At 38.0% G+C, this 87,790-nt stretch carries 63 protein-coding genes and 1 riboswitch (1 of these 64 cut by a window edge); of the genes, 38 read left to right on the top strand and 25 right to left on the bottom strand.

Features of this window, described 5'->3' with window-relative positions; translation table 11 throughout:
• Nucleotides 1–1,782: 1,782 nt before the first annotated feature.
• The 8 genes from ABN099_RS08050 to ABN099_RS08015 all read right to left on the bottom strand — a co-directional run bounded on the left by ABN099_RS08050 (nt 1,783) and on the right by ABN099_RS08015 (nt 15,541).
• Nucleotides 1,783–4,824, bottom strand: a complete 3,042-nt coding sequence (locus ABN099_RS08050) for a chondroitinase family polysaccharide lyase (protein WP_349463119.1) — start codon at nt 4,822–4,824, stop codon at nt 1,783–1,785.
• Nucleotides 4,825–4,881: 57 nt separating this feature from the next.
• Entirely contained in the window at nt 4,882–7,950 is a 3,069-nt protein-coding gene (locus ABN099_RS08045) for a chondroitinase family polysaccharide lyase (protein WP_349463118.1), read from the bottom strand.
• Nucleotides 7,951–7,962: 12 nt separating this feature from the next.
• Nucleotides 7,963–10,128 carry an autotransporter outer membrane beta-barrel domain-containing protein gene (locus tag ABN099_RS08040; protein ID WP_349463117.1) on the bottom strand — a complete coding sequence of 722 codons (2,166 nt, stop codon included), beginning with the start codon at nt 10,126–10,128 and terminating at the stop codon, nt 7,963–7,965.
• A 36-nt stretch (nt 10,129–10,164) separates the two neighbouring features.
• Complete coding sequence (locus tag ABN099_RS08035) at nt 10,165–11,049, bottom strand: OmpG porin family protein (RefSeq protein WP_349463116.1); 885 nt, start codon at nt 11,047–11,049, stop codon at nt 10,165–10,167.
• Between the two features lie 142 nt (nt 11,050–11,191).
• Complete coding sequence (locus ABN099_RS08030; protein WP_349463115.1) at nt 11,192–12,751, bottom strand: sulfatase-like hydrolase/transferase; 1,560 nt, start codon at nt 12,749–12,751, stop codon at nt 11,192–11,194.
• Between the two features lie 325 nt (nt 12,752–13,076).
• A complete protein-coding gene (locus ABN099_RS08025; RefSeq protein ID WP_349463114.1) occupies nt 13,077–13,568 on the bottom strand; it encodes an N-acetyltransferase in 492 nt (163 codons plus the stop codon).
• A gap of 164 nt (nt 13,569–13,732) precedes the next feature.
• Nucleotides 13,733–14,458: a YadA-like family protein gene (locus ABN099_RS08020; RefSeq protein ID WP_349463113.1), complete on the bottom strand. Its 726-nt coding sequence runs from the start codon at nt 14,456–14,458 to the stop codon at nt 13,733–13,735.
• Nucleotides 14,459–14,713: 255 nt separating this feature from the next.
• A complete protein-coding gene (locus ABN099_RS08015) occupies nt 14,714–15,541 on the bottom strand; it encodes a MurR/RpiR family transcriptional regulator (protein WP_349463112.1) in 828 nt (275 codons plus the stop codon).
• 492 nt (nt 15,542–16,033) lie between these two features.
• Between ABN099_RS08015 and ABN099_RS08010 the strand changes: the two genes are divergently transcribed.
• The 6 genes from ABN099_RS08010 to tehB all read left to right on the top strand — a co-directional run bounded on the left by ABN099_RS08010 (nt 16,034) and on the right by tehB (nt 21,295).
• A complete protein-coding gene (locus ABN099_RS08010; protein ID WP_349463111.1) occupies nt 16,034–16,228 on the top strand; it encodes a hypothetical protein in 195 nt (64 codons plus the stop codon).
• 444 nt (nt 16,229–16,672) lie between these two features.
• Nucleotides 16,673–17,227, top strand: coding sequence for a cytochrome b (locus ABN099_RS08005; RefSeq protein WP_349463110.1), 555 nt, complete (start codon nt 16,673–16,675; stop codon nt 17,225–17,227).
• A 34-nt stretch (nt 17,228–17,261) separates the two neighbouring features.
• Complete coding sequence (locus tag ABN099_RS08000; RefSeq protein ID WP_349463109.1) at nt 17,262–17,840, top strand: YceI family protein; 579 nt, start codon at nt 17,262–17,264, stop codon at nt 17,838–17,840.
• 240 nt (nt 17,841–18,080) lie between these two features.
• Entirely contained in the window at nt 18,081–19,166 is a 1,086-nt protein-coding gene (locus ABN099_RS07995; protein WP_349463108.1) for a linear amide C-N hydrolase, read from the top strand.
• A gap of 23 nt (nt 19,167–19,189) precedes the next feature.
• Nucleotides 19,190–20,362, top strand: a complete 1,173-nt coding sequence (locus tag ABN099_RS07990; RefSeq protein WP_349463107.1) for an NAD-binding protein — start codon at nt 19,190–19,192, stop codon at nt 20,360–20,362.
• 78 nt (nt 20,363–20,440) lie between these two features.
• Nucleotides 20,441–21,295, top strand: a complete 855-nt coding sequence (gene tehB / locus ABN099_RS07985) for an SAM-dependent methyltransferase TehB (RefSeq protein WP_349463106.1) — start codon at nt 20,441–20,443, stop codon at nt 21,293–21,295.
• A gap of 114 nt (nt 21,296–21,409) precedes the next feature.
• Here the strand turns inward: tehB and clcA are convergent, their stop codons facing one another.
• A complete protein-coding gene (gene clcA / locus ABN099_RS07980; RefSeq protein WP_349463105.1) occupies nt 21,410–22,840 on the bottom strand; it encodes a H(+)/Cl(-) exchange transporter ClcA in 1,431 nt (476 codons plus the stop codon).
• A gap of 193 nt (nt 22,841–23,033) precedes the next feature.
• On the opposite strand from clcA, the gene ABN099_RS07975 reads away from it, so the two are divergent.
• Nucleotides 23,034–24,434: an alanine/glycine:cation symporter family protein gene (locus ABN099_RS07975; RefSeq protein WP_349463104.1), complete on the top strand. Its 1,401-nt coding sequence runs from the start codon at nt 23,034–23,036 to the stop codon at nt 24,432–24,434.
• Between the two features lie 287 nt (nt 24,435–24,721).
• On the opposite strand, the gene ABN099_RS07970 is transcribed toward ABN099_RS07975, so the two are convergent.
• The gene (locus ABN099_RS07970; RefSeq protein WP_349463103.1) at nt 24,722–26,203 is read right to left on the bottom strand and encodes an aldehyde dehydrogenase family protein; all 1,482 of its coding nucleotides are present in this window, start codon (nt 26,201–26,203) and stop codon (nt 24,722–24,724) included.
• 495 nt (nt 26,204–26,698) lie between these two features.
• Between ABN099_RS07970 and hcp the strand changes: the two genes are divergently transcribed.
• The 4 genes from hcp to mgtE all read left to right on the top strand — a co-directional run bounded on the left by hcp (nt 26,699) and on the right by mgtE (nt 31,548).
• Entirely contained in the window at nt 26,699–28,351 is a 1,653-nt protein-coding gene (gene hcp / locus ABN099_RS07965; RefSeq protein WP_349463102.1) for a hydroxylamine reductase, read from the top strand.
• A gap of 57 nt (nt 28,352–28,408) precedes the next feature.
• Nucleotides 28,409–29,413, top strand: coding sequence for an NADH oxidoreductase (gene hcr, locus ABN099_RS07960; protein ID WP_349463101.1), 1,005 nt, complete (start codon nt 28,409–28,411; stop codon nt 29,411–29,413).
• A gap of 274 nt (nt 29,414–29,687) precedes the next feature.
• Entirely contained in the window at nt 29,688–30,020 is a 333-nt protein-coding gene (locus tag ABN099_RS07955; RefSeq protein ID WP_349463100.1) for a DUF6694 family lipoprotein, read from the top strand.
• A 206-nt stretch (nt 30,021–30,226) separates the two neighbouring features.
• Nucleotides 30,227–30,398: riboswitch (M-box (ykoK) riboswitch) on the top strand.
• 76 nt (nt 30,399–30,474) lie between these two features.
• Complete coding sequence (gene mgtE / locus ABN099_RS07950) at nt 30,475–31,548, top strand: magnesium transporter (protein ID WP_349463099.1); 1,074 nt, start codon at nt 30,475–30,477, stop codon at nt 31,546–31,548.
• Nucleotides 31,549–31,640: 92 nt separating this feature from the next.
• Here the strand turns inward: mgtE and ABN099_RS07945 are convergent, their stop codons facing one another.
• A complete protein-coding gene (locus ABN099_RS07945) occupies nt 31,641–32,147 on the bottom strand; it encodes a SprT family zinc-dependent metalloprotease (RefSeq protein WP_349463098.1) in 507 nt (168 codons plus the stop codon).
• 105 nt (nt 32,148–32,252) lie between these two features.
• On the opposite strand from ABN099_RS07945, the gene ABN099_RS07940 reads away from it, so the two are divergent.
• Genes ABN099_RS07940 through ABN099_RS07930 form a run of 3 tightly spaced genes read left to right on the top strand, consistent with a single transcriptional unit; the run spans nt 32,253 to nt 33,432 of the window.
• Nucleotides 32,253–32,576: a metalloregulator ArsR/SmtB family transcription factor gene (locus ABN099_RS07940; RefSeq protein ID WP_349463097.1), complete on the top strand. Its 324-nt coding sequence runs from the start codon at nt 32,253–32,255 to the stop codon at nt 32,574–32,576.
• 3 nt (nt 32,577–32,579) lie between these two features.
• A complete protein-coding gene (locus tag ABN099_RS07935; protein ID WP_349463096.1) occupies nt 32,580–33,014 on the top strand; it encodes a YeeE/YedE family protein in 435 nt (144 codons plus the stop codon).
• Between the two features lie 4 nt (nt 33,015–33,018).
• Entirely contained in the window at nt 33,019–33,432 is a 414-nt protein-coding gene (locus ABN099_RS07930) for a DUF6691 family protein (protein ID WP_349463095.1), read from the top strand.
• 61 nt (nt 33,433–33,493) lie between these two features.
• Here the strand turns inward: ABN099_RS07930 and bcsC are convergent, their stop codons facing one another.
• Genes bcsC through bcsR form a run of 5 tightly spaced genes read right to left on the bottom strand, consistent with a single transcriptional unit; the run spans nt 33,494 to nt 42,677 of the window.
• Nucleotides 33,494–36,802 carry a cellulose synthase complex outer membrane protein BcsC gene (gene bcsC, locus ABN099_RS07925; RefSeq protein ID WP_349463094.1) on the bottom strand — a complete coding sequence of 1,103 codons (3,309 nt, stop codon included), beginning with the start codon at nt 36,800–36,802 and terminating at the stop codon, nt 33,494–33,496.
• Nucleotides 36,803–36,805: 3 nt separating this feature from the next.
• Nucleotides 36,806–39,091: a cellulose biosynthesis cyclic di-GMP-binding regulatory protein BcsB gene (gene bcsB, locus ABN099_RS07920; RefSeq protein ID WP_349463093.1), complete on the bottom strand. Its 2,286-nt coding sequence runs from the start codon at nt 39,089–39,091 to the stop codon at nt 36,806–36,808.
• A 58-nt stretch (nt 39,092–39,149) separates the two neighbouring features.
• On the bottom strand, nt 39,150–41,735 hold the full coding sequence (bcsA, locus tag ABN099_RS07915) for a UDP-forming cellulose synthase catalytic subunit (RefSeq protein WP_349463092.1): 2,586 nt from the start codon (nt 41,733–41,735) through the stop codon (nt 39,150–39,152).
• The gene (locus ABN099_RS07910; RefSeq protein ID WP_349463091.1) at nt 41,735–42,478 is read right to left on the bottom strand and encodes a cellulose synthase operon protein YhjQ/BcsQ; all 744 of its coding nucleotides are present in this window, start codon (nt 42,476–42,478) and stop codon (nt 41,735–41,737) included. Before ABN099_RS07910 ends, bcsA begins: the two co-directional genes overlap by 1 nt.
• 1 nt (nt 42,479) lies before the next feature.
• A complete protein-coding gene (gene bcsR / locus ABN099_RS07905; RefSeq protein WP_349463090.1) occupies nt 42,480–42,677 on the bottom strand; it encodes a BcsR/BcsP family cellulose biosynthesis protein in 198 nt (65 codons plus the stop codon).
• 829 nt (nt 42,678–43,506) lie between these two features.
• On the opposite strand from bcsR, the gene bcsG reads away from it, so the two are divergent.
• Complete coding sequence (bcsG, locus tag ABN099_RS07900; RefSeq protein ID WP_349463089.1) at nt 43,507–45,255, top strand: cellulose biosynthesis protein BcsG; 1,749 nt, start codon at nt 43,507–43,509, stop codon at nt 45,253–45,255.
• A gap of 188 nt (nt 45,256–45,443) precedes the next feature.
• On the opposite strand, the gene metK is transcribed toward bcsG, so the two are convergent.
• On the bottom strand, nt 45,444–46,598 hold the full coding sequence (gene metK, locus ABN099_RS07895) for a methionine adenosyltransferase (RefSeq protein ID WP_349463088.1): 1,155 nt from the start codon (nt 46,596–46,598) through the stop codon (nt 45,444–45,446).
• 699 nt (nt 46,599–47,297) lie between these two features.
• Here metK and speA point away from each other — a divergent pair.
• Together speA and speB are read left to right on the top strand one after the other, a co-directional pair.
• Entirely contained in the window at nt 47,298–49,205 is a 1,908-nt protein-coding gene (gene speA / locus ABN099_RS07890) for a biosynthetic arginine decarboxylase (RefSeq protein WP_349463087.1), read from the top strand.
• 103 nt (nt 49,206–49,308) lie between these two features.
• Complete coding sequence (speB, locus tag ABN099_RS07885) at nt 49,309–50,229, top strand: agmatinase (protein WP_349463086.1); 921 nt, start codon at nt 49,309–49,311, stop codon at nt 50,227–50,229.
• A gap of 102 nt (nt 50,230–50,331) precedes the next feature.
• Here the strand turns inward: speB and mutH are convergent, their stop codons facing one another.
• From mutH to leuA, 6 genes are all read right to left on the bottom strand, one after another.
• Nucleotides 50,332–51,009, bottom strand: a complete 678-nt coding sequence (gene mutH / locus ABN099_RS07880; RefSeq protein ID WP_349463085.1) for a DNA mismatch repair endonuclease MutH — start codon at nt 51,007–51,009, stop codon at nt 50,332–50,334.
• A gap of 627 nt (nt 51,010–51,636) precedes the next feature.
• A complete protein-coding gene (gene sgrR, locus ABN099_RS07875) occupies nt 51,637–53,316 on the bottom strand; it encodes an HTH-type transcriptional regulator SgrR (RefSeq protein WP_349463084.1) in 1,680 nt (559 codons plus the stop codon).
• Nucleotides 53,317–53,625: 309 nt separating this feature from the next.
• Complete coding sequence (leuD, locus tag ABN099_RS07870) at nt 53,626–54,228, bottom strand: 3-isopropylmalate dehydratase small subunit (protein WP_349463083.1); 603 nt, start codon at nt 54,226–54,228, stop codon at nt 53,626–53,628.
• Nucleotides 54,229–54,239: 11 nt separating this feature from the next.
• Entirely contained in the window at nt 54,240–55,652 is a 1,413-nt protein-coding gene (gene leuC / locus ABN099_RS07865; protein WP_349463082.1) for a 3-isopropylmalate dehydratase large subunit, read from the bottom strand.
• A 1-nt stretch (nt 55,653) separates the two neighbouring features.
• Nucleotides 55,654–56,745, bottom strand: coding sequence for a 3-isopropylmalate dehydrogenase (leuB, locus tag ABN099_RS07860; protein ID WP_349463081.1), 1,092 nt, complete (start codon nt 56,743–56,745; stop codon nt 55,654–55,656).
• Nucleotides 56,746–56,747: 2 nt separating this feature from the next.
• The gene (gene leuA, locus ABN099_RS07855) at nt 56,748–58,310 is read right to left on the bottom strand and encodes a 2-isopropylmalate synthase (RefSeq protein WP_349463080.1); all 1,563 of its coding nucleotides are present in this window, start codon (nt 58,308–58,310) and stop codon (nt 56,748–56,750) included.
• A gap of 880 nt (nt 58,311–59,190) precedes the next feature.
• On the opposite strand from leuA, the gene leuO reads away from it, so the two are divergent.
• The 19 genes from leuO to lpxC all read left to right on the top strand — a co-directional run bounded on the left by leuO (nt 59,191) and on the right by lpxC (nt 81,664).
• Entirely contained in the window at nt 59,191–60,135 is a 945-nt protein-coding gene (gene leuO / locus ABN099_RS07850) for a transcriptional regulator LeuO (RefSeq protein WP_349463079.1), read from the top strand.
• A gap of 533 nt (nt 60,136–60,668) precedes the next feature.
• Entirely contained in the window at nt 60,669–62,471 is a 1,803-nt protein-coding gene (locus tag ABN099_RS07845) for an AMP-dependent synthetase/ligase (RefSeq protein WP_349463078.1), read from the top strand.
• A gap of 226 nt (nt 62,472–62,697) precedes the next feature.
• Entirely contained in the window at nt 62,698–63,705 is a 1,008-nt protein-coding gene (gene cra, locus ABN099_RS07840; RefSeq protein ID WP_349463077.1) for a catabolite repressor/activator, read from the top strand.
• Nucleotides 63,706–64,396: 691 nt separating this feature from the next.
• On the top strand, nt 64,397–64,855 hold the full coding sequence (gene mraZ / locus ABN099_RS07835) for a division/cell wall cluster transcriptional repressor MraZ (protein ID WP_349463132.1): 459 nt from the start codon (nt 64,397–64,399) through the stop codon (nt 64,853–64,855).
• A gap of 3 nt (nt 64,856–64,858) precedes the next feature.
• On the top strand, nt 64,859–65,806 hold the full coding sequence (rsmH, locus tag ABN099_RS07830; protein ID WP_349463076.1) for a 16S rRNA (cytosine(1402)-N(4))-methyltransferase RsmH: 948 nt from the start codon (nt 64,859–64,861) through the stop codon (nt 65,804–65,806).
• Nucleotides 65,807–66,124, top strand: coding sequence for a cell division protein FtsL (gene ftsL, locus ABN099_RS07825; protein ID WP_349463075.1), 318 nt, complete (start codon nt 65,807–65,809; stop codon nt 66,122–66,124).
• 11 nt (nt 66,125–66,135) lie between these two features.
• Nucleotides 66,136–67,908, top strand: coding sequence for a peptidoglycan glycosyltransferase FtsI (gene ftsI, locus ABN099_RS07820; RefSeq protein WP_349463074.1), 1,773 nt, complete (start codon nt 66,136–66,138; stop codon nt 67,906–67,908).
• Between the two features lie 17 nt (nt 67,909–67,925).
• Nucleotides 67,926–69,413, top strand: a complete 1,488-nt coding sequence (gene murE, locus ABN099_RS07815) for a UDP-N-acetylmuramoyl-L-alanyl-D-glutamate--2,6-diaminopimelate ligase (protein WP_349463073.1) — start codon at nt 67,926–67,928, stop codon at nt 69,411–69,413.
• Nucleotides 69,410–70,792 (top strand): UDP-N-acetylmuramoyl-tripeptide--D-alanyl-D-alanine ligase, encoded by a 1,383-nt coding sequence (gene murF, locus ABN099_RS07810; RefSeq protein ID WP_349463072.1) that lies wholly within the window; start codon nt 69,410–69,412, stop codon nt 70,790–70,792. Before murE ends, murF begins: the two co-directional genes overlap by 4 nt.
• Nucleotides 70,786–71,868, top strand: coding sequence for a phospho-N-acetylmuramoyl-pentapeptide-transferase (mraY, locus tag ABN099_RS07805; RefSeq protein ID WP_349463071.1), 1,083 nt, complete (start codon nt 70,786–70,788; stop codon nt 71,866–71,868). The genes murF and mraY overlap by 7 nt, the downstream gene beginning before the upstream one ends.
• A 1-nt stretch (nt 71,869) precedes the next feature.
• Entirely contained in the window at nt 71,870–73,180 is a 1,311-nt protein-coding gene (murD, locus tag ABN099_RS07800; RefSeq protein ID WP_349463070.1) for a UDP-N-acetylmuramoyl-L-alanine--D-glutamate ligase, read from the top strand.
• Entirely contained in the window at nt 73,180–74,373 is a 1,194-nt protein-coding gene (gene ftsW, locus ABN099_RS07795) for a cell division protein FtsW (protein WP_349463069.1), read from the top strand. The genes murD and ftsW overlap by 1 nt, the downstream gene beginning before the upstream one ends.
• Nucleotides 74,370–75,452, top strand: coding sequence for an undecaprenyldiphospho-muramoylpentapeptide beta-N-acetylglucosaminyltransferase (murG, locus tag ABN099_RS07790; protein ID WP_349463068.1), 1,083 nt, complete (start codon nt 74,370–74,372; stop codon nt 75,450–75,452). Before ftsW ends, murG begins: the two co-directional genes overlap by 4 nt.
• Before the next feature lie 41 nt (nt 75,453–75,493).
• Nucleotides 75,494–76,957: a UDP-N-acetylmuramate--L-alanine ligase gene (murC, locus tag ABN099_RS07785; RefSeq protein WP_349463067.1), complete on the top strand. Its 1,464-nt coding sequence runs from the start codon at nt 75,494–75,496 to the stop codon at nt 76,955–76,957.
• 5 nt (nt 76,958–76,962) lie between these two features.
• Nucleotides 76,963–77,319, top strand: coding sequence for a hypothetical protein (locus ABN099_RS07780; RefSeq protein WP_349463066.1), 357 nt, complete (start codon nt 76,963–76,965; stop codon nt 77,317–77,319).
• Nucleotide 77,320: 1 nt separating this feature from the next.
• Nucleotides 77,321–78,106, top strand: a complete 786-nt coding sequence (ftsQ, locus tag ABN099_RS07775; protein ID WP_349463065.1) for a cell division protein FtsQ — start codon at nt 77,321–77,323, stop codon at nt 78,104–78,106.
• A 45-nt stretch (nt 78,107–78,151) separates the two neighbouring features.
• Nucleotides 78,152–79,408: a cell division protein FtsA gene (ftsA, locus tag ABN099_RS07770; RefSeq protein ID WP_064720737.1), complete on the top strand. Its 1,257-nt coding sequence runs from the start codon at nt 78,152–78,154 to the stop codon at nt 79,406–79,408.
• A gap of 70 nt (nt 79,409–79,478) precedes the next feature.
• A complete protein-coding gene (ftsZ, locus tag ABN099_RS07765) occupies nt 79,479–80,648 on the top strand; it encodes a cell division protein FtsZ (protein ID WP_349463064.1) in 1,170 nt (389 codons plus the stop codon).
• Nucleotides 80,649–80,746: 98 nt separating this feature from the next.
• On the top strand, nt 80,747–81,664 hold the full coding sequence (lpxC, locus tag ABN099_RS07760; protein ID WP_349463131.1) for a UDP-3-O-acyl-N-acetylglucosamine deacetylase: 918 nt from the start codon (nt 80,747–80,749) through the stop codon (nt 81,662–81,664).
• Between the two features lie 29 nt (nt 81,665–81,693).
• Here lpxC and ABN099_RS07755 read toward each other — a convergent pair whose 3' ends face one another.
• Nucleotides 81,694–82,212 carry a DUF721 domain-containing protein gene (locus ABN099_RS07755; protein ID WP_349463063.1) on the bottom strand — a complete coding sequence of 173 codons (519 nt, stop codon included), beginning with the start codon at nt 82,210–82,212 and terminating at the stop codon, nt 81,694–81,696.
• Between the two features lie 54 nt (nt 82,213–82,266).
• Here ABN099_RS07755 and secM point away from each other — a divergent pair, with 54 nt between their 5' ends.
• Together secM and secA are read left to right on the top strand one after the other, a co-directional pair.
• Nucleotides 82,267–82,794 carry a secA translation cis-regulator SecM gene (gene secM, locus ABN099_RS07750; protein WP_349463062.1) on the top strand — a complete coding sequence of 176 codons (528 nt, stop codon included), beginning with the start codon at nt 82,267–82,269 and terminating at the stop codon, nt 82,792–82,794.
• Nucleotides 82,795–82,878: 84 nt separating this feature from the next.
• Nucleotides 82,879–85,587, top strand: a complete 2,709-nt coding sequence (secA, locus tag ABN099_RS07745; RefSeq protein WP_349463061.1) for a preprotein translocase subunit SecA — start codon at nt 82,879–82,881, stop codon at nt 85,585–85,587.
• A gap of 202 nt (nt 85,588–85,789) precedes the next feature.
• Here the strand turns inward: secA and hpmA are convergent, their stop codons facing one another.
• On the bottom strand, nt 85,790–87,790 hold the 3' portion of the coding sequence (gene hpmA, locus ABN099_RS07740) for a calcium-independent hemolysin HpmA (protein ID WP_349463060.1). 2,733 nt of this gene lie beyond the right edge of the window; only the last 2,001 of its 4,734 coding nucleotides appear in the window; its start codon lies beyond the right edge, outside the window; the stop codon is at nt 85,790–85,792.

The following is an 87,790-nucleotide window of genomic DNA, read 5'->3' as shown; positions in this document are numbered from 1 at the left end:
AGACAACACATTTATTATTAATAATAAATAAAGCTATTACTCTCTATTATTTGAATAAAATAATTGATTTGTTAAGTGGAGTATTGAATAAAATAAGAGGTAACATGAATCCGTTACCTCTTATTATAGGTTAGGGTGCTTAGATACAAACACCGCAATTAAATAAGGAAGTTGTGGGGGATCACTCCCCCACAAGATTAATACGTTTTTACTTCGTATTAACCTGAACGATTAAATACTCATTATTAGGGAGAAATAAACGACAGGTTTATTATCTAATAATAGGTTACTGGGTATTATCATAGTAACGATCATTAGCCCGATTAAAGAATATTTTTTCATTTCCTATTGCACTCCGATTAAAATGGAGGCAAAATCAAATTGTTAGGTTGGAAATTGCCTCGGTTAATGTTTAATGACATAATCGGGGCTTTTCTCTTTCTGGCGCTTGCGAAATGCTTGAACCAGATTGATCCAAGCACCCGCGCAGAGAATAACAAAATAAGATATTGAGGCAACACATTTATTATCAATAATAAATAAAGCTATTACTCTCTATTATTTCAATAAAATAATCGATTTGTTAAGTGGCGTGTTGAATAAAATAAGAGGTAACATGAATCCGTTACCTCTTATTATAAAATTGGGTGCTTAGATTAAAACGTAATAACTTGATTAGAAAATTGCGGGGGATAACTCCCCCACAAGGTTAGTTTCTATTATTGATAAACTTAACCTGAACATTTATATATTCACTATTAATAGTGAAGTTCTCAATTGGATTATTATAGAATAAAGTAATCAGTAATATGGTGATGTTTATACTAATAATAATCACACTAGTCAGAGAATATTTGTTCATTTTCTTGACAGTTCCTCTATAAGGAGGCAGAATCAAGTTCTCAGGTTTGAAGCTGCCTCGGTTAATATGAATATATTTTCCGGGGCTTTTCTCTTTCTGGTACTTGCGAAATGCTTGAACCAGATTGATCCAAGCACCCGCGCAGAGAATAACAAAATAAGATATTGAGGCAACACATTTATTATTAATAATAAATAAAGCTATTACTCTCTATTATTTGAATAAAATAATTGATTTGTTAAGTGGTGTGTTGAATAAAATAAGAGGTAACATGAATCCGTTACCTCTTATTATAGGTTAGGGTGCTTAGATACAAACACCGCAATTAAATAAGGAAATTGTGGGGGATCACTCCCCCACAAGATTAATACGTTTTTACTTCGTACTAACCTGAACGATTAAATACTCATTATTAGGGAGAAATAAACGATAGGTTTATTATCTAATAATAGGTTACTGGGTATTATCATAGTAACGATCATTAGCCCGATTAAAGAATATTTTTTCATTTCCTATTGCACTCCGATTAAAATGGAGGCAGAATCAAATTGTTTGGTTTTGAGGCTGCCTCGGTTAATATTAAATATATTTTCCGGGGCTTTTCTCTTTCTGGCGTTTGCGAAATGCTTGAACCAGATTGATCCAAGCACCCGCGCAGAGAATAACAAAATAAGATATTGAGGCAACGCATTTATTATCAATAATGAATATGTTTATTAGTATTTATTATTTTAAATGTGTAATTGATTTAGTGTTTTTAAAATAAATTATATGGTGATTTAAGCTTATTTTTATTTGGTGATGGAAAGTTATCTTTGCTTCTCTTTGTTATTTTCATTATTAAGTAAGTTACGTAATAATAAAATCCTTGGCATTTTTTAACACCAAGGATTTTTACTTTTATTTTTACTTAATTAAAACTATTTAATTAGATGAATAACTACGGGTGTTGCTTGTGTTGTAGTGGTGGTAATAAGAGTATTGTTATTCTGATGTTTTATAATAATACCTGATTGAGGCGTCGATAATTTCCATAAATTTTTTACGATAATCGTACTACTTATTGGTTGAGAATCGGCAGTAAGCCATTTGCGAGAATAAACACTTACCTCAATTTGATTACCATTATTATCAACTTGGTCATCTTCAACGCCTTGGTAGAAATTTAAATCAGGATTAACTACACTTAGTGTTAATTTACTTTTTTCTACTTTAGCCATTACCATAGTAGGAGAATCACTAGATAATAACGTCGCTTGAGGTGAATCTATATGTGATGCTTCAAAAAAAGCATAGCCTTCTTCTTGGGTTAATTTATCTTTTACCGCATGAAGTTGATTACTATGTTGTAATATGGTGTATTCGGGAGCTTTATTATCTTGTGTTTCAATGGCTATCGCATATTCATAACTTGCATTGGTGGGCGCTTTACCGTGAGAAATAACAGCTGTCGCAAATAATTGCTCTGTTGGTTTGGCGTTTCTATCATCAACAGATTGTTGTTTTTGATAACTAAACTCTACTCTTTGATCTTTGGCTACTTTATATAAATTGCCCGCAGGATCAATTAAGGTATCTGCTTTGTTTAAGGTAAGTTGGGTATCTAATTGATTAATTGCTTTACCATTAATAATGACTGACTGTAACTTAGGAACGGCAAATTGGAATAGTGTCGTTTCAGTGTCATGTTGTTTGTCATCATTTTCAATGCCAGATCCTAAAGCAATAACTCTATTATCAAATAAAAAATATGATTTATTGGCTCTTAAACTTTGTTGCTGATATTTACTATGACCATGTAATTTCATGGCAAACATACTGTTATTATTTAAGCTATTAGCGCCAGAATAACGTTCTGTAGAGATCAACATCTCTTCAATACCTGCACTTGGTAATTGATTTAATTTTGCTTCAAGTTTCTCATAAGGAAGATGAATAGTTGTTGTTCCTGGGTAGCGATTCCAATCCCATCCGGCGTGACTAAATCCTGATTGATTTAAATCCGCGGGTATAAGTTCAAGTTGACCATATTGCAAATAGCGACCATAACGATTGTTATTTTCATAACTTTCATTGCCGACAAGGTAACGGCTAAAACCACGAGCAACAGCAAGCCAGCTCTGTTGTGGTGATTTAACCGAAGCTCGGCGCTGAATGACCATTGAGGCATAATTCATTGCCCACGCACCAATAGGCTCATTTTCAGCTTTAATACCTTCAAAACTCTCTTTGTTATCCAGTTTTGCATACGCCGCAGCAAGGGTTATATCTAATTTTTGTTTACCATCAGGTGTACCTGCTAAAGCCATCCATTTAAAAGGGGAAATGCTTATTTTATGTAATCCTGTAGGATGGCGACCACTTAATACCACCGGAATTTGAGTCTCTTTAGTGTAGATACGCATTTTTAAGAGTACATCTTTCAAGCGTTCATGAGCAAAAGTAGAAAGACGAAAAGGGGAATCACTAAGGGCGTAAATACTAGGTGCTAAGCCGCCAAACGCATCTTTTGCATAGGCGGGATAATGCTGCGAGTGATGAAAAATAGAGCCATCAGATTTAAAACCACCGGCAACACCTTTTGAGCTAAGAATGGTTTTGTTTAGCCAACTTTGTAGTTGTGCTAAGGCTTGTTGGCGTTGTTGATAATCAGGTAGCATCAATAAACTCTTGATCATCCATTGTAATTGAGTATTGAGAATATCAACGTTAGCATCAACAATTTGATGATCTTTTTCAAATATTCGTCCCGTTGCGTTGTACCACATCATTGCCTGTTGTGTTGGTGCTAATAGCTTATTTTCAGCCAAAATATGGCGACCAATAAACCAAGCATCAAAAAGTTCTCTTGTTTGATAACCGACATGGGTAATGATTTGATAGCCGCTTCCTCGTGTAAATCCTTGTTCTAGTACATAGCGAGTACCTAATAAATAGAGGGCATTAAGTTTTTCTCTGTCTGGTATTGATAAAGAATCACTGCGTAAATAAATGGCGGTTTGAAGGAGTGTTTTACCGACGTCTCTTAACATATTAGTATCAAGTAACGCTTTTTTAGTCTCTTCGCTAAAAACGCCATCGACCTTCATAAAATTTTGTCGATTAGGGTGATCAAGCGCTTTCCCTGTAACTGTGCCATCAGCGTGTCGGGTTAATCCCAAGTTTTCCCATAGCGCTAGGTTTTTATTGATCATTTCAGCTGTGATTTTTTTATCGCGGCTCACACCTTGATAATATTCAAATCGCTGATAAATAGAGGCTATTTCTGCTTGATCATCTCGAAACTCAGTATCAAAATTCAACGTAGGATAATGGGCTTTAAACATTTGATCGTACATCAATAACGCGCTCCAATTTTTACTCACCATGGAATTTACAGCGTTATTAACATAGGGGATGTTGTAATCCGGAATTGGCCAACGATTATCTAATGGCACACTAAGAATTATTTGATCAAAAAACAGCGTTCCAGATTGATTAGGTGCCATGATGACTAATTGATCAAAAGTCCCTACTGCACTGCCTTTCATATCACGAAAAGGAACCGCAATACCTCGCCATCCCGTAAAATTCAATTGAGAATCAAAGCTAAGCGCTGTGGTATTCCCCTGTTTAAATTGAAACGTTAACGCGGATGATTGTGGCGTTTCATTATAAATCCACATCATAAAAGTAAGTGGTGTCGCCGTGTTTTCCTTATCTTGATAATTCACAACATTATTAAGAGTTAGTGCTGTATTTGGTTGATATTGCCATTTTAATGATTGAATACCATCTTTCGCATGTTGCGTACTTAGTGATAGTTGATTGTTTGGTGAGGTTGTTATGGTATTTGGCATCTCATCTTCAAAAAGATAAACATCACCAAAGGTTTCATGTGATAGAGACGGTAATGCGAAAGCAGGTAAAGATAAGCAGAGGCTAACTGTAATAGCGCTCGCTAATGTATTTTTTATTAGCATAATAAGATGTCCTGCAATAAATAAAAAAGGAACGCCGTTGCGTTCCTTTGCATTTAATTAAGGAAGAGGTGAAAGATTAATTTCCTGTGGAATACCGAAATAGCTAGTAAAAGTTAGCTCAGTGTTATCACCTGAAACTTTACTTGTTACTTCACTGTTTTTATCAATAGATTGCCACTTTCCGTTAATTGTCACATTGATAGCTACAGGTGTTGCTGCTTTTTGACGCGTCATATTTAAATCTGGTGTAACTGCGCTGATTACCAAGATATTATCTTTTTGGTGCGCCATAATAATTGAAGGTTGATTGGTTTTTTTAACCCATTTATCTTCAATTGTTGTCGGCTGATAAAATGCATAGCCTGTGATATTGCTAAGTTTATCGTAAATAATATGGACATCTTTATCTTTACGAAGCACTTGATATAACTCATTTCCATTATGGAATCTTTGAGCAAATTCAGCCATTTTTTCTGGTGTTGCATCTAAAAAGACCATGTATTCATAGCTAGCGTTCTTTGGTTGAGTGCTGTTATCAATCCACGCTGAACTGAAATTCCCCTGTGTTGGTTGACGACTTTTATTTTCAGCCGAAGTCTGGTGTTGGCGGCTTACATTTACTTTTTCCGCTTGGGTAATTAAGTAGCCATTTCCATTGCTATCAATTAACCAATCGCCTTGTTTTAGCGTAGTTTGATAGGGGAAACTCTCTACTTTTTGCCCATTAACCCAAATGGTATTGAGCCTTGGTGTTATGGCGTGTTGAAAAAGCGTAGTTTCTACATTTTTATTATTATCACCACTATTAATATTACTGCCGATAAAAATAAGGTGATTATCAGCAGCAAGCACGGTTTTTTTAGCCGTGAAATAGGGATCAAAACGCTCAAGATTAGCCGGATAGAGTAAATCAAACGCCATCATGCCATATCTGTTTTCAAGAGCTGAAGTACCACTAAACCCACGTTCTCCTCGCTGCATTAGTGTGTGAGGTTTTGGGCTATCTAGCTCTTTTAGCGAAAGATGAATTGTGGTTGCACCTGGTATTCTATTCCAGTTCCAACCCTCTTGTTGAAAGCCTTGTTCGCCTTGATCTCCCCGATTTACTATTTGAGCCACACCATGACTTTGATAACGACCATAACGGTTGTCTTTATTGTAAATTTCAGATGACCAAACATTGGTGTTATAGGCTTTTAATGTCACCATTTTATCTTGCCAGCGATGAATACCAAAAGCACCGCCATTAAAGGCATAAAAGCCTTGTGGTAATGGCGCCGGTGTAATAGTTTCACCAAAAATAGCGTTAGATTCACCCACTGTTTTATCTGTGATAGCAAGATAAATAGAAGCAAGCGTTTTATCAGGTGATGAAGGTGCTGACATAGCAAGCCAATAATAACCTTGAGCAATCGATTTTAATGATGGCGAATTAAAAGGATGCCTCCCTGCTAGCGGTAATCCCACTTCCGGGTTGCTATAAATCCAAGCTGAAACCATCGCTTTTTTCAAATTATCCCAGCCACTTTGTCCAACAGAAAAAGGCGTTGCGCGTAATAAATAGATAAGTTGAGAGGCATTTTTAAAAGCAGGAAAGGAGTAACCTGGATAGTTACCTTCGTGTCGCCAAGCCGTGCCATCAGGGCGTAAACCATCTTTACCGCCCGGAGGGGTTTGTGTTAATGCACCAGTGATGTAGTGGCTAAATGTATTAACTAGGTTGATGCGTTTTTGATCATCTGGCTCTAATAATAGCAATGCAAGATGTTGGCGTGATAGTGTATTAAAGTAATCTAAGTCAGAGCTATCTGCGCCAACTTTCATATCAAAACTACTTTTAAACTCCCGTGAATACCAAAGTAATGAATCATAGACTTGAGTCTGTAAGTTGGCTTCTTTTAATGCATCAGACATTAATAATGTCGAGATATACCACCAACGTGAGCTATATCCCCAATGGTGAGTCGTCACCAAAGCACTACCATCAACAAAACCTTGATCAAGTAAATGCTCAGTCATTAGCAAATACATCTGTTTTAGTTGTGCTTTCTGTGCCGGATTTTTTTCAAGCACATAAGCACGACTAATATTAAACATTAAGGTCGTGTAATTACCTAAAATAACGTAGTTATCAAAGAGTTGTTTATCTTGGGTATTTAGATGTTCTGGTTGATAAATAATGGTCTGCTTATCGGTAATTAAATGGCGACCTTGTAATGTTCCATCAGCAAGACGATGGATCTTAAGTGCATCAAAGTCACTTTTTAATTTAGCGGTGTTCTCTTCTAATGCCAGATTTGTCTCTTTTTCGCCACCTACAAATTCATTGATTAACCGTTGGCGAATAAGGTCTACTGCGGCTAAGTTTTCAGGCGTTACTGCTAATTGGGGTTGTATGGTATGAAACTGGATTTCTGGCTCAGATAGACGGGTTTTAATTTGATTATCAGACCATTGATAACGAGCGTCATCTACAGAAAACATAATGCGGTCGATATAAAATTCGCCTTGGCTAATATTGGATGGTGCTTTAAAACGAATACTATCCACATTTGCCCCTAAAGAGCGACCAATGGAATCTTGACCGCTGTCTGCTGAGGTATGTATTGCATTCAGCGACATCTCTCGATTTTCCAGATCGTTGTTTAGTGATACACCTATTGCGCGCCAACCAGTAAAATCGAGTTTTACTTTAAAACCGCCTTGAGCATCATTAATTGCATTTAGTTTTTCACCTAAATCAATAGTGAGATAGCCTTTTACGGGTTTTTCATTGTAAATCCAAAATGAAAGTACGGGTGTAGAAGCTCGCCCCCACGCCTTTGAAGCTTCTTTATCTGTTGGAACAAGCATTTTTTTATGCAAAATAAAACTACTGCCACCTTGCCATTTCCACAGTAATGACTTATCTCCCATAATGCTTCGTTTATCTGATAATAAAAGCTCAGAGCCTTTTTCAGCAGTAAAATCAGCTAAAGGATTATTTTGTGCAAAGTGATAAATTTCAGATTGCATCAGATTATCTGGATTAAATGCAGGGCTATTAGTTGCTGCAATAGCACTATGATAAGGGGCTGATAAAAGCCCCAGTGTGATTGCTAATGCAGTAAAGCGAAATATTGGCATTATTTTCTCTCCTTAGAAACGCTGGCTAACAGTAAAGCCAATACGTCCTTCATTGAATTTGTCATAACGCTGATATCCCATTGTTGTGCCCAAATTTAATGAGTTTGTAATATCAATATTTGCGCCTAATTCAGCATTAATAACATCACCACCTACGCTATTACCGATAATGTCAAAAGTGCTTCCAGCAGTATTAAAATAGGTCAAACTATGGCGCTGATTAATATTGTTTTTGCCACCTAATGCTTTGTAATAGGCAATATTTAATGTGGGTGTTAATTTTCCATAACTAGTTTTATAACTATTCCAAAAAGAGACAGAGCTACCTAATTGATTAACGGCATAGCGCTGACCATAAGTTCTCATTGATAATGCAGAGCCTGTCTCTTCCCATGAGTCAATATTTAACCATTGATATTGATAGGTAAGCATTGGCTTAATATGAATAAATTCGAAATCAAGATAAGTACCAGCGTTAATTTGATAACCTAACTGAACACCAGAGTAACTTCCCTTAGCTTTTGTATTTCCTTGCCAGCCAGTATTTGCACCAATATCACGTTCACTATCAACGGTGTAATAGCCAATATTTAAATTACCATTTAAGAATAATGTATCACTATACCAACCGGTATAAGGCATAAATTCAAAGTGACTAATTTCTTTACTTGCACTGCGCTGTTTAGCATCCGCTTTGGCATAGTTATAAGCTAAAGAGACGCCAATCAGTGCGCTTTGATCAATTTCATAATCTGCACCAATTTGAATACCAGTACGGTAGGTGTTATAGCCATTTATTTCACCTTGCTGGCTTTGTGTGCCATAACCATATAAAAGATTAGCCCAGCTATTCCAACCTGCTTCACGTTCTTCTATTGGCAATTGATTATCATAGCGTAAATAACGATGGTTAATATTATTACGCATATCTTCAACCATTATTAAGCCAGATTGAATATCACTACCATCAGCAATAGGTGTTATATCATTAGATAAAGCTGCAATATTATTATCATCATTACCAGCAGCCACTAATAAACTTAATGCTTCATCAGAGACTTGGCTACGTGTATTATTAAACTCATTAAGTACGGTAGGAATAATAAAGTTTGTTGCTGCCAATGCATTTTCACCTGCGCCACCACGTTCTGCGGCACTAATAAATTTATCGCCACCTTCGTAACTTATACCGTAACGAGCAACCAATTGATTACCACTTACACCACCGCTAATATTTGGTGGTGTTGTTTCTAACCATGAGTCTGTTTTTTCTAATAAAGGTGAAACATCAGGGGCAACTGCATTAGCGTCAGTAACGGTAATACCAGCTTCATCTTTAATAGCTGAGTTTGAGGAAATTAAAACAATATCTTTATTTATAATATTTTCAACGCTACTACCTTTAAAATCAAGTTTAGCTTGGCTTCCTTTTTTAAAAGTAACATCACCGTCTACGTGAAGAATAGCGTCATCAGTATTGGTATTATCATCAAGGCGAAAAATAAGCTGACTATTTTCCTTATTCATGAAATTACCTTCCCAATGAATCGTTTTATCTTTACCTTGAATAGTTAAATTACCGTGGTTTTCAATTAATGGAACACCTGTAATTTGGTAGCCATCAAATAAAGCACTTTGACCACCACCTTGGTAAGCAAAGTTAATTTTAGTATCTACATGATTATTACCTAATATATCTCCGTAGATTTCACCATTAACGTCACTACGAAAACCTGTTTTCAATGTTCTAAAATCAATAGCGGCTGTTTTACCACGAATAATGGCGCCATCTCGAATATAAATACCTGTACCTCGTTTTGGGAAATTACCTTCAACAAGAATAGCGGTGCCATTTTCACTGGTAACGTTTGAACCATTTAAGTTAATATTACTACTAAAGGATGCACCTTGATTAATTTTAATTGCATTGGCACCATCACCAGTAACGGTAATATTTTTAGTCATTGCCTGAGCTTTATACTCTGTCGGGGATGCATTAAATACAACACCATCGCCTTGAGAAACAGTAACATCTTTATTTATTTGTGCATTGCTTCCATCATTAATATTAACAGTTTCACAAAAGTTTAAAGTAGGATCACAATCAGCTGCCCATGCGGATCCATAAATAGCTGAAAGAATAGCAGCGCTCAGCAATAACAATTTTTTATTTTTCACAATATAACTCCATGAATAATTTTATGATTTCAATTATTAGAACGTCGCTCGGAATGAAATTTTGTAATAATTCTGAGTCGATTTACTGCCATTATTTTGATTTTCAACTCGTTCATTATAATATTCAGTCATCAGTCGCCATTGAGGGCTAATTTGATAAGCCATTTGTAATGTATAACGAGTCATATCTTTATCGAGATATTCACCTTTACTGGTTCTATCTTCTATTTTTCCAAAAATAGATTTACGCATTGAAGGCGAAACAATTAGCCCTATTGGCGTTGTCCAGTTAACATACATACGCAGTTGTTGGTTATGATTTGTTTCTTTAGTGTCATATTCATCATGTCGTATTGCTTGCTTTCCACCATCAAAATAAGCAACGGTAGTATTAATGTTCGGTGTAATAAAATAACGAATGCCAGGTTCAATTTCCCAGCCTAAATAATCGGTATTGGTGACGCCATTACTGCGTTTATCTTCTTTCTTTTGTAAGCCAAATAAAACACTACCCGTTAAAACCCAGTCTTTATTAATAGGAAATTGATAGTTTGTTTTTGATTCATAAAAATCCATCGTTAAACGGCTACCATTATCGTAATTGGTAATGTCTTGACGAACTTTTAAACCTGGTTGGATCCAACCATTATTAAGTTTAAAACGATAGCTACCTTGTAAGTCATAACGTTGATAGCGGTTTTTATTATCATGCTCACGTTGACGAAAGCCAACATCAAAATACCAGTTAGATTTATCTGGATTAATATTAAAATCTACACGGTAACCGGCATAGTTATTTGGTGTATCGTAATCGGCAGATTCCCAAGAAAACATTGCATTAACATTTGCTGCATAAGAATGAAAAGAAGTTAAACCTAAGCCAAGAAGAGGTAAGAAAAGAGCAATACGAAGTTTGTTCATGGTGTATATCCAATTCTTTATTCGCTGTATTGTCGAATTTTAGTTATAAGACATTTATCTCCTTTTATAATAAAAAGGAGTGTTTATATAAGCGAATCGGGTTTATATATAGCGCCATAAAACTATGGCGCAGATATTTTTATTATTTTTCTTCACATGTTGATATTGTTTTATTTAATTTATTCGTTGTCGCTGTAATAAATTCAGATGGACGCCAAGAGTCTCCTGTTTTTTCTAGCCAAGGGATTAATTCTTCTTTAATAAGTTTCTCAATAAGAGGCTTATTATTATCAGCAACGTTTTTCATTTGATAAGGATCGTTAACGTTGTCATACAGAGTATATTTCAGTGATTGTCCATCTTGTCGATCAATAACTAAAGTGTGAGTTTTTGTTCTTACGCCTCTTTTACCAAAAGAAGGTTCACCATAAGGAATAAATAGATAAAGTTGAGAATTTGCTGTGTCGCCTTTACCTGTAATAACTCTATCTGCTAAGTTGCTGCCTTCTACTGAATCAGGGATCCATGGCGATAAACCTAATAAACCAAGAATAGTTGGATAAATATCAGGTGCTGACATTAGTGCATCATCAGTGCCAGGTTTAATTTTACTAGGTAAACGAAACATCATCGGTACACGCATCGACTCTTCATAAGGATTATTTTTTGTTGCTTGCCCATTAGCGCCTAAGCAACTGCCATGATCAGAGAAGAAAACAACCAGTGTATTATCAGCCAACCCTTGTTGTTCAAGTTCATTTACGATACGACCAAATTGCGCATCAACCCCATTAACCATCGCCATATACTCTTTAAAGTACTGAGGACCATAGCCTTCTTGGTATTCAGTATCCCACTTCACATTAGGTCGAGTATTGAGCTCTTTTGAAGTTTTTCCTTGATAAGCTTCAAGATATTTTTTAGGAACTTGGTCATAAGGGGAGTGAGGTGGATTCATTGAAACCACTAATGCAAATGGTTTTGAATCATCACGAAACTGTCCATTTTCATTTTTGAGGAATTTAACCGCCATATCGGCTTCATGTTCTGGTCCCCATTGATCAATATATATCGGCTTATCACGAGGTGTATCGTTTGCCCAATACATCGGCTTCATATGTAAGTCATAAGTGCCATAGGAGTACCAAAAATCAAAACCATGACGACGATCTGGTGCTGCCCATTCATTCCAATAACGACCTTCCATTGGATTGTTGTAGCTCTGAATAAATGGCTCGTAAGGTGCATCAAGATGCCATTTACCGATATAACCAGTACTGTAATCTAATGATTTTAAAACATCAGACCAGCATTTAGCGTAAGGTGATAAATCAATTCCTACCTTTCCACCATAATCATGTGCATTACCTGTAATTCCATTACGAACAGGATATTGCCCTGTCATAAACATGCCTCTAAACGGCGAGCATAATGGGTAGTTAGAGGCCATTTGAGTCATTACTTTGGCCTGTTTCGCAAATTTGTTAAGATTAGGTGTGATTGATGGGTCTTCTCCCATAAACTGCAGGGCGTGTGCACGCATTTCATCTGGAAAGATAATTAATAAGTTCGGTGCATCTGCTGGTCGTGAATTTGCTTTAGCCGCAATATCCCCTGAATTAGCAAGAACAGGTGTAGAAACTGACATTGCTGCACCGCTAGCTGCGAGTCCTTTGATAAAAGTTCTGCGGGAAACAGTCATTGCTTCCTCCTATTTTACGTTTACTTTCGATTTGGTGTCTTTTATCTTATTTATACTTTTGTATAAGATCAAAAAGTAAGTTAACGAAAGATCAAGAATTGAAAGGGAGATCACAGAATGGTGTCGTTTTGTAGGTAATTAGACAGAAAAAATAAGATTAAAATTATCTTAAGAATAGATAAAATTTTTGTTAAATTTCATATACTATTGATTTTATTGGAAAATAATAAAAGTGTGATGTAGTGGGCAAAAATAGAGTTTGTTGAGATCTATTCTTATTTGGATACATTGGTATAAAACGGAAAGGTTTTTCTTTCGTTTGCTTTCACTGTCCTACCATTATCCACCATGATTTATTTTCAAATTCAAACTGTGCTGCTTGATGCATACCTATTTTTTTATGGGCTGCTAATGAACGAATATTGCCTTCATTGATAAATGCAATAGGGTGACCACCATGTAAAGCGCAGATAAACTGGTAAAGATCGTGCAGTAATGTTTTTCCTCTGTGAGCTTTTTCTATGCAGACAGGACCATAAAACCAATTATTTTGTGTAATAGCAGGAAAACGGCGGTGAATTTCTTGTGCGATAGGAGGAAGTGAAAACGAGGTAACAGGAAAGCTAAAAACAACAGCAACAATATGTTGCTTAAATAGTGCGACAACTGTGTTTGTACTGCTTTGATACATTGCTTCGACTTTATTTAACGGGTATTCCCCATACAAACCACCTTGCTGAGATTCTGCGTTGGCTTGCAATAACTGTGTAACAGCATAAAGATCGTCATATGTCATTTTTCTAAAGATATAACCCATTTTACACCTTGCTATAATTTATATCTGTTAATGTATATTATATAGCTGTTGGTGGTTTAAACTAGTTCTCTTTTTTATTTATGATTTTTATTTTTAGTCGATCTATGTTTGGCAGCAATAATTAATTACTACTGCCTTATTGTTTTTATATAATTGTTAATGTATTACCAACCTAAAGCAATACCACCACCGATAGTTATCTCTTTTTCGCTATTGAGTGACGAGTTTAATCTAAATGCAATATTATCATTTGGTATATATTGAATGCCACCCGCAACAGCGGCACCAGTACGGTAATTACTAATACCAATACCACTACTAAATTGTTGATGAGAAATATAAGGAATACTCGACATTGCAACAGAAGAGGCTATTGCAGCAAGTACTTTTTTTTCTAAATCAATGAATTTTTTATCTAGCGTTGCAATTGAGTTTGAAAGTATATCTTGACGTTTTTTAACGTAATCATTTAAATCGGCAATATTTGCGTTCTTTAATTCATGAGCAAAATCTCTTTTTAACTGACTAATACTGTGATCTGTTATTCTTTTATTTTTATCTATCCATGCTTTGGTTTGAGCGAAGTTCACGGCATCTGTGTTTGCTTTACCTTCGCTAACATTAACTAATCGCGATGTTTTTTTTTCTTCTTTATTACCAAATGAAACCGTGTTTTCTTCAGTTGCTAATGCATTGTAGCCTATCGCAACAGAACGATTATTCTGAGCTTTGCTGTTTGGACCTATCGCGATAGATTGATTGCCGGATGCTTGGCTATTATTGCCTAAATTAACCCCTTCTATTAATGGTGTATTTTCTATTGGAGTAGTATTTGAATAAGCGATGGATGAAAATAAGAGTGGTAATAAAACTAACTTTTTAAATATCATTTAATTTAATCCTGTAAATAATAAAGGAAAGGTCGGTTAATATTAAATGATTCTTTTTTTATCACAAATAAAACCAATCAAAAATAGTCTTAAAAATAGTTATCAATAAAACCATTTGCAATTTAATTTATATTTAAAGTGTTTTTGTCTTTTTTAATGTTATGTTTTAATTGTAATGGTAATGTTGAAATTAAAATAGAAAGTGAAGTTATAAATGCTGCATCTTTAAAAGACGCAGCGTTATATTGAGAAAGGTTAATATTTTTTTCTAAATGCAAAAGCAACAGAAATAGCTTGTAATAAACACATTGTAGACGTTTGTGAGCGAAAGGTTTTTATTTGAGCCTCTTTTACCGTTAAGCAGACATCACTTAAGCTGGCTAATGGGCTTATTGGACTATCAGTAATAATAATTTGTTTCGCTTCTTTGTATGCTGCAATTTCACACATTTTCTGCATTTCATCTGAGTAAGGATGAAAGTGAATACCAAAAAGTACATCTCGGTGAGTAATATTTCTGATTTGCTCTCGATACATTCCACCAAGGCTGTTAACGAAAACAGTCTCGCAAGGGATGTGGGAAAGTGCATGAAAGAAATAGCTAGCCGCACTAAATGAGTGGTGAAAACCACAAATATAGATAGTCTCTGCGTATTCAAGTAGTTGTAATGTTTTACTCAGCATTTCCCTATTGGTCTGATTTGCCAATTGTTGCAATGAGTGGCTATTTGCTTGTGCAAACTCTTGCAAAATAGATGCAGGCTCATTCAGGTTAGGTGGATCCTCTTTATATTGGTGTTTATAAGTTAAATTTTCATTTTCGTTAACCATTTCATTCATCAAGTGATGTTGAAATAATTGTTTCATTTCATTGAATCCATTGAAATGAAATGCGTTAGCAAAACGAATTAATGTCGATGGAGGAACATTTGCTTTATCTGCAAGCGTTGCAATTGTATCAAATGCCACACTGTTTTTATTATCAAGTAGATAATGTGCAACCTGCTGTAGCCTTTTACTTAATCCATTATAGCGGGAGCGAACTTGTTCCTGTAGTTCATTCAGATTTGTTGCAGTAGACATAGTGCCCTCAATAAAAATACTACTCTAATTGTAATGTTTTTTTAAGGTGAGTTGAATGTTTTTAGCTAATAGTAATTAAAATGAAATAAATGGTTGAATTTAAATAAATGGATATACTAAAGGTAATTATTTGATGTTTAAAACTCTATTTTATTTTTTTATTTATGAAATTATTATCACTTAGTGAAATTATTTTTTCTATTTTAATTTAAATGAAATTATTATTTCATATTTTTGGTTTTAACTTAATTATTTTATTTCTATTACTCCTCATTTTTCGTATTTTATCTAAAGCGATAATATTTGTTTAAAATTTAACTTAGGGTTTTATTTTTCATTAACAATGAAATGATTAGTTTAATTATAAGGGATTTTACCATCTTTGTGCGCAATGGCTAATATTTGTGATATGGCGCTTGCCTTATTATCTAATAATAGTAATTTATCACTATCTTAATTTAAATTTAATATTATTGGGTTAATACACAGAGTATGTATAACGACGAATCATGGATTGGTTTTTTAATGCACTATTTTCATGATCACTACTCAGAAGTGATCCCGATTATTTTTATTGTTTGTTGTATAGGTATTATTTTTGGTGTTGTTCGTGAGATGCGTTGGTTATCAGTGTTTTTTACTTTTCCTTTGTTGATATTTATATTTTGCTTAATTGCCTCTATTTAGGTTAGGGGTAGCAAAATTCACTATTTGTATAATAAATTAGAGGGTGAATATTTTTCTTTAAGATATTTTTAATTATTTCTCATTTCTCATTTCTCATTTCTCATTTCTCATTTCTCATTTCTCATTTCTTATTTCTTATTTCTTATTTCTTATTTTTTATTTCCCCCAATTTTATTTGAAGAAAAAACAGTTGATTAAATTAGTAATAACAAAATTATGACAGTTGAATTAATAAAATGAGTTAAAAATTTTATTTTTTGTTATACCTTATAATCAAAAGCGATATTGAATAATAAACATGGTGACTAATAAGATGTGGTTACTTATTGATTATTATTGATAAAGATATACAAATAATTTGTTGAAAAATAGACTAACATTTTATGTTTAATCGACTAATATAGATAACATATTGTTAATGAATAAATTAAATTGGAAATTATTATGCAATGGCGAAATACGACTAATCGCTATGGGCACTTGTCGCTTCTTTTACACTGGGGCACAGCGCTAACGGTCTATAGCATGTTTGCTCTAGGTTTATGGATGGTGACACTGGGTTATTACGATAGTTGGTATCATTCAGCACCGGAAATACATAAAAGTATTGGTATCATTTTATTTATTATCCTAATTATCCGAGCGGTATGGCGTTGGGTTTCTCCACCGCCTAAAGCGTTGTCTAGTTATAGCAAATTGACACGGATAAGTGCGCATATTGCTCATATGCTTCTATATTTAATTTTATTTTCAATTGTTATAAGCGGTTATTTAATCTCAACCGCTGATGGTCAAGCTATATCAGTATTTGACTGGTTTTCTATTCCTGCCATTTTTACTGGTCAAGCAGAACAAGCTGATTTAGCGGGGGATGTTCATCTTTATTTAGCATGGGCGGTTGTTTTGTTATCGCTATTACATGCCGCTGGTGCATTGAAACATCATTTTGTAGATAAAGATGTGACATTAAAACGTATGTTAGGAATACGAAATAGATAATTAAATTTATAACGATATAATTATGGAGAGAACAATGTTTAAGAAAGCACTATTAAGTTTAACTGCGGGTGCACTGTTATTTAATGCAAGTTCAGCATTAGCCGCAGATTATGAAATTGATAAACAAGGTCAGCATGCTTTTGTTCAGTTTCGTATTCAGCATTTAGGTTATAGTTGGCTATATGGCACATTTAAAGATTTTAGCGGTACATTTAGCTATGACAAAGAGGATCCGTCTAAAGACAAAGTTGATGTTGTTATTAAAACAGGCAGCTTAGACACCAATCATGCAGAGCGTGATAAACATTTACGCAGCGCAGATTTCTTTAATGCTAGTAAATATCCTGAAGCAAAATTCGTTTCAACAAATGTCGCTCGTAATGGTGAGAATTATGTTGTCACTGGGGATTTAACCTTAAATGGTGTGACTAAACCGATTTCATTAGATGCAAAATTAATCGGTGAAGGAACGGATCCTTGGAAAGGTTATCGCGCGGGTTTCGAAGCAACGGGTAAAGTAAATCTGAAAGAGTTTAATTTTAAATCAGATTTAGGACCTAAATCTCAAGAAGCAGAATTAATTATTTCTGTTGAAGGCGTGAAAAAAGGCTAATTAGTTTTTTATCGATATAAAGATTTTCTATATGATTTATAAACCGATGCAGATTAGCGTCGGTTTTTTTATGCGCAAAATAGACTAATTGTCTTATACTTAGGTAATATTTCTTCTCTAGTGAGAATAGAAAAATATGTCTTTATTAGTATTTTCATCTTTTTTAAGTTGAGCTAGAAGGGATAAAAAAGAAGAGAATAGGCAACAATTCAATCCATTTATTTAATGAAGAAAGAGTCCATGATGAAAAAATTACGACATGCTTTTTTAAGTACGCTGCTTATCTCTAGCTTTTTTCTTGGTGGTACAACAAAGGCAGATGCCTGTACTCGATTAGTTTATCTTGGTGATGATAATCAAATTATCACCGCTCGCTCAATGGATTGGAAATATGATATTGGCACTAATTTATGGATATTTCCGCAAGGAATGGCTCGCTCAGGTGAAGCTGGTGATAATTCAGTTAAGTGGATATCTAAATACGGAAGTGTAATTGCATCGGGTTATGATATTTCAACCACCGATGGTTTAAATGAAAAAGGATTAGTTGCCAATTTATTGTGGCTAGCGGAATCTGATTACCCAGTGTATACCAAAGAAAAACCAGCTATGTCTATTTCTGCTTGGGCGCAATATGTATTAGATAATTTTGCAACGGTTGAAGAAGCCGTTAATGCGTTAAAAGATGAGCCATTTATTGTATTAACAGATAAAGTACCAGGGCAAGATAGAATGGCAACATTGCATTTATCACTTTCAGATTCGACAGGTGATAGTGCAATTATTGAATATATTGAGGGCAAGCAAGTTATTCATCATAGCAGAGAGTATCAAGTGATGACTAATTCCCCTATTTTCTCAGAGCAGTTGGCGTTAAATAGTTACTGGAAACAAATTGGTGGTACAGTGATGTTACCAGGAACGAATCGTGCCTCAGATCGTTTTGCTAGAGCATCATTTTATGTTAATGCAATTCCTAAAGCACAATCGAGTAAAAAATCGCTTGCCAGTGTTTTTGGCGTAATAAGAAATGTTTCCGTTCCTTATGGGTTAAGTACGGTAGAATCACCTGAAATATCATCAACCCGTTGGCGAACAGTTGCTGATCATAAAAATCAACTTTATTTTTTTGAATCTGCATTATCGCCAAATACTTTTTGGGTGGATTTAAAGAAAATTGATTTTTCAAAACAGAGTGGGAAAGTCATGATGTTATCACTGGGCGAAGAACAATCAGTGATTTACTCTGCCGATGCTACGAGCAAATTCCAGCCAGCAGAACCCTTCAAATTTCAAGGTTTAGATAATATTCCGTTAAATAATTAATGAATCATAACGATAGCTAAAATATGAAATTATCTGAGATATTAAATTTTATAGAGACATCAAAATTAACCCGAAAAGTGATGTCTCTATTACTTATTTTTAATGGCATATTTATTATCTACTCCATATTGTTAGCGCGGGGTATTTATCTCGATTGGGAATTACATGGTTTTTCTCAATGGTTAAAATCTTTAGGGGTATTGAAGTTACTCGATATCCCTAAAGTAATGCTTGCTTGTGCTTTGATATTACTTTCAATATTTATGTATCTTGGTGCAAGAATAGCGTGGTGTGTTTCTCTTATTTTGTTAATTACCATTATATTCTTAGATATTGCGGTTTATCAGCAAATTGATTTACAGGTCTATTTTTCTTTAGCATTGGCGATAGGGTTGCTAATTAGCTGGCGAGCATTTCCTCACCATAGTTTAACGAGCGCAGGATTTGTTGCATTTATTTGTATTATTTCTTTACTGTTATTCTCAATGCTAGGTAGCCTTTATATTGGTGATGAATTTAGACCCCATATCACAACATTGATGGATGCATTTTATTTTTCTGTTGTTTGTATGACAACGCTAGGATTTGGCGATATTGTTCCACTTAGCACTAATGCAAGAGTATTTACACTCACCGTTGTTATTTTAGGAATTACGGTTTTTACTACTTCTATAGTCTATGTAATGGGATTTCTTGCTCGTGGAACGCGCGATATAGTTAAGAAAAGGATCGCAAAGATGCACAATCATTTTATTATTATTGGCTCATCAGTATTAGCTTCACAATTGGAAAAAGGATTAAGAGAGCAGGGCAAAGCAGTCATTGCTATTTGTTGTGATAAAGATTCATCCTCTTATGATGAGCATGCCAGTGTTATTGAAGGTGATCCTACAAATACCAAAACGTTGCTTGCTGCCAATATCGCTAAAGCGAGTTGGGTTGCTACATTATCAGAAAGCGATGCAGAAAATACATTTATATTATTAACGATCCAAGAGTGCCCTAATGTTCAAGCAAAACTAATAACAATAATTAATCAGGATGAAAATAGAGAGAAAATCAGTCGGTTACGACCTGATATGCTATTTTCTTTGGCGTCATTAGGAAAAGAAATTATGATGAAAGTCTTATGTGGTGAAACAATATCATCTACAGATGTGACGGAATTATTACTAAATAAATATTTAAAATCGTAATTTTAATCAAACCGTCTTTACGAAAGATAATGATTATCATAAGATGCATGTAAAATACATCTTAAGTGAGGTTGGATCATGGAACTTGTTAGTTATAAAGCGATGCCTGAGTGGAGTCGTACATCAATACCTTTAATGTTGTTAGAGCGCCATAATACTAAGGAAGGTACTTATGCCCAAATGAAGGTATTACAAGGCAGCATGACATTTGTCGTGTTTAATGATGATGGTTCACAAGTATCGGTTGACTGTGATAGCGAACATCAACCTCCTTTAATTCAACCTCAACAGTGGCATAAAATTGATAAGGCAAGTGATGATGTACGTTGCCAGCTCTCTTTTTTATGTGCACCAGAAGATAAACTTTTTAAAGAAAATGACCTTTCATTGCCTCATTCTGAGGTGCGTTATATGTCAACCTTTACGCAACCTTGTAAGGTATTAGATTTAGGGGCTGGTCGTGGTCGTAATAGCTTCTATTTAGCTTCTCAAGGGTATGATGTAACCGCATTAGATATTAATGCTTCTCATATTGATGCGATTGAAGCGGTTAAAGCTAAAACGGGGTTGGCAGTAAAAAGTGGTTTATATGATATTAATGAAGCGTCATTAACAGAAAAATATGACATTATTTTATCTACGGTTGTATTGATGTTTTGCCAACGTGAGCGTATTGAAGCTATTATCAAAAATATGCAAAATTGTACAAACGTTAATGGTATTAACGTTATTGTTTGCCCTGTTGAAACGCAAGGGTGTGATCCTGCTGAAATTCCATTTAAAACCTTTTTACATCAAGGTGAGTTGGCGGATTGTTATAAGGATTGGGAGATTATTAAATATAATGAAAATCCTGGTCATCTTCATAAAACAGATGCTAATGGCAATCGAATCGAACTTAATTTTGCGACGTTAATTGCACGCAAAAAGTAATAGCGTTATTAAGTTATTACGCCATTACTTTAATGTTATGTTTATAAAATTAATGCACCCAATAATAGACATTGGGTGCATTTTTATTGAGTGGCATAAATGGTTTAGAACAGCTTAATTTTGTGTCGGTGTTGGCTTTATTTCATTAGTCTCATCGCCTTGAGTTGTTGTTGTGTTTTGTTCTTTATTTTTTTGTAATATTTTTTCTAACAACACCGTATAAATAGGGCGACCACCTAATAATTGAGCCAACATAGTTGCACCTAGGCAGGTAATAATCATCGGTAATATAAGTTGATAATTATCTGTCATCTCTAGCACTAGCACGATACCGGTTAATGGTGCTCGTACTGTTGCAGCAAATAAAGCCCCCATACCTGCAATTGCAAATGTACCAATTTCTATTTGATAATCAGGAAAGAGTAATGTTGCAGTTAATCCGAATGCGCTGCCAAAGAGTGTTCCTAATGCTAATGTGGGAGCAAAAATCCCCCCAGGTGCTCCTGAAGCAAAGCTAATAATGGATGTGATAGTACGTAATATAAAGAAAATTAATAATGCGAGAAGAGAATATTGCCCAGTGCTTAGTGCAGGAATAAGACTAAAACCGCCCCCTGTTATCTCTGGAATAACAAGTGTTAATACGCCACAAAGTCCCCCAATTATCCCTCCTGTTAATACAAATCGTGATGTTTTATCTTGGTAAAAACGTTGAAATTGGGCTTGAGCATAAAATAGTAATCGGCTGAAAATAACACCAATAAAACCAAATAACATGCCTAATACAAGATAAAGCCACAGGGTATTTAAAGGAGCGGAGGAAAATTGTCCTATATGTATTACACCGCCTTCACCATTGAAAAGACGAAAAACAATACAAGACATAATAACACCAATAAATACCGCTTTGATTGAAATAAGACTGTATTTAAATTGAGGACGCATCTCTTCAATAATAAATAAGATACCTGCAAGAGGGGCATTAAATGCTGCTGTTAACCCAGCAGCAGCTCCTGTTGCCAGTAATGTATGGCGAGATTCTGTATCTTTTATTCGTGATATATCGTTAATTAATTGACCAATATTTGCCCCTAATTGCACAGTAGGACCCTCTCGCCCTAATACCATGCCAGAGCCTAGTGTACCGATACTCGCAAAAAATTTTACAGGTAATACCCGCCACCAACGAACAGGGCGTACATCTATCATTGCACCCTCAATTTCAGGAATTCCAGAGCCTCCTGATTCCGGTGAGAATTTCTTTACTAAATAGTAACCGAGCATTGCTAATGCTGTGGAAAACAGCAAAGTAACTATTCCTAATAAATAAGGATTAGTTAGCGCTGTTTTTAATTCTTCTTGTCTTAAATGAATAATCCAATTCACACTTTTTTCAAATAACACACCCACTAAACCAGCAAGAGAGCCAACTATTGCCGAAAGAATAAGTACTTTAACGGGTGCAAGGTTAGTTTCTTTGGCTTTTTTAAACACATTAAAGCGCTGAACATTTATAGATTGTTTTAAAAAATTTCGCTTATACATAATTTAATTTTATGGGGTTGATGATGAATGTAATGATAGCGCAATTTAATAATGAAGTGATATTACTCACATAACGTAATCATTCTTAGATTAAGTCGGCATTTTTTCTAGCGTATTTACCTTTTTTAATCTTTAGTTTAAATGATAACAAAAAATACATATTTTTATAACATTTGGACTGAAAGGGTAAATTATGGATTTTATCACTAATATGTTAAGCACTATTAATGGTGTGGTGTGGGGAGTACCAATGCTAGTTGGTATTCTTGGTATCGGTCTTTTTATGCAGATTAGGCTCTCTTTTTTACCCATTAGAAAGTTAGGAACAGGGTTTAAGCTGCTATTTGAAAAGAATGACCAAAGAGGTGAAGGGCAAATATCGCCATTTAATGCCTTAATGACCGCGCTTTCTGCCACAATAGGAACAGGTAATATTGCAGGGGTAGCAACGGCGGTGGTTCTTGGTGGACCAGGTGCGCTGTTTTGGATGTGGATGACTGCTTTAGTGGGAATGGCAACAAAATATTCAGAGGCCGTATTAGCTGTGCGTTTTCGTGAAGTAGATAAAAACGGCAACTATGTTGGTGGTCCCATGTATTACATCAAAAATGGCTTAGGTAAAAATTGGGTATGGTTAGGAACACTATTTGCCGTATTTGGTAGCTTTGCAGGGTTTGGTATTGGTAATACAGTACAAGCAAACTCGGTTGCTGATGTACTAGAAAGTAATTTTGGTATTTCTACGACAATTACAGCGGCGATATTAGTTGTTTTAGTTGGTGCGGTATTAATTGGTGGTATTAAACGTATTGCTGATGTAGCAGGTAAATTAGTGCCTTTTATGACTGTGGGCTATTTTGGTGCTGGAATTGTGGTATTAGCCATGAATGCAACTGCAATTCCTGATGCATTTATTCTTATTGTTAAATCGGCATTTACCCCGGTTGCTGCACAAGGTGGCTTTGCTGGTGCTGCGGTTTGGGCAGCAATTCGCTTTGGTGTCGCTAGAGGTGTGTTCTCTAATGAAGCGGGTTTAGGAAGTGCGCCTATTGCTCATGCTACCGCTAAAACACAAAATCCAATTCGCCAAGGCTTGATTGCGATGTTGGGAACTTTTATTGATACTATTATTGTTTGTTCGGTCACAGGATTAACGATTGTTATTACAGGACAGTGGCTAACCGGGCAAAGTGGAGCAACACTAACCGCCGCTTCTTTTTCAGTCGCCATTCCGGGTGGTAATTATATTGTTGCTGTCGCCTTGGCAATTTTTGCATTTACTACCATTTTAGGTTGGAGTTTTTACGGTGAAAAATGTGTGCAATACCTATTTGGACCTAAAGCGATTATGCCATTTCGTATTGCGTGGTTAATTGCGTTACCTATTGGTGCCACTCAGTCATTAGAGTTTGTTTGGTTATTAGCGGATACATTAAATGCAATGATGGCTATCCCTAACTTAATTGCATTGGCATTATTAAGCCCTGTTGTTTATCGTCTAACAAAAGAGTATATAAAAGACGTTAACGCTAATGATATCGAAATAAATAAAGAGACAAATTCAAAACTAAAAAATGAGGCTGAATCTGAGTAAGTCGTTCTTACTTATCAGCTAACGCAAAAACACAACGAAAAAACCGTATGCATCATAGACATTGGGTATACGGTTTTTTTATGCCGGTATCACTAACCGATATACTCTAAATATTTCGAGGTGTAGTTAGATAACAAGTCAATGAGTTACTAGACGCATGTGAATAAATGTAGTCAACAACGCTGCGACTGAAGCATAACGAGTATAAATAAAAAAGCCTTCTGGGGAGAAGGCGAAAGAGATGAGTATAGATATTATATTTATTAGAATTTTAAAATAGAGATAGATTATTCTTTCATGCTGATAAAAATGTTCTTCACTTGGCTATAAGCATCTAGCATCATTTTATGGGTTTCACGACCTAAGCCCGATTTTTTATAACCCCCAAATGGTGCATGAGCAGGTAGTTCATGATAAGTGTTAACCCACATACGACCTGTTCTTACCGCTTTTGCAACACGTAATGCGCGATTGATATCTTGAGTCCAAACTCCACCACCTAACCCATATTCAGAGTCATTAGCCATATCAATAACTTCATTTTCGTTATCAAATGGAATAACGCATAAAACAGGTCCGAAGATCTCTTCTCTTGCAACACGCATTTGGTTAGTGGCATTAATAATGATAGTTGGACGAACAAAGAAACCATCGTCATAACCTTCACCAGTAATACGTTCACCGCCCGTTAAAACAGTTGCCCCCTCTTTTTTAGCCAATTCAACATAACCTAAAATGGTATCCATTTGGTCTTGGCTAACTTGAGTACCCATTTGTGTATTTGGATCAAGGGGATCACCGACACGAATACTCTCAAATTCAGCTTTTAATGCTTTCAAAAATTCATCATGTATATCTTTATGTAAGAATAGACGAGAACCTGATTCACAGGCTTGTCCTTGGTTCATTAATATTGCTAGCGCAGAATATTTAACTGCTTTTTTCATATTGGCATCAGGGAAGACAATATTGGCTGATTTACCACCAAGTTCAAGCGTTGCAGGAACCATTTTTTTAGCTGCCGCCGCTGCAACGGTATAGCCCACATTGGTTGAGCCTGTAAATGCTAGTTTATCAATATCTTGATGTTCTAAAATAGCTTGTCCTACAACAGATCCGCGACCCGTAACAATATTTATAACTCCCGCTGGTAATATTTCATTTAAAATACGACCTAGCTCTAATAATGAAAGCGATGTCAATGTTGCTGGATTAATCACAACGGTATCACCTGCTGCTATTGCTGGTGCCAATTTCCATGCTGCCATCAGTAATGGGAAGTTCCATGGAATGATTTGTCCGACAATACCAATAGGTTCACGAATAACAAGGCTAATGGTATTTTCGTCTAGGACGGCACTTTCATCGGTATGAGAGCGTATCACGCCTGCAAAATATCGAAAATGGTCAATAGAGGCAGGTAAATCTATGTTTTTCGACTCATTGAGAGGTTTACCATTATCAAGGGACTCAATCCAAGCGAAACGCTCTTGTTCTTGCTCTAATCTATCGGCAATTTTTAATAGCAGGGCTTGGCGCTCAGCAGGAGAACTTTTGCTCCATGATTTAAAGGCTTTTCGTGCAGCACTGACTGCACGTTCGACATCTTCAGCGCTACCTGATGGATATTCACTAATAAGTTCGCCAGTTGCGGGGCTATAGGTTTTTGTTGTTTTTTGCGATGTACTGGATACCCATTCTCCTCCAATTAACATTTTGTAGCTTTCTAGAGGGCGAAATTGTGATGGAACATTATTTAATTTAATCATTTTTAATCTCCAGTGTAGGGGGTGAGCATCATCAGTTTTATTTAATACATCTTGTTATGCTCATGCTAATAAAATATATCAATTGAAGTAATTTGATTAGCTATTAATGCAATAGGTGATATTAACTATAAAAAACAATAATGAAAGTTACACTTATAATAAAAAGTGATATAGCGTGAGTAACGTTTTTACTCCTTACCTCTAATCCAATAGCGCCCCTTCCTGTTTCAAACGCTTTAATTTTCCTTTTCTATTTATCTTCTCGTGCGTTAATGGAAATCACTTCTTGGTTTTATAAATTTGATTGAATTAAGCGAAATCAAGGGATGTAAAAAAGTGATATTAAGCAATAGATAGAAAATTGCTTTAGATCAAACAACATTCAGATTGTTTAATTTTGCACTTTTTCTCTTATCAAAATGGCGTATTCTTATGTTGTATATAAAATGCAACTTATAAAAAAAAGCGTTATCTCTTATTTAGAAGGAATACGATATGTATTGTGTGCAATGTGAACAAACAATGAAAACCCCTGTAGGCAATGGCTGTGCCTACGCGCAAGGTATGTGTGGTAAAACAGCGGAAACATCTGACTTACAAGATTTACTAGTTGCAGTATTAGAAGGACTTTCTGCATGGGCAATTGCTGCTCGTAGCGTGGATATTATTGACCATGACGTAGATAGCTTTGCGCCTCTCGCCTTTTTCTCTACATTAACTAACGTAAACTTCGATTCTGATCGTATTGTTGGTTACGCCAAAGAAGCTATCTATTTTCGTGAGAGCTTAAAAGCGCGCACATTAGCTAAAAATGCCGCCATTCAGGTGACTCATCCAAGAGCTGAAATTCAGTTAGAAGGTACCGATCTTGCTAGCTTGCAAAAACAAGCACAGCGTTTTGCGCTAAATAGCGATAAAGCGCAAATTGGTGAAGATCTTCATGGTTTACGTATGCTTTGCCTTTATGGTTTAAAAGGTGCTGCGGCTTATATGGAGCACGCACATGTTTTAGGTCAATACGATAATGAAATTTATGCAGAGTACCACCGCTATATGGCGTGGTTAGGTACTGATCCCGCTGACATGAATGAATTATTAGAAAACGCAATGGGTATTGGTCAAATGAACTTCCGTATTATGGCAATACTGGATAAAGGCGAAACAGATGCTTATGGCAACCCGGTGCCTGTTAGCGTAAATGTGCGTCCTGTTGCGGGTAAAGCGATTTTGATTTCGGGTCATGACCTTAAAGATTTACAGATGTTACTTGAGCAAACGGAAGGCAAGGGTATCAATATCTATACTCACGGTGAAATGCTGCCAGCTCATGGTTATCCTGAACTGAAAAAATATAAACACTTAGTGGGTAACTACGGTAGTGGTTGGCAAAATCAGCAAGTAGAATTCGCTAAATTCCCAGGTCCTGTTTTAATGACCTCAAACTGCATTATCGATCCTAATGTGGGTAATTATGGCGACCGTATTTGGACCCGTAGTATTGTTGGTTGGCCGGGTGTAAAACACATTACTGGCGATGATTTCTCAGCAATGATTGAACAAGCTCAATCATTAGACGGTTTTCCTTATGATGAGATTGAACACTTAATTACGGTGGGCTTTGGTCGTCAAACGCTATTAAATGCTGCTGATACGGTTATTGATTTAGTCTCGCAGAAAAAACTGCGCCACGTATTTTTAGTCGGTGGTTGTGATGGTAGTCGTGATGAACGCAGTTACTACACTGATTTAGCAAGAGAAATTCCACAAGATTGCTTAATTATGACATTGGCTTGTGGTAAGTATCGTTTCAATAAATTAGATTTTGGTACCTTGGAAGGCTTACCACGCTTACTTGATGTGGGTCAGTGTAATGATGCTTACTCTGCGATTATGCTAGCGGTTCACTTAGCTGAAAAATTGGGTTGTGGTGTGAATGATCTACCACTATCTCTGATTTTGTCGTGGTTTGAACAAAAAGCGATAGTTATTTTGTTAACTCTGCTTTCACTGGGCGTTAAAAATATTTATACCGGTCCAACAGCACCTGCATTTTTAACAGATAATCTGTTAGCGGTATTGAATGAAAAATTTGGTATGCGCTCTATTACTACGCCAGAACAAGATCTTAAAGATATTCTTTCTGCTTAATGTTTTAATTCATCATCATTGCCGAAGCCTGCGGGCTTCGGTGAGGAATCAATATCCATGACGATGCCTACTTCTCTTTGCCCTAATCGTATGCAAGTTCACTCTATTAATCAGGAAACGCCTGAAGTGTGGACACTAAATTTAATTAATCATGACTTTTATTCTTATCAGCCAGGACAATTTGCTTTGGTGAGTATCAATAATAGTGATGAAACAATGCGAGCTTATACCATTTCATCTTCACCGGGATTAAGCCCTTTTATTACCTTAACTGTTCGCCGTATAGAAAATGGTGTTGGTTCTGGCTGGTTAACCTCAAAGGTAAAAGTAGGTGATTATCTTTGGTTATCTGATGCACAAGGTGAGTTTACTTGTGCAGGTAAAGAGGGTGCTCGTTATTTAATGTTAGCCGCTGGGTGTGGTGTAACCCCAGTGATGTCAATGACTCGTTGGTTGCTAAATAATCAGCCAAAAGCAGATATTACGGTTATTTTTAATATTCGTGAACAAAGTCAGTTTATTTTTGAGAAAGAGTGGACTGAATTAGCCAATGCTTATCCTTACAATCTTAATTTTATCATGATGTCTAAATTACCTGATAATAAAGGGTTATTTAGTGGTCGTATTTCTCAAGAAAAATTAGCCGCATTAGTGCCAGATATAGCGAGCCGTACCGTTATGTGTTGTGGTCCAAATAGCTATATGGAAGACACGGGACGTTTTGCCAGAAATCTTGGCGTAAGTGCTGAAAATATCTTTATGGAACGTTTTGGTGATGAGCCAGTTTGCGTTGATGATAATGAACAACTCACAATGACTATTCGTCATCCTTTATCGCAAATTAAAGTCCCTGTCGGTGTATCGTTATTATCTGCAATGGAAGATAACAGCGTTCCTGTCTTTGCTGCTTGTCGTGCTGGTGTATGTGGTAGCTGTAAAACACGTATTGTTAGTGGTGATTATGATGTCACTAGTACCAGTACATTAACAGCACAAGAGATAGCTCAAGGTTATGTTTTAGCATGTAGCTGTCGCTTAAAAGGGGATGTTGAGCTCGCTTAATATTCTACTATTCCCCCTCCTTCTTTCTTTTTTGTTCTCTTTTCTACCCTGTTAATTTATTAGCAGGGTTTTTTGTGTCTACATCTTCAATTAAATGTTGATATCATCAGGACAATACCAAAGTAGGTTTATATTAAAAGCCCGATGTTTATTTATTCAATATAATAGAAGTATGAAATCAACATTCAATATAAAAATATATTTTAGGTTATAGGCAGTTTCCTTATAGACATTCTGCTATGATTTAATTCATCGATAGAGTAAGGGGGGATATATGAAAAAAATGTTATTTATTTGTTTATTTAGTGTCATGCTTTCCGGCTGTGAAAAATCTCCAACCCTTGATGGCTCTAACGTTGAGACACTACGAATATCGATTGTTGAAATGCGCAACTCGCTACCTTTAGATGAACAAGAACGCTTCGATGAAGCAATAGAGCTTGCGATACTAAATGATATTAACTTTAATGATCTTGTTATTGCTGGTCGTAATAAAAATGCAGACCTTATTACACAAAAAATGTGTCAATCATTAGATGGTAAAACAGTAAAAGAGATATTTTCACAAGCGGAACAAATCAAAGTGCAAAAATTAGCATTCAAATAATCAATTAATAAACCGATTATTTATTGAGACACGATATTAATCTTCGTGGTACTTCTTTATTTCATTTTTGAATGGCGTTTGGTTATTTAATTTCCAAGTGAATACTTTGGTCATGTATTTCATCAATAGAACTTAAACAGAATCGTTATGGTGCTTTTCATTATGTTGTGGCTGGTTATAATGCGCGCCGCATTCGCAAGAAAAGTGCAGTATCTCGTTAGGCGAGGCTCCTATACAAACATAGGTTACTGATCTGACGACGTCGAGAGACGCCCAAGATTAGGACAGGATATATCGACCGAAGGTATATCCCCATGTAACTTCCTGTATTCATTGGATACGTTGTATAGTGCTAAAACCGAGACGTGTAGATAGCTTTTGCATTCTCGCTTCTGGTTTCGCCCCTATGGAGAACTGATTTGCTAAACACAAACAGTAATAGGGAACCACAACAATGAAATTCACAACTCAAAATAAAATGGATGCTGTATTAGTCGCAGATTCATCCTTAAACACACCTCAAAATAATTCAGCACAAGATCAATACAGTCGTTTAAAAGACGATGCCACAGTAAGCGCTTATATGAGCCAGTCTTATATTGCCGTTTCTGTTGCAGATTCTGTTGAAAATGTGAAAGCACAGCTTGTTAATGATTTAAAAGATGAATTAATCCCAACTTATCTTTATGTGGTTGATAAAGATAATTATTTAAATGGGGTTTTACCAGTTAAATCACTACTAACGGCAGAGAATGACTTATTTGTATCAGACATTATGCGTCAAACTTTTTTCTCAGTATCTCCTGAGCAAGATAGACATGATGTTTATCAACTAATAAGCCATAGCGGATTAGACAGCGTGCCAGTGATGCATTTTGGTAAATTAGTCGGTGTATTACGTCCTCAAGATATTGCGGAACTGATTGAAGATGAAAATACACTTGATGCACAGATGCAAGGTGCGACATCGCCATTAGAGCAGCCTTATTTAGAAACCAGCCCAGTGACGTTATGGCGTAAGCGTGTTGTTTGGTTATTGATGTTATTTGTTGCTGAAGCTTATACCAGCACGGTATTACATGCTTTTGAAGATAGACTTGAAGCTGCTATTTCTTTAGCCTTTTTTATTCCATTGCTGATTGGTACGGGCGGAAACAGTGGTACGCAAATTACGTCAACATTAGTACGAGCAATGGCGCTTGGAGAGGTGAGCTTACGCAATGTTTGGTCAGTATTAAGAAAAGAGATAACCACATCAATTATGGTTGCACTGACTATGGGGATCGCTGGTTTTGTACGTGCGTGGTTCTTAGGTGTAGGCATGGAAGTGATGATTGTTGTTGGTTTAACACTGGTATCAATCACCGTTTGGAGTGCGGTCGTTTCTTCTGTTATTCCAATGGTATTAAAGCGTGTGGGTGTTGATCCTGCTGTTGTATCAGCTCCTTTTATTGCCACCTTAATTGATGGAACCGGTCTTATTATTTATTTTGAAATCGCATCGCATGTGATGAGCGAGTTTGCTTAAAGCAGCAACAAATCGAATACCCCAATAGGATCGGCGATATTTAACTTTATCGCCGATTTTGTTTTTAAGGCGGCAATTTTTAGCTGATAACATCAAGTTGTGGTAAATATTAAAATCTCTTGGCAGCGGCGGCAGCGATACTGTGTTTCACCACGTTGTACTTTATTATGACGACGAAGTGTTAAGCGGTGAGGTTCTTCGCATTGACAAGCATAAGTAAACGTTTTGGTTTTTACACTACTGACATCAAAGTGGTGTGTTCGCTTTGCTGAAACCTGTAATACCGTCTCCATCATCCATTTCCATTCCTTTCCGTGAGGGGCAACGCGCCCAAAGTGACGATTCACTAATAAGTGTGCCAATTCATGGGGAATAACTTCTTCAATAAAATTCTGTTTATTTTCAATCAATAATGTAGGATTAAGACGGATTTCCCAATTTGCATAATAGGCACTGCCTGCAATAGTTCCTCTCTGATTATAATGTAGAGTGGGTTCTGGGTAATTTGTATTAAGATACTGATTGGCCTGCTGCAACTTTTCACGCAATGTTCGCATAACATTTTGCACTAAGGCGATAGGGACTCTGACGGTTTTCATGTTAGAGAGCATATAGCGCCTTATAAAAACACGCAATAAAAAGAAAACTTGCACAATATATAAATTAACATATTATTAAAAAGTATATTGATTATGGAGTTTACCATGACACAACGAGTTCAACCTGATTTATTGGATGCAATGAAGTTAGCGGCTAATGAAGCCTCTACCATGCTTAAAACGCTGGGAAATGGCGACCGTTTACTACTATTGTGTCAATTGAGTCAGGGAGAGAAAAGTGTAAGTGAATTGGAAGAGAGCTTAGGCATTCGTCAGCCAACACTTTCTCAACAACTTACCGTTTTACGTAATGAAGGACTTGTAGAGACTCGTCGTGATGGAAAACGTATCTTTTATTCTATTGCTGATGAAAAAGTGTTGGTATTGCTCAATACGCTTTATCAGCTTTATTGTCCTATAGCAGGTTAATTTATGAATATTGACTGGGTTCACTTTACGCCACTCAGTGCGGCGATAGGTGGGCTTATGATAGGTCTAGCTGCGGCAATTTTATTACTCTTTAATGGTCGTATTGCTGGAATAAGCGGTATTTTAGGTGGCGTATTATCAACAAAGCAACAAGGAAATGGTTGGCGTTGGGCATTTCTCTTCGGCATGTTGATTGCACCTACCCTGTTCTATTTATGGGATAAACCGCTAACACCTATTATTGAAACATCACCTAGGATGTTAATTGTTGCCGGATTGCTGGTGGGTGTAGGTACTCGCTTGGCAAATGGTTGTACTAGTGGTCATGGTATTTGCGGCTTAGCGCGATTATCGCGTCGCTCTATTGTTGCTGTTATGGTTTTTATGATCACGGCATTCATTACCGTCTATATACAACGTCATGTAATAGGAGGCTAATGAAATGACTAAATTCGTTGCCTTTCTAAGTGGTCTACTATTCAGTGCTGGGTTAATTGTGGGTGGCATGAGTAATCCACAAAAAATTATCGCCTTTCTTGATATTACAGGTAATTGGGATCCCTCTTTATTAATTATTATGGGAGCCGGTCTTTGTGTCAGTATCATTAGTTATCAATTAGCCCGTCGTCGTCAAAAAAGCTTATTAGCGTGTTCTATGGCAATTCCCACTAATTCAGTGATAGATAAACCGCTGGTTATCGGCAGTGTGTTATTTGGAATTGGTTGGGGATTAGCGGGTATTTGCCCTGGACCTGGTTTGGTATTAGCAGGTGCTGGGCTTTACCAAGGTGGCTTATTTGTCTTGGCTATGATCGCAGGTTGGTTACTGGTCGGATTATTTCGTAAGAACGTATAAGTACGTACAAAAGTCAGCGCGAATAGTAGAATAAATAATGGGAGGCAATGCCTCCCATTTGCTATTTAAAATCTGCATAAGGAATTAGCGGATTAGGGGGTAAATCTAAATCGCCATTCCAGCCATCAAATGAGTAACGTAAATACATTAACGCATGGCTTGGTGTGTAGTTTTTGGCTTGTTGAATATCAACGGCGGCACCTATAAACCAATGGGGTGTAATTCGGTGTTCAATTAAGGCTCTTGCGGTATAACCAAAACCGTTACTGGCATCGCCTTTATCTACCGCATCACGCTCTTGATAATAGCGCTTCATCATCTCTTCTCGATCTTCAGGGCTAAGTCCATTCATATAACGATTGAATTTATCAATAGAAACCAAATTTTTTAACGGGTAGCGTTTTTGATCGTCTGTTTGTGAGTAAGACCATGAAACCGAGCCCGATAATTCCCAAGACCAATTTTCAGTACGTTGACGATAATTAATGGGCAATCCTATAGAGAGATATTTTTGAGGGCTATAATATCCACCTTGCCCTAAAGTGTAACCACTGAGATCTTTGTCATAATGCCAAAGCATAGTGTTTAGACCGATAGAAACACGACGGTTATTTTCATTAATTAGCTTGTAATAATAGCCTCCCATTCCTCGTATACTGCTATTATCTTCAACGTTTTTTCCAGTTAATTTATCAATGGATAGTTCACCCCAATAACCCTCTTTTCCACCTTGATCATAGCTTCCACTTAAACGAACGCCAGTGCGAGTGACATTTCCCCAAGTTTGATTGGTTAAAGGATCTCGTTGACCAGCAAAAGCAAGTTGAGAGCTATTAACCGGGCGACGATGAAGATCAAATGTCCACCCAACATTGTAAAAATCGTAGTTATAAGCCACTTTACCAACCCAATCGGTGACTTCAAACCCTAATGGTGCTGTACCAATATCCCATTGCCAACGCTCATTTTCCCAACCTATTGCAGGGCTAACACCAAAGGCTTTCTGTTCTAGCGCAAAACAACCCGTTCTATAGCAAGTGCCAAATTTTGAGTCATAAGGTGATGTGCCTAATGTGCCACTGGTTAGATTAACTAAATCAGCACGCCAGAAAAATCGCCCATCATAAATAGGATGATCAAGCTGCAACATTGTAGTGTGAGCGCGTAATTTCGAGTAACCCGCACTGCCACTTGAGCCCCAGTAATCGTGTTCAAGGGTAAATCGCCACTCTTGTTGACGATAAAGGGAGTGTGCATCTGAACGTAAACTCCGAGTTAACCAATTATCTTGTTGGTTATTACGCATCAATTTGGTGTATTGATTGTTCTCTTTGGGGGGTACTTCTGTGATCCCATCTTTCACCATTGCTTGTTGATAATAGTGTTGTGCCAGCTGAGGATGTTGGGTATCACGTTGAAAACGTGCCATATCGCGTAGTATTAATCCATCAGCATTTTCGGGTTCTAATTCAATTTGGCGCGCTAAATAGACAAAATAGTGTTGAGCCTTTTCACTATTTCCAACTTCTTTTTCTGCATTCGCTAAACGTCGAAGTGAATTTGCATTAAATTGTGTTGGCGCGAGTGTTTCTATTTGAGCAAGATAATATTTTGCCTGTCCTTTTTGGTTCTGTTCTAGCAAGGCTTCCGTTGCACCTAATAGTGCGGTTTCATTATTCGGCTCTAAGTTTAATGCAGTATTGTAATAATTCACTACCTGAGCGGGATTATTTCGCTCTTGTGCCCATTGCGCTAATAATAAATAAGTCTGTATTTTTTGTTCTGGTGGAATATGTGTAAAAAGATAATCCACTGCCTGTTGTTCATCGCCTTTAGCCCGTAGAGATCCAGCATGGTCAACTGTTTGACCAAAGCGTAAGCGTGTCTCTAGCGCTTTCATACTTTCAGAACGTTGTGCCAGTGGAATTAAATTTAACGTATTGAGCGCTTGTGTTTCACGACCCGTTTTATTGAGATAGAGCGCATAAGCATAGAGACGAGAAGGATCGTTAGGTAATCGGTTATTAAGTTGATTAAAATACATATCAGCCTGTTGAGGTTGATTTGTAATCAGTAAATCATCGGCAAGTCGGTAGATATTCCAAACATCATTAGGATATTCTTTAGTAATATCTATACGTATTTCTATTGCTGTTAAATAATCTTCTTTTTGTTCAGCATCTGCGGCTAAATCTTGTCTTATAGCTGAAATAATATAGCCATAATCTTCAGACAGTTTTCGATATTGTGTTGGCGTTAATGCGGCAAGATATTGAGTCGCTTTTTCATAAGATTGCTGTCGATAAAGCTTGGCTAAGCTATGTAATGTTGCAGCGTTATTAGGTTGATACTTAAGTGCCTGTAAATAGTAACTTTCAGCTTTATCGCTCTCTTGCTGTGCAAGTGCAATATCACCTAATCCAATATACGGTTCACTTTCATAAGGGGCTATTTTATTCACCTGAGTGAAATATTTTTCTGCTAAATCATAATTTTGCTTTAATAACGCATCATCAGCTTTTGAAAGTAAATACCAATATTGATTAGAGTGTAACAGCGTGCGCCACTGATGGTTATTGTCATGTTCTGGTGCTAATTTTATTGCTTGAGAAAGATAGTAAATAGCCGCACTACGCTGATTAGCGCGAGAATATTTTACACCTAATGCACCCACAATTTCGGCATTACTAGGTTGCTGACGTAACTGTTGTTTCAAGGTTGCAATGGGCAGTGATGTTATCTCTTTCTGCTGCGGTATGCTGTTGGTAGTCACTGCTATTTTTTGCTGTTGCTGTTGTTGGTAAAGCGCTGCTATCTGTGCATTTCTAGGGTAAATACGGTAAATAGCATTAATACGCGGGGTTTTTTCCTCATATGACGATTGCATTAGCACCTGAAGATACTCTAGCGCGGATATTTCATCAGGTGGCATACCTTGATAAATCTTATCATATAAGGCTAAAGCCTCATCATAACGACCTGCTGTACGATATAAATGCGCTTGTTGCAGCTTTTGGCGTCCTTGCTCTGTGATTAATGATAACAGCTTCATTGCCCGTTGATATTGCTCAGATTGAGGATGTTGCAACGCCAATTGATCTGATAACTGCTGTGCTTTTGCACTGTTTTGCTGTTTTACAGCAAACTGAATTTGCATTAAAAGCACATCAGGATCGTTGGGTTTGATTAACGATAAACGGTGTAATGACTGGGCAACTAAAGTGTCGTTGCCCGATGATTCGCCAAGCCTAACCTGTTGTTGTAAAAAGTGTTCACTGGTTTCATTTATGGCTTGTGCGACAGGCGAGTAGCCTGTCAGTAGCAGTAGTGTAATTATGGTGTGGTGATAGCGATAACGAAATTGCCGCATAGCTTAGTCCTTAGCCGACAATCGACGTTGGCTTCTGATTTTCATTGCGCGCCAAATCAGCAGGGAAACTAAGGCGATACCAATAATGGCAGCCAGACCAAGCCAAACGGGATGTGAAGCAAAGAGATACCAAACCTCTTCCCACCAAGGTAGATAACCCACGTAATAAGTATCCCCAACTCGTAAGCTATTAACACCAGACTCTCTGATTAGCACCACAGAACCGTACATTGCATCGCGTTTACCGCTATCACTGATGGCTTCGTTTAATAAGCGATAGCCTTGATTACTATCAGCTAGTAGTGCAATAACACTACGTTGAGAATGAATGGGTGATTGAAATGCAATAATGGCACCCAGTGATCCTTTTGCTGTTAAAGAGGTTCGGCTATCTGCTTTTCTGTCGGATGGTTGATAATTTGAATGGCTAAAGACACTAATTTCACGAGAAGGCAGTGTGATTTCACTGCGTGCTTTATCAATTAACAGATTCATTTGCTTATCGTTATTGAGTGCTGGTGGAATAGTACCAATAAGCAGTAAATCAGCATCTTTTTGTTGAGCTTGTTCTAACGAGCTGGTTAATGAAACATTTAATGCCGGATAACCTGTTTGTGCACCAATATTACCCGTAGAGATTAATAGGGTTGATAGTTGTTCTGGTGAAGGTTGTTGATTAACAAAAATCAGGGTTTCAGAGAGATCGGCATAGCGGCTAAATGGAAATCCAGCATGGCTATAAACGCGTAAATCCGGCAGTGCAATATAGTGTCGATAGCTCCCTGTAAAATTAAAGCTTGAGAGTTCATCTATTGCCACTGCGTTAGGAACGGGATGATAAGTTATACACTGCTCGACTGAGCCCGCAGGAATAGGGTTGGTGTAATCAAAAGTGAAGCTGATTTTATTACGTTCGCCCAGTTTTACCGCTGGAATATTCAGCAGGTTTTTATGCTCAATCCAACCTTGAATTAATGGTAAATAAGCGATAACGAGATTATCTTTTTTATCTTTTTCAAGTGGATACGCTTTAATAAAGTGATCATTTACCGAAATAGACATACGAGAGTCATCTTTAAATGCAGGTGCGGTATATCGATAACGCAATTGCATTTGTAGCCCCGTATTATTAAACATAAATAAATCAGGAGGTAAGGTCATATTTAAGTTAATAGGTGCAGGTTCTAATCCGCGAGATTGCAACTGACCTTGGTAACTTTGTAAGCTATTAAAGTAGATCGGTTTATTGAGCTGTACCCATTTAGGTGCATCGTAAGGTTCGCGAGGTGCCAACAGATCGACCTGATTAATTGTAACGGCATTACCTCTAAAAATAGCTTGTCCACGAACAATACCATTTACTGCGGTAAGCAAGTCATTATCATCACGTCCCATAATCAATAGTAACTTCACATAGGGATTATTAGGGTGGGTCAGCATTTCAATAGTAGGGGCGGTTACAGCAGGATGGTTGGTTAAAAAAGCGGGACGCTGCTGATTTGTCGCAAATACAATGCTGTGTTTATTGGGCAATGTATTGTAATAAACCGGGTAATTTTGTTTACGCCAATCGACTTGACTACCAAACCATGAGCTGAGTACTGCGGCTGCTTTTTGTTGTTCAAGATTTGGTGATTGGCTAAAGACCATCGGTAACGTTAACGCACCAAAGTCGCGACTATCAAAGAATGGCTCAGGAAAATTGGCTAATTCATTACTTAAGCGTAATGACTGATAGGTAAGGTTTAGCTGACTATTTTGACTGATATCGAGCCAAATTGTGGTATTCGCTTGGTTTTCACAAATTTCACGATAATGCCCAATAAAGGAGAACTTTATATGATTGAAGTCTTGGATAAAACGAGGATCTATTGGCACGGTGACTTGGTTTTTATGACCTAAATCCTCCTTTTTTAAGGTAATAACACCCATCATTTCATCATTTAAATAGACATTTAGATGAGACTCGACAGGCAACAAAGAAGGCGATGGCGTAAATTCCAGATCTAACGAGGCATTTGAAACATACTCATCACTGCGTACACCAAATTCTAAATAACCATCAGGGCTAACGCCTCGTAAATGCAATGCACCATAACTTGGCGCCGTATGTGAAAACTTTAGTGTTTCTTGGCGTGATGCCGATGTGGCTGACATTGATGGCAATGGTGTGATTTCAGACGTTGTCGCCGCTTGCTCTGGCGTATTGTTTTGTACTTCTTGAAGTTCATCACCATAAGATAAGGAAGTCAGCATAAATAAGGTGAATATTAAAAAGCGTTTTTTCATTATTGTTACCCATCAATCTTATTGTTTATTAATAAACGTCTAAAAAAGCGGTTTATTTTCAATGTTGTTGAAAAATCTGTGAAATATTGACGCGCTGAGGAAGTAATGATGAAAACCACAGCAGCAATAGACCGAGTAAGCGAAAGGTCGCAAAAAATGGATAAGGTGCTTGTTTAAGCAGCGTGCCATAACCTTGCATGCTGATATAAATGATATTTTTTAAACTATTTAGGGGTTTATCTTCAGGAAGTGCTTGTTGCCAATTTGCCCATGTATCTGCTCTTTCAAAGGTACAAGCTGTAAAATCAATGGATTTTTGTGTATCCATTTCAATTAATTGCATGCCAATTACTTTGCCATCGATGTGTGAAATAGCGGCTTTAAATGGATACTCGTGATTATTCTGATTTAATAGCAGCGTTAAATCGTCACCTTGCCTCAGTGAGAGTGTTAGGTTGTCAGGTAATAAAATGGCACAACCGTTATCAGAAAAATCATAAAGATGGCAGGGATATAACGCACCATCGTTTAATAGCAACATCGCAGGCACTTTTACTCGAACGCGCGGAAAGTGGCGCTGTTGTTTGGTTTCAACAGAAACCGCGATAGCAACACCCAATAAAATCAAGTTATAGCAAACCCATAATAGGCACATAACAACCGCCCAAATTTCATCTGCATCACCCGTAACAATGCGCCAAAAAGCAAAGATAACGCCGAGTAGATTAAGGTTAAGGAAAATCAGATAAGGGCGATTTATTTGCCAATCAACAAAATCCTCTTTCATTATTCCCCCCTTTTCAGTGACATTAAATTTGCCTTTATGAGGAGAGAAAAGCGTGCTGAGAACAGGGCGAGTGGTATACCACGCTAATATAGTTTCATAAATCTCCCCCCAAAAAGAGTGTCGATAAGGACCTTGTAACTTGGCGCTCGCTAGCCAAATATGAATTAAATAGGGAACTACATATAAGGCTATCGCCACTGCTGGGGCATAAATGATATAGGCATGAAAAATAAGAAATGTGAGTGGTGCTAGTAAGAAAATCATCCGAGGAATGCCTGATAAAAAATGCAACATGGCATTTAAATAGCAGAGGCGTTGTGGCAAAGAGAGCCCTTTACCAAGTAGCGGATTATCAAGACGGAATATTTGGATCATTCCTCTAGCCCAACGTATACGTTGACCAATATGTGCAGAGAGTGATTCTGTTGCCAAGCCAGCAGCCTGTGGAATACGAATATACGCTGAAGTCCATCCATGACGATGTAAGCGTAATGATGTGTGAGCATCTTCGGTGACGGTTTCAACCGCAATGCCACCAATCTCATCTAAAGCGGTGCGCCGTAAAACGGCACAAGATCCACAGAAAAATGCCGCATTCCACGTATCATTGCCATCTTGCACCAAACCATAAAATAGGGTGCCTTCGTTAGGCGTTTCACGAAAGTTACCTAAATTACGCTCAAAAGGATCAGGCGAGAAAAAATGGTGTGGGGTTTGAACTAGCGCTATTTTTTCCTCTTTTAAAAACCAACCCATTGTGAACTGTAAAAATGAGCGTGTAGGAATATGGTCGCAATCAAAAATAGCCACAAATTCGCCTGTTGCTTGTGTTAATGCATGATTAATATTTCCCGCTTTTGCAAAATCATGTTTTTCACGAGCGATATAACGAATACCCACTTCTTGTGCAAACGCTTTAAATTCAGGTCGTGAACCATCATCCAGTAAATAAATAGTTAACTTATCTTTTGGCCAATCAATATTCATACTGGCATAAATGGTCGGTTTTACTACTTGTAGTGCTTCGTTATAGGTTGGAATAAAAATATCGACGGTTGGCCACTGGGTTATATCATCAGGCATTGATACGGGCTTACGATGAAGCGGCCAAATACATTGCATAAAGCTAAGAAACAGCACACTCCAGGCGTAAGTTTCAGCGAGCAATAATAACAATCCACAAATAAGGCTAACGTTATCTACCCAATAGAGCGTAGCGTTATATCGCCACCAAATATAACGACAGGCAATAGTGAGCGCTAATATCACCATGGTAATTGCGGCAAATCTCCCTGGAATATCTCGAATAGCCAATGCTGCTAACCAAATAACGACGACAAAAATAAACTGAAAAGTGAGGTCAAAAGGTTGAGTAATACAAAGCAAAATCGTAAAAGTGGCTAAAATTCCAATAAAAATAAAGAGAAAACGTTGCCAAAATGAGGTGCGTTGTTTTTTATGATGAATAATTTCAACGGCAACGGGTGATACATGTGCAAAAAGCCGCTGATATAATTGTCTTAAGTAGGTGATTATCTGTGTTGGTTTTTTTACTAAGAATAGCGCAATGTAATGAGTAATAAGCCAGATACTTTGTAATAAATAACGCAACGGATCAAAAACTTTAGGGCAGCGAGGATCTATGTGCGGAAATAAAGCACGTTGTTTGCGCGCTATTTTTCGCCAAAAGGGTGACTCCATACGCAGAATAAGCCACATCAAACCCAAAAATAATTCACTGATAATGGCACCACTACGAGAAGCACCGTTGCGACGATAAAATTTATAGTAGCGAATAAGAATATGAGGCGGAGCCTCTTTCTCAGTCTTATAAGTTGAATTGTAAGATGATGGCATTATGGTTGTCCTTCTTCTCTTACAAATAAGGATGAACACCAATCAGTGAGTTGCGCTATCTCTTGTGCAAGCATGCAGTTAGCTCGATAATCTTGTAGAGGTAAACGTGAAGCACTTGCTTCAAGTGCGGCTTCATCCTGATGTAGTTTTATTGGGCATAATGGAAAATGGGTTGTTTGCCAAAACTGGTAAAAGTCTTGATGAATTTGACTGGTAGACCTAAATTGGTTGATTAAGACGTATTCGTTGTCAGCAAAGATATGTTGGCTTAATCGAATATGGCAATTACTTTCAGCCATTGCCGTCGTTAAACAAATATTTGCTTTTTCTACCCAAGGAGAGAAAAGCGTATCGGGTCTATTTTGTAAGTCCATTAAAATAACGGCTTGTGGGTGTATTTTAGAAAATGCCGTTATAAAATTTTTAAACTGATTTTTGGCTGAAAATGAGAGTTGTAAGAGCAAATCATCTTTTGTATTTGCTAAACCAAAAGGTAATAGGTGATAACCCGATTGATACTGATATACCGCCTCCGTAATTGGTGTTCTAGCCAATAATGCTTGATGAAGAGTGATTTTTTGCTGCTGCTTTATTGAGGGAAAATAAAAATTTAATAGGTTATCGATGCAATTATCTACGATAAGCACTTCTTTATGCTGTTGATGAAATTGGCGAGCAAGTGCAATTGTCGTTGATGTTGTTCCGACACCGCCTCTGATCCCTTTTAATACAATAAGCGGCATATTAACCTCGCTTAGTATTGTAATTAAAAGCGCGGAGTAATCGCCAACGATAAATAATCTCTAAATTTTTTTTATCATTAATAATATCCTTATAGTGATAGTTGTTTAATGAAAATAAATTTTTTAGCTGGTTTATATCTTGGTTTGGATTGTTTTTTTCTATTTTTATCTTGTGACTGATAAATATTTTATTTTCCATTTTATATCCTTAAATAAAAAACGAAATAAATGTGTCGTGTTCTGTTTTTTGGATTGAGATAATAATAAGGGTTTTATCGCTATTTACATTTTAGGATAGGCGGTAAATTTATTAATTACAATTACGTAAAGATACATAATTTAATTTATCAAAATCTAAATTCATTATTTATTTTTGTTTTTATTCTTTGGTTTAATTGTTTTTAAATAATGATTGATATTTTATTTAATATAAAAAGAGAAAAATAAACTCATATTTCTTGCTTAAGTAAAAATAAATGCAATTTATGAATCTATAACAATTTTTTAAATTATTCATATTCGATAGTCATTATTGTAACTTGATTGTCATCATTTATAGTCTAAAAAAGATCTTCACTTGCTCTTTTTATGAATTATTATGCTGTTTTTTATGGTTAAATGTATTGATATTGTTGTTTTGTTTTAATTAATGGTGATGGTTGTTAATTATTATAAATATATCCGTTTCTATTTTGATGTGTGCAGATAAGATAACTCTGTGTTTTATTATTTCATGTAAATAAAAAACCGATTTTAAAAATAGTAGCTATGATATAAAAACAAACCTTATGATTTTATATTTTCATTTAGTTATTAATTAATTTCTCTAGATGGCTTTATTTTTAATTTTTCATTTGTTTTTTTGTTTGTATTTTAAATTAGGTATTTTTACTTGAATGTTTAATTAATATTCTATAGAGAGAGGTTCTCTATGGTTTCTAATTATTATTAACTAATAAAAAGACAGGTGTGATTAATTATTGAACTGTCGAGTGTGATTTATTTATACTGATAAGTAGGAAATTAAAATGAACAAGTCAAAAACAACCCAATTTGATTTTTTACATTACTGGCATGGGTTGGGTGCATGGAATTTCTATTTTTTATTAAAGTTTGTATTGCTTTGGTATGGTTATTTAAACTTTGATGCTTTTAATAATTTACTTTTTCTGGCTTTTTTGTTGTTTCCATTACCAAAGAAGTTTTGGCATAAGTTGCGCAATTGGATTGCTATCCCTATCGGAATAGTTTTATTTTATCATGATACTTGGTTACCAAGTATTTCTACGGTATTAACTCAAGGTAGTCAGCTTAAGCAGTTTTCTTTTGATTATCTTATTGAATTAACAGTAAATTTTATTAATTTAAAAATGGTTGGTGTGGCATTTATTCTATTGGTTGGTTACCTTTTTATTGAGCAATGGATGAGAGTCTCTATTTTTATTATTGCGGGTGTTTTGTGGCTTAATTTGGGGGGATTTACACATTTCTCTCAATCAATGGTACCCGTTGTATCTGCTAATACGATAGATGTAAATGCTAAAGAGAATAGCATGGCAAGTCGCACAGAGGCGGCTAAAGAACCACAGATGCCACCTCAACCCCAAGAACAACGTCATGTTGCTATTGCACCAGAAAATGAAGTTGTTGAACAAAATAGAATAAATGCGCCTTATCCTCTTCAAAAACTGAATGCAAATAATAAAGTATTAAACGATTGGTTAGCTCAGTTTTATAGTTACGAGAGAAAACGGGTAACATCATTTCCTAAAAGCTTATCTTCTGATGCTCAACCTTTTGATATTTTAATTATTAATATTTGCTCATTATCAACAGATGATGCAGAAGTGGTGGGGTTACAACAACATCCTCTCTGGGGCAATTTTGACGTGCTCTTTAGCCACTTTAATACCGTTGCTTCATATAGTGGTCCCTCCTCTTTGCGCTTATTGCGTTCAAGTTGTGGACAACCTCATCACTCTGATTTGTATGATCCCGCTGATGCTCAGTGTTTGTTAATGGATAACTTAGCCACTTTAGGATTTGATAAACAGCTAGTACTGGATCATAACGGTCAATTTGGTAACTATTTAAAAGAGATCCAACAGTTAGGCAATCTTAATGTTTCACTGCAAGAGCAAGAGGGGTTATCAAATCAAATAACAGCGTTTGATGGCACCAAAATCTATAACGATAAAGAGACGCTAGATCGTTGGCTAGAAAAGCATGAAAAAGCTGGCGACAAACGTGCTGTTACCTTTGTTAATATCGTTTCATTACACGATGGTAACCGTTTTGTCGGTGAAAATACCACAGCTGATTATGGCAAAAGAGCCACTTCGTTACTGGATAATCTAGATAAATTTATAGATGACCTTGATGAAAAAGGCAAAAGAGTGATGGTGATAGTAGTACCTGAACATGGTGCCGCTTTACAAGGCGATAAAACACAGATGTCAGGGTTGCGTGATATTCCCAGCCAAAGCATTACGACAGTGCCTGTGGGGATCCGATTTACAGGAATAAAAGATAGAGCTCAGTTTCATCCGCCTGTGATTGTAAAAGAACCAAGTAGCTATTTGGCACTCTCTGAGTTGATTGCACGTAATGTGAATGGTGAAATTTTTAACCAAACATCAGTTGATTGGAATGCACTCGCAACGGATTTACCTCAAACCGCTAAAGTGTCAGAAAACCAAGCCACTATCGTTATTGATTATCAAGGTCAATCTTATATAAAGTTAAATGGAGGGGAGTGGATTAATTATCCTAACTGATATTTTATTTAGCTTTTTATCGTACTTACTTTTTATTTATACCTCGATTCTCGCTTCCTCACTTGAGGCCCCCGTATTGATTGCGGGGTTTTTTATATCAAAAAATTCGAGGTGAAAAGAGTATAAAAAAACTGCATCAGTAAAGATGCAGTTTATTAAGAGATTGCATTGTTAAAACAGCTTAATGGTTATTTTAAACCCGCTGCTTCACGTAAGATTTCTGCTTTATCTGTTGCTTCCCAAGGGAATTCTGGGCGACCAAAGTGACCATAAGCAGCGGTTTTTTGGTAGATAGGATGCAGTAAATCTAACATTTGAATTAAGCCATAAGGGCGTAAATCAAAGAACTCACGCACGAGCAGGATCAGTTGCGCGGTTGGAATTTTTTCAGTGCCGAAAGTTTCTATCATAATAGATGTTGGCTCAGCAACACCGATAGCGTAAGACACCTGAATTTCACAACGATCAGCTAAACCAGCAGCAACGATATTTTTAGCAACATAACGAGCAGCATAAGCAGCAGAACGGTCTACTTTAGACGGATCTTTGCCTGAGAATGCGCCACCACCGTGACGAGCCATACCGCCGTAAGTATCAACGATAATTTTACGACCCGTCAAACCACAGTCACCCATTGGTCCACCAATAACAAAACGACCCGTTGGGTTGATAAAGTATTTGGTTTGCTCATTTAACCATTCTACAGGTAAAACGGGTTTAATGATCTCTTCCATAACGGCTTCATGCAGTGCTTTCTGAGTGATATCTTCAGAGTGCTGAGTTGATAAAACAACTGCATCAATACCCACAATTTTGTTGTTGTCGTATTGGAAAGTAATTTGGCTTTTTGCATCAGGACGTAACCAAGGCAATGTACCTGCTTTACGTACTTGTGCTTGGCGTTGAACTAAACGGTGAGCATAAGTAATAGGTGCAGGCATTAGAACATCAGTTTCGTTAGTTGCGTAACCAAACATTAAGCCTTGGTCACCAGCACCTTGCTCTAATGGATCAGCGCGGTCAACACCTTGGTTGATATCTGGTGATTGTTTACCAATGGCGCTGATAACTGCGCAGGAATTAGCATCAAAGCCCATATCTGAGCTGGTGTAGCCGATTTCACGAACCGTGTTGCGTGTGATCTCTTCGATATCGACCCAAGCTTTGGTGGTAATTTCTCCGCCAACCATTACCATACCTGTTTTAACATAGGTTTCGCAGGCAACGCGCGCTTTTGGATCTTGTTCTAAAATAGCATCCAAAACAGCATCAGAAATCTGGTCTGCAATTTTATCTGGATGACCTTCTGATACTGATTCAGAAGTAAAAAGATGTGTAGTCATTATATTTCGTTACCTTAATACGATACGAATGATTTAAGGATGGATGTTTTAACATCTAGACGTCTATTTTATGACTGTTTTCTCTTTAGTTCCAGTTCTTTTTAATCAATTATAGGGATGAAGCATAATCAAACAGTTAATCTTATTTTTTGTTACACACTATTTTCTGCTTGAGATGAAATAAAAAGAAGAAAAAAATCACTTTCGTGCATTTTGCTTTTGCATTTTGGACTAACTACAGGTATAAACTCGCGGTTACTGTGAAATCTGAACACAGTGTAAACCGCAGGATTATCTAAGATCCTGTTTCTCTGTTAGGGAAATGGCTTATAGCCTTAAGCCATGTGTGGAGTGAATGGGTAATGATCCATTGTCTACAGGTTAGTTTATTCAAAAACCAAAACAGTACTCGCCAATACTATGCCCGTAGTATGTTTAGAGTAATTTCCTCTTTGAACTCTTTTTCTTTAGAGCGAAGTTGTCTATTACTTGCCAATAGGTGATTGTGTTAACTTCTTATAGGTTAACTTAAGCGCTTTCTATTATTATATCCTGCATGAAGCTGGATAATCATATAAAAAATATATAGTGAGTCATTACTTCCAACTGTTATTTATCAGTCGTTTCAGCTATCTGCGAAATTATTGACTACTATAGTGACAGGCAAGGTATAAACTCATACTCCCTAAGGAGAATACCATGAATGATAACATCGCTCGTAAGATGCAGCAGACCTATAACATCACATATTGGGGTGGTGGGTACTATTTAGCGAATAATCGGGGAAATATTAGTGTTTGCCCTAATCCTGATGTTCCTGAGTCAACGTTGGACTTAACCGAATTAGTGAAGCAAGTACAAGAAGAGTATTCAAATTTACGCCTTCCTGCGATTTTTTGTTTTCCTCAAATTTTACAGCATCGCTTACGTTCTATTAATGCCGCGTTTCATCGAGCGCGTGAAGCTTATGGTTATAAAGGCGATTACTTTTTAGTTTATCCTATTAAAGTAAATCAACAACGCCGTGTGATTGAATCGTTGATCAATGCAGGTGAACCTTTAGGCTTAGAAGCGGGTTCTAAAGCAGAGCTTATGGCTGTACTTGCTCATGCAAATATGACAAGTTCAGTGATTGTTTGTAATGGCTATAAAGACCGTGAATATATACGTTTAGCGCTTACTGGTGAAAAACTTGGACATAAAGTTTTCTTAGTTATTGAGAAAATGTCTGAGATAAAAATGGTATTAGAAGAAGCTGAACGCTTAGAAGTTATTCCACGCTTAGGTGTGCGTGCTCGCCTTGCATCTCAAGGTTCGGGTAAATGGCAAGCAAGTGGTGGTGAAAAGTCAAAATTTGGTTTGGCTGCGACTCAAGTATTACAATTAATTGATACTTTACGCCAAGCTGGTCGCATTGATAGCTTACAGTTATTGCATTTCCATCTGGGGTCACAGATGGCAAATATTCGCGATATCGCAACGGGTGTACGTGAATCAGCTCGTTTTTATGTAGAACTGCACAAATTAGGCGTTAATATTCAATATTTTGATGTTGGCGGTGGTTTAGGTGTGGACTATGAAGGGACACGTTCACAATCTGATTGCTCTGTAAACTATGGTCTTAATGAATATGCTAATAATGTCATTTGGGCTATTGGTGATGCGTGTGATGAAAATGAATTGCCACATCCAACCGTTATTACTGAATCAGGACGTGCATTAACCGCTCACCATACGGTGTTAATTTCTAATGTTATTGGTGTTGAGCGTAATGAATTTACGGCAATTACCCCTCCTGAAGAAGATGCCTCAAGACCTATTGCGAGCCTTTGGGAAACATGGGAAGAGATGCAAACCAAAGGACATAGCCGTTCATTACGTGAATGGTTGCACGATAGTCAATTAGACCTTCATGATGTGCATACACAATATGTGCACGGTATGTTAAGCCTGACTGAGCGTGCATGGGCAGAAGAGCTCTATTTGAATATTTGTCGTCATATTCAATATGATTTAGACCCAAGTAATCGTGCTCATCGTCCTATTATTGATGAGTTACAAGAACGTATGTCAGATAAGTTCTATGTGAACTTTTCACTGTTCCAATCTTTACCTGATGCATGGGGTATTGATCAGCTATTCCCTGTCTTACCAATAGAAGGTTTAGATAAGCCATTAGATCGCCGTGCAGTATTATTAGATATAACTTGTGACTCTGATGGAATTATCGATCACTATGTTGATGGTGATGGCGTAGAAACCACCATGCCAATGCCCGCTTATGATCCTGAATATCCACCAATGATTGGCTTCTTTATGGTAGGGGCTTATCAGGAAATTTTGGGTAATATGCATAACTTATTTGGTGATACAGCAGCCGTTGACGTTTATCTTGATGAGAAAGGAAATCTAACTTATCAGTTAAGTGAAGAAGGCGATACAGTGGCTGATATGCTTCAGTATGTGAAACTTAACCCAGCAGTATTATTAGAACGTTTCCGTATTCAAGTAAAAAATGCACAGTTAGATGAAGCGTTGCAAGAGCAATTTTTGACCGAATTTGAAAGTGGCTTATACGGTTACACATATCTGGAAGAAGAAGAGTAAGCGCTTAACTTCCCAATGCAAAAGTGGTGCTTTAGGGCATCACTCTCTATCTATCATATTGATTTATTGTTGCTTATTTTGAATAAGTAACAGAGGTAAAAGCATGAAAAATAGTACGTTAGGTAATGAGACTGATAATTCATTGATCTCTAATGCATTTGGTTTTTTACGTTTTCCACTCAATTTTCAGCCTTATAGCAGTGATGCTGATTGGGTTATCACGGGTGTTCCTTTTGATATGGCAACATCAGGTCGTGCTGGAACACGTCATGGACCAGGCGCTATTCGCCAAATTTCAACCAATTTAGCGTGGGAAGGTAATCGCTGGCCATGGGATTTTGACATGCGTGAGCGCTTAAGCGTTGTTGACTGTGGTGACTTAGTGTTTAACTTCGGTGATGCACAAGATATGAGTGATAAATTACAAGCTCATACAGAAAAACTCTTAGCCGCAGGTAAAAAATGTTTAACGTTTGGTGGTGACCACTTTGTTACACTGCCATTGTTACGTGCTCATGCAAAACATTTTGGCAAAATGGCATTAGTGCATTTTGATGCCCATACCGATACTTATGGTAATGGCAGTAAATTCGACCACGGAACCATGTTCTTCCACGCACCAAATGAAGGGCTTATTGATCCTAACCATTCGGTTCAAATCGGTATTCGTACTGATCATGATAGTGATAACGGATTTACCGTGTTAGATGCCGCACAAGTTAATGATCGTGGCGTTGATGATCTAGTTAATCAGATCAAAGGTATTGTTGGCTCACTTCCTGTTTATCTGACTTTCGATATCGATTGTCTTGATCCTGCTTTTGCACCAGGAACGGGTACACCTGTTGTCGGTGGATTAACGACAGATAAAGCACTGAAAATACTTCGTGCGTTACAACCACTTAATATAGTGGGTATGGATTTAGTTGAAGTATCTCCTGCTTATGACCAATCAGATATCACCGCATTAGCGGGGGCGACTATTGCGTTAGATATGCTCTATCTGCAAGCAGCAAAAAAATAATTTTTGTTAATCCCAAAAAGAAAGACAAAGCGATATCTGTTAGGTATCGCTTTTTTTTGTATTCTATCTATGTATAAATTAACTATTTTTGAGCGTTAAAAATTAAAGCTGAAAATAGCGAGCAATAAGAGGTGCGGTGAAATTTTTCTTTAAATAAAAGCCTCTAGGTAATGTCATGATACGTTGACCATCTTCACCAATTGCTTCAGTTAGCGCTTTGCTATTTGCTGCTTTAGGGCGGATTTGTAGTACTTGTCCGTGACGAGCGGTAATGCTTTCTACTTTACCCAGCACTATCATATCCATGAGTTCTTCCCAATCATGACGTAGTAACTCTTCTTCAGCGCTATTTGGGCTCCAGAGTAGCGGTGAGGCAACTCTACGCTGTGCCAAAGGGATTTCCCTTTCTCCTTCAACGGGGACCCATAACACTCTTGATAGCTTATGTCTTACATGGCTGTTTTCCCATGTTATCCCGCTATTTCCTGTTAAGGCGGCAACACAAACGAACGTGGTTTCTAGTGGCATACCAAATCTATCAATAGGGATTGTTTTTAATTCAATACCAATATCACTGAAATCTTGTTCTGGCTTACTGCCAGCATTGGCACCTAAATAATACTCTAACAGCATGCCTACCCAGCCTTTATCTCGTTTTAAATCGGCAGGAATGGGAAGTTGAGCATGAGCGGCAAGTTCACCAAATGTATAACCCGCAAGGGCTTGCGCTCTTTCAAATAAAACGTGTTCATTTTTAGGTGGTAGAGGTGATGTAAACATGGTGTTTATCTTCTTGTATAAAAAACAAACAGAAAAAAAGCGCCTGTTGATAATGTCTGTTAGGGTAATTTATTTAAATCATAATAGCATGATATATCATCATTTTTTAGGCTTAATCGCGTCATTAATCTTTAAGCCAAAAAGGTTGTTCACTGTTATCCCGAATTCATAAACAGGCTTGTGCACTAGGTTATCCACAGCTTTATTGGATAACTCTGCTAAAGTGAGATCACTGTTCTGATTTACAGCCTTGACTTTTGCATATTTTCCTCGAAATTATCCTATTTCGGCTAACTTACCAGCATAACCTGTGGATAAAACAGCCTGTGGTCGTTTTTTATACGATTTGAGGTCTGCTCTTTTTTTATTGGTTTATCCAATCGCTGAAATAGGCACAATTAAAGGTCTACTAATTTGAATTATAAGTGATATTTTTATTTTTGTTTCAAAGGTTTTTTTAATGGTGATAAAACTATACCCTGATTATCTCACTCTTTTTCACATAGATATCCACAGAAAAAGTGAATAAATCCCCCGACCATTTGTGTTGGTGTTTATAACTTTGATGTTTTCTGTGAATTAACATCAATAAGCGAATACTTAATCACCAATTTAAAGTTAACTATCTTATTTCGATAAGTTTGTCTCGATATCGGGTGTAAACCATGCTGATTTAAAATCAAACCAACCAAAAGTATTCATTTTGACGCCACGAATAGTTCTCTGCCCTTGTAATTCAAGTAAGTGATGGAATAAAGGATATAACCAAATCTCTTGTGTTAGTTGCCGGCACCACTCTTCAAGAGGTAACGTTTTTTGGTGCCATTGTTCTAGCTCTTGTGTAAAGGAAGAGCCTAAACATTGATGAAATAAAGGAAGCTCATAAAGTGCTGCAAAAATAGAGAATTCGAGCGGTTTGTAGAAGTTTACGGTTGCTAGCCAAATATCACTTTTGGCATTGCCATAATACCATTGTTCGTAATCGAGAAATTGGATCTCTAATTCAATATCATATTCCAATAAGATGCTTTTAATAAAGTCCGCTATCGTACTGTATTCGTGGTGTTCTCTATAAAGCGTGAGTGTTAGCTTGGTTAATGAGGCTGGTTTTGGATGTTGTCGAATAAGTTTGCTGTGGTGCCAATGAAGCAATAAACCATAGGCAGGTGACCAATGACGTTGATAAAAGGGATCACAATGGCTTAGCATGTTTACTGGCGTTAATACGCTGCTAAGCCACTCTCTAATCTCTGTTTGCTGACACAACTCAGAACGACTGTCATAGAGTAGGAAATAACAGCCTTCTTCTTTTCGGCTCTCTAATGAGTCTTTGTTGGTATCGTCATCCGTTAAATGGATCGTTGAGCAGACCATTTTATTATTTAGCTCAGGTACAACCCAAATATCAATTTCATCTAATAAAGCTCTTAGCCCAAAATAGCGATTAAAGGCTTTAATTTGTAGTTTATGTTTATCATTAGCCATAATCTGATAAGCCCCTGTACCAATAGGACGTTGTGCAAAAGAAGGCAAAGTCTCCCATTCTTGAGGTAAAATAACGGCTTGAGGGCTGCCTAATAAGGTTGCAAATTGCTTATCAGGAGTGGTTAAAAAAATATCGAGTACATAAGGTTGAGGTGATGAAATATGTTCAATATGAGCATAAAGCGGATTGCATTGCTTCATACGAAGTAAAGATGTACTGATATCCTCTAACGTTAATTCTCGACCGTGATGAAAATAGATGGCGGGGCGTAAATAAAAGCGCCAATGTTGCTCTGTTATCATTTGCCAATGGTGTGCTAATTCTGCTTCTACTTCCCCATTTTCCTCTTTTAAATGAACCAGAGAGCTAAAAATTTGACTCATTAAATGTAGCTCTGAGCGCCTTAATGGCGTACCAGGTAATAAATTATAGAAAGGACGATAGTAGATAATACGGAGTAATTGTTGACCAGGAAGAAAGCTTTTCTCTATTTGAGCCAGAACCATTTGTCTAACCGAGTCTTTATCGCCCATTAGTGCGACAAGTTTTTCGATATCGTTCTCTTCAATTAATCTTTCTGCGCGGTTTTGTTGGATCTCTAATGCTTTTGAATGAAAGATTAACGTAGATTTTTTACCTCGACCCACTTCCGCTTGCCAGCTTATCCAACCTATTTCTTGCATCTTATTTAATAAAGATCGTACATGGCGACGCGTACAGTGCAGTGTTTGAGCTAACTCCTGCAATGTCGTTTCTGCGGTTTTTCCCTGAAACGCTTGCCATAAGCGAATAAATTGTAACTCTAAACGGGGTGAGGTCATAAAAGAGGAAATCCCTTGCTAAAGTGATCAATTTTAATTTCCTTATATTAGCTGGATAATGGCTGTGTTTAAAGTTAGCTCTCTTGTTAGTGATTCAATGTTGTGAATTCTGACAGACTCCCCCATTTGAGCATGCGGTGATTACCGGCCAGTAATAATTTATTACTGGCTTTTTTATTGTTTAATATTGTTGATGACTGTTATTGAGTTGGTCGATTTAAATAAAAAAAAGCCGTAAACGAATTTACGGCAAGAATGACAAAGTTTAAACATCACAGAAAATAGAAGAAGGGCGTTAATTCAGTTTAATCACTGCATAAAAGCAGGCTGTTTTGCTTCATAAGCACTAATATCATCTTGGTGTTGCAGGGTTAAACCAATGCTATCTAACCCTTCAATCATACAGTGGCGGCGAAATGTATCGATATCAAACGAAAAACATAATTCACCCGCATGTACTTCTTGAGCAACTAAATCTACCGTTATAGGTGTGCCTGCATGGTGTTCTACCCAAACAAATAACTGGTCTATTTCATCGTCAGTCAGTTTGACGGGTAATAATTGATTATTAAAAGCATTACCATAGAAAATATCTGCAAAACTTGGGGCAATAACAGCATGAAAACCGTAATCAGTTAATGCCCATGGTGCGTGTTCACGAGATGAACCACAGCCAAAATTTTCGCGTGCTAATAAAATAGAAGCACCTTGATAAGTAGGTTGATTCAAAATAAAGGCGGGATTAGGTTGTGTTCCTTCATCATCTAAAAAACGCCAGTCATGAAACAGATGTTTACCAAATCCAGTCCGTGTGACTTTTTGTAAAAATTGCTTAGGAATAATGGCATCAGTATCGACATTTGCCGCATCTAAAGGAACCGCAATACCAGTATGTTGAGTAAATTTATTCATGGTGCTCTCCTTTAAGATACTGTTGAAGCAAAGGTACGAATATCAGCAAAATGACCATTAATTGCCGCAGCTGCCGCCATTGCTGGGCTAACCAAATGAGTGCGACCACCACGTCCTTGGCGACCTTCAAAATTACGGTTACTGGTAGAAGCACAGCGCTCTCCTGGATTTAATCGGTCATTGTTCATAGCCAAACACATAGAACAACCCGGTAAACGCCATTCAAATCCTGCATCAATAAAAATTTTATCTAACCCTTCAGCTTCGGCTTGCGCTTTTACAGGACCAGAACCCGGTACCACTATCGCTTGAACATGAGAAGCTACTTTACGCCCTTTGGCAATTTCAGCCGCTGCACGTAAATCTTCAATGCGTGAATTAGTACAAGAACCGATAAAAACTTTATCAATAGCGATATCCGTTAAATTAACGCCTTCGTTTAATCCCATATACGCTAATGCTTTTTCAGCTGATGCGCGTTCAACCGGATCGTCAAAGCTATTTAACAGCGGGACTATTTGGTCAATGGCGATAACTTGTCCGGGATTCGTTCCCCAGGTGACTTGCGGCGCGATGTCAGCCGCATTTAAGGTCACGGTGGCATCAAATTGAGCATCATCGTCAGATTTTAAGGTGCGCCAGTAAGCGACTGCTTCATTCCACGCTTGATCTTTAGGTGTAAATTGACGACCTTTTAAGTAATTAAATGTGGTGTCATCAGGTGCGACTAAACCTGCTTTGGCACCCATCTCAATCGCCATATTACATAAGGTCATTCGACCTTCCATGCTTAATGCTTCAATAGCTTCGCCTGTAAACTCAACGATATAGCCTGTACCGCCAGCACTGCCTAATTTGCCAATAATCGCTAAAACGATATCTTTTGCGGTAATACCTATTGCTGCTTTGCCTTTTACTTCAATTTTTAAGGTTTTGGCTCGAGCTTGTTTTAAGGTTTGCGTCGCTAATACGTGTTCAACTTCAGAGGTACCAATACCAAAAGCTAATGAGCCAAAAGCACCATGAGTGGCTGTATGTGAATCGCCACAAACAATAGTCATGCCGGGTAAGGTTAACCCTTGCTCAGGTCCCATTACATGAACAATACCTTGTAATGGGTGATTTAAGTCATATAACGTCACGCCAAATTCTTGGCAGTTTTTCATTAATTCTTGCATCTGAATTCGCGCCATATCACCACAAGCATTAATATCTTTTGTCTGTGTTGATACGTTGTGATCCATTGTGGCAAAGGTTTTATTCGGCTGACGAACCGGTCTGCCTTTGGTTCTCAATCCATCAAATGCTTGTGGTGATGTCACTTCATGCACTAAGTGTCTGTCGATATACAAAATAGGTGTTTCATCGCTCACTTCTCTGACAACATGTGCATCATAAATTTTTTGATATAATGTTTTTCCCATGTTATGCCCCTTCACGAATATATTGAGCGATATAATCACCCATTTGAGTCGTTGTGATTGCTTGTCCATCGCCGGCTAAATCTGCAGTACGGTAGCCTTTTGCTAATACTTGAGTAATCGCATTTTCAATAGCTTGTGCTGCTTTATCTTCATTAAAGCTATAACGCAGCAACAGTGCAGCAGACAATATTTGCGCAATAGGATTAGCAATATTTTTACCTGCGATATCAGGTGCTGAACCACCAGCGGGTTCATATAATCCAAAGCGCTCTTCGTTAACACTCGCAGAAGGCAGCATTCCCATTGAGCCTGTTATCATGGCGCATTCATCAGATAAAATGTCGCCAAAAATATTGGAGCACAGCATTACATCAAACTGAGAGGGATCTTTAATTAACTGCATCGTTGCGTTGTCGATATACATATGCTGTACTTCAACATCGGGATACTCTTTTGCTATTGCTGTGACAACTTCACGCCATAAAATAGAGCTTTGTAACACGTTCGCTTTATCTATTGATGTGACTTTATTACGACGTTTACGTGCTGATTCAAAAGCAAAACGAGCAATACGCTCAATTTCATATCGGTAATAAATTTCAGTATCAAAAGCATGCTCTTCAGCACCTTCACCTTTGCGACCTTTAGGCTGACCAAAATAAATACCACCAGTTAATTCACGAACACATAAAATATCAAATCCGCGTTGTGCGATATCTGCACGTAATGGGCAATAGGCTTCTAAACCTTCATATAAACGGGCAGGACGTAAATTACAAAATAATTTAAAATGTTTACGTAAAGGTAATAATGCACCACGTTCTGGTTGTTCATTTGCGGGTAAATGTTCCCATTTAGGCCCCCCTACAGAGCCAAATAAGATTGCATCCGCCTGTTCACATCCTGCTAATGTTTCTGCTGGCAGTGGTGTGTTGTGATTATCGATGGCAACACCACCGATATCGTATTCTTTTGTGGTGATCTTCAGCGAAAAACGTTCACTGATAGCGTTAATCACTTTTTGTGCCTGAGCCATTACTTCAGGACCAATACCATCTCCAGGTAATACTGCAATATGATAATTTTTTGACATAATTAAACCGCTTCTTGTTGTGTTGTATGTTGTTTGCGTTTTTCTATTTCGACTTGCTCTGAGCGCCAAATACTGTTGATAACATGCATCATGGCATTGGCTGATGATCCGACTATATCGGTTTCTAATCCCATTCCATGGAATTTACGACCTTGATATTCGACAACAATATCCACTTGACCTAAGGCATCTCTTCCTTCGCCTTTTGCTGTTAATTGATAAGAAACTAACTGTAATGGGTAGCCTGTTGCACGAGATATCGCTTGATAAACAGCATCAACAGGACCATTTCCTGTTGCCGCTTCAGTGATTTCATCTGTAGCACATGTAATGCTGACACTCGCTGTTGCAACCGTTGATGAACCTGATTGAGTATTAAAGTAGTTCATGACAAATTTTTCAGGCTCTTGCTGCTGTTGTCCCATAAAAGCTAATGCTTCTAAGTCATAATCAAAAACCTGTCCTTTCTTATCCGCTAAGCGTAAAAATGCAGCATATAAATTATCTAAGTTATAATCTGTCTCGCGATATCCCATCTCTTCCATACGATGCTTAACTGCCGCTCGACCAGAACGAGACGTTAAATTCAACTGCACTTCTTTTAAGCCAATAGATTCTGGTGTCATAATTTCGTAAGTTTCACGATTTTTCAGCACACCGTCTTGGTGAATACCTGATGAATGGGCAAATGCATTTGTGCCTACTATCGATTTGTTAGCATGAATAGGGGTGTTACATAATTGGCTAACTAATTGGCTTGTACGATAAATTTCTTGGTGATTAATACCCGTTTGCACCTTCATCATTTGCTCACGTACTTTTATTGCCATTATCACTTCTTCTAATGCACAATTTCCTGCTCGTTCACCTAATCCGTTAATTGTGCCTTCGACTTGTCTGGCACCTGCTTGAACCGCTGTAATTGAGTTAGCAACCGCCATGCCTAAGTCATCGTGGCAGTGAACAGAGATTATCGCTTTATCAATATTAGGCACGCGCTCGAATAAATTAGTAATGATGCCGCCAAATTGGTAAGGCGTGGTATAACCGACAGTATCAGGAATATTGATGGTGGTTGCGCCGGCATTAATAGCGCTTTCAACAATACGACATAAGTTATCGATATGAGTTCTACCTGCATCTTCACAAGAAAACTCAACATCATCGGTATAGCGGCGAGCACGTTTAATTGAACGCATTCCCATTTCAATAATGTCATCGAATGATTTTTTCAATTTATGTTCAGCATGCAGTGCTGAGGTTGCCAAAAATACGTGAATACGAAATGCATCTGCAACCTTTAAAGATTCAGCGGCAACATCAATATCGTTATCGACGCAACGTGCTAAGGCACAAATGCGGCTATTTTTAATTTCGCGTGCAATAGTCTGCACTGATTCAAAATCACCGGGAGAAGAAACAGGAAAACCAGCCTCAATGATATCGACGCCTAAACGCTCCAATGCATAAGCAATTTGCAATTTCTCTTTCACACTCAAGCTTGCCTGCAAGGCTTGTTCACCATCACGTAAGGTAGTATCGAAAATAATAACGTTGTTGCTCATAATCTGTTCCTTTCATTTTTTTATCTAATTTTTTGCGCTCTCCCAGGTATAAAAAAACCCGCGACTAGCGCGGGTTTCTCTCTAAGGGCAGGTTTGTTTCATTTTTTACCCATAAGCCGACCGCGCATAATAGTTGCGAGTAGTAGTAGGCTTGATAGTAAAATTGCGTTCAACATGAAACATCCTTAGATAAGTTCTCAATAATCTGTATTTATTGATACTAGATACTAATAAATATGTCAAGCATTGGCATTTATTAAATTTTCTCACTTGCCGTATTCATATAAATTTCTTAGTGGTACTGACTAATATCTAAATTTTTATCAATGATTATATCTATCTCGTATTCATTGATCGGGTTAATATTCTGAATAATGTTTCAAAAGGAGTGAAATGAAAAATTAAACAGATGTTTGTTTTTTTTTTAATCAGTCAGTGAGCGGAAAAAGAACTTATATGAAGAGATGATCAAACAATAAAACCGGACAACATTTTGAATGTATGCATAAAAATAGTTGTATCACATATTGTGATGAGTTTGAGTTTTTATTTAAAATATCAAAATGTATAATTTTATTATGATTTTTATCATGCTTTGTTTTATTATTTGCAAGGCAGAAGATAAAACAGGTTGTAATATATGTTGATATAATCATTCTCTATACATGTAATTATAATATTATTTTTAATATGATTGTATGTGGGAAACTTATCGATTGGCAAAATACTTTATATGTTTAGTTCTATGCATGGACGATGAATAATAAATTTTAATAAATAGTTAAACTAATGGCTTAATCTAATATATTCTTAATGCTGATTTATATCTGGCTATTAATAATATTTAAATAACCATTATGCTAACATAGTGGAGTAAAAAATGACGGATTACACATCAGCAACAGTTACCAGTAAAGACTCAGCAGATATGCATTTACGCAATGTTGATCTTAATTTATTAACGGTATTTGATGCTGTTATGCAAATGCAAAATGTGACGCGTGCTGCTCAAGTACTTGGCATGTCTCAGCCAGCAGTAAGTAATGCTGTTTCTAGACTTAAGGTTATGTTTAATGATGAATTATTTGTTCGTTATGGGCGAGGAATTCAACCTACATTAAGAGCCAAACAACTGTTTGGACCTGTTCGTCAAGCATTACAACTCGTTCATAATGAATTACCTGGCGCAGGTTTTGAACCTGAAAAAAGTGATCGCATCTTTAACTTATCAATATGTAGTCCAATTGATATAAAATTAGCACCCAAAATAGTTGAAAGAATAAAAATACAAACACCTAATATCACCGTTAATATTAATTCTTATTTAAATGATAATATAGAACATCAATTAAAATATCAGGAAGTCGAGTTTTTTATTAATTATAAACAATTCGATAAAATGGAGTTTCAATCACACCCATTATTTAATGATGAAGTTGTTTTAGCTGTATCGAATAAACATCCTAGTATTAAAGAGAGTGTAACTGAAGAGATGTTATTAAATGAACATCACTCTATTGTTTCTTTAGATGATATTGGTTCATTTAGTTCCTGTTATTATAAAGGAACCGTACTTGAGGATTTAATTACTTATCAAGGGACAGATTTAAATAGTGTATTAAATATTGTATCTAAAACAAGTTTAGTTGCTATCGCACCAAAATGGTTAGTTGAGTGTTATTCACAGCAACTTGATATTAAAGCAGTGTCGTTGCCATGGGAGCAAAATACACGCCCATGTTACCTTATTTGGCATGAATCAACGGCACGTGATAAAGGTCACTTGTGGATGAAAGATTTGCTAAGTGAAGTTTGTCAAAACTAGAGTGTAATTCCCACTCATAATTAGTATTTTATGCTAATTATGCAGAAATAGTGGCAGATATTGTTAGCCTTTGCTAATAACCAAAAAGCGTGTTTTATGTTACTGATAAAACCGATTGGATTGCTGCCACTATTTTTGCCCATCGCTTTTTCGTAGGTTACTTAATCATATAACGCTAATCTGAGTTTTTTGCTATTTCTCCTGTATTTTATTCAATTATCCTCTTTATTATTATCTCTAAAATTATTGCTTTTCATTCATTATTTATTGTTTTAATTATATTTTTTGTTATGAATGTAGATAACTATGCTACTACCTATTTTACTGACTGTAATGAGATAGATTGTGTTGGCAAAACTTTTCATAACTCACAATTTTACAAATTTATGTAAAATTGGATTCCTTTATTTTTATGGATCACTTAGACTTTTATTCGAGTCAGCGAACAGGTGTAAGCTGAAAATGTAGAAAAGCGTTTTTTTCTACTTTCAGGCACATTGACCTATCGCTTTTCCATAAATAGCAGGAAAATTATGATAACTAAAAATAATCTTCAGGATTATCATATAATTAGAAGATTGCAAATGCGTTTTTTGCACAGCGGAAACAACATTGCTTATCGTCAATGGAATGTTAAGCAACATATTGAAATGTCATGGGAATTGGTTGAAAAGAAAACACGTGCACTCTCAAATGCTTTACTTGAGATGGGCGTTGAAGTTCAAGAAAATATAGGTATTTTTTCTCAAAATACTATTGATTGGTCTTTGGCTGATATTGCTTCATTACAACTGCGTGCTGTTACTGTTCCGCTTTATGCAACGAGTAGCGTTGAACAAGCCGCTTATATTTTAAATGATGCAAAAGTTCGTATTCTTTTTGTTGGTGACCAAAAACAATATGACATTGTTTCCGAGTTATTAGATTTATGTCCTCAACTCGAACACATTATTGTGTTTAATTCTGATGTGGTTTTAAACACAGATTCATCATCATGTTACCTTGAAAGCTTATTAAATCGTCCTCTTTCTTACGATGCTATTTTGCAACAGCGCATTGATGAGTGCTGTTTAGACGATCTTTTTACCCTGATTTATACCTCCGGTACAACCGGTGAACCCAAAGGCGTGATGTTAGATTACACTAACCTCGCTTCTCAGCTTTATTTACACGATGAGCGCCTTTGTTTATCTGATAAAGACGTTTCATTGTGCTTCTTACCGTTATCTCATGTTTTTGAAAGAGCATGGAGCTTCTATGTGATGCATACAGGCGCGGTAAACGTTTATCTAACAGATACTCATGCGGTTAGAGAAGCAATGAGTGCGGTAAAACCAACGGTAATGTGTGCCGTACCTCGTTTTTACGAGAAAGTTTACAGTGCAATTCAAGATAAAGTTTCTCAAGCATCTGCTTTGCGCCAATTTATCTTTAAATGGTCAATCAAACAGGGTGAAAAACAGCATGATGCAGCGCTAAATCAGCGTCGCCCTAATTTTATTTCTCGTCTCTGTTATCGCTTTGCCGATAAAAAAGTACTTAAACCTTTACGTGATATCCTCGGTGGTCGTGTCCGTTTTCTACCAGCAGCTGGTGCTCGCTTAGATGATGCTGTTATTCGTTTCTTTTTAGCGACAGGCATCAATATTAAATATGGTTATGGTATGACGGAAACTTGCGCCACAGTTTCTTGCTGGGAAGAGGGTAAATATAAACTAGGCTCTATTGGTACTCCGTTACCTGGTATTGATGTTCGTATTGGTGAAGAAAACGAAATCCAAGTACGTGGCAGCATTGTGATGAAAGGCTATTTTAACAAGCCTGAAGATACGCTAGCGGCTTTCACTGAAGATGGCTGGCTTCGTACTGGTGATGCTGGTGCATTAGATAAAGATGGCGCACTGTTTATTACTGAAAGATTAAAAGATTTGATGAAAACATCAAATGGTAAATATATTGCACCACAAATGATTGAAGGCACATTAGGGCAAGATCGTTTTATCGAACATATTGCTGTTATTGCTGATACTCGTAAATTTGTCTCAGCATTGATCGTGCCTTGTTTTGATGCACTTGAAGAGCATGCGCGTGCATTGAATTTAAAATATCAAGATCGAATTGAATTATTGCGTCACACTAAAATTCGAGAGTTGTTTGACGAGCGCTTACGTGAAATGCAAAAAAACTTTTCTAGTTTTCATCAAGTTAAACGTTTTACCTTACTCGCAGAAGGTTTTACGATGGAGTCTGGTGAATTAACACCAACATTAAAACTTCGTCGTAAAATCATTTCAGAGCGTTATCGCAATGAAATCGAATTGATGTATCAAGACTAACCGTTAAGCCATTTTAAAAGCACCTTTAAGGTGCTTTTTTCTTATTAATTCTTTGTTTGATTGATAAGAATGATTGCAATGATTGATAAAAGAGATAAACGGAAACGTTGACGCATACGGTTTTATCAGTAAATTGTGTTAAAATGCAAACTCAGATCAGTATGATGACTGAAAACCATAGTAATAATGTAATAAATAACACATTTAATAATTAAAAGAGGTTAATGTGAAACTGGATGAAATCGCCCGCTTGGCTGGTGTTTCACGAACAACAGCAAGTTATGTCATTAATGGTAAAGCAAAACAGTACCGTGTGAGTGACAAGACTGTTGAAAAAGTGATGGCGGTGGTCAGAGAGCATAATTACCACCCAAACGCGGTTGCAGCAGGTTTACGCGCTGGACGCACGCGTTCTATTGGTTTGGTTATTCCTGATTTGGAAAATACCAGTTATACAAGAATCGCTAATTATCTCGAAAGACAAGCTCGCCAACGTGGTTATCAGTTACTGATCGCCTGTTCAGAAGATCAGCCCGACAATGAAATTCGTTGTGTTGAACACTTACTGCAACGTCAAGTTGATGCCATTATTGTTTCTACTGCGTTACCACCAGAACACCCTTTCTATCAGCGTTGGGCTAATCGCTCACTACCCATTATTGCACTTGATAGGGCATTAGAAAGTGAACACTTTATCAGTGTTGTAGGTGATGACTTAGAAGATGCAAAAATGCTCGCTACTGAGTTACAAGCTTTTCCTTCAGAATCTGTACTTTATTTAGGCGCACTGCCTGAATTATCAGTGAGTTTCTTGCGAGAACAAGGATTTCGCAGTGTATGGAAAGACGACCCTAGAGAAGTCACTTATTTGTATGCTAATAGCTACGAAAGAGAAGCCGCAGCGGCTGCTTTCTCGCAGTGGTTAAATAATAATCCAATGCCTGATGCGCTATTTACAACGTCTTTTGCGCTATTACAAGGTGTAATGGATGTGACTCTACAAAGAAGTGGTCGTTTACCAACACAACTTGTTATTGCTACTTTTGGTGATCACGAGTTACTCGATTTCTTAGAGTGCCCAGTACTTTCTGTTGCTCAACGCCATCGTGATATTGCGGAGCGTGTATTGGAATTAGTTTTAGCCAGTCTAGAAGAAGAGCAAAAACCACAAGCAGGTATCACTCGAATTCGTCGTGATTTATGTCGACGAGGTAGCTTAGGTCGAGCTCGTTAATCAAATCTCTCCTTATTTATAATCCTTAATAGCTCTTATTAAGAGTCTCCCTGTTTTATTAAATTAAAATGGGGAGAGTTTATTTGACTAAAGAGTGTCGGGTAGCCAAGAAAAAATAAAATTTGAGATTAATCTTAAGCGTTTTTTTACTATTTATTGCAATTAATTTGATTTAAAGATTAAATTTTAACTTTTCTATAAGTGATATTGCTTAAATAAACTTTGTTACTTATTTGTATTATGGAGGAAATGAATAAAAAAATTTTACTATCTCCATGATATAGAATTATTTTTTCGGATAAAATTTTATTTACCTGTATTAAAATACTCTTCCGTTATTATGTTGGCTTAAGGTAAATGAACTGCAATAAATTAGATTTTTATTATTAAAATCATAATTTGCTTATTATGATTTCTTCTTCTGATTTTTTTGTTTTTCATCGTGATAAATCATTATTTTTAGAGATTAAATGATAAAAAAATAAAATAATCGATATTAATCATAATGTTAATATTCCTGATTTTTCCTCTGTCGATATTTTACTCATTCCGGTTAGTTAATCATTTTACTGTAAATATAAATAAAGCTCCCTATAACTGGCTTGACAACGTTTTCATACCATCCGTAAACTCTATTTGTGGGGATTTGTGGGACAATGTGGTGTAAATTACAAAGCTGAGGATAATGGGGATGTTTCGTGGTGCAACACTCGTTAATCTCGACAGCAAAGGGCGAATAACAGTTCCTTCCCGTTATCGAACAACGCTGAGTGAGATATCTGAAGGTCAAATGGTCTGTACCATTGATCTCAACCAGCCGTGCTTGTTGCTTTACACGCTTCCTGAATGGGAAAAAATTGAGTTAAAACTGGCTGCACTTTCTTCAATGAATCCTGCAGAGCGACGTGTTCAACGGTTATTGTTAGGGCATGCCAGTGAGTGTCAGATGGATAGCGCAGGACGCCTTTTGTTAGCTAGCACGCTAAGACAGCATGCGGGGCTAACCAAAGAGGTCATGTTAGTCGGTCAATTCAATAAATTTGAATTGTGGGATGAACAAGTTTGGTATCAACAGATCCAAGAAGACATTATCGCCGAGCAGACCTCACAGGAACCGTTATCGACACGACTATTGGATTTATCACTTTAAATAATGACAACAAATAATTTTAGTCATACCAGTGTATTGCTGGATGAAGCAGTTAATGGCCTGAATATTAAACCTTCAGGTATTTATATCGACGGAACATTTGGCCGTGGTGGTCATTCTCGTCTGATTTTATCTCAATTAGGCGAAACAGGTCGTCTTATTGCTATTGATAGAGACCCACAAGCAATTGCAGTTGCTAATGAAATTAAAGACCCTCGATTCTCAGTGATACATGGTCCTTTTTCAGACATTGAGCACTATGTTACTGAACTGGGATTAGCGGGAAAAATTGATGGCGTTTTACTGGATTTAGGGGTTTCGTCACCACAATTAGACGATCCTGAACGTGGTTTTTCTTTTATGCGTGATGGACCTCTTGATATGCGAATGGACCCAACATCGGGGATATCCGCAGCACAATGGTTGATGAAAGCTGAAGAAGACGACATCACATGGGTATTAAAAACCTTTGGTGAAGAACGTTTTGCTAAACGTATTGCGCGCGCCATTGTTGCTCGTAACAAAACAGAAGAGCCGCTAACTCGAACAAAACAGCTTGCTGATTTAATTAGCGATGCAAGCCCAGTAAAAGAGCGACATAAACACCCAGCAACACGAAGCTTTCAAGCGATTCGCATTTATATCAACAGCGAGTTAGATGAAATAGATAAAGCGTTAAAAGGCGCGGTCTCTGTTTTAGCACCTGAAGGGCGTTTGTCGGTGATTAGCTTTCACTCTTTAGAAGATAGATTAGTCAAACGCTTTATTCGTGATGAAAGTAAAGGTCCAGTGGTTCCAGCGGGCATTCCGTTGACACAAGATCAAATTAAAGCCTTAGGAAGTACACGTTTATCCAGTGTACATAAAATGAAGCCGACAGGTATTGAAGTTGAAGAGAACCCACGGGCACGAAGCTCTGTATTACGTGTAGCAAAGCGTATAGAGGAATAAATGTCTACAGAACGGCACACACTAACCGGCGTTATTGGGCAGGATTTACTGCGGCATGGCAAATTACCTTTAATTTTATTGGTTGCCGTGATTATTTCGGCTGTGAATGTCGTCACTACTGCACATAAAACGCGCTTACTCACCGCAGAGAAAGAGCGTTTAGTGCTGGAGAAAAACGTACTGGATATCGAATGGCGGAACCTTATTCTTGAAGAAAATGCGTTGGCAGATCATAGCCGTGTTGAACGCTTTTCAAGTGAAAGATTGGGAATGGTTCATGTTGATCCAGCCAAAGAGAACATTGTTGTAACCAAATAATAAAGGCAAGTATGAAATTTTCACGTTCAGCGAAAGCGAAAGCAAAGACAAAGTCAAATGCCAAACTTCGCAAACCTGAAGAAAAAACAGGGTTTGTGAGTTGGCGTTTTGCATTGCTTTGTAGCGGTATTGGAATCGCTTTAGTTGCGTTATTAATACGTGTTGCCTATTTACAAATTATTAATCCTGATCCCTTGATTAAAGAAGGGGATATGCGTTCTTTACGTGTTCAAAAAGTGCCTACTGCACGTGGCATGATTAGTGACCGAATGGGACGCCCTCTGGCAGTTAGTGTTCCTGTCTATGCTATTTGGGCTGATCCAAAAGTTGTTTTGGAAGCTAACCCAAATATGAGTGATTCACGTTGGTTAGCACTTGCTGACGCACTGAAGTTGCCGATTAACCAAATTGAACAAAAGATTGCAACAACACCTTCAGCTCGATTTATTTACCTCGCTCGCCAAGTTAATCCAGAGATAAGCGACTACATTAGTAAGTTGAAAATTACTGGGATTAATATGCGTCAAGAGTCTAAACGCTACTATCCATCAGGTGAAGTGACTGCTCACATCATTGGTGTAACTAATATTGATGGCGATGGTATTGAAGGCGTTGAGAAAAGCTTTAATCAATGGCTAACTGGTGCGCCGGGTGAGCGTGTTGTTCGTAAAGATGGTTTTAATCGTGTTATCGAAAATATAGCTCAAACTGACAGCCAAGCTGCACATAATTTGATGCTGAGTATTGATGAACGCTTACAGTCGGTTGTTTATCGTGAATTAACCAACGCGGTTATTGAGAATAAAGCAGAATCAGGCACTGCTGTTTTAGTTGATGTTAATACAGGGGAAGTATTAGCAATGGCTAATAGCCCCTCTTATAACCCAAATAATTTAACGGGTACGCCTAAAGATGCTATGCGTAATCGTGCTATTACCGATATTTTTGAACCGGGCTCTACCGTTAAACCAATGGTGGTGATGAGCGCATTACAAAATAATATCGTTAAAGAAAATAGTGTAATTAATACCGTTCCTTATCGTATTAGTGGACATCAAATAAAAGATGTTGCGTTGTATCATGAACTATCGATAACTGGAATTTTACAGAAATCGAGTAACGTTGGTGTTTCACGACTAGCGTTAGCGATGCCTGCGTCTGAATTAGTGGATGTATATTCACGGTTTGGACTCGGGAAACCAACTAACTTGGGGCTAGTTGGTGAAAGTAGTGGCATATTTCCAATAAAAAAACAACGGTGGTCCGATCTTGAAAGGGCCACCTTCTCATTTGGATATGGGCTAATGGTAACGCCATTACAGTTAGCGCGTGTCTATGCAACCATTGGTAGTTTTGGTATTTACCGTCCACTTTCAATTACTAAAGTTGATCCTCCTGTTCCGGGGACTCGCGTTTTTCCTGAACCTGTGATGAAAACAGTTGTTCATATGATGGAAAGCGTTGCACTGCCAGGTGGTGGTGGTGTAAGAGCGTCGATTAAAGGCTATCGCGTCGCTATTAAAACAGGGACAGCAAAAAAAGTAGGTCCTGACGGTAAGTATATCGATCAATATATTTCTTATGCTGCAGGTGTTGCTCCAGCAAGTCGTCCGCGTTTTGCTTTAGTTGTCATTATTAATGAGCCAAAAGCGGGTAAATACTATGGGGGCGCCGTGTCTGCACCGGTGTTTGGCACAATTATGGGCGCGGTTTTACGTACAATGAACGTAGAACCAGATGCGTTGATGCCAGACGATAAAAGTGAATTTGTAATTAATAATTAATAAAGAAGAGGATACAAGTGGCAGATCCTAACTTAAGTGACCTACTAAGGGCACTAGGGATACAAGCACCGTCATTAACGCTTAGAGAAATGACACTAGACAGCCGCAAAGCGGCTTGTGGTGATCTTTTTGTGGCAATTAAAGGCCATGAAACAGACGGTAGGCGCTATATTCCTCAAGCAATAGCTCAGGGCGTTTCTGCTGTGTTGGCGGAAGCTCAAGATGTTGCTTCACATGGTGAAATAAGAGAAAGCCATGGTATACCCGTTATTTATATACAAGATCTTAATCGTGAATTATCTAAGTTAGCAGGGTGTTTTTATCATCAACCTGCTGAAAAACTGAAACTTATTGGTATTACTGGAACTAACGGAAAAACAACAACAACGCAATTGTTAGCACAGTGGGCTCAAGGATTAGGTGAAACCAGTGCCGTAATGGGTACAGTGGGAAATGGGTTACTAAATAACGTTGTACCTGCAGTGAATACCACAGGTTCAGCCGTTGATATCCAATTAGAGTTACAGCAATTACTCAATCAGGGCGCGACATTAACTGCAATGGAAGTGTCATCCCATGGATTAGTTCAAGGTCGTGTAAGTGCATTACCTTTTGTGGCTTCAGTTTTTACCAATTTAAGTCGTGATCATCTTGATTATCATGGTGATATGGCAAACTACGAAGAAGCAAAATGGTTACTATTTTCTACTCATCAGAGTGGGCAGAAAATTATTAATGCTGATGATAACGTAGGACAAAAATGGTTATCTCGCTTACCTGATGCAGTTGCAGTGACCATGGAAAATAAATTGCCACAGGGTTGGCAAGGTCGCTATGTACGCGCAATTGCGGTTAATTATCACGATGAAGGTGCCACCATTCACTTTACTTCAAGCTGGGGTGAAGGTGAGATTGAAAGCCCATTAATGGGGGCATTTAACGTCAGTAATTTATTGTGTGCATTTGCAACACTTCTTGCGCTCGATTATCCATTAGATGCTGTACTTCATGCTACATCAGCATTAACGCCTGTTTGTGGTCGAATGGAAGTGTTCAGCGCTGAAAATCGTCCTACCGTCATTGTTGATTACGCACATACGCCAGATGCATTAGAAAAAGCGCTGCAAGCGGCTCGTTTACATTGCACAGGTAAATTGTGGTGTGTATTTGGTTGTGGCGGTGATAGAGACAAAGGTAAGCGCCCACTAATGGGAGCAGTTGCCGAAGAATTTGCCGATAAAGTTGTTATCACTGATGACAATCCGCGTAGTGAAGAGCCAAAAGCCATTATTCAAGATATTCTCTCAGGCTTAATGGATCCTGGCCGCGCATTAGCAATAGAAGGGCGTGCTGAAGCGGTAACTAACGTTATTATGCAAGCCGATGCAAATGATATGATTTTAGTGGCTGGTAAAGGTCATGAAGATTATCAACTGGTTGGTTCTCGTCGTCTTGATTATTCAGACCGCTTAACCGTTGCTCGTTTATTGGGGGTGATGGCATGATAGCACTCTCTTTAGAAACGATTGCCCAAATTGCCCAAGGCACGTTGTGTAATATTACGCAAAGCCAAGCTAATCAGCAGATAATTAACTCGATTTCAACAGATAGTCGCAATATTGAAGCGCACTGTTTATTTATTGCTTTAGCGGGTGAGCGTTTTGATGCTCACGATTTTATTGCTGATGTAAAAGAGAAGGGCGCAGTTGCAGTATTAGTTAATCGTCAAATAGACGTTAATTGTCCGCAAGTAATAGTGAAAGACACTCAGCTTGCAATGGGCGCTATTGCTGCACATGTCCGTTCATTAAGTCATGCCAAAGTTGTTGCACTTACAGGCTCTTCTGGAAAAACCTCAGTTAAAGAGATGACGGCATCAATTCTTCGTCATTGCGGTGAAACACTTTATACCCACGGTAACCTAAATAACAATATTGGTGTGCCTTTAACACTATTTCGTCTAACACCTGAACATCACTTCGCTGTGATTGAGTTAGGTGCTAATCACATTGGTGAGATTGCTTATACTGTTGATATGGTGAAACCAGATAGTGCGCTTGTAAACAACCTCTTTTCTGCGCATATTGAAGGTTTTGGCTCACTAGAAGGTATTGCTCAAGCAAAAGGCGAAATATTCGCAGGCTTAAAAGAGCAAGGTAGTGCGATTATCAACGGTGAAAGTAATGATATCGCACTTTGGCAACATCATTTAAATGAACGTCAAACCCAGTGGACTTTCTCATTATCTTCTCAAGGTAAAGCCGATTTTTATCCTACCGATATCGTTGTTAATCAATTAACCACCGATTTTACACTGCATACACCAGAAGGCTGTGTGGAAATAACGTTGCCTTTACCGGGGCGCCATAATATTGCCAATGCCTTAGCCGCAAGTGCTTTAGCGTTATCTGTTGGGGCTACATTAGAGAGTGTAAAACAAGGGTTGGCAACATTAAATGCGGTACCGGGGCGTCTTTATCCGATTGAATTATCCGCTGGGAAAATAGTGCTAGATGATACCTATAACGCAAATGATGGTTCAATGATTGCGGGCTTACAGGTGTTATCGCAACTACCAGGATATAAAATTTTCGTTGCGGGAGATATGGCTGAATTAGGTAAAGATTCAGAAAAATGTCATCGCGATGTAGGTCGTTTTGCTCATGATGCAGGTATTGATAGCGTATTAACGGTGGGACATCACAGTCAGTTTATTAGTGAAGAAAGCCTAGTTGGTCAGCATTTTATATTTAAAGCTGACCTACTTTTGCAATTAATTCCATTATTACAGCAGCATGATGTCGTTTCAGTTCTAGTAAAAGGTTCACGAAGCTCCGCGATGGAAGATATCGTGAACGCATTAAAGGAGTGCTTTGAATGTTAGTTTGGCTTGCCGAATATTTGGTTAAATACCATACATTTTTTAATGTTTTTTCTTATCTGACATTCAGGGCGATTGTTGGCTTACTGACGGCATTAATTATTGCGTTGTGGATGGGGCCGCACCTCATTGCTTGGTTACAAAAAATGCAAATTGGACAGGTTGTTCGTAATGATGGACCTGAGTCGCATTTTAGTAAACGAGGCACTCCAACAATGGGTGGGATTATGATCCTATTCTCTATCTCTATTTCTACCCTGCTATGGGCAAGGTTGGATAACCCTTATGTTTGGTGTGTATTACTGGTGTTAATTGGCTATGGCGTTATCGGTTTTGTTGATGACTATCGTAAGGTTGTTCGCAAAGATACACGAGGCTTAATTGCGCGTTGGAAATACTTCTGGCAGTCAGTGCTGGCACTGGTTGTCGCTTTTAGTATGTATGCCATTGGTAAAGATACCGCTGCAACTCAGTTAGTCGTACCTTTCTTTAAAGATGTGATGCCTCAGCTAGGTATGCTTTATATTTTGCTAGCCTATTTTGTTATTGTCGGAACCAGTAACGCAGTTAACCTAACTGATGGTTTAGATGGTTTGGCAATAATGCCAACAGTCTTTGTTGCGGCTGGTTTTGCGTTAGTCGCATGGGCGACAGGTAACGTTAATTTTGCTAGTTATTTAAAAATTCCTTACTTAATGCATGCAGGGGAATTAGTGATTGTCTGTACTGCTATTGTAGGCGCTGGACTTGGTTTCCTCTGGTTTAACACATATCCAGCTCAAGTGTTTATGGGGGATGTAGGCTCCCTCGCATTAGGCGGTGCATTAGGCACAATTGCGGTGTTATTACGCCAAGAGTTTTTATTAGTGATTATGGGTGGTGTGTTTGTCGTCGAAACGCTGTCTGTTATTTTGCAAGTTGGTTCATTTAAGCTTCGTGGGCAACGTATTTTCCGAATGGCGCCTATTCATCATCATTATGAATTAAAAGGTTGGCCTGAACCTCGTGTTATTGTGCGTTTTTGGATTATTTCACTAATGTTAGTGCTTATTGGTCTGGCTACATTAAAGGTACGTTAAAATGGCAAATTATCAGGGAAAAAAAATCGTTATCGTAGGGCTTGGGATCACAGGTCTCTCTTGCGTTGATTTTTTTATTCGCCAAGGTGTTACACCTAAAGTTATTGATACTCGCAAACACCCAGGCGGCTTAGATAAACTGCCTTCTACCGTCGAGTATTATACTGGTGGTTTTCATCAAGCATGGTTGAATGATGCTGATTTAATTGTTTCTAGCCCAGGAGTTGCACTATCAACACCGGAATTAGCTCAAGCGGCTAGTTTGGGTGTTGAAATTGTCGGTGATATCGAACTATTTTGCCGCGAAGCCAAAGCGCCAATTGTTGCGATTACAGGGTCTAATGGTAAAAGCACCGTCACCACATTGGTTGGTGAAATGGCAAGTGCTGACGGTATTCGTGTTGGTGTAGGCGGCAATATTGGCGTGCCTGCATTAACGCTATTAACTCAGCCATATGATCTTTATGTCTTAGAGCTCTCTAGCTTTCAGTTAGAGACAACCTATAGCTTAAAAGCTGCAGCAGCAACGGTATTGAATATCAGCGAAGATCATATGAACCGTTATCCGCTGGGATTAGCACAATATCGTGAAGTTAAATTGCGTATTTATAAACATGCTAAGGTCTGCGTTTATAACGAAGATGACACATTAACATTACCTTTAGCAGGTAAAGATGCTCGCTGTGTGAGCTTTGGTGTTGGGCAAGGTGATTATCAGTTAGATAATACAAACCGTATGTTGAAAGTACAGGGTGAAAAACTGCTTTCTACTGCACAAATGTATCTCTCTGGTCAGCATAATTACACTAATGCCCTTGCTGCATTAGCATTAACCGATGCTGTCGGAATTTCTCGCCAAGCAGCAACCGAAGTTCTAAAAACCTATCATGGGCTTGCTCATCGTTTTCAATTGGTCTATTCGCACCAAGGTGTGCGTTGGATTAACGACTCTAAAGCAACCAATGTAGGTAGTACGGAAGCGGCATTAAGAGGATTAGAAGTTGATGGCACTTTGCACCTGTTATTAGGTGGTGATGGTAAATCTGCTGATTTTACTGCGCTATTACCTTATATCAGTGGAAGCAATGTTCGTCTCTACTGCTTCGGTCAAGATGGTCAAGCACTTGCTAATTTACGACCTGATGTCTCTTTACTTACAGTAACAATGGAAGAAGCTATGCGTGCATTAGCTCCAACCGTAAAATCTGGCGATATGGTACTGCTTTCACCAGCATGTGCAAGCTTAGATCAGTTTCGTAGTTTTGAACAACGAGGCGATGATTTTGCTCGTTTAGCGAGGGAGCTTGGCTAATGCGCTTACCCGGAATGAGAAGATTAAAACAGTGGCTAGTGGGCAGTTATCAAACTGAGAACACCGCATTTGTTCCTTATGATCGCACTTTGCTCTGGTTTACTTTCGGGTTAGCAGTTGTTGGGTTTGTCATGGTGACTTCTGCATCGATGCCTGTTGGTCAACGTCTTGCAGAAGATCCATTTTTATTTGCTAAACGTGACGGTATTTACTTAATTGTCGCGTTTTGCTTCTCCTTAATCACAATGCGCATTCCGATGGCAGTGTGGCAGCGTTATAGCAGCTTAATGCTGTTTGGTTCGATATTGCTTTTATTAGTGGTGCTTGGTGTAGGGAGTTCGGTAAATGGGGCATCACGCTGGATAGCCTTGGGACCATTGAATTTTCAGCCCGCAGAATTATCTAAATTGGCACTGTTTTGTTATCTATCAAGCTATTTGGTACGAAAAGTCGAAGAAGTGAGAAATAACTTTTGGGGCTTTTGTAAACCAATGGGCGTGATGTTAGTGCTTGCCGTTTTACTGTTACTGCAACCTGACTTAGGAACGGTGGTTGTGTTGTTTGTAACAACACTTGCGCTACTTTTTTTAGCCGGCGCTAAGATTTGGCAATTTTTAGCTATTATCGGTTCAGGAATTGCTGCGGTTGTGATGTTGATTATTGTCGAACCTTACCGTGTTCGTCGCATCACCTCTTTCTTAGAACCTTGGGACGACCCTTTTGGTAGTGGCTACCAACTTACACAATCTTTAATGGCTTTTGGACGAGGTGATTTCCTTGGTCAAGGGCTAGGTAATTCAGTGCAAAAGCTGGAGTATTTACCTGAGGCACATACTGACTTTATTTTCTCAATTCTTGCCGAAGAACTTGGTTATATCGGTGTGGTTTTAGTGCTTTTAATGGTATTCTTCATCGCTTTTCGTGCTATGCAAATTGGACGACGTGCTTTGGTTCTCGATCACCGTTTTTCTGGCTTTTTAGCTTGTTCCATCGGGATCTGGTTTACTTTCCAAACACTGGTCAATGTTGGTGCTGCCGCAGGTATGTTGCCAACTAAAGGGTTAACACTACCTCTTATTAGTTACGGTGGTTCGAGTCTGATTATTATGTCAACCGCCATCGTAATGTTGTTACGAATTGATTATGAAACACGCCTAGCACAAGCACAGGCGTTTGTAAGGAGTCCTAAATGAGCGAGCGTAAACGCCGATTAATGGTGATGGCCGGCGGAACAGGGGGGCATGTCTTTCCTGGGTTAGCAGTTGCTCATTATCTTCAATCTCAAGGTTGGGAAATTCGGTGGTTGGGTACTGCTGATAGAATGGAAGCTGATTTAGTACCAAAACATGGTATTGAGATTGAATTTATCCGCATTTCTGGTTTGCGTGGTAAAGGTATTAAAGCTTTATTAGCGGCACCGGCACGGATTATAAAAGCTATTTTTCAGGCTCGCGCAATTATCAAACGTTATCAACCTGATGCCGTTCTTGGTATGGGGGGATATGTTTCTGGTCCTGGTGGTATTGCCGCTTGGATGAGCGGTGTGCCTGTTGTTTTGCATGAGCAAAATGGTATTGCGGGATTAACTAACCGTTGGCTATCCAAAATAGCGACGCGTGTGTTACAGGCATTTCCTGGTGCATTTCCTCAGGCACCTGTTGTTGGTAATCCTGTACGAGAAGATGTGCTGGCACTTGAGCAGCCAATAGAAAGATTAAAACAGAGAACGGGCGCTATTCGCGTACTCATTATTGGTGGTAGCCAAGGTGCTCGTATCTTAAATCACACGATGCCTGTGGTGGCTGGATTACTCGGTGAGCGAGTAACAATTTGGCATCAAGCAGGAAAAGGTGGTGAAAGTGATACAAAAACGCGCTATCAGAACGAATTAGCTAAAAATTCAGTTAAATCTGAATATAAAGTTACTGAATTTATTGATGATATAGCGCAAGCTTACCAATGGGCAGATGTTGTGGTGTGCCGTTCAGGAGCATTAACAGTCAGTGAAATTGCAGCTGCGGGATTACCCGCTATTTTTGTTCCTTTTCAACACAAAGATAGACAACAATATTGGAACGCATTGCCATTAGAAAAAGCTGGGGCGGCAAAAATCATTGAGCAAAATGATTTAACACCTGAAGCAATAGCTGAAACCCTGAAACGATGGGATCGCCCAGAGCTTTTAACAATGGCAGAAAAAGCAAAAAGTGTTGCGATTACGGATGCCACAGAGCGTGTAGCAAATGTGATTATCGAAGTGGCAAAAAAATAAACGTAACTTGTAACCATTAACTTAGAGTGAAGAAGTAAATTGTGAATACACAACAACTGGCGAAATTAAGATCTTTTGTGCCCGAAATGAGAAAAGTTCGGCATATTCACTTTGTTGGTATCGGTGGTGCTGGCATGGGTGGGATCGCTGAAGTTTTGGCTAATGAAGGCTATGAAATTAGCGGTTCTGATTTAGCACCTAACGCAGTTACACAACAACTCGTTGCATTGGGTGCAACAATTTATTTTAATCATCGCCCTGAAAATATTCATGGTGCAAGTGTTGTGGTGGTATCGACAGCCATTAGTGCAGAAAACCCAGAGATTATTGCCGCTCGTGAAGCGCGTATCCCTGTTATTCGCCGAGCTGAGATGTTGGCTGAATTAATGCGTTATCGTCATGGTGTGGCGATAGCGGGTACTCATGGTAAAACCACAACCACAGCAATGATCTCAAATATTTATGCTCAGGCTGGATTAGACCCAACGTTTGTTAACGGTGGACTAGTAAAATCAGCAGGAACACATGCACGCTTAGGATGTAGTCGCTATTTAATTGCAGAAGCTGATGAAAGTGACGCATCGTTTTTACATTTACAGCCAATGGTCGCCGTTGTTACAAATATTGAAGCTGACCATATGGATACGTATCACGGTAATTTTGACAATCTTAAAGATACGTTTATTACCTTTTTGCACAATTTGCCTTTTTATGGTCGTGCAGTGATGTGTGTCGATGATGATGTCATTCGTTCCATTCTGCCTAAAGTAGGGCGTTATATTACGACTTATGGCTTTAGTGAAGATGCTGATGTGCGTATTACTCATTATGAACAGAAAGGTGCTCAAGGATTTTTCACTATAAGTCGTGAAGATATGCCTGATATACAAGTGGTTTTAAATGCACCTGGTCGTCATAACGCATTAAATGCAACTGCTGCTGTTGCTGTAGCAACAGAAGAAGGTATTGCGGATGAACATATTTTAGCCGCTTTACTTAACTTCCAAGGTACTGGACGACGTTTTGATTTCTTAGGCAATTACGGTCTTGAACATGTCAATGGGCAAGAAGGCAAAGTGATGCTGGTGGATGATTATGGTCATCATCCAACTGAAGTGGATGCCACGATTAAAGCAGCCCGTGCAGGTTGGCCAGATAAACGTCTGGTAATGATTTTCCAACCTCACCGTTATACACGTACTCGTGATTTATATGAGGACTTTGCTACTGTTCTCAATCAGGTTGATATTTTATTATTAACCGATGTTTATGCGGCAGGAGAAGCGCCAATTGCAGGTGCAGATAGTCGCTCATTATGTCGAACTATTCGCCAGCGTGGAAAGCTTGATCCTATCTGGGTTTCCGATGTGGACAATATTACATCGATATTAGCGGGTGTATTAACAGATAATGATCTTGTTTTAGTTCAAGGTGCTGGAAATATTGGTAAAATAGCGCGTCGCTTAGCAGAAACAAAATTTCAGCCTTCTTTAAGCGAGGATTAAGACAGATGTTTGAGCAAGTGAACATCTTTTATGGTGAAATAGCACAACAAAGCACTGTATTGATGGAGTGTTACGTAAAAATTAACACTATTTCAGCAAAAAAAATGCACAGAGATTCACTTGCCCAAAAACGTGTTGAGAAAAAATTTCAGTTAAAAACACGAAAAAACGAAGAAAAATTCGCTATTTCTGCTTTTAGAGTAAATAATTCTCAACAGATTGAACAATTTAGTGATTTAATTATCAAACCTAAAAGTGTTCATAAAGTATATATATGTAGGAAAAGTATTAATCGCGAGAATATCGGACAAAAGAATGGGCGATTCTCTTCTTTAAACGTTGCTCAGGAGTTAGTGGGTTGATATGTCACAAGCGGCGCTAAATATTAAAGAGCATAAAGAGAAACAGCACTCTGACAGACCAAGTAATGGCAGTTATTTATCGGGATTAGTTTTTTTCTTATGTGTAATAGCAACGATTATCTGGGGCGCGATACAAGTCGTTAACTGGATGAAAGATGCAAACCGTCTTCCTATTTCAAAGCTAGTTTTAACTGGGGAGCGGCATTACACAACGAATGACAATGTGCGTCAGGCAATTTTGTCCTTAGGACAACCAGGCACATTTATGACACAGGATGTGAATGTCATTCAGCAACAAATTGAACGTATGCCATGGATAAGGCAAGTCACTGTACGTAAACAGTGGCCTGATGAGCTTAAAATCCATCTGGTAGAATATGTACCATTTACCCGTTGGAATGATACTTACTTTCTTGATAAAGATGGTCGTATATTCAGTTTGCCAGTGCAGCTTGAAGCACAAGGGAATTATCCACTGTTATATGGTCCACAAGGAAGCGAAAAAACCGTGTTATCAGGTTATATCGCAATGAGAGATCAACTTCTTGCAAATAATCTGAATTTGAAAGCAGCGGCAATGTCGGCACGTCAAGGATGGCAGTTAGTTTTAGACAATGATGTACGACTGGAGTTAGGTCGTAAGGATAACGAAAAACGGATCGCTCGCTTTATTGAGTTGTATCCAATACTGCAACAGCAAACAGATAAACGGGTTGATTATGTTGATCTCCGTTATGACAGTGGTGGTGCAGTTGGATGGGCTCCTTTACTACTTGAAAATGAATAAACAAGACGTGGCAGATGACACGATGAAGGCAAAGGCAGAACAATAATGATCAAAGCGACGGACAGAAAATTAGTAGTTGGTCTTGAGATTGGTACGGCCAAAGTTGCCACCCTTGTCGGTGAGATCCTGCCTGATGGTGTTGTAAATATTATCGGGGTGGGAAGTTGTCCATCTCGTGGCATGGATAAAGGTGGAGTTAACGATCTCGAATCCGTCGTGAAATGTGTGCAACGGGCGGTAGATCAGGCTGAGCTGATGGCAGATTGTCAGATATCTTCAGTATATTTGGCGTTATCAGGCAAACATATCAGTTGTCAAAATGAGATTGGAATGGTGCCAATCTCAGAAGAAGAGGTTACACAAGACGATGTAGATAGCGTGGTACACACCGCGAAATCAGTCAAAGTAAAAGATGAACATCGTGTTTTACATGTAATACCTCAAGAATATGCTATTGATTACCAAGAAGGAATTAAAAATCCGGTTGGGTTGTCAGGCGTAAGAATGCAAGCAAAAGTGCATTTAATTACCTGCCATAACGATATGGCAAAGAATATTGTTAAAGCAGTTGAACGCTGTGGGTTAAAAGTGGATCAACTGATTTTTGCAGGACTGGCTTCGAGCTTCGCTGTATTAACTGAAGATGAACGTGAATTAGGTGTGTGTGTTGTTGATATTGGTGGCGGTACCATGGATATCGCTATCTATACTGGCGGCGCATTACGACACACCCGCGTGATCCCTTATGCTGGCAATGTGGTAACAAGTGATATCGCTTATGCATTTGGTACACCACCCAATGACGCAGAAACCATTAAGGTTCGTCATGGTTGTGCATTAGGATCTTTAGTGGGTAAAGATGAAAATGTTGAAGTTCCAAGTGTCGGAGGCAGACCACCAAGAAGTCTGCAACGACAAACCCTTGCTGAGGTTATTGAGCCTCGCTATACCGAGCTGCTTAATCTGGTTAATGAAGAGATTTTGAAAGTTCAGGAACAGTTACGCCAGCAAGGGATTAAGCACCATTTAGCGGCAGGTATTGTTTTGACAGGTGGTGCTGCACAGATTGACGGACTTGTTGAGTGTGCTCAACGTGTTTTCCACACGCAAGTACGGATCGGTAAACCGTTAAATATTACCGGGCTAACAGATTATGCGCAGGATCCCTTCTATTCTACAGCAGTAGGGCTCTTGCATTACGGTAAAGAATCCCACTTTGGTGAGGAAACAGAAACCGAAAAACGCTCGGCAGTAAGTGGTTGGTTAAAAAAACTGACTGGCTGGCTCAAAAGAGAGTTTTGATAATCAGACAAATTTAAAAAGAGGTCGTTTGAGCAAGCGGCCCTGAAAAGGCACAAAACGGAGAGAAATTATGTTTGAACCTATGGAATTAACCAACGATGCGGTGATCAAAGTCATCGGCGTTGGCGGCGGCGGCGGTAATGCGGTTGAGCACATGGTTCGCGAGCGTATTGAAGGTGTCGATTTCTTCGCAGTCAATACGGATGCTCAAGCATTACGTAAAACAGCGGTTGGACAAACCATCCAAATTGGTAACGCCATTACGAAAGGCCTTGGTGCAGGTGCTAATCCTGAAGTGGGTCGTAATGCCGCAGAAGAAGACCGTGAAGCTTTACGTGCAGCACTTGAAGGCGCTGACATGGTCTTTATTGCTGCCGGAATGGGCGGTGGTACAGGTACTGGTGCAGCCCCTGTCGTTGCAGAGGTTGCAAGAGAATTGGGTATTCTGACTGTCGCTGTTGTGACTAAGCCTTTTAACTTTGAAGGCAAAAAGCGCATGGCGTTTGCTGAGCAGGGTATCACTGAACTATCTAAGCATGTTGACTCATTAATCACTATTCCGAACGACAAATTATTGAAAGTTCTGGGTCGTGGTATTTCATTATTAGATGCATTCGGTGCTGCTAATGATGTACTGAAAGGTGCAGTTCAAGGTATTGCAGAACTGATCACTCGTCCTGGTTTAATGAACGTCGACTTTGCTGACGTAAGAACCGTGATGTCAGAAATGGGTTATGCCATGATGGGTTCCGGTGCGGCGAAAGGTGAAGATCGTGCAGAAGAAGCCGCAGAAATGGCGATTTCAAGTCCATTATTGGAAGATATCGACCTCTCTGGTGCTCGTGGTGTGCTGGTTAACATCACTGCAGGTTTTGACTTACGTTTAGATGAATTTGAAACAGTGGGTAACACCATTCGTGCATTTGCATCAGATAACGCAACAGTGGTTATTGGTACATCTCTTGACCCTGAAATGAATGATGAATTGCGTGTAACTGTTGTTGCAACGGGTATTGGTATGGACAAACGTCCAGAAATCACACTCGTAACAAGCAAACAAAATCAGCAAAGCGCAATGGAAAATCGTTATCAGCAAATGCAAAACAGCATGTCTTCTTTCTCTGCAACAACAGAAGAAAGTAAGCCAGCTGCAAAAGCCGTTAACGAACAATCTACACAAACAAATAAAGAGCCGGATTATTTAGATATCCCTGCATTCTTAAGAAAGCAGGCTGATTAATCGCCAAAAAGATTGGCATCTCCGCTTTTTGTGCTAAACTGTCCTGCCAATTATAAGTATAATGATTGGTAGGACGGATAACATTGCGAGATAAAATGATGATCAAACAACGGACATTAAAACGAATTGTACAAGCAACTGGTGTGGGCCTTCACACGGGTAAAAAAGTTACGCTTACAATGCGTCCGGCACCTGCTAACACTGGGGTCATCTACCGTCGTACTGACTTAAATCCACCGGTGGATTTCCCAGCTGACGCAAAATCAGTTCGTGACACTATGCTGTGTACCTGTTTAGTGAACGAAGATGATGTGCGCATCTCAACCGTTGAGCATTTAAATGCAGCACTGGCTGGTTTAGGCATTGATAATATTGTAATTGAAGTGAATGCACCTGAAATTCCTATTATGGATGGCAGTGCAGCACCGTTTGTATTCTTGTTGCTTGATGCGGGCATTGAAGAACTTCGTACTGCGAAGAAATTCATCCGTATTAAAGAAACTGTACGCGTTGAAGATGGCGATAAATGGGCAGAAATGCGTCCATACAATGGATTTAAATTAGATTTCACTATCGATTTTAACCATCCAGCTATTGATACAAGTACTCAGCGTTATAAATTAGATTTCTCCGCAGAATCTTTTATGAGCCAAATTAGTCGTGCTCGTACTTTTGGATTTATGCGTGATATCGAATACCTGCAATCCAAAGGATTGTGTTTAGGCGGTAGCTTCGATTGTGCTATCGTTGTTGATGACTATCGTGTGCTCAACGATGATGGTTTGCGTTTTGAAGATGAATTTGTTCGTCACAAAATGCTAGATGCAATTGGTGATTTATTTATGTGTGGCTATAACATTATTGGTGAATTCACCGCGTTTAAGTCTGGTCATGCGTTAAATAATAAATTACTACAGGCTGTATTAGCAAAAGAGTCTGCATGGGAATTCGTCACATTTGAAGATGAAGCTGAAATGCCTGTTGCATTTAAAGCGCCTTCTGCAGTTTTTGCTTAATCCTGTAAAGGAAAGAACGTTAGTTATCTCTAATTAACGTCATCTTTGGCTGTACTTGTACTCTCTCCGGCAAGTGCAGCCAACCGTTCTAATTTCTCTCTTAATTTCTTCGGGCTTTTTTCTGCTAAATACATCAATGATTGTGCACTTTCTAAACTCAAGTGACGTTTGGCTTTTGGGTTTTGTTCTTTTATTGATGATATTAAAGGTCTTTTTTCCTCTTTTGCTCTAAAACTAGGATTTATTTTGATGTCTATTGAGGATAAGGATGGTAAAATTTCTTGTCTCAATGCTGAAAGTAAAGCGGGAGTTTCGTAACGTAATCTTGTTAACCAACTTGCGTTTATTACTTCAATAATTAAAATAGCATTGCGATAATTAGCCACTCGACATTTATCTTGTAAAGGCGTGGGCAAAAGTGCAATAACAGCTCGATTTAATTTTAGTAAAATTGTTGCACGTTGTTGTATAAGTTGTAGAGTGCTCTTATTGGAACCTTCAAGTTCGTTAAGGATTTTTTCCAATGATTGTGGGTAACTATCCCGCATAGATTTTGACTCCAACAAAAATGAAAACGAAAATAAAGTAAGTAACGAAGGTTAATGAGCATTATAAATTTTTGGCGACAATTTGGCAGACGATATTTTTGGTCGCATCTGCTTTTAGGTATGGTAGCAGCAGGTATTGGAATGCCTTCGCTGTTGTCTGCCCATGCTGAAAATCCACAACAAACTGATACACCATCATCTCAAAATCGCCAAAGTCAGGCGCTTATTGCATTTGATAATTTATTCTTACGCCAAAGTGTACAGAATCCCGCGTCATCCTTCACCTTTAATTATTGGCAACAGCATGCTGTTAAGAATGTAATACGCCAGTTGTCTTTTGCATTTACCATTAGTTCTCCTGAATTGACGGTAAAAGCCAAAGATGAACCGTTACCCGTTTCCAATGTTGCAGAGGTCATGCTTGATACTCTGTATGCATTATTAACAGATGCGCCTCCTGTTACACTCACTTATTTGCCTTTATCTACCTATACCTTAGCGCAAATAACCCCTTCTTATCGTACCGGACTATGGCTCGCTCAAATTCGGGGTATCCGCGCCGGACCTCACTTAACAGCTTAATTTATTCACTTTATTGATTATCTCTGTGATTAAAAACAGAGGCTTTTTTCGGCGTTACTACGCCATAATTGAGAATAATTATTTATGTTAGGTAAAATTGTAACCAAAATTTTTGGTAGTCGTAATGAGCGTTCTATTCGTCGTATGCGTAAAGCAGTTACTCAAATCAATCAATTAGAACCTGAATTTGAAAAGCTGACAGATGAAGAATTACAAGCAAAAACACAAGAGTTTCGTGAGCGCCTGAAAAACGGTGAGAAAGAAGAAAATATTCTGCCAGAAGCTTTTGCTACAGTACGTGAAGCAAGTAAACGTGTATTTGGTATGCGTCACTTTGACGTACAGTTAATCGGCGGTATGGTGCTTAATGAGCGTTGTATTGCAGAGATGCGTACTGGTGAAGGTAAAACATTAACAGCAACACTGCCTGCTTACTTAAATGCGCTTTCAGGTAAAGGTGTTCACGTTGTTACCGTCAATGACTACTTAGCACAGCGCGATGCGGAAAATAACCGTCCTCTTTTTGAATTCTTAGGTCTAACGGTTGGTATTAACTTGCCTAATATGGCGCCACCAACGAAACGCCAAGCTTACGGTGCCGATATCACTTACGGTACAAATAACGAATTTGGTTTTGACTACCTGCGTGACAACATGGCATTTAGCCCTGAAGAGCGAGTTCAACGTAAACTGCATTATGCATTAGTGGATGAGGTTGACTCCATCTTAATCGATGAAGCACGTACACCACTGATTATTTCAGGACCCGCTGAAGACAGTTCTGAACTGTATAAGCAGATGAACAAAATCATCCCTCATTTAGTTTCACAAGAGAAAGAAGACTCAGACACTTTCCAAGGAGAGGGCGATTACTCTATTGATGAAAAATCTCGCCAAGTTAATATTACTGAACGTGGTCTGATTAAAATTGAAGAGTTACTTGCTAACGAAGGCATGATGAAAGAGGGGGAATCACTTTATTCTCCTGCAAACATTATGTTAATGCACCACGTTACAGCCGCATTACGTGCGCATGCACTGTTTACTAGAGATGTAGACTATATTGTTAAAGATGGCGAAGTAATCATTGTTGACGAACATACTGGTCGTACAATGCAAGGTCGTCGTTGGTCTGATGGTTTACACCAAGCTGTTGAAGCAAAAGAAGGTGTGAAAATTCAAAATGAGAACCAGACTCTCGCTTCTATTACCTTCCAGAACTATTTCCGTTTATACGAAAAATTAGCGGGGATGACAGGTACTGCGGATACTGAAGCATTTGAATTTAACTCTATCTATAAATTAGAAACTATTGTTATTCCAACTAACCGTCCAATGGTGCGTAAAGATTTACCTGACTTAGTTTATATGAACGAACAAGGTAAATTTGCTGCAATTATCGAAGATATTCGTGAACGTACTAAAAATGGTCAGCCAGTCCTTGTTGGTACTATCTCAATTGAGAAATCAGAAGAGATCTCTAACGCACTGACAAAAGCAAATGTTCACCATAATGTACTGAATGCGAAATTCCACGCAATGGAAGCTGATATTATTGCAAACGCAGGTTTACCATCAGCGGTAACTATTGCAACTAACATGGCAGGTCGTGGTACTGATATCGTGTTAGGTGGTAGCTGGCAGACTGAAGTTGCTAAACTCGAAGAGCCTACCGAAGCGCAGATCGAAGAGATCAAAGCAAAGTGGAAAGAGCGTCATGACGCTGTATTAGCTTCAGGTGGTTTACATATTATTGGTACAGAGCGTCATGAATCACGCCGTATTGATAACCAGTTGCGTGGTCGTGCTGGTCGTCAAGGGGATGAAGGTTCTTCTCGCTTCTATTTATCAATGGAAGACTCCTTAATGCGTATTTTTGCCTCAGATAAAGTTTCTGGCATGATGCGTAAATTAGGTATGAATGAAACCGAAGCTATCGAGCACCCTTGGGTGACTAAAGCGATTGCGAATGCACAACGTAAAGTTGAAAACCGCAACTTCGATATTCGTAAACAGTTACTTGAGTATGATGATGTAGCAAATGACCAACGTCGTGCTATTTATACACAACGTAATGAATTACTGGATGTTGCTGATGTTAGCGAAACTATCGATAGTATTCGTGAAGACGTCTTCAAAACCACGATTGATAACTACATTCCACCTCAATCACTGGAAGAAATGTGGGATATCGAAGGTTTAACCGCCTGTCTACAAAAAGACTTTGATTTGGATTTACCAATCAAAGAGTGGTTGGATAAAGAGCCTGAACTGCATGAAGAGACATTGCGTGAGCGTATCTTAGAAAAATCTATCGAAGTTTATAAAACGAAAGAAGAGATTGTTAGCCCAGAGATGATGCGTAACTTTGAAAAAGGCGTCATGTTACAAACATTAGATACTCTGTGGAAAGAGCACCTTGCAGCAATGGATTACTTGCGCCAAGGTATTCACTTACGTGGTTATGCTCAAAAAGATCCTAAGCAAGAGTATAAGCGTGAATCATTTGCCATGTTTGCCAATATGCTAGAGTCACTGAAATATGAAGTGATTAGTACATTAAGCAAAGTACAAGTTCGTTTACCAGAAGAAGTTGAAGAGTTAGAACGTCGCCGCCGTGAAGAAGCTGAACGTTTAGCGAAACAGCAGCAATTAAGTCATGAAGTGACTAAAGAGTCGCAAATGTCAGCGGTAGATGGTCAAGTTGCAGCGGGTAAAAAAGTAGGGCGTAACGAACCTTGTCCTTGTGGCTCAGGCAAAAAATTCAAACATTGCCATGGTCAGTTAGGTTAATTAATTACCTTTTCGTAATAATAATCGGTGTGTAATACACTGATTAAAAAGAGAGCCCACTTCATCATGAAGTGGGCTTTTTAGTTGCGATTTTCCATTCTAGGGTCTAACCATTAAATGGATAAAATAAAACCCACTTATCATGACAATAAGTGGGTTTGGCTTACAAAAGAATAGGCATTACTCTTTTATGGGGTGTCTATTACTTTTCAGAAATAGACGATTTTGTATTCACAGTTTCATTAACTTTAACTGGTGATTTTAATGATAAGTCACCACCAGCAAGTTGTTTCACTAAATCAACAGCTGAAGATTTCAGATCAAGATCTGCACCTGCTTCATATTGATGACCTTCAATATTCTTCAGCTGAACATTACTACCACCTAAATCAACCTCACCTTGGCGACTATTAATTTCAGCACCTGTGAGTGTGGTATTACCACCAACATTGAGTGAAATATCATTTTGGCTGTTCAATGTGGTTGTTTTGGTGACTGAATCATTATCAATATGCGATACGTTAATATCTACATTAGCAGTATGCCCTTCGGCACCTGTTACGATATTTTTAATGCCATTACCAACGTAGTTAACGCCTTTATCAAACTTAGCTTTAGTATCTTCACTGATACCTGCTTTATCTGCGATGGTTTTTGATACAGAGCCGTATTTATTAGAGATAGCATCTGTAGCCGATTTAATACCAGAATCGATAGTCTCTTTAAGGGTATTTTCTAATAACGAACCACCCGCTTTAGCGGTTTTATCTACTGGGCTAGATTTAGGATCATTAGTGTGGTTATAACCGACATTCACATCAACATTAACATGGCGGTCACTCTCTTTTTGGCTAGTAATATTTAAATCACCTGCCACATTGCCAGTCACATTATCAGCAGAAACATTGGCACCAGAAAGCGTGAGGTTTTTATCACTATTAATGGTTAATGTGCCTGTTTCTAATGTGGCATTTTGGTGTGAAGATTTTTGTTGATCTTCAACATTTACAGCGACTTTTCCACCAAAATCATGGATAGCCGTTGCGGGTTTCTCTTCCGTGATCTCTTTTGGTGTATTATTAGTCTGTTTTCCGTTTAAGGAGATATCGGTTCCCCAATTATTTTTGTAATCACTAGATTGTGCTGAGGTAATGGTGGTGTCACCTGATTGAGAAGTGAGTGAGGTGTTTTTACTCTCAATATGTGTGCCTTGAAGATCAACCGAACTACCCGTAATGGTTAAATCTCCTTGGTTATTAATAGCGCCACCTTCACGAGAAACATTTTTCTCATCTTGTTTACCAATAGCAAATTCAGCACCACCTAAACCGTTAATTGAAGACGCGGTATCGCTCGTTTTTTTGCCGCCGCCAATTTGCAAGCCACCGGATAAGTTACTACCCGTTTCAGTACGTTGAGACTCTGCTGCTTGGAAATCAACTTTATTGCTTGCCGTTAACGAAACATCTTGTTCACTAGTGACTGAAGTGCCTTGTAATGTCAGGTTATGACCTGAATTTAACTCAACGCCTTGCGAGCCATTCACTGAACCTACTTGTGCAGTTGATTGATCTTTTTGATGGTTTGCACCACCAGCTTTAAAACCGCCACCATAATCTTTACTATCTGGTGTTGTGCCTACTTTTAGGTTAGCACTGCCATTTACACTGTTTTGCTTTTCAGTGTGTTGATTAGTTGCTTGCGCTAACGTTAAATCGCCACCTGCATTGATAACGGTTTTTCCACCTTCAGCATTAAAGTGAGTCCCTTCATAATGCGCATCTTCACGCACATTAATATTAATACCACCAGCAGAGTTAAGTTGGCTACCTTCTGCTTTGGTAATGCTTAAACTGCTATTGTCAGTTTTACCTTCACCTTTAATACCTACTGTAATGTCATTACCTGTCTTGGTACTAACACCAACTTGACCACCACCCGTGGTTTCATGGGCGCGCTCTTGGTGCTGATTATTGACAGCTTCATTAGTATGAGAGTTTGCAGTGAGGGTAATATCACCTTGTGTAGATTGGTACTGAGTTCCTTGATCATGCAGTGCATTATTACTATCGGTATTAATTTTACCTGCAGTAATTGAAGTGGAAACCGCTTGGCTGTCGCTTTGTGATTTTTCACTGCCACCACCTTTAATACCGACTTCGACACCAACATTAGGCGCTTCTAAATTACCTAAGTTAGCCAA

Source organism: Proteus hauseri (genome assembly GCF_040139125.1).
Lineage (GTDB): Bacteria > Pseudomonadota > Gammaproteobacteria > Enterobacterales > Enterobacteriaceae > Proteus > Proteus hauseri_B.
This window is presented reverse-complemented; position numbering and strand designations above follow the sequence as displayed.

What these genes read in the sequence shown, in the direction of transcription:
- ABN099_RS08050 (WP_349463119.1), bottom strand. Translation starts at nt 4,824, where the DNA reads ATGCTAATAAAAAATACATTAGCGAGCGCTATTACAGTTAGCCTCTGC.
- ABN099_RS08045 (WP_349463118.1), bottom strand. Translation starts at nt 7,950, where the DNA reads ATGCCAATATTTCGCTTTACTGCATTAGCAATCACACTGGGGCTTTTA.
- ABN099_RS08035 (WP_349463116.1), bottom strand. Translation starts at nt 11,049, where the DNA reads ATGAACAAACTTCGTATTGCTCTTTTCTTACCTCTTCTTGGCTTAGGT.
- ABN099_RS08030 (WP_349463115.1), bottom strand. Translation starts at nt 12,751, where the DNA reads ATGACTGTTTCCCGCAGAACTTTTATCAAAGGACTCGCAGCTAGCGGT.
- ABN099_RS08025 (WP_349463114.1), bottom strand. Translation starts at nt 13,568, where the DNA reads ATGGGTTATATCTTTAGAAAAATGACATATGACGATCTTTATGCTGTT.
- ABN099_RS08020 (WP_349463113.1), bottom strand. Translation starts at nt 14,458, where the DNA reads ATGATATTTAAAAAGTTAGTTTTATTACCACTCTTATTTTCATCCATC.
- ABN099_RS08015 (WP_349463112.1), bottom strand. Translation starts at nt 15,541, where the DNA reads ATGTCTACTGCAACAAATCTGAATGAACTACAGGAACAAGTTCGCTCC.
- ABN099_RS08010 (WP_349463111.1), top strand. Translation starts at nt 16,034, where the DNA reads ATGTATAACGACGAATCATGGATTGGTTTTTTAATGCACTATTTTCAT.
- ABN099_RS08005 (WP_349463110.1), top strand. Translation starts at nt 16,673, where the DNA reads ATGCAATGGCGAAATACGACTAATCGCTATGGGCACTTGTCGCTTCTT.
- ABN099_RS08000 (WP_349463109.1), top strand. Translation starts at nt 17,262, where the DNA reads ATGTTTAAGAAAGCACTATTAAGTTTAACTGCGGGTGCACTGTTATTT.
- ABN099_RS07995 (WP_349463108.1), top strand. Translation starts at nt 18,081, where the DNA reads ATGATGAAAAAATTACGACATGCTTTTTTAAGTACGCTGCTTATCTCT.
- ABN099_RS07990 (WP_349463107.1), top strand. Translation starts at nt 19,190, where the DNA reads ATGAAATTATCTGAGATATTAAATTTTATAGAGACATCAAAATTAACC.
- tehB (WP_349463106.1), top strand. Translation starts at nt 20,441, where the DNA reads ATGGAACTTGTTAGTTATAAAGCGATGCCTGAGTGGAGTCGTACATCA.
- clcA (WP_349463105.1), bottom strand. Translation starts at nt 22,840, where the DNA reads ATGTATAAGCGAAATTTTTTAAAACAATCTATAAATGTTCAGCGCTTT.
- ABN099_RS07975 (WP_349463104.1), top strand. Translation starts at nt 23,034, where the DNA reads ATGGATTTTATCACTAATATGTTAAGCACTATTAATGGTGTGGTGTGG.
- ABN099_RS07970 (WP_349463103.1), bottom strand. Translation starts at nt 26,203, where the DNA reads ATGATTAAATTAAATAATGTTCCATCACAATTTCGCCCTCTAGAAAGC.
- hcp (WP_349463102.1), top strand. Translation starts at nt 26,699, where the DNA reads ATGTATTGTGTGCAATGTGAACAAACAATGAAAACCCCTGTAGGCAAT.
- hcr (WP_349463101.1), top strand. Translation starts at nt 28,409, where the DNA reads ATGACGATGCCTACTTCTCTTTGCCCTAATCGTATGCAAGTTCACTCT.
- ABN099_RS07955 (WP_349463100.1), top strand. Translation starts at nt 29,688, where the DNA reads ATGAAAAAAATGTTATTTATTTGTTTATTTAGTGTCATGCTTTCCGGC.
- mgtE (WP_349463099.1), top strand. Translation starts at nt 30,475, where the DNA reads ATGAAATTCACAACTCAAAATAAAATGGATGCTGTATTAGTCGCAGAT.
- ABN099_RS07945 (WP_349463098.1), bottom strand. Translation starts at nt 32,147, where the DNA reads ATGAAAACCGTCAGAGTCCCTATCGCCTTAGTGCAAAATGTTATGCGA.
- ABN099_RS07940 (WP_349463097.1), top strand. Translation starts at nt 32,253, where the DNA reads ATGACACAACGAGTTCAACCTGATTTATTGGATGCAATGAAGTTAGCG.
- ABN099_RS07935 (WP_349463096.1), top strand. Translation starts at nt 32,580, where the DNA reads ATGAATATTGACTGGGTTCACTTTACGCCACTCAGTGCGGCGATAGGT.
- ABN099_RS07930 (WP_349463095.1), top strand. Translation starts at nt 33,019, where the DNA reads ATGACTAAATTCGTTGCCTTTCTAAGTGGTCTACTATTCAGTGCTGGG.
- bcsC (WP_349463094.1), bottom strand. Translation starts at nt 36,802, where the DNA reads ATGCGGCAATTTCGTTATCGCTATCACCACACCATAATTACACTACTG.
- bcsB (WP_349463093.1), bottom strand. Translation starts at nt 39,091, where the DNA reads ATGAAAAAACGCTTTTTAATATTCACCTTATTTATGCTGACTTCCTTA.
- bcsA (WP_349463092.1), bottom strand. Translation starts at nt 41,735, where the DNA reads ATGCCATCATCTTACAATTCAACTTATAAGACTGAGAAAGAGGCTCCG.
- ABN099_RS07910 (WP_349463091.1), bottom strand. Translation starts at nt 42,478, where the DNA reads ATGCCGCTTATTGTATTAAAAGGGATCAGAGGCGGTGTCGGAACAACA.
- bcsR (WP_349463090.1), bottom strand. Translation starts at nt 42,677, where the DNA reads ATGGAAAATAAAATATTTATCAGTCACAAGATAAAAATAGAAAAAAAC.
- bcsG (WP_349463089.1), top strand. Translation starts at nt 43,507, where the DNA reads ATGAACAAGTCAAAAACAACCCAATTTGATTTTTTACATTACTGGCAT.
- metK (WP_349463088.1), bottom strand. Translation starts at nt 46,598, where the DNA reads ATGACTACACATCTTTTTACTTCTGAATCAGTATCAGAAGGTCATCCA.
- speA (WP_349463087.1), top strand. Translation starts at nt 47,298, where the DNA reads ATGAATGATAACATCGCTCGTAAGATGCAGCAGACCTATAACATCACA.
- speB (WP_349463086.1), top strand. Translation starts at nt 49,309, where the DNA reads ATGAAAAATAGTACGTTAGGTAATGAGACTGATAATTCATTGATCTCT.
- mutH (WP_349463085.1), bottom strand. Translation starts at nt 51,009, where the DNA reads ATGTTTACATCACCTCTACCACCTAAAAATGAACACGTTTTATTTGAA.
- sgrR (WP_349463084.1), bottom strand. Translation starts at nt 53,316, where the DNA reads ATGACCTCACCCCGTTTAGAGTTACAATTTATTCGCTTATGGCAAGCG.
- leuD (WP_349463083.1), bottom strand. Translation starts at nt 54,228, where the DNA reads ATGAATAAATTTACTCAACATACTGGTATTGCGGTTCCTTTAGATGCG.
- leuC (WP_349463082.1), bottom strand. Translation starts at nt 55,652, where the DNA reads ATGGGAAAAACATTATATCAAAAAATTTATGATGCACATGTTGTCAGA.
- leuB (WP_349463081.1), bottom strand. Translation starts at nt 56,745, where the DNA reads ATGTCAAAAAATTATCATATTGCAGTATTACCTGGAGATGGTATTGGT.
- leuA (WP_349463080.1), bottom strand. Translation starts at nt 58,310, where the DNA reads ATGAGCAACAACGTTATTATTTTCGATACTACCTTACGTGATGGTGAA.
- leuO (WP_349463079.1), top strand. Translation starts at nt 59,191, where the DNA reads ATGACGGATTACACATCAGCAACAGTTACCAGTAAAGACTCAGCAGAT.
- ABN099_RS07845 (WP_349463078.1), top strand. Translation starts at nt 60,669, where the DNA reads ATGATAACTAAAAATAATCTTCAGGATTATCATATAATTAGAAGATTG.
- mraZ (WP_349463132.1), top strand. Translation starts at nt 64,397, where the DNA reads ATGTTTCGTGGTGCAACACTCGTTAATCTCGACAGCAAAGGGCGAATA.
- rsmH (WP_349463076.1), top strand. Translation starts at nt 64,859, where the DNA reads ATGACAACAAATAATTTTAGTCATACCAGTGTATTGCTGGATGAAGCA.
- ftsL (WP_349463075.1), top strand. Translation starts at nt 65,807, where the DNA reads ATGTCTACAGAACGGCACACACTAACCGGCGTTATTGGGCAGGATTTA.
- ftsI (WP_349463074.1), top strand. Translation starts at nt 66,136, where the DNA reads ATGAAATTTTCACGTTCAGCGAAAGCGAAAGCAAAGACAAAGTCAAAT.
- murF (WP_349463072.1), top strand. Translation starts at nt 69,410, where the DNA reads ATGATAGCACTCTCTTTAGAAACGATTGCCCAAATTGCCCAAGGCACG.
- mraY (WP_349463071.1), top strand. Translation starts at nt 70,786, where the DNA reads ATGTTAGTTTGGCTTGCCGAATATTTGGTTAAATACCATACATTTTTT.
- murD (WP_349463070.1), top strand. Translation starts at nt 71,870, where the DNA reads ATGGCAAATTATCAGGGAAAAAAAATCGTTATCGTAGGGCTTGGGATC.
- ftsW (WP_349463069.1), top strand. Translation starts at nt 73,180, where the DNA reads ATGCGCTTACCCGGAATGAGAAGATTAAAACAGTGGCTAGTGGGCAGT.
- murG (WP_349463068.1), top strand. Translation starts at nt 74,370, where the DNA reads ATGAGCGAGCGTAAACGCCGATTAATGGTGATGGCCGGCGGAACAGGG.
- ABN099_RS07780 (WP_349463066.1), top strand. Translation starts at nt 76,963, where the DNA reads ATGTTTGAGCAAGTGAACATCTTTTATGGTGAAATAGCACAACAAAGC.
- ftsQ (WP_349463065.1), top strand. Translation starts at nt 77,321, where the DNA reads ATGTCACAAGCGGCGCTAAATATTAAAGAGCATAAAGAGAAACAGCAC.
- ftsA (WP_064720737.1), top strand. Translation starts at nt 78,152, where the DNA reads ATGATCAAAGCGACGGACAGAAAATTAGTAGTTGGTCTTGAGATTGGT.
- ftsZ (WP_349463064.1), top strand. Translation starts at nt 79,479, where the DNA reads ATGTTTGAACCTATGGAATTAACCAACGATGCGGTGATCAAAGTCATC.
- lpxC (WP_349463131.1), top strand. Translation starts at nt 80,747, where the DNA reads ATGATCAAACAACGGACATTAAAACGAATTGTACAAGCAACTGGTGTG.
- ABN099_RS07755 (WP_349463063.1), bottom strand. Translation starts at nt 82,212, where the DNA reads ATGCGGGATAGTTACCCACAATCATTGGAAAAAATCCTTAACGAACTT.
- secM (WP_349463062.1), top strand. Translation starts at nt 82,267, where the DNA reads ATGAGCATTATAAATTTTTGGCGACAATTTGGCAGACGATATTTTTGG.
- secA (WP_349463061.1), top strand. Translation starts at nt 82,879, where the DNA reads ATGTTAGGTAAAATTGTAACCAAAATTTTTGGTAGTCGTAATGAGCGT.